Raw genomic sequence first — 113,116 nt, forward strand, 5'->3', positions numbered from 1 at the left:
GCAGGTGAGCTGAACTATAATGGCAGCAACATTTTAAAGGGTAAAGTGGATATCGTAGATTTACGAAAAAATATCGGCATGGTATTCCAAAAAGGGAATCCGTTTCCGCAATCTATCTTTGATAATGTTGCTTATGGACCGAGAGTCCACGGCACCAAAAATAAAAAGAAGCTTCAGGAAATTGTGGAAAAGTCATTAAAAGACGTGGCGTTATGGGATGAGGTGAAGGATCGTTTGCATTCATCAGCCCTTTCGCTATCAGGCGGCCAGCAGCAGCGTCTTTGTATCGCCAGAGCGCTTGCGACAAATCCTGATATTTTGCTGATGGATGAACCGACATCTGCTCTAGATCCAATTTCAACGAGAAAAATTGAAGAACTCATTCTTGAGCTGAAAAATAAATATACCATTGTCATCGTCACGCACAACATGCAGCAGGCAGCACGGGTTTCTGATCAAACCGCCTTTTTCTACATGGGCGAGCTTGTTGAATGCGACAATACCAATAAAATGTTCTCTAACCCGCAGGATCAAAGAACTCTTGATTACATTACAGGAAAGTTTGGATAAAAAAACAGGCTGACAGTCAGCCTGTTTTTTTATCGTGTTAACGTTTTTACGATCTTTTTGAAACTCATGTCTGATTTTACTTTAAACTCGCCGGCGCGGATTTCTTTGTGATAGCCGGCATCAATGACATAGTCGTTAAAGTCTTGAGCCGAGGAAATGATACCTTCTTTTTCAAGAATAGCAGATACATCTGCGGTGCTCATGCCGTCTTTAATTGTGAGCTTGTATGTTTTGACTTTGTCTGTTTTCGTGTCTGAGCTGCTGTCATCGTTCAAGGATTTCTCTTTTGAATCGAGAAGTTTTTGATATTCATCACGGTTAACAGAAACCATTTTTTTAGAATCAAGGTAATTGTTCACGTCTTGTTCGGTTACTGTTTTAGTTTCTTTTACAGCAGCGGCCTGATCTTCGTCTGTCAGATAAAAAACAGCTGCAAGAACGGCTGTCGCTAAAATGATGCCGCCAGCAAATGCCTGAATGCCCCGTTTTGTCATACGAGCACCTTCTCGTTATCTTTGATAATCGTATTCACGTCTTCCACTGATACATGCTCAGCTTTAGCAATGGCTTCAGCGGACATGCCGTTATTATATTTAGAAAGTATTTGTTTAGCGATCTTTTGATTGATGTCGCTATGCTTTGATTTGCGGATGACAAGGTTTGTTTCCAGTAATTCTTCCTCAAGCACTGTCATTTTCTTTTTGAGCTTGTAAATTTCCTGCATCGCAGAAAGCTGAAGTGTTTCGAGCTCCTGTTCAACATCTTTCATCGGATCTCTTTGAGAATATGAGAATGCAATTAGCGCTATACTGACGATAAACAACGCAATAATAGCAATTTCCACGTTTCATCACCTTCTATTCTTTTTTTATCCTTCTTTTTTATACCATAAAACCAATCGATTCTAAAGGAATTCGCGAAAAAAACGAGATTTTGTCGAGAAATCTTTCTTTGCTTCCTCTCTAGGTAATGGTTTAATAGGAACACTGAGTGACCGATAGGAAAGGAGAATGTTAGAAGTCCATGGATAAATACCCATTTCCCTATAATATACGACATAAGCTTTCTTTTTTTAGGGACACATTCGACATGATTATTCAAAACGCTCACACCTTGACCGTGTGCTGGGATCTCTCGGAAGAAACAATGCAGCTGGCTGAAGCGGTGCTTTTCGAAAAGCCGCAGGATATGATAAAAGAATTGCGCATTGTCATCAAAAGAAAAGGCATCGAAGCTGTCAGGACAAAGCGCACAACGTATCATAAAGGGGAATGGACAATTGGACAGGCGGCTGGCGATGCTGTATATCGGGCTGAATATAGAATTGTTAACTCAATGAATGTCTCTCTCAAGCTCGCTGGTACAGAGGACATCTATCTTGCTGAAAATGGGATTAGTGATATAAAAAGCTTTCAGACTGAGGACGCGCACATCAGGTGGGAGAAGCAATTTTCTGCCTACACGTGTTATGGGAGAGGAGAAAAAGAACGATGAACGTTCTCATGCTTTCACTCGAACATCCCCGTGAGCCGAAAAGCGGGCTCGGTGTCCATTTAAACCGTCTCATTTCCTATTTAAAACCGCATATCAATATAACAGTTTGTACTCCAAATAGGCGGCTGTTTTCATATGCGCAGTTTGAAGATTTTATAGCGGATGCCAACTTTACAATCGTTCAGCATGTGTTATCTTGCAATAAACGCTTTGATCTGATTCATGCCCATGACGACATGACAGCCCCCGCTGCTCATGATTTGAAACAACGGCTTGGCCTTCCGCTTGCTGCGACAATCCACGGTCTTGAAAGCGAAAGGAAGAAGGCGTGCCAAGAAGCGCCGCATCCATACAGACTTCAGACCGAACAGCTCCTTATAGAATCCGCTGATGAACTGATTGTATTAAGCACTTTTATGAAACGGGCTCTTGATAAGGCAGCACGAAAAAAACTAACCGTTATCCCGAGTCCTGCATCTATGGAGGAAGATAAGGGGCAAATTCCACGGAGTATGAATAAAAGGTTCCTATTTTCATTTGGTAGGTTTGTTCCGGAAAAAGGGTTTTCTCAGCTGTTAAAGGTGTTTGCTATCTTGAGGCAGCGCCAGCCTGATCTGCATTTAGTGCTGGCTGGGGAAGGGCCGTCTCTGTCCTCCTATGAGAAATTGGCTGCGGCATTGAACCTGAAGGAACATGTCATGTTCCTGCCGTTTCTGCATAGAAGGGATCTCAGAGCATTTTTGTCTCGCTGTGAAATGGCTGTTTTCCCTAGTTTTTATGAACCGTTTGGGCTTGCCGCGCAAGAAAGCATGGAACAAGGTGTGCTGACTGCCGTTTCTCAGTCGGGCGGCTTTTGTGACTATGCCTTGCATGACAAAACGGCAATCGCCGTTGATTTTATGCACGCACAGGAAGCGGCTGATCTACTGGACAGGTTGTTAAAAGACCGGGAAAAAGCCCGCCGGATAAAAGAAGCCGGCAGACAACAGGTGATCAAACTCCACCATCCCCGGCTCATTACGGAATCATATTTACAGCTTTATAAGCGTATCATCAATAATTCAGCAATTCATTGAAAAACAGCCTAGCATTCCGTCCATTATAGTGGTATTATATATAAGTCTGAATAAGTAAATGATTTTAGTTTGGAGGGAAAATAATGCGCGTTAATATTACTTTGGCTTGCACTGAATGTGGTGAGCGTAACTATATTTCTAAAAAGAACAAACGCAACAATCCAGACCGCGTTGAATTTAAAAAATATTGCCCACGTGATAAAAAATCTACGTTACACCGTGAAACAAAATAACAGCCTAGCTGTTTGAGGTGTGAGAAAAAAGCCAGAGCTTTGAAAAAGGTTCTGGCTTTTTTTCTATTCCGAGGGGGATGAGAGATGAAATCACAATTAAGAAAAAAGACGATGGAAGCACTATCTGCTGTATCAAGTGAAGATCTTATTCAAAAAACAGCACGTATGTACAAGCATTTGTTTTCACTGCCGGGGTGGCAAAATGCCAGCACCATTGCCGTCACCATCTCCAGAGGGCTGGAAATACCGACGCGTCCAGTTATTGAGCAGGCTTGGAAAGAAGGAAAGCAAGTTTGTATTCCAAAATGCGACCCTGGTACGAAGAAAATGCAATTCCGCACATATCAGACCGATGATCAGCTCGAAACCGTTTACGCCGGACTTCTTGAGCCGATGATTGAAAAAACAAAAGAAGTGAAACCCTCGCAAATTGACTTGATAGTCGTTCCGGGTGTTTGTTTTGATACTGACGGGTTTAGGATCGGTTTTGGCGGCGGTTATTATGACCGTTTTTTAAGCGATTATAAAGGGAAGACAGTCTCTTTGCTTTTGGAGTGCCAGTTGTTTGCGCACGTTCCCCGTCAGCCGCATGACATCCCAGTACATAAGCTGATAACAGAGGATCAGATCATTTCTTGTTTTTCATAACTTTCCTGCTCCTTATTTAAGAATAAATAAGAAAGAATGACAAACCCTATTGGCAGGAGGGATATAATGAAAAAAATTATGATTTATGCCATTTTCGCTGTTTCTGCCGTCATGTTTTATCAAAATCGCTACCGTCTTATGAATACCGTACTCAGCCAGCCGGGAATCAGGCGGTCTTTTATCCATTTCTTTTTAAGAATTCCGTTTATCCGTAATAAATTTATACAGCAAGCTTTCTAAAATCCCGTGAAAAACGGGATTTTTTGCTTTCAGTAGGCGTTCGGAGCGCCAGCTGTTATAATGAGAAAAAACCATTGGAGCGGTAAACATGTATTTGCTGGAGTATACATATTGGAAAATCGCGGCGCACCTAGTGAAAAGCGGGTATGGAGTCATACAAGCCGGTGAGTCAGATGAAATATGGCTGGAAGCACCGGACAAGTCCTCTCATGATCTGGTTCGCCTTTATAAGCATGACCTTGATTTCCGTCAAGAAATGGAAAGAGATATCGAAGAGCAGGCTGAGCGGGTAGAACGAGTCAGAAAGCAACTTGGCAGACGCAAGATGAAGCTGCTGAATGTATTTTTTTCAGCGGAAGCCCCTGTTGATGACTGGGAAGAGATTGCCGAAAAGCCCTTTGAGAACGGAACTGTGTCAGTTGAGCCGGCGGTCGTGAGGGGAACGATGCTTCATGATGATCTTCAAGCTGTTTTTCCATCATTTCCTGCAGAAGAATGCACAGAAGCCCGTAATTCATTTGAAGACGTGCAAATGGCGAGAGAACGCTTCCTTTCGCTCGTATTGAAACAAGAAGAAAAGAGAAAAAATGAAGCGGCGGTTTTTCAAAACGGAAAACCAATCTTTACATATTTATTCATCGCGTTTCAGGTCTTAATGTTTTTCTTGCTTGAAATAAACGGGGGCAGCACAAATACGGAGACACTGGTCGCTTTTGGAGCAAAGGAAAACAGTCTGATTGCAGCCGGAGAATGGTGGCGGCTTCTGACTCCGATTGTGCTTCATATCGGCATAACGCATTTAGCCTTTAATACGCTTGCTTTATGGTCAGTTGGTACAGCGGTTGAACGGATGTACGGATCGGGCAGATTTCTGCTGATTTATTTGGCGGCTGGCATTACAGGTTCAATCGCGAGCTTTGTGTTCAGTCCCTATCCTTCAGCGGGCGCTTCAGGAGCCATATTCGGATGCTTAGGCGCATTGCTGTATGTAGCTTTGTCAAATCGGAAAATGTTTTTAAGAACTATTGGAACCAATATTATTGTCATCATTATCATCAACCTTGGCTTTGGTTTTGCGGTTTCGAATATAGACAATTCGGGACATATTGGCGGCTTGATTGGCGGCTTTTTCGCTGCTGCAGCACTGGGGTTGCCCAAAGGCGGAGCCTTAGGAAAAAGATTGTTATCAGCGGTTTTGCTGATTGCTTTGGCGGCCGGATTTTTATATTACGGATTGCATTCGCCTTCACACCAGGAGTCAGCGCTGATTCAGCAGGCAAATGAGCTGTATCAGGAAGGAAAGTATGAAGAAGTAACAGAATTGCTGAACGGAGAAGCAGAGCAAAAAGATGCCTCTGCCGATCTTTTGAAAATTCTAGCTGTTTCTGATATTCAAATCGGCGAATATGATCAGGCGGTTTCCCTTTTGGAACGAGCAGTGAAAAAAGAACCTAAAGACCATGCATCATATTACAATTTAGCCTTATTGTATGCGGAAAAAAATGAGCTTGCTCAAGCAGAAAAGGCCATCAGGTCGGCTGTAAAACTGAAGCCGAAGGAGCAGCGCTACAAGGAGCTGCAGCAGCAAATTGAAAATAATAAAGAATCTTAGTAATGGAAGATGGTAAGGAGGCTGGCTTTTTTGTCAGCGTTTTCTTCTTGACTGGCCGCTTCCATATGAATACGCTTATGATAGTTAAGATCAAGAATGGTGAGGAAAATGAATACATTTTATGATGTGCAGCAGCTTTTAAAAACGTTTGGCCACATTGTTTACTTTGGGGACAGAGAGCTTGAAATTGAGTTTATGCTAGACGAATTAAAGGAATTATACATGAATCACATGATCGAGAAGGAGCAGTGGGCCAAAGCGGCAGCGGTCCTTCGAAAAGAATTGGAACAAACAAAAAAACGGAAGAGATTGATGTAAAGGCTAAGGTGATAAAAATGGACGAAATATGGTTTGCGGGCATTGATCTGGGAGGAACGACAATTAAACTCGCTTTTATTAATCAATATGGTGAAATTCAGCATAAGTGGGAAGTCCCGACTGATAAAAGCGGCGACACCATTACCGTTACAATTGCAAAAACAATCGACAGTAAGCTGGATGAACTCCAAAAACCGAAGCATATCATCAAATACATCGGAATGGGCGCACCAGGCCCTGTAGATATGGCGGCAGGAGTCGTTTATGAAACGGTAAATCTGGGGTGGAAAAACTATGCTTTAAAAAACCATCTCGAGACAGAAACCGGAATCCCGGCTGTTATAGAAAATGACGCAAATATTGCTGCGCTCGGGGAAATGTGGAAGGGAGCGGGTGATGGCGCGAAAGACGTCATTCTCGTGACGCTTGGCACAGGAGTTGGCGGCGGCATCATTGCAAATGGTGAAATTGTACATGGCATAAATGGCGCCGGCGGGGAAATCGGCCATATTTGTAGCATTCCTGAAGGCGGGGCGCCTTGCAACTGCGGCAAAACGGGCTGTATCGAAACGATTGCGTCGGCAACCGGAATTGTAAGAATTGCAAAAGAGAAAATTGCAAAAGCTAAGCAGACGACACGTTTAAAAGCAACTGAACAATTGTCAGCGCGGGATGTATTTGAAGCGGCGGGTGAAAATGACGAAATTGCCCTTGAAGTGGTTGATTATGTGACCAAGCATCTTGGTGTGGTGCTGGGAAATTTGGCAAGCTCGCTTAATCCATCAAAAATCGTTCTTGGCGGCGGTGTTTCAAGAGCCGGAGAACTGCTGAGATCCAAAGTCGAGAAAACATTCCGCAAATGTGCGTTTCCGCGGGCAGCCGAAGCGGCTGATATTTCAATCGCAGCACTTGGAAATGATGCCGGCGTTATCGGAGGCGCTTGGATCGCTAAAAATGAATGGCTGAAACACCAAAATTGTTAAAATTGTGTAAATGAAATTGATTTTTCGTTATGTTCAGGTTAAGATTTAATTTGATGTGTTAATGAGAATGTTGGGAATAGACTGATTTTTTGAGCGTGCTGCATAGGAGGTTGAAATGCGAAAAACGTTTTTTTCGAAGATTTCATTTATGCTGATTGCCATTTTATTGATGTGGCTGAAAACGTATGCTGTTTACAAAACCAGTTTTCATATTAAAATCGACAATCTAACGCAGGAATTTATTTTGTTTATCAACCCATTGAGCTTTTTGCTGCTCATCTTTGGCTTCAGCCTGTTTTTAAAAGGCAAAAGCAGAAATCGCTACATTATCGCGATGAGCTGTCTTGTTACGTTTGTATTGCTGGCTAATATGGTTTTTTACCGATTTTACAATGATTTCTTAACGATCCCTGTCCTTTTTCAAACGAGCAATATGGGTGATCTCGGAAGCAGCATCGGAACACTTCTTGAGCCGACAGACCTCCTATTGGCTGTAGATATTGCGGTTTTAATATGGCTTCACATCCGGCAAAAAGCTTTTCAATCGGACATTCCTTCCACGAAAAATGAACGGGCGGCATATTTTCTGTTTGTTGCTTCTGTTTATTTCTTCAATTTAGGCCTGTCTGAAGCGGAAAGACCTCAGCTATTGACACGCTCATTTGACAGGGAAATGCTTGTTAAAAACATCAGCCTGTTTAATTTTCATATTTACGACGGTGTTCTTCAGTCAAAACAGTCCGCACAAAGGGCCTTGGCTGACAGCAACAGCCTGACGGAAATTGAAAACTACGTAACCGCTAATGCGAAAGATGCCAACAAAAGCTTATTCGGTGCTGCAAAAGGAAGAAACGTCATTCTCGTATCCTTAGAGTCGACGCAAAGCTTTGTGATTAATGAAAAGATGAATGGTGAAGAAATCACGCCTTTTCTGAATGATTTTATAAAACAGAGCTACAACTTCAATAATGTTTACCACCAAACCGGCCAGGGGAAAACATCGGATTCAGAATTCATCGTGGACAATTCACTGTATCCGCTTGGACGAGGTGCTGTGTTTTTTACAAATGCGGGCAATCAATACATGGCCGCACCTGAGATTTTGAAAAACAGCGGCTATTATTCAGCGGTGCTTCACGCGAATAATAAAAGCTTTTGGAATCGTGATTTAATGTACGACTCATTTGGATATGATTCGTTTTTTGATATTAACTCGTATGACGTAACTGACAAAAATTCTGTCGGCTGGGGGCTGAAGGATAAAGAATTTTTTGAGCAGTCTTCAGAGCTGATGAAAAATTTGCCTCAGCCGTTTTACTCGAGGCTGATCACACTGACGAACCACTTCCCGTTTGATCTAGATGAAGAGGATCAATTGATTGATGAATATGATTCAAGCAGCCAGACGCTAAATAAATATTTCCCGACAGTGCGCTATCAGGATGAGGCGTTGAAACGGTTTATCGAAAAGCTGAAAGAAGACGGGTTATACGACAACTCTATTATCGTATTATACGGTGACCATTATGGGATATCGGAAAACCATAATGAAGCGATGGGGCAATTTTTAGGGAAAGAGATTACACCATTTGAAGAAGTGCAGCTCCAAAAGGTGCCGCTTGTCATTCATATTCCCGGTATTACCGATAAAAAGCCGCAAACCATTGAAACAGTAGGCGGGCAGATTGATATCAGGCCGACGCTGATGAATCTTTTAGGAATTGATACGAAAGATCACATTCAATTCGGAAACGATCTGCTTTCAGATGAAAAACTGGACTTTACGGTACTACGGGACGGGAGCTTTATTACGGATCAGGTTGTTTATACAGATGGTGCTTGTTATGACAAAGAGACAGGAAAGCCGCTAAAAGAGGCAAAACAATGTGAAGCATTTGCTGATAAAGCAAAACAGGAGCTATCACTTTCTGATGAAATCATTTATGGGGATTTGTTACGATTTTATGATCAAAAAAGGCTGGACAATTCGTCAAAACGAAAAGAAGAACAAATGCTTGATCAGGCATCGTAATCACAATGTCTCCCGCATCAAAGTGGCGGGAGGCTTTCTTTTTTTTAATACGCTGTCATATAGTAACAAAAAAGGAGGATGATGATGGCGTTTATTACGGTGAAACCTGAGATCAAGCACAATTTGGCCAGAGTGGCGAGAGAACTGAAGATAGACGAGGAATTGCTTAGAAGTTCAAATCGATCCGCACAGAAACATCAATTGTATTGTCCTGGTTATCTTATAGAAGAGTATAACGATAAAGAGCTTCAAACCATTCAGGACATAAAGAGCTTTTTACAGCCTCGGCAGCTGGACCTTTCTGATAACTGGGTGGAGCAAGAAAAAATCTATGATGCTTCAGCTGTTGAAAAGGAAATAAAGAAGATCATTGATGTGTTTCCGTTTGTCTCATGCCGGGAAATCGGCCGTTCTGTACTCGGCAGGCCAATCTGGGAGCTAAAAACTGGCGGGGGGCATGCCGCAAAAAAGGTTCATATGAACGCCTCATTTCATGCGAATGAGTGGATCACAACGTCTGTCCTGCTGAAATGGTTTAAGGAATACTGTATATCATTATGCTGCAACTCGCCTTTTTTTGGCTTTTCTCCCATGAAGCTGTTCAGCAGCACATCCTTGTCTCTCGTACCTCTTGTTAATCCGGATGGCGTTGATCTTGTCTTGAACGGACCAGAAGGCATGGGAGCCAGGAAAGATGAGCTTGAAAGGCTAAATGATCATCGTCCGAATTTTAATGAATGGAAGGCAAACATAAACGGAGTCGATTTAAATAAACAATTTCCGTCACTATGGGAAATTGAAAAATACCGCAAACCTACAGCACCCAGCTACCGCGATTTTCCGGGAATCTCTCCACTCACGGAGCCGGAATCCATCGCGATGTACCGGCTGATAACGGAGAATCCGCCTAACAGACTGCTGGCTCTCCATACTCAGGGGGAAGAAATTTATTGGGGCTATAAAGGCCTTGAGCCTGAAGAATCTGCTGCTGTCATAAAGGATTTTGAGAAGTTAAGCGGGAACATTTATAAAGGAATACGGGATATAGACAGCTATGCGGGATTTCGCGATTGGTTTATTCACCATTATTTTAAAGAAGGATATACGGTGGAACTTGGAAAAGGCCAAAATCCTTTGCCGTTTCAGCAGTTTTCACATATTTATAACGCCACAAACGGCATTTTGTGGAGGGCGTTATTTTTTCATGAGTAACTGAAACTTTTTCTTTTTTCTGCCGAAGTAAATATGAGACAATAAAGATGATCGGGGGGAAGGCTGATGAGATCAGTTTGTTTCATTCTGTTGTCGGCATTGCTGTTTTGTTTATCGGCATGCGAACCATCTCATCAGCAGCAAAAACAGGCAGCGGCGGCAAAAGATGAGGAAAAAGACATCATACCGCTTTCCGCGGAAAAAGCGGATGGAATGGAAGGATGGCTTAATAACAGTACAATTTTATATACCGCGTCTGATCCGACGAAAACGGAGCTTTTTGCGTACCGCATCTTTACCGGCAAAGCGAAAAAGCTCTATCAAACGGATGGTCAAATCGTTGATGTTCAAATTAATCCGAGGAAGCAGATGATTTTGCTGCAAATCACACACAGCCAAAAGACGGCAGTTGTTTTGCTTAATGCAAAAGGAGAGACGCTTTACCAAAAAGATTACGAAACGTATGAACTAGAGGCTGCTTGGAATCAATATGATCCTTATCAAATGATGGTCACGGTATTCACTGAAAACTGGGATTTCCATACATATCAGGTGGATGCTAAAAAAGATGAGACTTCCTTATGTCCAATACAGGTTCCGTTTATTCATTGGACATCCAAAAACACATTTGATTATATAAAAGAGGGAAGAGACGATAAGTCAGGGCCTTTATATACATTCGATACAGTCTCCAAAGCGGAACAGAAGCTCGAGGATGACGTTCTCTTCTTTGATTCTTTTCATCAAATGAGTTTTACTGTCAAACCAGCTTCCAGAGAAAAAGGGACGTATCAGTTTAAAACGCCGCAAACAAAATCGCCAGTTACAGCGGAATGGCCGCTCCAAACGAAATATACAAGTTTGGCTCCAATGGAGTATGACTATGATGAAGCAAAAGGCCTGTTTTATACGTTTAGAGAAAGCGGCGATGCATATAAGCTCGCAGCTGTCAATGTGGCATCGGGAAAGGCAAAAGACCTTTTCTCTCTGCCGGAAATGGAGCCGATTCAAATATCTCCGAACGGGGAATATGCGTTATACGGCTTTCATTTTGAGCAGATCATTTTATTGAAATCACATGAAATGAAGCAACTCATCATTGATCAAAAGGAGATGGAATAACGATGGCTATCGCAGATGTAACCATTATCCCAATTGGTACGGAAACACCTAGTGTAAGTGCTTACGTGGCCGATGTGCAAAAGATTTTAGAAGGGTATAAAGCTGAAGGGAAAATCAAATACCAGCTGACACCGATGAATACGCTGATCGAGGGAGAACTCAGTGACCTTTTCACAGTCATTCAGGCTATTCACGAAGCGCCGTTTCAAAAAGGGCTGCACAGAGTGGCAACGAACATCCGCATCGATGACAGGCGTGACAAAAAAACGACGCTTGAAAGCAAAATTGAAAGTGTCAATAAACATTTACAGCAATAAAAATAAACCTGTATCCGATCGGATACAGGTTTTAATGTGCAGTTGGATAGCCGCTGTTTATCACGGTCATCACGGTAAACCAGCCAAAGACAAATAAGGTGGCTCCGGCCAATAAAAATCCAAGTATATTTCTATTTTTAACAGAACGCAAGACTCCCCATAAAGCGAAAAGAGCGACAAGGCCGAAAATCACGACAAGTAACATTACGCAGCCCCCTTTACATTGAAAAACCTGCAATTCTTTCCATTTTTATTCTACCTGTTTTTTATAGGTTTGTCGATAGCGTTTTCATTGCGATTGATTGAATCTTTTTTCAAAAACCCTCATAATAGGAACATAAAAAAGAAAGAGGTGATATAAGTGAAATGGAGACGAATGCCAGTAGGGCCGATTCAAGCGAACGCATATTTTCTCATCAATGATGATCAATGCCTGATTTTTGATCCGGGCGGCGAAGGAAATAAAATCAATCAATACATAAAAGAAAAAGGGTTGACGCCTTTAGCCATTTTGCTTACACATGCCCATTTTGACCATATAGGGGCACTTGATGAAGTGAGAGAAAAATGGGATATCCCTGTTTACTTGCATCAGAATGAAAAGAATTGGCTTACGGATGCCTCTTTAAACGGCTCCGGCATGCTGCGAGGGATAGAAATCACAGCTAAGCCTGCAGATCATCTGATTGAAGGAGACGGTGAGCTGAATATCGGACCGTTTCATTTAGAAACATTATTTACGCCGGGACATTCGCCAGGCAGTGTTTCTTACTACGTGAAGGATGCAGACTTGGTGATCTCCGGTGATGTCCTGTTTCAAGGCGGCATAGGGCGTACTGATTTAATAGGCGGCGATCAAGAGACGCTGCTGACGTCCATTCATGAAAAACTGCTAACGCTGCCGGAGCACACGCTGGTGTTAAGCGGCCATGGCCCTGAAACAGACGTGCAGACAGAGCAGGATCAAAATCCGTTTTTAAATGGGTTTTCATTGTAAAAAAAGAGACAAACCGAGAAGGTTTGTCTCTTTTTGCATTTAATGGCCTCCGCCGCCGGGCACCATAATAAAAATCGAGTAATATGTAAAGCCGGCGAAGAAAATCGTTAAATAAGCCCCAAAAATATAAATATACATGCGTTCAGTTAAGTTCAAATACGATAGAAATACAAATAAGATCGTCTGTCCAAAAAATAAAAGGGAAGCATCTTTCATATCACCCAAATAAAACATGACTGCAAAAATTCCCGTCCAAAATCCTAACACCCGGAACATGCGATTCATTTTTATCCCCTCCCGAGAGTCCCTCTGATTGCTATTATAATAGATCACACCTATAAATGTAAACATTTTCATTATTGATATACAAATGGAATTTGTTCCTTTGATTGCGTTTTCTATTATATGAATGGTTTTTAAAAAATAATCCGAAAAAAAGTTCTGTAAATGGTTTAAATAAAAAATGATCCGGGTAGTTATTCTACAAAGAGATGGTTAACTGAGGAGGAAAAAAACGAATGGAACAATTAATTTTTTACTCATATCCAAGCTGCACGTCATGCCGAAAAACAAAACATTGGCTTAAAGCGCATCAAATTGAATTTAACGAACGGCACTTATTCAGAGAAACCCCGACAGTGGAAGAATTAAGGTACATTTTATCATTAACGACAGAAGGAATTGATGAAATTTTAGCGACAAGAAGCCAGACCTTCAAAAATTTAAATCTGAACATTGAAGAGATGACGGTAAATGAGGTGCTGGAACTTTTAATCGAGAAGCCGAAGCTTTTGCGACGTCCGATTCTTGTGGACAACAAAAAGCTGGTGATTGGTTATAATCCGGGAGAACTGTTGAAGTTATCGAAGAAGAAAACAGTTCATCAATCTGCATGATGAAAAACCGAAGATCCGCTGATTTATACGAATCAGCTTATCTTCGGTTTTTCACCTGTTCAGAAACTGGGCTAGCTGGATTCGAACCAACGATCACGGAGTCAAAGTCCATTGCCTTACCGCTTGGCTATAGCCCATTGAATGTAAACATAGTATGTGTAGAGGCAGACATGTTATACATATGAAGCATATATTTTTAAAAAACAGGAGGTAGCTCATTAAGATGATAGCTCTTGATCAGCATGTAACAGAGCACAAAGAAGATATTATGAAACAATGGCTGGAAACTTGCACGTCAAAAGGAAACTGGCTGCATACCGCTAAAGATCAGCAAAAATTAGAACAAAAGTTATTAGACCAGCACAAATCATTAGTGACCATCGTGGCGAAATCCCTTAGCAAAGCAGAAGACGTAAAGGATGAGCTCAATCGATGGTCTCTTCAATGTGCCAGAGACCGTGCCGTTCATGAAGTGACTGTAACAGAAAGTGTCGGCCAGTTTAACGCCTTCAGGCACGTCATGTTTGAATGGATTCAGAAATTCAGCGAAGCCTCCTCTCAAGAAATCAGCATTCAGGACATTTGTGAGTGGAGCCAGATTTTGAATCAAACCATTGATGAGATCATCGAAGTGTTTACTGAAGAATATTACCAGGTCACCATGATACAATTAAACGCGCAAAAAGAAATGATTAATGAATTGAGTGCGCCGATTATGCCGATATCTGAGGGGATAGGGATTCTTCCGCTTGTCGGTGAAATTGATACGTACAGAGCGAGGACGATTTTGGAGTCGGTGCTGCAGCAGTGCTCAGCGTTAAAGCTCTCATATTTATTTTTAGATATTTCAGGTGTTCCCATCGTCGATACAATGGTGGCCTATCAAATTTTTAAAGTGATTGACAGCACCAAACTGCTCGGCATTGAGACAATTATTTCAGGAATCAGACCTGAAATTGCCCAAACTGTGGTGAAGCTGGGTCTGGATTTTTCGAATGTGAAAACCGAGCAAAGTCTTGCTAAAGCCCTGGCCAATAAAGGGTTTAAGATAGAAGAGTGTTGATGCCATTGCTGAAAAAAACTGCTGAACAGCCTCCCTCGGGCTATTCAGCTTTTTTTACTTCTATAAATAAAATGTGATGGCTGTCGATGTCTTTTACCTTAAAAGAGTAGCCGTCATATTCAATGACACTTTCAGGCTCGGCGTCTATGTTTTGTGTGAGAAACCAGCCGCCCAAGGTGTCTACTTCTGCGTCTGATAAATCTGTTCCAAGCAGGTTGTTTACATCGCTGATTAATAATTTTGCATTTAATAAGTAATGATCCTTTCCGAGCTCGCGGATATGAGGCACTTCATCTGCATCAAATTCATCACGGATTTCTCCTACAATTTCTTCGATAATATCCTCGACAGTGACCAAACCGGAAGTCCCGCCATATTCATCAATGAGGATCGCCAGATGAGTACGTTCCTTTTGCATTTTTAGCAGCAATTTATAAATCGGAATTGTCTCAATAACGTGGATAACAGGCTGAATGAAAGGTTCAATTTGCTGCTTTTTTAATGAGAAATCTTTCGACAGCATTGAAAACAGCACTTCTTTCATATTGATTACGCCAATGACATTATCTTTATCCTCTCTGACAACTGGGTACCGTGTATATTTTGTTTGCTTCACTGTTTCCTCCAGGTTTGGAATGGAGTCTTCATCAAGTGACAAACTGACCATTTCATTTCGCGGCACCATGATTTCCTTTGCCATTCGCTTATCAAAGGTAAAGACATTATTCATGTATTTTAATTCGCTTTTTCTGATTTCACCGCTTTTATAGCTTTCTGCCAAAAGAACCCGCAGCTCTTCCTCTGTATATGCCAGCTCATGCTCTGATGCCGGCTTCAGTCCAAACGCCCCTGTAATCAACCGGGCAGAGTGGTTCAGCAGCCAAATGAATGGAAACATGATCTTATAAAACCAAATAAGCGGTTTGGCAAGCATCAATGTAATGCTTTCTGCTTTTTGAATGGCGAAACTCTTTGGCGCCAGCTCCCCGATGACGACGTTTAAATACGTCACCACTAAAAAGGCGATGACAAGTGAAAGAAGGTGGGTAAGCGATTCATTTAAGCCTGCTTTATGAAAAAGCGGCCGAAGCAGGGTTTGCACAGTCGGTTCTCCAAGCCAGCCCAGTCCTAAAGCTGCGACTGTGATGCCCAGCTGGCAGGCTGATAAATATTCATCAAGATGAGTGATGACATGCTTTGCCGCTTTAGCACCTTTCTTTCCTTTTGCGACAAGCTGATCAATTCTGGATCGCCGCACTTTTACGATTGAAAATTCTACGGCAACAAAAAAACCTGTTAACAAAATGAGAATAGCGACTGCTAGTAAATTGATAAATTCCAAAACAACTGCCTTCTCCAAGGAAGGCATGCACCTCCCTTTTCCGATGTCTTTCTACATTCCATACCACCGGAAATTGCTCACAAAACATGCGTTGAAGCGGTTGACTGGTTTAGCAATGCCTTTCTTGGGCAATTAAAGAATAAAAGAACAAAAGTTTGGAGGAGCTTGACATGAAGGCACATACGGGAAAGGATTGGTTTTGGTACCAAATGGGGCCTCAGGAAAGAAATAAAGCAAGAGATCTGATCCACTTTTCTCACTGGCCTCAATGTGAGAAGTGGTTTGAAAATAACCATCATATTAATTTTTTGCGCGTAGACACGACTGAAACAGAAAATGAAGCGGTATTTGGCTCGATTGTATATGATCAGGGGCTGGGTGAGGAAAAAGACCATACCGTTTTTCACTTTTATATAACCAGGCAATATTTTTTCACAATTAACTTTGATTTTTCGATTTTGAAGGGGATTAAGGGAAAACAAGTTGTCCAGCAAATGGAAAGAGCGGATAGTACCATGGAGGGATTTTTGATCCTTCTCGGCGAGTTAATGAATGTGTATCTAATCGGTTTAGATGAATTTGAAGTAAAGCTGAGAAAGCTCAGATGGCAAATCAAAGACGATAATAGCAAAAGCATTTTAAATCGTGTCCATCTCCTGCACCATGAGCTGATGGTCTGGAAAAACTTAATCCTAAGCACTAAAAAAATTGAAATGGCATTGAAAGAAACCTTTTTGCCCCAAAATGAAGGTAAAAAGGTTTATCAGCGGATACAACTCAAAATTGACAGGGGGTTTACATACATTAGTGAATTTGAAGGGGAGCTTAATAGTCTGTTGCATTCAGAGGAAGTCATTACCTCTCACAGGGGAAATGAAATATTCAAAGCGCTGACCATTTTCACGACGCTTTTTACGCCGGTTACAGCACTCGGTGCCCTCTGGGGGATGAACTTTTCAGTGATGCCTGAGCTGAATTGGAAATACGGATATCTCTTTTCTCTCTTATTGATTCTCACTTCGACGGTTCTGATCTACCTATACTTGAAGAAGAAAGGCTGGACGGGAGATATGCTGCAGGAGCGGAAGAAGAAAAAGAAAACCCGGAAAAGGCGGACACTGTAGGAGGTTTCATTTTTTGTGCAGCGGATAAAGAATAAATAGAACACGGTAAAGGAGGAATGGAAATGAAAATAAGAGACATCATGACAAAGAATGTAGAATGCTGTGAACCAACCGCTTCTATCACGGAACTAGCGAAAAAGATGAGAGACTCCAATGTCGGTTCTATTCCAATCTGTGAAAATGGCACACTTCAGGGGATTGTTTCTGATCGGGATATTGTGACGAGATGCTTAGCTGAAAATCAGATGGATGCAAAAGCAAGTGACATCATGAGCGCCGACATCGTTTCCGGCCATCTCGATATGTCCGCTGAAGAAGCGGGGCAGCTTATGGCAGAGCACCAAATCCGCCGTTTACCGATTCTTGAAAACGAACGAATTGCCGGTATTGTGGCATTAGGCGATCTATCCGTTGAGAAGGATACTGATCAAAAAGCCGGAGAAGCATTAAGTGAAATTTCTAAATCAGCATAATGAAAGATGGAGTGAAGCAGGCATGATGATCATCATGCCTGCTTTTTTATTGAGAAAATAATGAAATCAATGAGGTACATTCAGCTGAAACAATCTTTTCTGTCAGCAGGAATTGATTTTTCTACATATAACATCTCCGGAAATCACCTTTCCACGGTTTGATTACAGGTCCTTCTTTTTCTACAATACGCATTGAAAGGAGAGGGAATCAAATTGGATTCAATAGAAAAGACAAGCAGAACCTTGATTGAAGAGGCATATATAACAAAGGCTTCTGACATTCACATTGTACCGAGGGAGCGGGACGCCATCATTCATTTTCGGGTTGATCATGCCTTGCTGAAAAAAAGGCACATGAAAAAAGAAGAGTGCGTAAGACTGATTTCACATTTTAAATTTCTCTCAGCGATGGACATAGGGGAAAGGCGGAAGCCGCAAAATGGTTCGCTTACATTAAAGCTAGAGGAGGGAAATGTTCATTTAAGAATGTCAACGCTCCCCACAATTAATGAAGAAAGCCTCGTGATCAGAGTAATGCCTCAATACAATATCCCTTCGATTGATAAGCTGTCATTATTTCCGAAGACAGGAGCCACTTTACTCTCATTTTTAAAACATTCCCACGGCATGCTCATTTTTACCGGGCCGACTGGTTCAGGGAAGACCACCACATTATACTCTCTTGTTCAATATGCAAAAAAACACTTTAATCGAAATATTGTCACACTGGAGGACCCTGTTGAAACAAGGGACGAGGATGTTCTTCAGGTGCAGGTGAATGAAAAAGCCGGTGTGACTTATTCCGCAGGGCTGAAGGCTATTTTGCGCCATGACCCGGATATGATTATCTTAGGTGAGATCAGAGATGCGGAAACAGCTAAAATCGCGGTACGGGCAGCGATGACAGGGCATTTGGTGCTGACGAGCCTTCATACGAGAGATGCGAAGGGCGCGATTTACAGGCTGCTTGAATTCGGCATCAATATGAATGAAATCGAACAGACTGTTATTGCAATAGCGGCTCAGCGCTTGGTTGATTTGGCTTGCCCGTTTTGTGAAAACGGATGTTCATCAGTATATTGCCGCCAGTCACGAAACACCAGGAGAGCAAGCGTTTATGAGCTTCTTTACGGAAAAAATCTTCAGCAATGTATTCAGGAGGCAAAAGGAAATCATGCAAATTACCAATATCAAACGCTACGTCAAATTATCAGAAAAGGAATTGCACTCGGCTATTTGACGACAAACAACTATGACCGGTGGGTTTATCATGAAACAGATTAGAAAAACCTGGCCGTTAAAGGATCAAGCCCAGTTATTGAAGCGGCTCGGTGAAATGACGGAGGGCGGATATACGCTTCTGGATGGAATACGGCTGATGGAACTTCAGATGAATAAGAGGCAGGCGGCTGACTTGACTGATGCGATCACTCGTTTGAGGGAAGGGGCCCCGTTTTATCAAGTATTAAAGGGTTTGTCATTTCATAAGGAAGCCGTAGGTATCTGTTATTTTGCTGAAACACATGGTGAACTGCCTGCCTCCATGATTCAGAGCGGAGAGCTGCTGGAACGCAAAATTGCACAGGCAGACCAGCTGAAAAGGGTGCTGCGATATCCGCTTTTCCTCATCTTCACAGTCGCTGTCATGTTTTATATGTTACAGGCCATCATCATTCCTCAGTTTTCCGGTATTTATCAATCGATGAATATGGAAACCACACGTTCAACTGATATGCTTTTTGCTTTTTTTCAGCATATTGATCTTGTAATCATATTGTTGGCTCTATTTGCAGGAGGTATCGGGCTTTATTATTGGCTTGTGTTTAAGAAAAAATCACCTGCCCGGCAAATGCTTATTTGTGTCAGAATTCCTTTAGTTGGAAACCTTGTCAGGCTGTTTAACAGCTACTTTTTTTCTTTGCAGCTAAGCAGCCTTTTACAATCAGGTCTCTCAATATATGACAGCCTTAACGCATTTAAACATCAAACGTTTCTCCCTTTTTACCGCTGCGAGGCTGAACAAGTGATTGAACGGCTAAAAGCTGGTGAATCAATTGAAACCGCTATTTGTGAAAGCCCTTTTTATGAAACTGATTTTTCAAAAGTCATATCTCACGGACAGCTGAGCGGCCGCCTTGATCGGGAGCTTTTCACATACAGTCAGTTCATATTGCAGCGGCTGGAACACAAGGCGCAAAAATGGACAGGCATCCTTCAGCCTATGATTTATGGATTTGTTGCAGCGATGATCTTAATTGTGTATTTATCTATGCTTTTGCCTATGTATCAGATGATGAATCAAATGTGAAAGGAAGAGGCTGATGAATGAGAAAGGATTTACACTTGTTGAAATGCTAATTGTGCTCTTTATTATTTCGATCTTGCTTTTAATTACGATACCGAACGTCACGAAACATAATCAAACCATTCAGAAAAAGGGCTGTGAAGGCCTTCAAAACATGATTAAGGCACAAATGACTGCATTTGAGCTTGACCATGAAGGACAGACACCGAGTCTTGCTGATTTACAATCAGAGGGTTATGTGAAAAAGGATGCAGTTTGTCCAAATGGGAAGCACATTATTATCACTGGCGGAGAAGTTAAGGTTGAACATTAAATTAAACGAGGAGGAGGGATTTACCCTTTTAGAAAGCTTGCTTGTGTTAAGCCTCGCCTCTATCCTCTTGATCGCCGTGTTTACCACGCTTCCTCCTGCTTATGACAACACAGCTGTCCGTCAGGCGGCATGGCAGCTGAAAAACGATATTATGCTTGCACAGCAGACTGCAATTTCCCGTCATCAAAGAACAAAAATTCTCTTTCAGAGAAAAGAATATCAATTAGTTATGGGGGATACGGTAATTGAACGGCCGTATGCGACGGGACTTTCTATAGAACCGAAGACATTAAAAGACCGTTTGGAATTTAATGAGAAAGGGCACCCAAATGCAGGCGGAAAAATACGAGTAAAAGGACATGTTGCTTATGACATAACAGTTTATTTAGGGAGCGGAAGAGTCAATGTGGAGAGAAAATAAAGGTTTTTCTACAATAGAAACAATGTCTGCGCTAAGCCTGTGGCTGTTTCTGCTGCTGACAGTCGTTCCTTTATGGGACAAGCTGATAGCTGATGAAAATATGGCGGAATCTCGAGAAATCGGCTACCAAATGATGAATGAAAGCATTAGCAAATATATGATGACTGGTGAAGGAACTGAGGAGAAAACGGTTACAATGAACAATAATAACTATAAGCTAAAGTGGGAGGAGGAGGGGGAATATCAAAACGTATGCATCTCAGCAGCAGCTTATAAAGAAAAACCATTTTGCCTCAGCATTCTGCGGACAGACTGGCTATACGCTTCTTAACGTATTATTTTCGCTATCCGTCTTTTTGCTCATATCGGGATCGTTAGCTATGATCTTCCATCTGTTTTTGTCACGGCAGCAGGAACATGACGGTTTCACACAGCAAGAATGGATGATTTCGATGGAACAGATGATGAACGAGTGCAAGCAGTCACACGCAGTCAAGACAGCCGAACATGGGAGCGTGTTGATCTGTACCAATTCTTCTGGGCAAGACATACGTTTTGAAACCTATCATTCAATGATAAGAAAAAGGGTAGATGGCAAAGGGCATGTTCCGATTCTAGATGATATTGCAGCCATGAGAGCCGATATTGAAAATGGTGTTGTTTTGCTGGAAATTGAGAGTGAGAACCAAAAAGTGTATCAAACTGCTTTTCCGGTTTATCCGTATTTAGGAGGAGGGTAAATGGACAGCACGAAAGGGTTTATTTATCCCGCTGTTCTTTTTGTGTCCGCGCTTGTGCTGCTGATCGTGAACTTTACTGCTGCGCAATATATTTCACGCTGCATGTTTGAAAAGGAAACAAAAGAGTTTTACACAGGAGAGAATTTGCTTCAGAATGGCGCGCTTCTGTCAATTCGGCATGTTCTTGAGCAGCGGAAAGGCCAAAAGGATTCACAGCAGTTTCCATATGGGCAGGTTTCTTATTACATTTACGATACATCGATAAAAGAGCAAAAAGAAATCAACCTAAAAGCGTTGACGGAGTCGGGAACAGAAAGAACTGCACAGATCGTGTTTGATCAAAAACAGAAAAAACTGCTGAGCTGGACAGAATAGGGCAAAGAAAAGGGTATAAAAAAAGTCATGTGAGCCAACACTTCATAATAATTGAATGATGAGGTGATCACGTGAAAACGAATGATTATGTCAAATATATGACTCAGCAATTTGTCAAATATATAGATACTCCGAGAGATGAGCGAAAAGAACGAAAAGAGGTGCGGAAAGAAACAAAAACGCCCGCTTCACAGCATTGGTTCGGTATTTTACCCTATGGTTTCAGGCTATGGCTGAAGCGGAAAAAATAACCGCAAAACGAATAAGGTCCTTCAAAAATGGAGGACCTTATTGATATTCTTCTAATATGGCAATTTTATTAACCTTTTGGCTATAGGGATCAAATGAAATCGTCACAAATACGCCGAATTCCTTTGATCCTTCCCTCAGGGTTAAATGGTATTGCTTCACTGCTTCATCTTTTCTTTTGCGGTCCCATACTTTTTGTTTGAACAGTACCTGTGCGAGCGGGTACCTTTTTTTTGCTTCTTTTACTGCAAGCTCTTCCCATTTGGACATGTGGCGGGCGGTCACAAGCGGTGCTTCTTCTGCGTGAGCGGCAACGGTGCCGAAAACGAGAAGAGAAAGACAAATCACACATTGTTTGATCATCATGCTGTCACCCTTTCGTTGTTTATTATTACCAAATCATAATTGGCTATGCATTTAATTTTTCACATAATAATCCCAAAAATTTCAAAAAAACAAAAAGGTGAGCAATACTGAGCAAGACTTTGTAATATGATGAAAACATTCTCTTAAACGAACAAAATGAACGATTTTGGTGTTTTTCAATCGATTAAACGTTGATTATACTCTATTTGTGCAGTTCTTTAAAGAGAACGATTGTTATATCAAGTGACAGTGTTTTACAGGAGGTAAGATATGTTTCGATTGTTTCGCAATCAGCAAAAGACGAAGACGAAACTGAAAGTTTTGCTTATTTTTCAGCTTTCAGTCATTTTCAGTCTGACTGCCGCGATATGCTTACAATTTTCCGGTGATACAAGCGCTGCTTTTCATGATATTGAAACATTTGATGTCCCGCTTCAAACGTGTACAGACTTTCAGCATACAGATAAAAACTGCGATTATGATAAACGCTGGGATCAAAGTGATTTGCACTTGTCTAATCAAACGGATACGAAAGGCACTGTATGCTCACCTATTTCTCTGTTTGCTGAGCTCGAAAATACAGGCGAGGGACTTAGGAAATCAAAGTGGAAGTGGGAGCTTCATAAGCTGGAAAATGCCCGCAAACCGTTAAAGGATGGGAACGTGATCGAAAAAGGGTTCGTTTCCAAACAAATCGGCGATTCACTTTATAAAATTGAGACGAAGAAAAAAATGAAACCCGGCATTTATGCATTTAAAGTATATAAACCGGCCGGGTACCCGGCAGACGGCAGTACTTTTGAGTGGTCGGAGCCTATGACGCTTGCAAAGTGCGATGAAAAACCGACAGTGCCTAAAAAAGAAACGAAGCCGGCCGTCAAAAAGGAGAATGAAACATCACAAAAGGATATACAAGAAAAATCAAATAAAGAAGATACATCTCAAGAAACTGTAACAGAAGAAAAAGAAACTCAATCAGTTCAAAAGGAAAGCGGGGAAGAGGATGAAAAAAGCAATGAAGCTGATGAGTAATATTCTCTACGTGATCATCTTTACTCTCATTATTGTGCTGACACTTGTCGTGATTTCAACACGTTCATCCGGGGGAGAGCCGGCAGTGTTTGGATACACGCTGAAATCAGTTCTTTCAGGTTCAATGGAGCCGGAGTTCAACACAGGTTCATTAATATTGGTCAAAGAAATCACTGATGTGAAGGAGCTCCAAAAGGGGGACGTCATTACATTTATGCAGGATGCAAATACGGCGGTCACCCACAGGATTGTTGACAAAACGAAGCAAGGAGACCATTTGTTATTTAAAACAAAAGGGGACAATAACGCAGCAGCTGATTCAGCGCTTGTATCGGACGAAAATGTCCGCGCACAATATACAGGTTTTCAGCTTCCATATGCCGGCTATATGCTTCATTTTGCCAGTCAGCCGATCGGAACTGCTGTTTTACTGATTGTTCCCGGCGTGATGTTGCTGGTGTACGCTTTTGTGACGATCAGCAGTGCCATTAGAGAAATTGAAAGAAAGACTAAAGCCTTGGAAACAGATACAAAGGACAGCACCATGTCCACTTAACATCAGTTGTAAACCTGGCAACAGGTTTCGATATAATATCATTCAATAAAAGGGGAGTTTGCCATGGGTATGAAAAAGAAATTAAGTTTAGGAGTTGCTTCTGCGGCACTAGGATTAGCTTTAGTTGGCGGAGGAACATGGGCAGCATTTAACGACATTAAATCAACGGATGCTACTTTTGCGTCAGGTACGCTTGATTTATCTGCTAAAGAAAATTCAGCGAGTGTTAATCTGTCAAATCTAAAGCCGGGAGACAAATTGACGAAAGATTTCCAATTTGAAAATAACGGCTCACTTGCAATCAAAGAGGTATTAATGGCGCTGAATTACGGTGAATTTAAAGCAAACGGAGGCAGCAATACATCTGCAGAAGATTTTCTGAGCCAGTTTGAAGTGACCTTATTGACAGTTGGAAAAGAGGGCGGCAATGGATATCCGAAAAATATTATTTTAGATGATGCCAATCTCAAGGACTTGTATTTGATGTCCGCTAAGAATGATGCAGCGGCAGCTGAAAAAATCAAAAAACAAATTGACCCTAAATTCTTAAATGCAAGCGGTAAAGTCAATGTAGCAACAATTGACGGTAAAACCGCTCCTGAATATGATGGTATTCCAAAAACACCGACTGATTTCGACCAAGTTCAAATGGAAATCCAATTCAAAGACGACAAAACAAAAGATGAAAACGGGCTAATGGTCCAAAATAAATACCAAGGAAACTCCATTCAGCTTCAGTTTTCGTTTGAAGCGACACAATGGAATGGTTTGACAATCAAAAAGGAACATACTGATAAAGACGGTTACGTGAAAGAAAATGAAAAAGCGCATAGTGAGGATAAGAATTAATAGCAGCAATAAAAAGAGACGGCCCAGTATACGATATACTGGGCCGTTTCTATGTTTATTGACAAAAGAGGAGTTAGTGCCTCTGCTCAGGCACTACTCCTCTTTTTGGGATTTTCTCCATTTTTGATAATCTAAAAATTCACGAAATTGTTTTTTCGATACCCCGGATGTCATCGCATCGCGAACCAATTTCTCCCATTCACTATCTAATTGACCATCGTATTCGGTTTCATGTTTCTCATCGAGCAAAGTATGAACCGAGACGTCCAGAACAGCGGAGACTTTTTCGAGAAATTGAATGGAGGGGTTCGTTTGTAGATTTCGTTCTATTGAGCTTAAATAAGACTTCGCTACCCCAGCTTTTTCAGCTAGTTCTGATAGTGAGTAGCCTTTTTCTTTACGGTATTGTTTAATACGCTGGCCAATCAATGTCATCACCTTCCTTGTGATATTATAGCACATTCAGAAAGGATTTACGGTATGACTTCTGGCTGCCGGACCAGGATGAGCAGACTTTTTGTTTAAAAGTAAATATTTTCGTATTTCTTCCGGGCTGATATTTGCCTCTTTGGCTTTCATCATTAATTCAACCCATTCTTGATCTAATTCGAAGTGCTCTTGTTTTGCATTTTTCATGCAGTTTCTCCTCCTAAAATACTTGTTTATGTATTTCAGCCAGTCCGGCCATGACTCATTGTATGCCTTCATTGGTCTCTGGAAGTCATTTGCCATTGAAATTGCCAGAATTTTTTTCCAATATACCTTTATTATAATCGCATTTTTTCAAAAAAAACGAGAACGATGTCGAATGGTAAAAAAAGTTAGATTGAAATATTATTTTGCAGATAAAATAATCCGCCATTTTCAATTTCAACTGATATCTTTGGTTGATACAAGGCTTTCAGCGCCTGTTTTTCTAGATGATACTCTTCTGGTTTTTCTTCTATATGCTCATAAAACTTGTCAAGCAATGTCATATCATTTTTCCACCTGCTTACCGCCTGTTCTGCCCAGTCTGACGGTTCCTGCATGGCGGATTTGGCAATATAGTTTTCCATCCGCTTAAGGCCGCTTTCTGGTTTGATCATAGGCGATATGGTGAAGCAATAGTCACATATTTGAGACGTCAGTGGCAGCTGTGTCAGCTTGCTGTGAAAATCTTCAATTATGGTTCCAGAGACTAGGTGAAGACCTAGTGACAATAGCTTATCCTTTTTCATGTCGGACTGGTATGAAATCGTGACATTTATACCAAGCCAAGGCTGAAGGGGGACTTTAGCTCCGGCTGATTCAATTTTCTCATACATTCTGGTAAATCTCCCATTTTGTTTAACAGCTTTAAACATTTGAAAAAGGCGCGGTGCCCCAAAATAAATAAATTCGCCATCTAGGTCTTTTGGAGCAGATTCTTTATCTGTAATAAAAGTGATTTTCATCGGATTCGGATCGCCGCCTGTCTTCTCGCGCCAGTGCCAGTAGAAAGGGCGGTTCATGATCTGTTTGTCCATTTCAACTGTAAGCTGCACTGTCATATAGCCTGAACCTTGATCGACGATTTGGCAGCTGTTTGCCTGAAAAAAACGAAGCAGAAAATCGTGAACCTCTTGCTGTCTCACTTATAAAACCTCCTTACAGGCTAAGATCCTCTTTTTTCAGCAGGCTGCTGTTTTTTATAAGACAAAAATGAGGTTAAGTTATCCATTTTTATTTTCATTTCTTCTTCTGTTGCTGAATGGTACAAAATATCGTGCAGGTGCTCTTCAAAATTGTTCACTTGAATTTTCGTTAAAATATCATCAAGTTTGCCGACCACTTTTTCAAACAAATGAATTTTTTCATAAAGCAGCTTTAAAATATGCTCTTCCACCGTATGTTTTGTCGCCATGTTGTAAATGTGCACGTCACGCTCCTGCCCGAGCCTGTGAATTCTTCCGATTCTCTGCTCAAGACGCATCGGATTCCATGGCAGGTCATAGTTGATCATGTGATTGCAAAATTGCAGGTTGATCCCTTCGCCGCCTGCTTCAGTTGCAATCAGGACTTGGACCTTTCCGCGGAAAAGATCCTTCATCCAGTCTTTTTTCCCGCGTTTAAATCCGCCTCTGAACGGCACAGAACTGATACCGTTTTGTTGAAGAAACCATTGCAGGTAAATCTGGGTGGCCCGGTATTCTGTGAAAATGATGACCTTATCGTCTATCTTTTTGATCAGGTCAACCACTTGAAGCGCTTTAGAGTTTTGTGTCACTTGATTGATGCGGTCTATTAAAACCGAAATGGTATGTTCATCAATGGCCGGTGCTTGTTTCTCTTTTTGATCAAGCATTTTTTTCAGCGTCATATACACAGCTTCCCTGCTCGAACAGCATTCTCTTTGCAGGGTCATAATTGAGAACATGCTGGCCGGCTTATTGATGCCTTCTTTCAGGCTGGAAATTTCATCGTAAAGCGCCTGCTCTGATGGAGAAAATTCAATTGGCACTGTTTCAACATGTCGCTGTTTCCAATTCAGCCCGGTGTCATGCCGTCTGTTGCGGATCATGACTTTATTCACAAGATCTTTTAAATGCTCATGTGCTTCTAAACTGGATTTCTTTTTGGCGAACTCTTCCTGAAAGTGATTCTGACTGCCTAAATGGCCAGGCTTTAATAAGGACACCAAATTGAAAATTTCTTCGATACGGTTTTGAATTGGCGTCGCGGTAAGAAGCAGGCAATATTTTTTCACGAGATTCCGGACAAATTCATAGTTCTTCGTTTTGCTATTTTTCAGTTTGTGTGCCTCATCAATAATGACGAGATCATATGGGATTGACAGCACAATTTCACGGTGGGGCGAGCGCTTTGCAGTGTCGATTGATGAGACGACAATATCGCATTGCTCCCACACGTAGCTTTTCTTTTGTTCAACAGCCGGGATCAAAAATTTTTCCTGAAGCTCTTTGACCCACTGAGACACAAGGGAAGCGGGCACAAGGATCAAAATCTTTTTGGCTAAACCGCGAATCATATATTCTTTTAGAATCAGTCCGGCTTCAACCGTTTTCCCGAGACCCACCTCATCTGCTAAAATTGCTTTCCCGTTCATTTTTTCAACCACTTTTTGTGCTACCTCAAGCTGGTGGGGAAGCGGTGTAAAGGAAGGCAGGTATAAAGGGGCCCGTAAGCCTTCAAATTCAGGAATGGCTAATGTTTTCTGGATTTCTGCAGAGAGCTTGTACAGTTCCCAGTTCGCCCACGGGCCATCGTTTTTCAGTCTTTCAGCGAATTTTTCAGGCCATTTTGTATCATAGATTATTTCTGGATTCATTGCTTTGAAACCGCCTTTCTTATTCTTCGATTCTTAAAATGAACACTATAAGAAAAATCTGCCCAAATTGCTGTTGCCCAGCATATAGTGATGATGGTAGGATATGAGTATGTATTTGATGTAAGATATTGCTATAGTATGTCCATAACAGCATGAAAATATGAGCGAATGACAGCAAGGGGAGAGACCTGACCGAGAACATCGGGGTACAGGCGCCGAAGGAGCAAACTGCGGAGTGAATCTCTCAGGCAAAAGAACTCTTGCTCGACGCAACTCTGGAGAGTGTTTGCGCGGATGTGCAAGCCACCAAAGGGGACGTCTTTGCGTATGCAAAGTAAACTTTCAGGTGCCAGGACAGAGAACCTTCATTTTACATGAGGTGTTTCTCTGTCCTTTTTTGTATGTTTTTTAGCCGCGCCGTTGAAAAAGGGGAGGAATTCGATGCTGAAAAGAACGCCGTTATTTGAACTGTATAAGGAATATGGAGGGAAAACGATTGATTTCGGGGGCTGGGAGCTTCCAGTTCAATTTTCTTCTATAAAAAAGGAACACGAGGCTGTCCGAACTGCGGCCGGGCTGTTTGATGTATCTCATATGGGAGAAATCGAAGTGTCCGGAAAAGACAGTCTGCCTTTTTTGCAAAGACTGATGACAAATGATATTTCCGCGTTAACGTCAGGCCGTGCGCTGTATACGGCGATGTGCTATCCGGATGGCGGAACCGTCGATGATTTGCTTATCTATCAAAAAGGAGAGAACCGCTATCTGCTTGTCATAAATGCTTCTAATATAGATAAAGATCTGGAGTGGATGAAAGAGCATGTAACAGGTAATGTACAGATTGACAATCAGTCAGATCAAATCGTGCTCTTGGCTGTACAGGGGCCGAAAACAGAAACGATTTTAAAAACGCTAACGTCTGCAGATCTGTCTGCATTAAAGCCGTTTACATTTATTGATGAGGCAGATATCAGCGGCTGCAAAGCACTCATTTCGCGCACCGGCTATACGGGAGAGGACGGGTTTGAAATTTACTGCCGTGCTCATGATGCCATGTATTTGTGGAAAGAAATCATGGGTGCGGGTGAGGAACATGGATTAATTCCATGCGGTCTTGGTGCACGTGATACGCTCCGGTTTGAAGCGAAGCTCCCGCTCTACGGCCAGGAGCTGACCCGGGATATTACACCGATTGAAGCAGGTATTGGCTTTGCCGTAAAGCACAAAAAAGAATCTGACTTTTTTGGTAAGTCAGTATTGAGTGAACAGAAAGAAAACGGAGCGAAGCGAAAGCTTGTCGGACTCGAAATGACCGAAAAAGGGATACCGCGGTACGGATATGAAGTGTTCCATAATGGCAAGTCTGTCGGAAAGGTGACAACCGGCACGCAGTCACCGACATTAGGGAAAAACGTCGGCCTTGCCCTAATTGCTGCGGAAGCGAGTGAAATCGGGACAGTCGTAGAGGTGGAGATTCGCAAAAAATTAGTGAAAGCAAAGGTTGTCAAAACACCATTTTATAAACGCTAATATTTTTTCTTGGGGAGAGGAGTCAACACATGAAGCACCGTTATTTGCCTGCAACAGAAGAGGATAAACAGGAAATGCTTGCCGTTATCGGCGTAAGCGGCATCGATGAATTATTTGCTGATATACCGGAAAACGTCAGATATAAAAAAGAGTATCAAATCAAAAAAGCGAAATCAGAAACGGAATTAACAAGAGAACTGACAAAGCTGGCCTCTAAAAATCGTGATACGGTACAACACGCGTCTTTCTTAGGAGCAGGTGTATATGATCACTATCAGCCTGTCATTGTGGATCATGTCATTTCCCGCTCTGAGTTTTATACGGCGTATACACCTTATCAGCCGGAAATTTCACAGGGGGAGCTTCAGGCTATTTTTGAATTCCAAACGATGATTTGTGAACTAACAGGAATGGATATTGCCAACTCCTCTATGTATGATGGCGGAACTGCCTTGGCGGAAGCGGCAATGCTTGCTTCAGGCCACACGAAAAAGAAAAAAATCGTTGTGTCAAAAACCGTGCATCCTGAATCGAGAGAAGTGCTGAAAACGTACGCAAAAGGTCAATATATTGAAGTCGTTGAAGTTCCCGCTGCAGATGGCGTTACCGATCTTGATGCTTTGCGCCAAACCGTTTGCGAGGACACAGCCGCCGTGATCGTTCAGTACCCGAATTTTTTTGGCCGGGTCGAGCCGTTACAGGATATTGAGCCTATCGCTCATCAAGGAAAATCCATGTTTATTGTGTCAGCCAACCCGCTTGCGTTAGGTCTCCTTACTCCGCCGGGCAAGTTTCAGTCTGATATCGTCGTCGGTGATGCGCAGCCTTTCGGCATTCCTTCAGCATACGGCGGCCCGCATTGCGGCTTTTTTGCCGTCACCAAAAAATTAATGAGAAAAGTGCCAGGCCGCCTCGTCGGACAAACGGAAGACGAAAACGGAAAAAGAGGCTTTGTGCTTACTTTACAAGCCAGGGAGCAGCATATCCGACGAGATAAAGCGACATCAAATATATGCTCGAACCAAGCTTTAAATGCGCTGGCAGCTTCTGTCGCCATGACTGCTCTCGGAAAAAATGGCGTAAAAGAAATCGCCCGCCAAAATCTCTTAAAAGCCAACTATGCAAAGCAAGAAGCAAAAAAAGCTGGCCTTACCGTTATGTTTGACGGACCGATGTTTAATGAATTTGTCATCAAACTGGATGAACCGGTGAAAGCTGTGAACCAGCGTTTGGTGGCAAAAGGCATCATCGGCGGATATGATCTTGGGCTGACGTATCCTGAGATGGACTGTCATATGCTGATTGCTGTAACGGAGCTGAGAACAAAAGAAGAAATCGACGCACTCATTCAGGAATTGGGGGATCGCCATGAGTAATCAGGATCAGGCACTTATTTTTGAGCTTTCCAGAGAAGGCCGTATCGGCTACAGTCTGCCAGAACTCGATGTACCGGAAATCGAATTGGAGGATCTATTGTCAGACACCTATATTCGTGCCGAGGACGCAGAGCTGCCGGAGGTGTCCGAGCTGGATATTATGCGCCATTATACAGCGCTGTCCAAACGTAATCACGGAGTGGATTCCGGCTTTTACCCGCTCGGTTCTTGCACAATGAAATACAATCCGAAAATAAATGAAAAAATCGCGCGAATTCCCGGTTTTGCTGCGATTCATCCTCTTCAGGATGAAGACACGGTGCAAGGCGCTTTAGAGCTTTTATATGATTTAAGCAAGCACCTTGAGGAAATAACGGGAATGGATGAGGTTACGCTACAGCCCGCTGCCGGGGCGCATGGCGAATGGACGGGGCTGATGATGATCCGCGCCTATCATGAAGCGCGCGGGGATTTCAAGCGGACGAAGGTCATTGTTCCTGATTCCGCTCACGGGACGAATCCTGCTTCAGCGACAGTAGCAGGCTTTGAAACGGTTACGGTGAAATCAAATGAAAATGGGCTTGTCGATCTGGAGGATTTAAAAAGAGCGGTGAATGAAGAAACTGCTGCTCTTATGCTGACGAATCCGAACACGCTCGGCTTGTTTGAAGAACAGATCACCGAGATGGCGGAAATTGTTCACCAAGCGGGGGGGAAACTGTACTATGACGGCGCTAATTTAAATGCGGTTTTAAGCAAAGCGAGACCGGGAGACATGGGATTTGATGTGGTGCACCTCAACCTGCATAAAACATTCACTGGCCCTCATGGCGGCGGCGGTCCCGGATCAGGCCCTGTCGGCGTAAAGAAAGATCTGATTCCTTATTTGCCAAAACCAGTTTTAATCAAAAAGGAAGGGCACTTTACATTTGATTATGACCGCCCTGACTCGATCGGCCGCGTGAAGCTGTATTACGGCAACTTCGGCATCAATGTCAGAGCGTATACGTATATCCGCTCCATGGGGCCTGACGGATTAAAGGCTGTTACTGAGAACGCAGTGTTAAACGCGAACTATATGATGAGAAAGCTCGCGCCTTATTACGATCTTCCGTTTGACCGTCATTGCAAGCATGAATTTGTATTGTCAGGAAAGCGGCAGAAAAAGCTGGGAGTGCGTACGCTAGATATTGCAAAACGGCTGCTCGATTTTGGCTATCATCCGCCTACGATTTATTTCCCGCTTAATGTTGAAGAATGTATCATGATTGAGCCGACAGAGACGGAATCAAAGGAAACACTGGATGCGTTTATCGACGCTATGATTCAAATCGCAAGGGAAGCGGAGGAGAATCCGGAACTCGTCCAGGAGGCGCCGCATACGACGATTGTAAAAAGAATGGATGAAACAAAAGCGGCGAGACACCCGGTGCTCAGGTATGAGAAGGAAGAGAGATAAATAAAAACAGCTGTCTATTACAGACAGCTGTTTTGCTTTATTTCTTCGCTTTAATCTTTCCGCCCCATTTTTTAAAGCCGCCTTTTAGGTTGTAAATCTCAGTGCAGCCGTTTTTGCGCAGGGTTTGTGCCGCGCGTCCACTGCGGACACTGTTTTGGCAGTATAGATAGACAGGCTTGTCCGGACGGATTTCATTTTTTCTCTGTTTCAGCTGGGAAAGCGGAATGTTGCGGGCCCCTAAAATATGTCCGCCCTCAAACTCATTCGGTTCACGAACGTCAATGAGTTGCGCTTTTCGGTAACCCGCGCGAAATTCTTCTTCCGTAAGTGTTTTCATAATTCGCTGCTGATAAACATATGAAGCAATCATATAGACGATAAACGCAGCAAAAATAATCAAAACGATCATATTAGACAATGTGATTCTACTCCTTTAGCATATAAAATCAAAACCCTGCTTCATAAAAACAAGGCCATAGAGCCGTTTTCGACAAATACTATTATAGTAAAGCACAGCGCGATTGTCATCCATAATGGAACTAAAATATTTTCATTTTCCCGGCAGTTTGATAAACTGATTCTATTAAAACGGTAAGGAAGGTCTCAAAATGGAAAAAGAAACTTGGCGGTTTATAGACTCAGGCAATGCAAGTCCTGCATTCAATATGGCGCTTGATGAAGCGCTTTTATATTGGCACAGCGAAAAGAAAATTCCCCCGGTTATCCGTTTTTACGGCTGGAATCCGGCGACTCTTTCTGTAGGGTATTTTCAAAATATTAAAAAGGAAATCAATTTTGAAGCAGTACATAAGTATAATCTCGGTTTCGTCAGACGCCCGACCGGCGGGCGAGGTGTGCTGCACGATCAGGAATTGACATACAGCGTGATTGTTTCGGAAGAGCATCCTGAAATGCCAGCGACTGTCACTGAGGCATACCGGGTCATATCAGAAGGCATACTCCAAGGCTTTAGAAATCTTGGTCTGGACGCATACTTTGCCATCCCGAGAACCGAAAAAGAAAAAGAAAGCTTAAAAAATCCGCGGTCATCCGTTTGTTTTGACGCGCCTTCGTGGTATGAACTGGTGGTCGAGGGACGCAAGGTGGCGGGAAGCGCGCAAACGAGACAAAAAGGCGTGATTCTTCAGCACGGCTCCATTCTGCTTGATTTAGATGAGGACAAGCTGTTCGATCTGTTCTTGTATCCGAGTGAAAGAGTCAGAGAGCGGATGCAGCGCAATTTCAAAAATAAAGCGGTTGCCATTAATGAACTCACCGATAAGCGGGTGACGATGGATGAGGCCCGTAAAGCCTTTAAAGAAGGGTTTGAAACAGGCCTTAACATTCATTTGGAGCCGTACGAACTGTCTCAGGAAGAGCTTGATTTTGTTCATCACTTGGCAGAAACAAAATACACCTCAGATGAATGGAATTATAAGCGGTAAAAAGGGCATTTGTCCCGCGGAGCATCCTTGTTTTTTCAAGTTCATTAGTGTAAACTTGTAATGGTTTATAAAGTTAAGGTGCTTTTTGGGAGGGTTTCGATGACAACACCAAGTATGGAAGATTATATTGAACAGATTTATATGCTGATTGAAGAAAAAGGATATGCACGGGTTTCCGATATCGCGGAAGCATTGGCAGTCCATCCCTCCTCTGTAACAAAAATGGTTCAAAAACTAGATAAAGACGAATATTTAATTTATGAAAAATATCGCGGTCTCGTGTTAACGTCTAAAGGGAAAAAAATAGGCAAACGGCTAGTATACAGACATGAATTGCTTGAGCAGTTTTTAAGAATCATTGGTGTTGATGAAGAGAAAATATATAACGATGTTGAAGGAATCGAACATCATTTAAGCTGGAACAGCATTGATCGCATCGGGGATCTTGTTCAATACTTTGAAGAAGATGATGCCCGTAAAAAAGATCTGAAATCAATCCAAAAGAAATCAGAACATCATAATCAGTAAAAAGGCGGTCTCAAAGGAGGCCGTCTTTTTTGATGCGCTGCGCCTCGCGTCATTCGTTGGTCTATTTCTTCGCGTGTTTTCTTAAAATGATAGTAAACGATCGGATGAAGGGGGAGAGAATGAGATGTATATTGACGGTGTGTTTTCCGGCGGAGGAGTAAAAGGCATTGCGCTGGCAGGCGCTTATGAAGTGCTTGAGGAAAAAGGCTTCCGCTTTAAAAGGGTTGCGGGTACAAGCGCTGGCGCAATTATTGCCGCTTTCATTGCGTCAGGTTACACCAGTAAGGAAATCCACGCTTTGATTAAAGAAGTGGACGGAGAGAAATTGCTGGACCAGCGATACTCATTTCTCCCCTTAAAGATGCTCCAGTGGGTGTCCATCTACTGGCGTCTCGGCTTATACAAAGGCGACACGATAGAAAAATGGATTGCTGATCTGTTAAGAGCGAAAGGCATAAGGGTTTTCGGTGATTTACAGAAAGGGTCTCTGCGACTGATCGCTTCTGATCTGACAAACGGCACCATGATTGTTTTGCCGGACGATTTGGTCCGTTACGGGTTAAATCCCGATATGTTTCCTGTTGCCAGAGCAGTAAGAATGAGCTGCAGCATTCCGTATTTCTTTGAACCGATAAAATTAAAAACGGACAAAGGCACCGCCACGGTAGTTGACGGAGGAGTGTTAAGCAATTTTCCAATCTGGCTGTTTTCAAAGGAAAGAAAGCGCCCAGTGATCGGTGTAACGCTTGCGCCGCGTGAAAGAGAGCGTCCGAAAAAAAATATCCGCAACGCTTTCGAACTGTTTGGCGCCCTGTTTGAAACGATGAAGGATGCACATGACGCAAGGCATATTGCGTCACGCTATGAACAAAACATCATTTTTCTGCCGGTTGACGACGTAATGGCGACCGATTTTCATTTAACACAACAAAAAAAACTAGCCCTGATTGAGCTAGGTAAAAGACGGACAGAGCAGTTCTTAAAACAGTGGACCTATTAAAAAAGCGCTCTGTTTTTCTTTTTATTTTTTTTCCCTTCTATAACAGTCAGTTGAGTCTGGCTTTTTTTCTTGAGAATCATCGGCTTAGGCTTGCTGGCGCTCGGAACGCTTCGCAGGTGGCTGACACGTCCCTTATGTCCGGCGCGGTGCTTTGCTTTTTGTTCTTTCATCCGGCGCCGTGATTGTTTCGCCGCTTTTTTGAATGCTGCTCCTTCGCTGCCTGCATTTCGATTCATTACATATTTCACAATAAAATAAATAATGATACCTGCCACGATGACGGTTACCGCCATTTTTGCCATTTCTCCGGGAGTGGTTACCAACATATAGAGGAAACCGAACGCTCCCAGCGCAATTAATACAGCAATAATAGGTTGTACACGATGATTCATAACTGTCCACCTCCGAAAGTAATAGCAGGGCAACGGATACTAGATGACGTTGTGAGAAGGCTTCTGATTTTGTCCAGACATTTCTTCGAGTCTGAGAAGCTCGTTAAAGCTTTCGATGGCAACTTCAACCTGGTCATCCTTAGGTTCTTTTGTTGTTAACAGCTGAAGCCAGAGGCCCGGGTAGCCAAGGAATTTCAGTCCGGGAATATCACGAACTTTATTTGTCAGCTGCAGAACTTCAAAGGATATGCCGAGTACGACCGGTATCAGTGCAACACGATCTATAACACGCAGCCAAAGCGGATCTGTCGGAACAAGCAAATAGACAAACATGCCGACAATAATCGTAAATAAAATAAAGCTTGATCCGCAGCGGTAATGAAGCCGGGACTGGTTTTGAACATTCTCCACTGTAATTGGCAAATTCTGTTCATAACAGTTTATGACTTTATGTTCGGCTCCATGATATTGAAACACTCTTTTAATGAGCGGCGTCATGGACAAAAAATAAATGTAACCGAGCAGCAAAATCAATTTAAACAGGCTTTCAACCGCAATCTGAGTGATGTCCGATGAAAAAATCGGCCTTGTCAGTTCAGCTAAGAAAACAGGAACCAATGTAAATACGAATTTACTGAACAAAAATGATAAGACGCCGATTACCGCGAGGCTGAGATACATAGACAGCCCGGAGGCTTTTTTTTCTTCCTGCTCAAGTGTCTCGTCTTCAGATGGATCGAGCCCGTAACGTTCGCTTGAAAAATTCAAATGCTTTGTGCCATTTGCGCTCGCTTCAATAATGGCCGCGATCCCCCGTAAAAACGGTATCTTTTTCACGATGTTCAGTTTCGGATTGTGTTTGCGGGGAAGCTTAAAGAAGTCAATGCTTCCATCCGTTCTTCTAATAGCCGTAACGTAATGATGCTTTCCGCCAAACATAACGCCTTCCACAACTGCCTGCCCGCCGTAAGCGGGCGGAGTTTTATGTTTTGACATATTATCAACCTGCCTATTTCTTTAGGATTGCTAACCATTTCCTTTCACTCTATTGTACAGGAAACAGCGCTAAACCTCTAGATTGACAGGCTGAAAAATTGTCATAGCCTTGCTTTTTCTACATGCATTATACCCGTTATTTTCAAATTTTACTCGCTGCTGCCAAAAAGTGTGAGCTTTTTTATTGACATTTTATTTTTTGGGCACACTTTAACTGGAGGTGCCATGATGACAAGCGAAAAAGATACAGAACAAGATCAACAATTGAATGAGAAGCAAGGACCGCCTGTTCCGATGGCCGGAAGGGTGGCGGCAACAGGTTTTTGCGGAGGCGTATTATGGAGTTTCATTGCTTATATAGCGTATTTATTTCATTTTTCCGAAATCAGTCCGAATATGATTTTGCAGCCATTTGTGCTAGGGGAGTGGAAAAAACATGGACTGGGAACCGTAATCAGCATTATTTTGATCGGAATTCTTTCAATTGGCGCAGCGTTTCTTTATTATCTTCTATTGAAACGTTTAAAAACAATGTGGCCAGGGGTTTTATACGGCTTGCTGCTTTGGCTGATCGTGTTTTTTGTTTTTAATCCGATTTTTCCTGATGTTCGCGCGGTGACCGAACTGAAAGCAGATACAGTTATTACGACCATTTGCATCTATTTGCTTTACGGGCTGTTTGTTGGTTATTCTATTTCATTTGAATACAATGAGCTGAATTCGGAAAAGCTGGCACGTGCGTTGGGAACACATAGAGAATAGTGTATTATCCTTTTGCAGTATGATAAAATGTTCACGAGAAGTGAACATTTTTTACATGAGAAACCCTCGCGAAAAGGAGAGATTCATGTGCCTCATTTTTTAATTTTGAACGGGCCGAATGTCAATCGGCTGGGGAAGCGTGAACCGGAGGTATTCGGCCGCCAGACACTGACCGATATTGAAACAGATCTTTTTCAATTTGCAGAAGCCTTACATATCCAGCTTACTTTCTTTCAGTCTAATCACGAAGGTGATTTGATAGATGCGATACACGAGGCTGAGGAGCAATACGGCGGGATTGTTCTGAACCCTGGAGCCCTGAGTCATTACAGCTATGCGATCAGGGATGCTGTTTCAAGCATCAGTCTTCCTGTGGTTGAGGTGCATTTATCAAACTTATACGCCAGGGAGGAATTCAGGCATCAGTCGGTTATCGCTCCGGTTGCGAAAGGGCAGATTGTCGGTCTTGGAGCGGAAGGCTACAAGCTTGCTGTTCGCTACTTATTAAGCCAGCAAGGGGGAGAATAAAGATGAAGCTAGAGAAAATAAGAAACCTGTTTGGACAGCTGGGGATTGACGGAATGCTGATAACAAGCAGCACAAATGTACGCTATATGACCGGATTTACAGGTTCCGCGGGCTTGGCTGTTATATCAGGTGACAGGGCAGCGTTTATTACGGATTTTCGCTATACAGAGCAGGCGAAGGTTCAGGTAAAGGGCTTTGAGATCATTGAACATGGAGGCAGCTTGATTCAGACCACTGCCGACACGGTTGAAGCGTTCGGCATCAAGCGCCTCGGCTTTGAGCAGAACAGCATGACATACGGCACATACGCCTCGTACAGCGCGGTTATCAGTAAGGCTGAATTAGTGCCTGTGGCTGAATCCGTAGAAAAGTTGCGCTTGATTAAGTCTAGTGAAGAGATTAAGATATTAGAGGAAGCTGCGAAGATTGCAGATGATGCCTTCAGACATATCTTGACGTTTATGAAACCCGGCATTTCTGAAATTGCTGTTGCCAATGAGCTGGAGTTTTATATGAGAAGCCAGGGAGCTGACAGCTCTTCTTTTGATATGATTGTCGCCTCGGGCCTTCGGTCAAGCCTTCCGCACGGTGTGGCCAGTGACAAACTGATTGAAAGTGGAGACCTTGTTACGCTTGATTTCGGAGCTTATTATAAAGGATATTGTTCTGATATTACCCGTACGGTCGCTGTAGGTCAGCCCAGTGATCAATTGAAGGAGATTTATCAGGTCGTATTTGATGCTCAGGCGCTTGGCGTCGCACATATTAAGCCGGGGATGACAGGAAAAGAGGCTGACGCCCTTACAAGGGATCACATTGCTGCAAAAGGCTACGGTGAATATTTCGGCCATTCAACCGGGCACGGGCTCGGCATGGAAGTTCATGAATCGCCGGGATTGTCCGTCAGATCTTCAGCTATCCTTGAACCGGGCATGGTGGTCACAGTGGAGCCGGGCATTTACATACCAGAAACAGGCGGTGTCCGCATAGAAGATGACATCGTGATTACAGAAAACGGCAACAGGACAATCACCCATTCCCCAAAAGAACTTATTATTTTGTGATTGGAATATAGGAGGACATTAAACATGATTTCAGTTAACGATTTCCGTACAGGATTAACAATCGAAGTAGATGGCGGCATTTGGCGCGTCGTTGACTTCCAGCACGTAAAACCTGGTAAAGGTGCGGCGTTTGTCCGCTCTAAACTTCGCAACCTTCGCACTGGCGCGATTCAGGAAAAAACTTTCCGCGCTGGTGAAAAAGTAGCGAAAGCGCAAATCGAAACAAAAACAATGCAATACCTATATGCAAACGGAGATCAGCACGTATTTATGGATACTTCTTCTTATGAGCAGCTTGAACTGAGCGCGACTCAAATCGAAGAGGAATTAAAATACCTGCTTGAAAACATGTCTGTGCATATCATGATGTACCAAGATGAAACGCTCGGTATCGAACTTCCAAACACAGTTGAGCTGAAAGTTGTTGAAACTGAACCTGGCATTAAAGGTGATACAGCATCAGGCGGTACAAAACCTGCGAAAACTGAAACAGGCCTTGTTGTAAACGTGCCGTTCTTTGTGAATGAAGGCGACACACTTGTTGTCAATACATCAGACGGTTCTTACGTTTCAAGAGCATAGAAAGAAAAAAGAAGTCTGTTCCCAAATGGGAGCAGGCTTTTTTTGTGCCCAAAAACAGAATCTTTCTTTTATACGAAAATGACAAGACTACTTCCGCAAGCTAGAGCATATCCTATAAAAAAATGGGAGGTTGGGAGAGTGCTATGAAATTTTTACTTGGAAATATCAATTCTACTGTTTTAACAATGGCCGGATTGCGAGTATTATCCTCTATGATTGAACTGACGGCAGCGATTATCATGCTTGTAACAAATGATGTCCGGAAGGCGGTTGTGGTTAACAGCATTCTCGCTATTGTCGGTCCGCTGATTTTTATCATCACCATGACTGTTGGAATCTATCAAATTGCCGGACAGCTGTCGTATGCAAAGCTAATTCTGATTTTTACGGGTGTTGTTTTGATTTTGGCGGGTGTTCATAAATAAAGAGAGGCTTGTCATAAAGTCTGCCTTACATCATACATTTTAAAGAAGCCAATCGGTAGAAAGGAGGAGGCTCTGTTGAATGAAATCGCTGAGGTTCTCCCTGAATCCATGAAAAACGCCCTTTCTGAAATACCGGAACAACAATGGCTGGAAATCGAAGAAGTCAGAATTCGGGTCAACCGCCCTGTTGAATTGATTCGAAAAGGACAACCTGTTTTTTTGTCCTATGCCGGCACGGTCGAGGATGCCCATCTGATCCTCAGCCGGCTCAGCAACTATAGTATGTATACGCTCGAAGAAGAGCTGAGGAAAGGGTATGTCACGATCAGAGGCGGTCACAGAGTCGGACTGGCAGGCAGAGTCATCACGGAAAACGGAGGTGTGAAAGGCCTCCGTGACATCACATCTTTTAATATACGAATTGCCCGGCAAAAGCTGGGGATTGCGGAGCCGCTGCTTCCATTCTTATATCGAGAAAGCTGGCTGAATACGCTGATTATCGGTCCGCCGCAAACCGGTAAAACAACACTTCTTCGGGATCTTGCGAGACTCTCGAGCACCGGCAAAAACCATATGTTGCCCGTAAAGACAGGAATCGTCGACGAACGGTCAGAAATTGCCGGATGCCTGCGCGGCATTCCGCAGCATCAATTTGGACAGAGGATTGACGTATTAGACGCCTGTCCAAAGGCTGAGGGGCTGATGATGATGATTCGATCCATGAGCCCTGAGGTGATCATTGTCGATGAAATCGGGCGCATTGAAGATACAGATGCACTTCTTGAGGCGCTGCATGCAGGTGTTTCAGTAATCGTCTCGGCGCATGGCTGGAGCCTATCCGACCTGATGAAGCGTCCTTCATTGAAGCGTTTGTGGGAAGAAAGAGCCTTTGACTGCTATTTGGAATTATCGAGAGCAAAGGGACCGGGTACAGTAAGCCGCATTTATGACAAAGACGGAAATGTGTTGTCTGGGACGATGGGCGTGAAGACATGCTGAAGCTGCTGGGTGCTGTATTCATTGTGGTGGCGACAACATGGACAGGTTTTGAGATGGCGAAGATTTACACAGAACGGCCGCGGCAAATCCGCCAGCTGCGTGCGGCGCTCCAATCCCTCGAGGCTGAAATCATGTACGGCCATACACCGCTTCATATTGCTTCACAGCAGATTGCCAAGCAGCTGGCACAGCCTGTTTCAGCTCTTTTTATCACGTTCAGTGATCAGCTGGACAAAGGAAGTGATTCTGCGAAAACGGCGTGGGAGCAAAGCTTAAAGAAGGTGTGGGACACCATGTCTTTGAAAAAAAGCGAATATGAAGTGCTGAAGCAATTTGGTGAGACGCTCGGGATTCATGATCGAATCTCGCAGCAAAAGCACATCAAGCTGGCGCTGACACATTTGGAAGCCTCGGAAGCGGATGCTGAGCAGGCACAAGCGAAAAATGAAAAAATGATAAAAAGTTTGGGCTTTTTAGCGGGCTTGTTACTCATTCTTCTATTGATGTAAACGTGAGGGGAGCAAAAATAAAATGGGAGTAGACGTGAATGTCATATTTCAAATCGCCGGAGTGGGAATCGTGGTTGCATTTTTACACACGATTTTGGATCAGATGGGCAAAAAAGAATACGCCCAGTGGGTGACGCTGTTAGGTTTTATCTATATTTTATTTATGGTCGCAACGATTGTAGATGACCTTTTTAAAAAGATAAAAGCTGTGTTTTTATTCCAAGGATAGGGGGGCTTGCAGATTGACATTGTTCAAATTGTAGGTTTAGGGCTGATCGCCACCTTCCTTTCTTTGATTGTAAAAGAACAAAAGCCGACTTTTGCGTTTTTAATCGTCGTGTTTGCCGGATGTGCCATTTTTCTTTATTTGGTAGACCAAATCTACGATATTATTCGAATGATAGAGAAAATCGCGATTAATGCAAACGTCAACATGGTCTATGTTGAAACCATTTTAAAGATTATCGGAATTGCCTATATTGCTGAATTCGGGGCGCAGCTCACAAAAGATGCCGGACAAGGGGCCATCGCCTCGAAAATAGAATTGGCGGGGAAAATTTTAATTCTCGTTATGGCTGTGCCTATTTTAACCGTCATTATCGAAACGATTCTCGGACTTATACCTTCTATGTCATAACCGAAAGGAGGCGGTAGATTGAAGCGTTTTCAATGGGCTTTGCTTCTGGCCGTGCTGATCATAGCAGGCCGTGCAGACATTGTACAAGCAGCCGGTGACGCCGAACAAACGGAAGACCATGCTGAAACGGCTGAGCAATTAGCGGAAAGGACAGCGGCCTCGCTTGAAACAGACAAGATTAGTGAATTTTGGAATGACATCATGACAGAGTACGGCGGACTGCTGCCGGAAAGTCAAAAAGGCAGCATAATTGAGTTTATCAATGGCGATAAATCATTTTCACCGCAAGAATGGCTGAAAGCTCTCTTTTCTTATTTGTTTCATGAAGTGCTTGCCAACGGAAAGCTGTTGGGCACATTGATTTTGCTCACGATATTTTGCGTTATCCTGCAGCTTCTGCAAAATGCATTTCAACAAAGCACCGTCAGTAAGGTCGCTTACTCAATTGTGTACATGGTGCTGATTATCCTTGCGCTAAACAGTTTTCATGTGGCAATCAATTATGCGACAGAGGCCATTCAGACGATGACCAGCTTTATCCTAGCGCTCATTCCGCTCCTCTTAGCGCTTTTGGCTTCCTCAGGCGGAGCTGTATCTGCAGCCTTCTTTCATCCTGTTATCCTCTTTCTGATGAACACGAGCGGTCTTTTGATTCAGAATATTGTCATGCCGCTCATTTTCTTATCAGCGATTCTGAGCATTGTCAGCACAATGACCGAACAATATAAAGTAACGCAGCTGGCCAACCTGCTTAGAAATATCGCCATCGGGGCGCTCGCCGTCTTTCTCACCATCTTTCTCGGTGTCATCTCTGTTCAGGGAGCCTCGGCTGCAGTGACAGACGGCATTACGCTCAGGACGGCTAAATTTATAACCGGAAACTTTATTCCTGTGCTTGGCCGAATGTTTACAGACGCGACAGATACAGTGATCAGCGCTTCCTTACTGCTGAAAAATACAGTAGGGATTCTCGGAGTCGCTATTTTGATCTGTATTGCGGCTTTTCCGGCAATCAAAGTGCTTTCCCTCGCTTTTATTTATAAGCTAGCAGCCGCGATTCTTCAGCCGCTTGGAGGCGGGCCCGTCATAACCTGCCTCGACGTCATCAGCAAAAGCGTCATTTATATTTTTGCAGCTCTCGCCATTGTGTCTCTCATGTTTTTTTTAAGCCTTACCGTCATAATCACAGCCGGAAACCTCACGATGATGATGAAATAAAGGAGGCTGGCGGATGAGTTTTTTAACTGAATGGCTTACCACCATCGTGTTGTTTATCCTATTTGCAATTGTGATTGATATGCTGCTGCCAAGCTCTAGCATGCAAAAGTACGCAAAAATGGTAGTCAGCCTGCTCTTAATTGTCGTCATGCTCACGCCGATTTTTAAGCTTTTCAACACAGACCCTGCAGTCATCTTTGAATATCTTACAAAAAACGGGCAGTCAGAGTCTGCCGACATAAAAAATCAAATCAATTCAAAAAAAATAGAAATACAAGCTTCCCAGCGTGCATATATTTTAGAAGAAATGGCTGTCCAACTAAAAAAGAAAGCGGAGGAGAGATTCAGTCATGATGAATACAAAGTAGGCAACATCAAACTCACGGCAGGAGAAAAGGTAGATTCAGAAGAGGATATTCAAACAATCAGCGTGTATATGGCCCCGTCTTCTGAAAAAACGGTCCAAACGGTCGCGCCGGTCCACATTGATACAGATCATGCATACGTAACGAAAGAAGCAGCCGAACAAAAAGAAGCCAAACAGATCCAGTCACAGCTCGCGGACATTTGGGAAATCGGAAGTGAGAAAATTACGGTTCATATGGAAGGCGGGGAGAGTGTCGGCAATGAATAAAAACGGATTATGGAATGTATTGAAAAAGCAGTTTCTTCCGGGGCAAACGAAGGACGGTGAAAAACCGAAGCTGACCAAATATCATTACTTTCTGTTCGTTTTTGTTCTCGGAGTTTCCTTTATGCTTGTCAGCCAGCTGTTTTCTTCACCTGAGAAAACAGAAAACGCCAAAACGATAACGCCAGTATCATCACAAGATACCAAAGACAGCAAAGAGAAAACAGCCGAAGTGTTTAAAGCCTCAAAATCTGATGAACCTAAGGACTCGATCGATGATTATGAAAAAGAATACGAAAATCAGCTGAAAGAAATTCTTGAAACGATCATAGGTGTGGACGATGTCTCTGTAGTCGTGAATGTTGATGCAACGTCGCTGAAAGTATACGAAAAAAACAAATCAAACAAAAATACAACCACTGAAGAAACAGACAAAGAAGGCGGAACAAGAAGCGTTACAGACCAGACATCAGAAGAAGAAATCGTCATGATCAAAAACGGCGATAAGGAAACACCAGTCGTCGTCCAAACGAAAAAGCCTGATATACGCGGTGTACTCGTTGTTGCTCAAGGAGTGGACAACGTTCAAATAAAACAAACCATTATTGAAGCGGTGACACGGGTCCTGGATGTTCCAAGCCACCGGGTTGCGGTTGCCCCTAAAAAAATAAAGGAGGATTCATAAATGCTCAAAAAACAAACCGTTTGGCTATTAACAATGCTCAGTCTTGTCGTGGTGTTAAGCGTCTACTATATCATGTCGCCGGAAAGCAAAAATGCCGTGCAAATGCAAAGTGAAAAAAGCGCGTCTGACAGCGGAGAGGTCGCAACTGAAAAAGCGCCTCCCAAGCAAGACACAAAGGAAAAAAACGGTACAGAAACTGAAACAGAAAAAGAGGATGGAACAAAGGGCACAAAAGATTCATCAGCAGACAAGGAGACATCCGCTGAAGCTAGTGAAAAAGGAACTGTTGTAACAGAAACAGCCGATGATGATCTGTTCACGACGTACCGTCTTGATTTAGAAGATGCCAGAAGCAAAGAAAGAGAAGAACTGAATGCCATTGTGTCAAGCGATGATGCAACAGCAAAGGAAAAGAGCGAAGCATATGATAAAATGACGGCTCTCAGTGAAGTGGAAGGAACAGAAAAACAGCTGGAAACGCTTATTAAAACACAAGGCTACGAAGACGCGCTCGTCAATGCTGAAGGAGATAAAATCAACATTACAGTCAAATCAGACAAACACTCCAAATCGAAGGCGACAGCCATTATAGACCTTGTGGCAAAAGAAATCAAAACAATGAAAGACGTCGCTGTCACATTTGAACCATCCAAGTAAAAAAGAGGAAAAACACGCCCGCTTAAACAGCGGGCTTTTTGGCGTGCCAATCATATTAGAGTTGAATTCAAAAGTCCGCTCCTGTAAGATGAACATAGTATGTACTTTTAGTAGTAACCTATAAAAAAGAAATTTCATACATAGGAGTGCGATTGAATGTTAAATATGAAAGAAATCCACGAGCTGATTAAAGCAATTGACGAGTCTACAATTGACGAATTCGTATATGAAAATGAAGGTGTATCCTTAAAACTGAAAAAACATGAAGCAGGCACTGTTCAAGTCATGCAGCAGGCGCCGGCAGCACCTGTACAGGCACAGGCTCCGCAGGCAGTTCAGCCGCAAGCGCAGCAAGCAGCGCCGGCACCTGCCCAAGAAGAAACTAAGCAAGATGAGAATCTGCATAAAATCACTTCACCAATGGTAGGAACATTTTATGCATCTTCATCTCCGGAAGCTGGCCCGTATGTAACGGCTGGTTCAAAAGTAAATGAAAACACAGTTGTCTGCATTGTAGAAGCGATGAAGCTTTTCAACGAAATCGAAGCGGAAGTAAAAGGCGAAATCGTTGAAGTATTAGTAGAAAACGGCCAGCTGGTCGAATACGGACAACCTCTATTTCTTGTAAAAGCAGAGTAAGGAGACTTAACATGATTAAAAAGCTATTGATCGCCAACCGAGGAGAAATTGCTGTCAGAATCATCAGAGCCTGCAAAGAGCTCGGAATTGAGACTGTCGCTGTTTATTCAGAAGCTGATAAAGATGCCCTTCATGTTCAAATGGCCGATGAAGCTTTTTGTATCGGACCGAAAGCATCAAAAGACAGCTATTTAAACGTTACAAATATTGTGAGTGTTGCAAAGCTGACAGGCACGGATGCTATTCATCCGGGATATGGGTTTTTAGCTGAAAATGCTGATTTCGCGGAATTATGTGAAGAAGTTAACGTCACATTTGTCGGCCCGAGCGCTGACGCCATTTCAAAAATGGGAACAAAAGACGTTGCGCGGGAAACGATGAAACAGGCCGGCGTGCCGATCGTACCGGGTTCACAAGGAATTATAGAAAATGTGGAAGAAGCGGTTTCACTTGCTAATGAAATTGGGTATCCTGTAATTATAAAAGCCACAGCAGGCGGAGGCGGAAAAGGAATCAGGGTTGCCCGCACCGAAGAGGAACTGATTAACGGCATTAAGATTACCCAGCAGGAAGCTGCAACTGCATTTGGAAATCCAGGTGTTTACATCGAAAAATACATAGAGGATTTTCGTCATGTTGAGATCCAAGTGCTTGCCGATAACTACGGAAATACCATCCATTTAGGGGAACGCGACTGCTCGATCCAAAGACGCCTGCAAAAGCTTTTGGAAGAATCACCATCTCCTGCGCTTGATTCAGAAATTAGGGAGCAGATGGGCGATGCAGCGGTAAAGGCTGCAAAAGCGGTTGGCTATACAGGTGCTGGAACAGTTGAATTTATATATGACTACAATGAACAGCGCTATTACTTCATGGAAATGAACACGAGAATTCAGGTAGAGCACCCAGTCACAGAAATGGTGACGGGAACTGACCTGATTAAGGAACAAATCAAAGTGGCATCAGGAATGGAACTGAGCCTCAAGCAAGAAGATGTTGAATTTGAAGGCTGGGCCATCGAATGCCGAATCAACGCAGAAAATCCAAGTAAAAATTTCATGCCGTCACCTGGTGAAATTAAAATGTACCTGCCTCCTGGTGGTCTTGGTGTCCGTATCGATTCAGCTGCGTACCCGGGCTACTCCATCCCTCCGTACTATGACAGCATGATTGCAAAAGTGATCACATACGGAAAAACGAGAGATGAAGCGATTGCCCGCATGAAGCGCGCATTGAGCGAATTTGTCATCGAAGGCATTGAGACAACAATCCCGTTCCACTTAAAACTGCTTGAACACGAAACATTTGTTGGCGGAGAGTTTAATACGAAATTTTTAGAAACATATGATGTAATGGGCTCATAATTTTTACGGAGGTGAATTGAATGAAAGACAACAGCTTGCTTAAAATGGATCAAGAAGATACGCATTTGGGTAAGGTTGAGATTGCCCCGGAAGTCATTGAGGTCATTGCCGGCATTGCAGCTTCAGAAGTTGACGGTGTTGCCGAAATGCGCGGAAACTTTGCGACAGGCGTCGTCGAACGCTTCGGTAAAGTGAATCATGGCAAAGGTGTCAAAGTCGATCTGGCGGATGATGGAATTACGATCGATGTATACTGTGTCGTTACATTTGGTGTTTCGATACCGAAAGTTGCAGCGTCCGTTCAGGAAAACATTCGTCAAACCTTATTAAATATGACGTCTCTTTCGATTAATGAAATCAATATTCACATCGTCGGCATTCAATTTGACACAAAAGCCCAGGAAGTCCAAATCGACGAAGAAATGTAAATGGCTTAACACGAAACCAAGGGGAGGGCGGCCCTTTGGTTTTTTTACACGTTACCCTTTATTTCAAAGCATGAAGAAAGCCGGCTCAAGGCAGCCGAGTTTCTTCATGATCGTGAAATCCGAATGATCATATTAAGGTGCATGAAAATATTCGGTAATAGGGTGAAAAAACCTTGATTTCAATATGCGGATACGAAAAAAATATGTTATGATCTCTTTGTGGCTTAACGACAAGCGGATAAAGAGGATCAAAGGAGAAAGAAAATGAAAAGAAGAACAGCAAGAGAAAAAGCTTTGCAGGCACTATTTCAAATTGATGTCAGCGATATTGCAGTGAATGAAGCCATAGAACACACACTGGATGAAGAAAAAACAGATCCTTTCTTTGAACAGCTTGTACACGGGGTATTGGAACATCAAGTCCAGCTGGATGAAATGATCTCCAAGCATCTGGTGAATTGGAAGCTCGATCGGATTGCCAATGTTGACCGCGCGATTTTGCGTCTGGCAGCTTACGAAATGGCATATGCCGAAGATATTCCGGTGAATGTCTCCATGAACGAAGCGATTGAGCTGGCAAAACGGTTTGGTGATGACAAAGCGACAAAATTTGTAAACGGGGTTCTTTCTAACATTAAATCTGATATTGACCAATCATAGGAGGAAAGAAAATGACTGCAACAATCATCGACGGAAAAGAAACGGCTAGAGAAAAACGCGAACAATTGGCAAAAGAGGTAGAAGAGCTTAAAAAGCAAGGGGTCACCCCCGGACTGGCGGTTATTTTGATTGGAGATGATCCTGCTTCTCACTCTTACGTGCGAGGAAAGAAAAAAGCGGCTGAAACAATGGGAATGAATTTCAAGCTTGATCAATTTGACAGCAGCCTCACAGAAGCTGAACTGCTTTCCATTATCGATCAATACAATCAAGACCCTGAGTTTCACGGCATTCTCGTTCAGCTTCCGCTTCCAGACCATATTTCTGAAAAAGCGGTGATCGAACGTATCTCTCCTGATAAAGATGTAGACGGTTTTCATCCGTTAAACGTAGGGAAAATGCTGCTTGGCGAAGATACGTTTCTTCCTTGCACGCCTCACGGAATTGTTGAGCTTTTGAAGAAAACCAATATCGACCTTTCCGGTAAAGAGGTTGTTGTAGTCGGCCGAAGCAATATTGTCGGCAAACCTGTCGGCCAGCTTTTATTAAATGAAAACGCGACAGTTACTTACTGTCATTCAAGAACAGAAAATATGACCGAACATACGAAAAAAGCGGACATCCTGGTGGTCGCAGTCGGCAGAGCCAACTTCATCAGTGCAGACCAGATCAAAGAAGGCGCTGTTGTCATTGACGTAGGCGTTAACCGTCTGGAAAGCGGAAAGCTTTGCGGAGATGTTGAATTTGAAGGGGCAAAGGAAAAAGCATCCTTCATCACGCCGGTTCCGGGCGGAGTAGGTCCGATGACCATCACGATGCTTGCGCATAATACTGTTAAATCTGCGAAACGTACGTTATCATAGATAATTGGAGATATTCACAGGCGGGGTTTTGCCCGCCGTGAATATGAGCACGATACCCGCTTCTTCAGGCTCCTAAAGCCAGAGCGGGTTTTCTTTAGTTATGGTGCAGGAATGCTTATGAGAGGAGTTTGAGACATGGGTGAAACAGCGTTTGTTACCGTCTCAGCGCTGACAAAGTATATAAAACGAAAATTCGATGTAGATCCTCACCTTGAAAATATTTGGATTAAAGGCGAATTATCGAATGTAAAAATACACACAAGAGGCCACATTTATTTCACATTGAAAGACGAAAACGCCAGAATGCAGTCGGTGATGTTCGCGAGACAGAGCGAGCGTCTGCCTTTTAAACCTGAAAACGGCATGAAGGTGCTGGTCAGAGGCGGAATTTCCGTATATGAACCGAGCGGAAACTACCAATTATATGCCAAAGAAATGCAGCCTGACGGGGTCGGAGCACTTTATTTAGCGTACGAAGAGTTAAAAAAGAAGCTTGCCGGAGAAGGTTTATTTGACGACCGCTACAAAAAACAAATCCCCGCATTTCCAGCCACAATCGGGGTTGTGACATCTCCGACGGGTGCCGCTGTTAGAGACGTCATTACAACTCTCAAAAGAAGATATCCCCTTGTAAAAGTCATTGTTCTTCCAGCGCTCGTACAAGGCGAAAATGCAAGCAGATCCATCGTTAGCCGCATTGAAGAGGCAAATGAAAAAGAGATGTGCGACGTATTAATTGTCGGGAGAGGCGGCGGTTCGATAGAAGAACTGTGGGCATTTAATGAAGAAATTGTAGCACGTGCGATCTTTGCTTCTAACATTCCGATTATATCGGCTGTCGGGCATGAGACCGACTTTACGATCAGTGATTTTGTCGCTGATATTAGAGCTGCGACACCGACAGGAGCAGCTGAGATTGCCGTACCGCATACCACTGATTTAATCGAACGGACAAAAACAGCGGAAGTCAGAATGACAAGAGCGATGCAACACCATCTCGGTCAGAAAAAAGAACGGATTCAAACGCTGCAATCCTCGTATGCCTTTCGTTTTCCAAAGCGTTTGTATGCGCAAAAGGAGCAGCAGTTTGACCTTGCCTATCAGCAGTTTCAAGCACAGCTTACCGCTCTTTTAGATCGAAAAAACAGACAGCTGGAGCGTGAAACGTACAGATTAGAGGCGCTGCATCCACTTGAACAGCTGAAGCAAGCGAGAACACGATATGAGGAACAAACAAATCAGCTGAGAAAAAATATGAATATCCAAATGAAGCAGCTGCATTCCCAATTTCAAACTGTTCTTGGCAAGCTGAATGCGTTAAGTCCTCTTCAAGTGATGGAAAGAGGATACAGCTTGGCTTATAAAGAAGACGAACTCATTAAAAGTGTCAGTCAAATAGAAGAGAAGGACCAGCTTGAGGTCAAGCTGAAGGATGGCGTGCTGACCTGTGAAGTATTAGAAAAGAGAGGGGAAGAAAAATGACAGACGTTAAAAAAAATGAAAACATGACATTTGAAGAAGCGATGAAAGGGCTTGAGAGCATTGTGTCAAAGCTTGAAGAGGGTGATGTGCCTTTAGAGCAAGCGATTAACTATTTCCAAGAAGGCATGGCTCTTTCAAAAATGTGTCACGAAAAGCTGCAAAAAGTCGAAAAACAAATGGACTTCATTTTAAAAGAAGACGGCGAACTGGCACCTTTCAGTGTTCAGGAGGAAGACGAAGGTGACAAATAAATTAACGAGCTTTCTGGCGGAGCGGAAAAAAACGATTGAAAATCAGCTTTCTGTCTATACAGAAAAGCTCGATATGCCGGACTCATTAAAAAAATCTATGCTGTATTCCCTTGAGGCTGGCGGAAAGCGGCTGCGTCCTCTCATTGTACTAGCCGTTTTAAACGCATACGGGAAAAGTGAAAAGGACGGCATTCCGGTCGGGTGTGCTGTCGAAATGATTCACACGTATTCATTGATTCATGATGACCTTCCTTGTATGGATGATGACGATTTGCGCCGCGGGAAGCCGACAAACCATAAAGTGTTCGGTGAAGCGACAGCAGTATTAGCGGGTGACGGGCTCCTGACGGAAAGTTTTAAGCTGATCACCTCCCACGTGTCAGACGAGGTGTCAGCAGAAAAGCGCCTTCGGCTTGTGAATGAGCTGATTTCAGCGGCAGGCACCGAAGGCATGGTCGGGGGACAAGTAGCTGATATGGAAGCGGAAAATCGCCAAGTCACGCTTGAAGAACTCGAATCCATTCATGAACGGAAAACCGCCAAGCTCCTCGGTTTTTGCGTAATCGCCGGTGCTATTTTGGCGGATGCGCCTGAGGAAGATATCGAAACGCTGCGTACCTTCAGCAGCCACATTGGAATCGGTTTTCAAATCAGAGACGATATTTTAGATTTAGAAGGCAGTGAAGAGAAAATCGGCAAACGTGTCGGCTCGGATACAACAAACGAAAAATCGACTTACCCGTCACTTCTTTCACTGGAAGGGGCCAAACATAAATTGGATGTTCACATAAAAGAGGCGAAGCGTTTGATCGGCGGACTCTCTCTTCAAAAAGACCTTTTATATGAGCTTTGTGATTTAATTGCGGCAAGAGATCACTAAACCGATCCTAATTTGAAGCGGCTGCACGAGATATGGTAAAATGTAAGCAGTTTATATGAAAAATGAAAAGGAAAAGCGCGTTTGTCTTTTTTTATGTCTGAGATCTGGCTGTTGTCCAGCTCGACATGCAGAAGACATGTATCATTGCAGAAATTCATGCTGAAAGTGAGTTGATCCGCTTTGGATCTTTTATCAATACAGGACCCGTCGTTTTTAAAAAACATGTCCATTGATGAATTAGAGAAATTAAGTGATGAAATCCGTCAATTTTTAATTACAACTTTATCCGCTTCCGGCGGCCACATCGGCCCAAACTTAGGTGTCGTAGAGCTTACTGTTGCGCTGCATAAGGAATTTAACAGCCCAAAAGACAAATTTTTGTGGGATGTAGGCCACCAGTCGTATGTCCATAAGCTGCTGACAGGACGCGGAAAAGAATTTGCGACGCTTCGCCAATACAAAGGGCTTTGCGGATTTCCAAAGCGGAGTGAAAGCGAGCATGATGTTTGGGAAACCGGGCACAGCTCAACTTCTCTGTCAGGCGCGATGGGAATGGCAGCTGCGCGTGATATTAAAGGAACGGATGAATTTATTATTCCGATTATTGGTGATGGCGCGCTGACCGGCGGAATGGCGCTTGAAGCCTTGAACCACATCGGCGACGAGAAAAAAGACATGATTGTCATCCTAAATGATAATGAAATGAGTATTGCACCGAATGTCGGTGCCATTCATTCTATGCTCGGAAGGCTGCGCACTGCCGGGAAGTACCAGTGGGTCAAAGATGAGCTCGAATACTTGTTTAAAAAGATTCCGGCAGTTGGAGGCAAACTTGCCGCCACGGCGGAACGGATCAAAGACAGCCTGAAATACATGCTCGTCTCCGGAATGTTTTTTGAGGAGCTTGGTTTTACGTATTTAGGCCCGGTGGACGGACATTCTTATCATGAGCTGATTGAGAATCTTCAATACGCCAAAAAAACGAAAGGCCCTGTTCTCCTGCATGTCATCACGAAAAAAGGGAAGGGGTACAAACCGGCTGAGACCGATACGATTGGAACATGGCACGGTACCGGACCATATAAAATCAATACCGGTGACTTTGTAAAACCGAAAGCAGCAGCTCCTTCATGGAGCGGCCTTGTCAGCGGCACTGTGCAGCGAATGGCGCGCGAGGACGGACGCATTGTAGCCATTACGCCGGCTATGCCTGTCGGCTCAAAGCTCGAAGGCTTCGCAAAGGAATTCCCTGACCGAATGTTCGACGTAGGAATCGCAGAACAGCATGCCGCAACGATGGCTGCAGCAATGGCAATGCAGGGGATGAAGCCGTTTTTGGCGATTTATTCAACCTTCCTGCAAAGGGCATATGATCAAGTGGTTCATGACATTTGCCGCCAAAACGCCAATGTGTTTATTGGAATTGACCGTGCAGGACTCGTAGGTGCTGACGGTGAGACACATCAAGGTGTGTTTGATATTGCGTTTATGCGCCACATTCCAAACATCGTCTTAATGATGCCGAAAGATGAAAATGAAGGACAGCATATGGTTCATACAGCACTCAGCTATGACGAAGGCCCGATTGCGATGCGTTTTCCGCGCGGAAACGGACTCGGCGTAAAAATGGATGAACAGCTGAAAACGATTCCGATCGGTACGTGGGAGGTGCTGCGTCCAGGGAACGATGCAGTCATCTTAACATTCGGTACAACAATCGAAATGGCGCTTGAAGCAGCCGAAGAGCTACAGAAAGAAGGACTCTCCGTGCGCGTTGTGAATGCGCGTTTTATTAAGCCGATTGATGAAAAGATGATGAAGAGTATCTTAAAAGAAGGCTTGCCAATTTTAACAATTGAAGAAGCGGTCTTAGAAGGCGGTTTCGGAAGCTCGATTTTAGAATTCGCTCATGATCAAGGTGAATATCATACTCCGATCGACAGAATGGGTATACCTGATCGGTTTATTGAACACGGAAGTGTAACGGCGCTTCTTGAGGAAATTGGACTGACAAAACAGCAGGTGGCAAATCGTATTAGATTACTGATGCCGCCAAAGACACACAAAGGAATTGGATCATGACGTCAAAGAAAGAACGATTAGATGTATTATTAGTGGAAAGAGGGCTGGCGGAAACGCGTGAAAAAGCCAAAAGAGCCATTATGGCGGGGATCGTCTATTCAAACGAAAACCGCTTGGACAAGCCTGGAGAAAAAATTGATCGCGACCTTCCGCTAACAGTCAAGGGAAACCCGCTGAGGTATGTGAGCAGGGGCGGCTTAAAGCTCGAAAAAGCGTTGAAGGAATTTCCCGTCTCTGTCAAGGATAAAATTATGATTGATATTGGCTCCTCCACCGGCGGTTTTACGGACTGCGCTTTGCAAAATGGAGCTAAACAGTCATACGCTGTGGATGTAGGCTATAATCAGCTTGCGTGGAAGCTTAGACAGGATGAACGGGTCGTCGTGATGGAACGGACGAACTTTCGTTATGCAACACCGGCAGACTTTACAAAGGGCATGCCGGAGTTTGCCACAATTGATGTGTCCTTTATTTCACTGCGGCTCATCCTGCCTGTCCTCAAAACATTACTCGTACCGGGCAGCGACTGCATGGCTCTAGTTAAGCCTCAGTTTGAAGCGGGACGGGAATCCGTCGGCAAAAAAGGGATTGTCAGAGATCCTAAAGTGCATGTGGATGTTCTCAAGCGAATGAATAGTTTCTCTGCGGCTGAAGGCTATATTTGCAAAGGCCTGTCATTTTCTCCAATCACAGGAGGAGACGGAAATATTGAATTTCTCCTTCATTTGCATTGGCCGGGAGAGGGACAGGAAGGACAAGAGCTGCCGGAAGAAGAGATCATCCGCGTTGTAGAAGAGGCACATAAGACGTTAAAAGAAAAAAAAGCAGATGTACCGGAATAATAGGGCGCTATTATTCCTTTTTTCTGCATTCATGTACAATTTGCAGAGAATCATATAACATAAAAGAACAGATAAGCTGGAAATAGAGGTGCTTACATGAACAAAGGCCAGAGGCATATTAAAATCAGAGAGATCATTACAAGCAATGAAATCGAAACGCAGGATGAATTGGTCGACATGCTGAAGCAGGATGGATACAAAGTAACACAAGCCACGGTTTCACGGGATATCAAAGAACTTCACCTTGTGAAAGTGCCTACGAATAACGGCTCTTACAAATACAGTCTTCCGGCAGACCAGCGTTTCAATCCGTTGTCCAAGCTGAAGCGGGCATTGATGGACGCATTTGTGAAAATAGACTCAGCAAGCCATATGATTGTGCTGAAAACGATGCCGGGAAACGCCCAGGCAATCGGAGCGCTGATGGACAATTTAGACTGGGATGAAATTATGGGAACCATTTGCGGAGATGACACGATTTTAATTATTTGCCGGACTCCTGAAGATACAGACGGCGTAAAAAACAGGCTGCTTGAGCTGCTGTAACAGAAATCTAACAAAGATAAGAGGTGTAATGCTGTTTGTTAGCTGAACTATCGATTAAAAACTTTGCCATTATTGAGGAACTGACGGTTTCTTTTGAACGAGGGCTCACGGTTTTAACAGGAGAAACCGGAGCCGGCAAATCCATCATCATAGACGCCATTTCTCTTTTAGTCGGAGGCCGCGGATCATCTGAATTTGTCAGATATGGAGAGACAAAAGCCGAGCTTGAAGGGCTGTTTCTATTGGAGAGCGGCCACCCCGTTTTTGACATATGCACTGAGCAGGGAATCGACGTTTCAGACGAAATGATCGTCATGAGAAGGGATATCAGCACGAGCGGAAAAAGCGTTTGCCGTGTTAATGGCAAGCTTGTCACGATTGCTTCGTTAAGAGAGATCGGCAGGCTTTTATTAGATATTCACGGGCAGCACGATAACCAGCTGTTAATGGAGGACGAAAATCATCTCCAGCTTTTGGACAAGTTTGCCGGAGCCGAAGTAGAAAGCGCGCTTCAAGCATATCAGGAAGGGTACCATCGGTATATGAAGCTGCTTAAAAAGCTAAAACAGCTTTCTGAAAGCGAACAGGAAATGGCCCACCGCCTGGACCTTATTCAATTTCAGCTCGAAGAAATCGAATCGGCAAAGCTCGAGCTTAATGAAGATGAACAGCTCCAAGAAGAGCGCCAGCAAATTTCAAACTTTGAGAAGATCTATGAATCGCTGCAAAATGCATATAACGCGCTTCGCAGTGAGCAGGGCGGACTGGACTGGGTCGGAATGGCATCAGCGCAGCTCGAAGATATATCCGATATTAACGAACCGCTGAAAAAACTGTCTGAAAGTGTGTCGAACTCTTACTATCTGCTGGAGGACGCTACATTTCAGATGAGAAATATGCTGGATGAGCTTGAATATGACCCGGAACGCCTGAATTATATTGAGACGCGTCTTAATGAAATCAAACAGCTGAAACGAAAATACGGTGCAACTGTTGAGGAGATTTTGGAATACGCCTCTAAAATTGAAGAAGAGATTGACCAAATTGAAAACAGGGACAGCCATCTTCAAAGCGTGAAGAAGGAGCTTGACTCAGTCGGCAAAGATGTTGCGGTGGAAGCGGCAAATGTTTCACAAATCCGGAAAGCATGGGCGAAAAAGCTGGCCGATGAGATTCATCGAGAATTAAAAAGCCTCTATATGGAAAAATCAACTTTTGATACGGAATTTAAGGTCAGAACAGCGTCTCGCAATGAGGAGGCGCCGATTGTAAACGGCCAGCCTGTTCAGCTGACTGACCAAGGAATTGATCTGGTCAAGTTTTTAATTTCAACCAACACAGGCGAGCCTTTGAAATCCCTTTCGAAAGTCGCTTCCGGAGGGGAGTTGTCCCGGGTGATGCTTGCCATCAAAAGCATTTTTTCCTCACAGCAGGATGTGACGTCGATTATATTCGATGAGGTAGATACCGGTGTAAGCGGCAGAGTCGCGCAGGCAATCGCTGAGAAGATCCATAAAGTCTCAATAGGATCACAAGTGCTGTGTATTACACACTTGCCTCAGGTAGCTGCCATGGCCGATACGCATCTTTATATTGCGAAGGAGTTAAAAGACGGCAGAACCACGACACGTGTCAAGCCGCTGTCTAAGCAGGAAAAGGTAGTGGAAATCGGGCGCATGATTGCCGGAGTCGAAGTAACAGACTTGACGAAACGCCATGCGAAAGAACTTCTAAAACAAGCGGATCAAGTCAAAACAACTGGGTAAGCTGCGCGAGAAGCGCAGCTTATTTTTTTCGCGCACATCCATTCGTTCATCAGTATATCCAATGTTTTTCTTTATATGACAGTTATAAATAAGGTGTCAGAAGGCAAAATTAAAGATGTAGCAGCAAGACATAAAGAAGGTGTGGGATAGGAGCGAGGAGAGTGAAGTAGTGAATGCCCGATAACATCAGAAAAGCAGTAGGTTTAATTCTCCTTGTTTCGTTATTAAGTGTAGGTTTATGCAAACCGCTAAAAGAGTATTTACTGATTCCAACGCAAATGAGAGTATTTGAAACCCAAACACAAGCGATTGAAACAGGTTTATCAGTAAACGCTCATGCACAAGAATCATCAGAAGCGTTTACAGTAAAGAAAGACCCGCATGAAATTAAGGTGACAGGCAAAAAATCAGGTGAGTCAGAGTTAGTATACGATCTTGCCGGATTTCCAATCAAAAAAACAAAAGTGCAGGTTCTTCCTGATTTAAAGGTCATACCTGGCGGACAATCAATCGGTGTAAAGCTTCATTCCGTAGGTGTTCTTGTCGTCGGATTTCATCAAATCAATACAAGTGAAGGCAAAAAATCTCCGGGAGAAACGGCCGGTATTGAAGCGGGCGACATCATTATTGAGATGAATGGACAGAAAATTGAAAAAATGAATGATGTGGCCCCATTTATTCAGAAAGCCGGTAAAACCGGAGAATCCTTAGATTTGCTCATTAAACGTGACAAACAAAAAATCAAAACAAAGCTCATTCCGGAAAAGGATGAAGCAGAAGGCAAGTACAGAATTGGTTTATACATCAGGGATTCTGCTGCTGGCATCGGCACAATGACTTTTTATGAACCGAAAACAAAAAAATACGGAGCACTTGGCCACGTGATTTCTGACATGGACACAAAGAAACCAATCGTAGTGGAAAATGGAGAAATTGTTAAATCAACTGTAACATCCATTGAAAAAGGGACAGGCGGAAATCCGGGAGAAAAACTGGCGCGATTTTCCTCAGAACGCAAAACGATCGGGGATATTAACAGAAACAGCCCATTTGGCATTTTCGGCACACTGCATCAGCCGATTCAAAACAACATTTCAGATCAAGCACTGCCGGTTGCGTTTTCTACTGAAGTCAAAAAAGGGCCTGCTGAAATTTTAACGGTCATTGATGATGACAAGGTAGAAAAGTTTGATATTGAAATCGTCAGCACAACACCGCAAAAATTCCCGGCGACAAAAGGAATGGTTTTAAAAATAACCGATCCAAGACTGTTGAAAGAAACAGGCGGCATCGTACAGGGGATGAGCGGGAGTCCGATCATTCAAAATGGAAAAGTGATCGGCGCTGTCACCCATGTGTTTGTAAATGACCCGACAAGCGGCTACGGCGTTCATATTGAATGGATGCTGTCAGAAGCAGGAATCGATATTTACGAAAAAGAAAAAGCAAGCTGACTGCCGGTATTTCCGGCAGTTTTTTTGTTTTGATCCCTCTTCACTTCTCGGAATACATACGGTAAAATGTACAAAAGAAGATTTTTCGACAAATTCACGTTTCCTTGTTTGTCAAATTTCATTTTTAGTCGAAAAACGGAGAAAAACATAGAATAACAAAGATATGCCACTAATATTGGTGATTATGATTTTTTTTAGAGGGTATATAGCGGTTTTGTCGAATGTAAACATGTAGCAAGGGTGAATCCTGTTAACTACATTTGGGGAGGAAGAAACGTGGAGAAAATTAAAGTTTGTGTTGCTGACGATAATCGAGAGCTGGTAAGCCTGTTGAGTGAATATATAGAAGGACAGGAAGACATGGAAGTGATCGGTGTTGCTTATAACGGACAGGAATGCCTGTCGTTGTTTAAAGAAAAAGATCCCGATGTGCTCGTATTGGATATTATTATGCCGCATTTGGATGGACTTGCGGTTTTAGAGCGGCTGAGGGAATCAGATCTGAAAAAACAGCCGAATGTCATTATGCTGACAGCCTTTGGACAGGAAGATGTCACGAAAAAGGCCGTCGATTTAGGCGCTTCCTACTTTATTCTCAAACCGTTTGATATGGAAAACCTTGTCGGACATATCCGCCAAGTCAGCGGAAATGCCAGCAGCGTGACGCATCGTGCGCCATCATCGCAAAGCAGCATTATACGCAGCAGCCAGCCTGAACCAAAGAAGAAAAATCTCGACGCGAGCATCACAAGCATTATCCATGAAATCGGCGTCCCAGCACATATTAAAGGCTATCTCTATCTGCGCGAAGCAATCTCAATGGTATACAATGACATTGAATTGCTCGGCAGTATTACAAAAGTCCTCTATCCGGACATCGCCAAAAAATTCAACACAACCGCTAGCCGTGTAGAAAGAGCGATCCGCCATGCGATCGAAGTGGCATGGAGCAGAGGCAACATTGATTCCATTTCCTCGCTGTTCGGCTATACAGTCAGTATGACAAAAGCTAAGCCGACAAACTCAGAGTTCATTGCGATGGTTGCGGATAAGCTGAGATTAGAGCATAAGGCTTCTTAAGCATGAGCATATTAACTGATGATTAAATCAAACGTCTTTTATTTATTAGTTTGCGCTGATAAATAGGAGGCGTTTTGTTTTGGGGACATTTGTTTCATGGGTGATGAATATGAAGGATCTATTTTCCGCAAGGAGGAGTGATACAGGTGTTTGAAAAATACGGACTGCTGATGGCGTTATTTATCCTGGCGCTTTGCGTGAATTCAAACATCATGACAGAATCACACATACTAGGCACCCTGATTGACTTTATTTCATTTGCAGTCATGGTTTCATGTGTTTTCGCTGCTTGGATCATAAAAAACAAACAATCAGGATCAAATTGAAACCTTTTCCCTGTAAAATCGTAAGTAAGGAAGCATTCATGAACAAAGGAGACGTACGAATGAAAAAGAAAAACGCAAGAAAGCGTGACGGGCTTCTCCTAGATTTGCTTCCCCAAGCAGCTGGCGAGCTCCTTCTCCTGCTGTTTAGATGTTTACATAAATTATTTATTTAAAGTTGAAAAAAGACTGCCGAATCGTTTCGGCAGTCTTTGCACATTAATCTTTATAAGGCACCCAGCCAGGTGTGTTCACAATTGCTTGCCATAGCGGTTCAGGCAAGTGATATTTTTCTTTGTCAGTGCCTTTTATCACGGTTTCAATTTGTTTTTCCCGGCCTTCTTTTACTTTCACTGTCCAGTCAGGGTCAACTAAAATTTCGCGTCCCAAAGCGACTAGCGGAATACCGTTTTCGATCACAGCCAGTGCGTCATCTGCGGAATGAATGGAACCGACGGCGATAAGTGGCACTTTGTTTCCGACACGTTCATTCAATAAGTCCATGCGTGTGCGAGTCGGATCTGCACCGCGGCGCGCTTTTGAGTTCACGTCCATCAGTGAGATATGAAGGTAATCCAATTCTTTATCTCCTAAAGCGTCAACAAGCGTAAAGGTTTCAGTCATTGTTAATCCTGGTGTCTCAGGTTCTTCCGGAGACAGGCGATAGCCGACTAAGAATGCACCCTTCGCATGTTCTGCAGCAGCTTTTTTCACTTCATCGACAATAGCAAGCGGGAAGGCTAATCGTTTTTCGTCGCTTCCTCCCCAGCGGTCTGTGCGCTGATTGGTTTTCGGAGAATAAAACTGCTGAATCAAGTAGCCGTTTGCGCCGTGAATTTCGACACCGTCAAAGCCGGCTTCAATGGCGCGTCTTGTCGCTTCTCCAAATGCCTTCACGATGTTTTCCACTTCTTCGTCTGTTAAGGCGCGGGCAATTTGCTTGCCGTCATCAAACACGTCACTTGGCGCTACAACTTCTTGTTGCGGAACGAGCTCAGACGGGCATTCAATGCCGCCGTGATGAATTTGCACAACAGCTTTAGCACCTTGCGCCTGAATCGCTTGCGCTAGTTTTTTTAAACCTGGAATGTTGGAGTCATCATGGATGGCCGGCTGCCCGGGAAATGCTTTTCCGTCCGGCGTGACGTTTGCGCAGGCTGTAATCACCATTCCCATCTCTTTTGAGCGGGGGATGATGTAGTCAAGCTCTGCTTCAGATATCGTACCGTCTTCATTAGAAGCGTAATGAGTCATTGGTGCTACTGTGATCCGGTTGTCGATTGTAACGCCGCTTTTAAATGTAAATGGTTCAAACAGCGGTTTATACTTAGGATTCATTTGATCATCTTCTTTCGTTTGGATTCGCACATATTCTAGCCTATATGTAAAAATTAATGCAATTGATCTGCTTTACCGGCTGAATATCTTGAGAGCAGAGTGATGTTTTCTGCGCTCTTTTTCGGGGGCTTTGTAGCCGCCGCTGATTTGGTGGCCGATGGTGCAAGTGATGACCGCTGCAGCGAGCAACAGTACGAATTTTTTCATGGCTGTAACTCTTTCTGTAAAGTGAATATCCTTTAAAAGGTTACGCCTGGCTGATCCACTCGTCAAACGATTTGCTCACATCATTCCTCAAATTTTTTAAAATGAATAAAAAGTTGCTTCTTTCCGTTAATTTTTTCTAATATGCGCCTCAATTAGAGCCATCCTCATAGACAAATGCGATTGCTTTCTTTCTAACAACAGGAAATGATCAGGTCGGATAGCCCTTTTGAAAAATGTGGAATCCAGTGCCGTCTTACGCGTCGGCTTTACAAATCTGCCATTCTGGTCAAAGATAAAAGCCAAACATCAGGAAGAGGTGATCATGTGAAACAAACGGCTCTTTTGCTGTTTACTGTGCTGTTTCTCTCAGGGTGCAGTATTGCAAGTGCGGATGACTCAGTCCCAAAGTTTACCGAAGAGGGAAAATACATTGGCTCGGCTGATCCTCATACGATTGCGGTTTCTTTGAATGGAGAAGAAACCATGATACAGGTTCCGAAGGATAAACGTGATGAATGTGAATCACTGCCAGATCACACAAATGTCCTGGTGAAATATATAAAAAAGGATAATGGAACGTTACAACTGCAAGATATTCAGCTGCAGAAGAACTCGTCATAAAAGACCGGAGGGAGAAAGTTGAGAATGTTATGGAGGAGCTTAGCTTTATGCGGATTGGCTTTGACGCTCGGACCCTATGCACAGGCAGCAGAGCCAATAGAAGGAAAAACAGTATACATTGATGCCGGACACGGAGGTGAAGACAGTGGAGCGGTCGGAAACGGGCTCTTTGAAAAGGATATTAATTTAGCAGTTTCCGAGCATGTGACGGACAAGCTGAAAGCGGAGGGAGCCAATCCAGTTGCGTCCAGATCCGACGATCATTTTCTGACCCTGGAGGAAAGATTGGCAAAGGCAAGTGCCAATCAGGCCGATCTTTTTGTTAGCATTCATGTGAATTCAGGGGTTGCTTCAGCTTCAGGAACAGAAACGTATTTTCAGTCTGATTATGAAGGGGAAAACAGCCGGCGTCTGGCGTCAGATATTCAGTCCCAGCTGGTGTCATCCTTACAAACGAGAGACAGGGGCGTGAAAGAATCAGACTTTTACGTCATTACATATTCACAAATGCCGAGTGTGCTGGCGGAGCTTGGATTTATGACAAACAGCTCTGACGCGGACAAGCTTGGAAGTGAAGAATACCAGCAAAAAGCCGCAGATGCGATTGTCACCGGCATTGACTCTTATTATGATCAGTAAGATTGATACAGCCTTAATCCTAGAGTGGAACCGCCAAAATCAGTATAATGGAGAAAACTTTAGGGCTTGAGGTGAAACGATGACAAAGATTTTTGCCCATCGGGGGGCATCAGGTCAATATCCCGAAAATACTATGCTTGCATTTGAAAAAGGAATTGAAGCCGGAGCGGACGGAATTGAGCTTGATGTGCAACTGACAAAAGACGGACGCATTGTTGTGATACATGATGAAAGACTTGACCGGACGACATCGCTCAAAGGATTCGTGAAGGATACAGTGTATAATGTGATAAAGACTGCGAATGCCGCCGCTGGTTATGATCAAACGTACAGAGATATCAAAGTGCCGCTGCTTGAAGATGTGCTCTTGTGGGCGGACAAAAAGGATTTTCTCATCAACATTGAATTAAAAAACAGCGTGATCCGCTATGAAGGAATGGAAGAAAAAGTACTGGAGGCAGTGAAGAGGTTCAATATAGAGGAAAGAATCATCCTGTCCACATTTAATCATGAAAGCTTAGCGCTATGCGCCCGGCTTGCTCCCCATATCGAACGAGCGGCATTGACTTCAGATGTGCTTTATCAGGCTGATCAGTATATCACATCAATTCCAGCTTCCGGCTATCACCCGAAGCTGAACAGCCCGGGGACAGCAGATGAAGTACTGAAGAAAATGAGGAACAGTTCGATCAAGGTAAGGCCGTATACAGTCAATCGGCCGGAAGATATGAAGCGCCTCTTTGAAGCGGGGGCAGACGGCATTTTCACCGATTTTCCTGCAAAGGCTTTGGCATTGCTAAAAAATAAATAGTTGTGTTGGAAGGAGGCTGTTGGCGCAGCCTTCTTTTTTCATTCATTCATGCCCGTTTCAAAGCATACATTCATAGAAGACAACTAGAAATTGTAAGCGCTGTCTATCTTCTGAATGAGGTGAAACCATGAGGAAAACAGTCATTGTAAGTGCTGCAAGAACACCATTTGGCAAATTCGGTGGTGCATTGAAAGAGGTGAAAGCTGCTGAGCTTGGGGGCATTGCGATGAAGGAGGCGTTACATCGCGCTGGAGTATCTGGAGATGAGGTGGAAGGAACTGTTATGGGCATGGTTGTCCAAGCCGGCTCAGGGCAGATTCCTTCCCGCCAAGCTGCCCGTCTGGCTGGAATGCCTTGGAGTGTGCCGTCAGAAACGCTAAATAAAGTCTGTGCATCCGGACTGCGCGCTGTCACCCTGTGTGATCAAATGATTCGGGCGCAAGATGCGGACATTCTTGTCGCCGGGGGAATGGAAAGCATGAGCAATATTCCATATGCCGTTCCCGCCGGGCGCTGGGGAGCGCGGATGGGAGACGGTGAGCTTAGGGACTTAATGGTTTATGACGGGTTAACATGCGCGTTTGATGAGGTGCATATGGCTGTTCACGGAAATACAGCCGCCAAGGAATATGGAATCTCTCGCAGGGAGCAGGATGAATGGGCGCTGAGAAGTCATGCGCGAGCAGCTAAGGCAGCCGATGAAGGAAAGCTTCATGATGAAATTGTTCCCGTAAGCTGGACCAACCGAAAAGGAAAAACAAATATGGTCGAAAAAGATGAAGCGATTCGGCGTGACACAAGTCTGGATCAGCTTGCAAAACTTTCTCCCATTTATACAAGTGATGGTTCCATCACAGCCGGTAATGCTCCCGGGGTCAATGACGGAGCCGGTGCGTTCGTGCTGATGTCTGAGGACGAAGCTGCTGGGCTTGGCAAACGGCCTCTGGCTACAATTCTTGGTTTTTCAACTATGGGAATGCAAGCGAATGAGCTAGCGGCAGCTCCGGGGTTTGCAATTAACAAGCTCCTGAAAAAGAACGGTTTAACTGTCCAAGATATTGACTTGTTTGAAGTAAATGAAGCGTTTGCTTCTGTTGTTTTGACATGTGAAAAAATCGTCGGTTTCGATCTTGAAAAAGTAAATGTAAACGGCGGTGCGATCGCGCTCGGCCATCCGATTGGCGCAAGCGGGGCAAGAATTCTCATGACGCTTGTTTATGAATTAAAGCGCCGGGGAGGGGGACTGGGAGTTGCCGCCATCTGCAGCGGTGCGGCTCAGGGAGATGCCGTCTTAGTGCAGGTTCATTAAAACAATGACGAAAAAGGGGATTTAAATGGAGATTAAACATATCATGGTGGCCGGTGCAGGTCAGATGGGAAGCGGAATTGCTCAAACAGCTGCCGACGCAGGTTTTTATGTGCGGATGTACGATGTGAACCCGGAGGCTGCGGAGGCAGGATTGAAGCGGTTGAAGAAACAGCTGACCCGTGATGCTGAAAAAGGAAGAAAGACCGAAGCGGAAGTGAAGGATGTGATCAGCCGCATTTCGCTCTCTCGAACGCTTGAGGAGGCAAAGCATGCGGACATTGTGATTGAGGCTATTGCAGAAAACATGACGGCGAAAACTGAAATGTTTAACACACTTGATCACATTTGTCCGCCTCATACGATTTTGGCCAGCAATACATCTTCCTTGCCTATTACTGAAATCGCTGCTGTGACAACCCGGCCTGAACGAGTCATTGGCATGCATTTTATGAATCCTGTCCCTGTGATGAAGCTAGTTGAAGTGATTCGCGGCTTGGCTACATCAGAAGAAACGGCCTTAGTTGTTATGGGATTAGCGGAAAAGATGGGGAAAACACCGGTAGAAGTCAATGATTTTCCGGGGTTTGTTTCCAATCGCATTCTTCTTCCAATGATTAATGAAGCCATCTATTGCGTGTATGAGGGGGTGGCGAAGCCGGAGGCAATAGACGAGGTGATGAAGCTGGGCATGAACCATCCGATGGGCCCGCTTACATTAGCGGATTTTATCGGGCTGGATACGTGTTTATCAATTATGGAAGTTCTTTATTCCGGCCTTGGCGATTCCAAATACCGTCCTTGCCCGCTGCTCCGCAAATATGTCAAAGCGGGCTGGCTTGGCAAAAAGAGTGGACGCGGTTTTTATCAATATGAGGAGAGGACTTTCTGAAGTCAATTCCATCCGGGGGTGGCCGAGTTGCATGTAACCCAAGAGCAAGTCATGATGCGAAAAATGGTGCGTGATTTTGCCCGAAAAGAAATTGCTCCCGCTGCTGAAATCATGGAGAAAACGGACGAATTTCCGTTTCAGTTGATCAAAAAAATGGGTGAACACGGCTTGTTGGGAATACCGGTGCCGGAACAATACGGCGGCGCAGGGGCGGATGTTATTTCTTATATTTTGGCGATTCATGAGATTTCTAGAATCAGCGCGGCTGTCGGTGTCATTCTTTCCGTTCATACCTCGGTCGGCACAAATCCGATTCTGTACTTCGGCAACGAAGAACAGAAGATGAAATATGTACCGAAGCTCGCTTCAGGAGACCATTTGGGCGCATTTGCACTGACGGAGCCTCACTCAGGATCGGATGCTGGAAGCCTCCGCACAACAGCCATCAAAAAGAACGGCAAATACCTATTAAACGGATCGAAAATATTCATTACGAACGGAGGAGCCGCCGATATCTATATCACCTTTGCTTTAACAGCTCAAGATCGAGGCAGGCACGGGATTTCAGCTTTTATCGTTGAAAAAAGCACACCCGGTTTTACTGTAGGAAAAAAAGAAAGAAAGCTGGGGCTCTATGGTTCCAATACTACGGAACTGATTTTTGATAATGCAGAAGTGCCTGAAGAAAATTTGCTTGGCAAAGAGGGTGATGGCTTTCACATTGCCATGGCGAATTTAAATGTCGGCCGCATCGGCATTGCGGCCCAAGCGCTCGGAATTGCAGAGGCGGCTCTTGAGCATGCCGTTGGTTACGCGAAGCAGCGGGTGCAATTCGGAAGGCCTATCGCAGCCAATCAAGGCATATCGTTTAAGCTGGCTGACATGGCGACAAGGGCTGAGGCAGCAAGGCATCTTGTCTACCACGCCGCAGACCTTCATAATCGCGGCTTGGCCTGCGGAAAAGAAGCGTCTATGGCTAAACAATTTGCTTCAGATTCCGCGGTGAAGGCGGCGTTAGACGCCGTCCAAATTTACGGGGGTTATGGCTATATGAAGGATTATCCGGTCGAGCGGCTGCTTCGCGATGCAAAGGTGACGCAAATCTATGAAGGGACGAACGAGATTCAAAGACTGATTATTTCCAAGCATCTGCTTGGCGGAACCTGATAGACAAAAAACGCAAAACGGAGGTTGAGGATATGGTGGAGAAACAGCATTATTCTCCGGGTTTGGACGGTGTGATCGCGACAGAAACTCATATTTCTTATCTTGACACGCAGTCCAGCCAGATTTTGATACGAGGCTATGATTTAATAGATCTTTCTAAAACAAAAAGCTACTTGGAGATTGTTCATTTATTGCTGGAGGGCAGGCTGGCGGAAGAAAGTGAAATGGAAGCGCTGGAAAGAAACATAAACAGTGCATCAAGCCTGCCTGCTGATCATCTCCGTCTGCTTGAACTACTCCCTGAGCACATTCATCCGATGGATAGCCTGCGTACCGGTCTGTCGGCACTTGCCGGCTATGATCGGCACATAGATGATCGCACTCCTTCTGCAAACAAAGAACGCGCCTATCAGCTTCTCGGGAAAATGCCTGCCCTCACTGCTGCCAGCTACAGGATCATCAATAAGAAAGAGCCGCTTCTTCCGCTTCAAACCCTATCCTACAGTGCAAACTTTCTATACATGATGACAGGGAAATTGCCGTCCTCACTGGAAGAACGGATTTTTGACCGCTCCCTCGTCCTGTACAGTGAGCACGAGATGCCGAATTCAACCTTTGCGGCAAGGGTCATTGCTTCTACACATTCGGATCTTTATGGTGCTTTGACAGGAGCTGTCGCCTCCCTGAAAGGGAATCTTCACGGAGGAGCAAACGAAGCTGTGATGTATATGCTTTTGGAGGCGAAAACAACGTCCGATTTTGAGCAGCTTCTGCAAATAAAACTGAAAAGAAAAGAAAAAATTATGGGGTTCGGCCACCGGGTGTATATGAAAAAAATGGACCCGAGAGCACTCATGATGAAAGAGGCGCTGCAACAATTATGCGATAAAGCCGGTGACCATCGTTTATACGAGATGTGTGAAGCAGGAGAGCGGCTGATGGAGAAGGAAAAAGGGCTTTACCCGAATTTGGATTACTACGCTGCCCCGGTGTATTGGATGCTCGGCATACCGATTCCTTTGTATACACCTGTCTTTTTCAGCGCGAGAACGTCCGGTTTATGCGCCCATGTGATCGAACAGCATTCCAATAACCGTCTCTTCCGCCCCCGTGTCAGCTATATGGGCCCGCGCCATCAGGCCGAATCATAAATCATGAAAGGAACTGGTAGCATGCTGAAAACGGATCATGTCATTGAAGAAATTACAGACTATGTGCTTGAGAAAGAGATTACAAGCTCAGAGGCATATACAACAGCGGGGCATGTGTTGCTGGATACGCTGGGCTGCGGGATTTTGGCGCTCCGGTATCCCGAATGCACAAAGCTGCTTGGCCCGATTGTTCCCGGAACGATTGTGCCGAATGGAAGCAAAGTACCGGGAACATCATATATTCTCGATCTGGTGAGGGCAGCGTTTAATATCGGGTGCATGATCCGCTGGCTCGATTACAACGATACGTGGCTGGCGGCGGAGTGGGGGCATCCGTCGGATAATCTGGGAGGAATCCTTGCCGCTGCTGATTATGTATCGAGAGTAAGGCTGTCTGAAGGAAAAGAGCCTTTAACGGTACGCGACGTACTTGAAATGATGATCAAAGCACACGAGATTCAAGGTGTGCTGGCGTTAGAAAACAGCTTGAACCGAGTCGGCCTTGATCATGTACTGTTTGTCAAAATTGCGACAACTGCTGTTGCAGCAAAGCTTTTGGGCGGCAGAAGAGAAGAAATCAAAAATGCGCTTTCGAATGCATGGATTGACAATGCAGCCTTGAGGACATACCGGCATTCACCGAATACAGGCTCGCGTAAATCATGGGCGGCAGGAGATGCAACTAGCAGAGGTGTTCATTTGGCGCTGATGGCGTTAAAAGGGGAAATGGGTTATCCGACAGCGTTAAGCGCACCGGGATGGGGCTTCCAAGACGTTCTATTCAATAAGAAAGAGATCAAACTTGCCCGTCCGCTCGATGCTTATGTCATGGAAAATGTGTTATTTAAAGTGTCTTATCCTGCGGAATTTCACGCCCAGACAGCGGCAGAGTGCGCCGTCATTCTTCATCCCCAGGTAAAGGGCCGGATTGATGAGATTGACCGAGTTGTCATCAGAACGCACGAATCCGCTATCCGAATCATTGATAAAAAAGGCCCGCTTCACAATCCCGCTGATCGTGATCACTGCCTCCAATACATTACAGCAATCGGTTTGCTTTTTGGTGATATTACCGCGCAGCATTATGAAGCTGAAACAGCGAGTGATCCGAGAATAGATAAGCTACGGGATAAAATGGAAGTGACTGAAAATAAAACATATACGGAGGATTACCTGAAACCCGATAAGCGTTCCATTTCAAATGCCGTTCAAGTTTATTTTAAAGACGGAACGAGCACGGAAATGGTGGAATGTGAATTTCCGCTCGGCCATCGTTTTCGAAGAGACGAAGCAGTGCCGAAACTGCTGGAAAAGTTTTCTGCCAATCTCAAAACTCATTATGCTGATAAACAGCACAAACACATTTATGAGCGCTGTACCAGCTATGAGACATTACAAACGATGCGCGTAAATGAATTCGTAGATATGTTCTGCATGTAAAAGAAGGGGGGCTTGCGTCATGTCGTGGATCGTCAATAAACAATCGTCACAAGAGGAGCTTGCCGGGCGTTTCCGCAAGCTGATGTCAGCGCCGGACATTCTGCAAATTCCCGGCGCTCATGACGGGATGGCCGCCTTGCTTGCAAAGGAGGCCGGTTTTTCTTCCATTTATTTGTCTGGTGCGGCATATACAGCCAGCAGGGGGCTTCCTGATTTAGGGATCATCACGTCGACAGAAATGGCTGATCGGGCCAAAGATCTTGTGCGTGCAGCAGACCTGCCTCTGCTTGTTGATATCGATACGGGATTTGGCGGTGTGTTAAATGCCGCCCGAACCGCCCGCGAGATGCTTGAAGCCAGAGTAGCCGCCGTTCAAATCGAAGACCAGCAGCTTCCGAAAAAATGCGGACATTTAAATGGCAAACAGCTTGTTCCGATAAAGGAAATGGCTCAAAAAATAAAAGCGATCAAACAAGCGGCGCCCTCCCTTGTCGTTGTTGCCCGTACTGATGCTAGGGCACAGGAAGGACTTGATGCCGCAATAAAACGGTCAGAGGCTTACATTGAAGCGGGAGCGGACGCGATATTTCCGGAAGCGCTTCAGGCGGAGAACGAATTCCGCCAGTTTGCTGAGTGCATCTCCGTTCCGCTCCTTGCGAATATGACCGAATTTGGGAAAACGCCGTATTATCGCGCCGATGAATTCGAAGATATGGGGTTTCGCATGGTGATTTATCCTGTCACATCGCTTCGAGCGGCGGCAAAAGCTTATGAACGAATGTTTGGTTTGATGAAGGAGCGCGGCTCACAAAAAGAAGGGCTTCATCATTTGCAGACACGGAAAGAACTGTACGAGACGATTTCTTATTATGACTATGAAGCGTTAGATAAAACAATTGCCAAGACCGTTTTGCCTGACGAATAGTTTCGACTAACAAAAGCCGGAGAGTTCTCCGGCTTTTTTGCAGCTATCGTTTTCTGAATCGCGGGCTGACTTGATTGCGTTTTCTGTCTCTGAATAAAATGAACCCGGCCAGCACATAAAGGCCGAACACAAAAAAGATAAATCCTGACAAACCTTGGAGCCAAAGAGCTCCGAATGGCTTTATCGTATGGCCGAAAAGCGTATCCCTCATCAGTTTAATGCCTAAAGCGGAAATGGCACCGGGGATGACTAATATCAAAAGCGCAAGAAGTCGGCTCATCCTCAGAAAACTCCTTTATCTTTTCATTTCCTTTATTGTCCAGCGGAAAAAATATTTTGTCAAGAGAAGAAAACGTGGTAACATAGGGTTGTGCAAATTATTGCAACGGAATAAATAGGTGTGCAAATTTTTTCATGCAAAGGGGTAGCGGGATGCAAAAGGTACTGATTGTAGGTGCCGGCAAAAGGGGAACGGCGTTATTACACATTCTGATCAAAACAGCCATCATAGAGATCATTGCCGTGGTTGACAAAGACCCCGAGGCGCCGGGATTGATAGAAGCAGAACAGTATGGGATTGCCGTTTCATCTGATTGGAAACCTTACATACAACAAAAACCGGATATCGTCATTCATACCACCGGCGATCAAGCCGTGTTTGACAAACTCCTTCAGGAAAAGCATGAAGAGACAATTGTTATGCCAGGGAAAATGGCGTACATCGTTTTTCAGCTGATGGAAGAAAAGCAGCACCTGATTCAAATGCTAAAAGAGCAAACATATAAACACGATCGAATTTTTAATTCTACCCATGACGGGATGATTTTTATTGATATCAATGAAGAAATCATTCTCTTTAACCATATGGCCGAAAAGATGGTCGGGAAAAAACGCGAGGAAGTCATCGGGCGCCCGATCAAAGAAGTCATTCCGAGCACAAAGATGCCGCGGATTTTAAAAACGAGAGAGCCTGAATACAACCAAAAGCAGCTTTTAGGTGAGAATCAAATCGTGACTACCAGACTGCCGATCATTGATGAAGGCGGCCGTTTGCTCGGAGCGCTCTGTGTATTCAAGGATATAACGGATGCCGTTGAGCTGGCGGAGGAAGTGACGAATCTCAAACAGGTGCGCACGATGCTGGAGGCGATTATTCAATCCTCCGACGAGGCAATTTCTGTCGTTGATGAAAACGGCATCGGACTCTTGATCAATAAAGCGTATACGAAAATGACGGGGCTTTCTGAAAAAGAAGTCATCGGCAAGCCTGCAAACACTGATATCTCTGAAGGTGAAAGCATGCATTTAAAGGTGCTTGAAACAAGACGGCCTGTCCGCGGTGTCAGAATGAAGGTCGGCCCGAATGAAAAAGAGGTCATCGTAAATGTAGCGCCGGTCATTGTAGACGGGATTTTGAAAGGCAGCGTCGGTGTGATTCACGATGTGTCCGAAATTAAAATGTTGACAGCGGAGCTTAACCGCGCAAGGCAAATCATTCGGACGCTTGAAGCGAAATACACTTTTGACGACATTATCGGCAAAAGCGAGCAAATGCTGGTTGCGCTTGAACAGGCGAAGCTCGGGGCGAAAACGCCGGCAACGATTTTGCTACGCGGGGAATCGGGAACAGGAAAAGAACTGTTCGCCCATGCCATCCATAACGAAAGCGACCGGAAATACAATAAATTTATTCGCGTGAATTGTGCAGCCCTTTCTGAAAACCTGCTTGAATCAGAATTGTTCGGCTATGAGGATGGTGCGTTTTCAGGAGCGAAGCGCGGAGGTAAAAAGGGCTTATTCGAAGAAGCCAATAATGGCAGCATTTTCTTAGATGAAATCGGCGAGCTGACACAAAATATGCAGGCGAAATTGCTCCGCGTCCTTCAAGAGAAGGAAATCGTCAGAGTGGGCGGCACAAAAGCGATCCCTGTCAATGTCAGAGTGATCGCGGCGACAAATGTAAATATCGAAAAGGCGATGGCGGATGGAACATTCCGCGAAGACCTGTATTACCGGATTAACCGCTATCCGATCTCTATTCCGCCTTTGCGGCAGCGGCTGGAGGACATTGAGGCACTCAGCGTCCGGCTTATCCAAAAGATCAACCGGGATTACGGCAGGAATGTAAAGGGGCTCTCGCAGCAAGCTTTGCGTGCCTTATCCGCATACCATTGGCCTGGGAATGTCCGCGAACTGGAAAATGTCCTTGGACGAGCCATGATTTTTCTGAATCCGCATATGGAATGGATTGAAAAAGATCACTTGCCTGTATTCGAACTTGTGCAAAAAGAAAGTGACACAGAACAAGGTGCAGGGTTTGATTTTCCGGATATTAAAGGCGAAAAGCTGTCTGTCGCAGTAGAAAAATTTGAAGCGCATTTGATCCAGCAAACGCTCGAAAAGCATCATTTTAACCGGACAAAAACAGCGAAAGCCCTCGGTGTCAGCATTCGGAATTTATATTACAAAATGGATAAATACGGCCTTGCAAATGAAGGCATGCAATAATTTGCAGAATGAACGCAAACATCTGCACGAATTTTTCAATACATCCGTTATGACAGCATGGCGAGGAGCTGGCATGGAACTTGCATAATAAAAGGCGGAGTCGAAACAAGAGAGGTGGTAACAGATGAAGCTGAAAGATTTGATCGGCAAAGCATCGATGTACAAAAACAAGACCATTGCGGTTGCCCATGCTGAGGATGAGGAAGTGATCCGGGCTGTAAAGCTGGCAGCCGAGCACCTATCCGCCCGTTTTTTGTTAGTGGGCGACAGCAAGAAACTAAACGATCTGACATCATCTATGCAAGGGCATCATGTGGAAATCGTTCATGCCGATTCGCCTGAGGAATCGGCAAAATTAGCAGTTCGTGCTGTGCATCACAAAACAGCGGACGTTTTAATGAAAGGGAATGTGCCGACTTCTGTTTTGCTTAAAGCGGTGTTGAACAGACAGGAGGGGCTTCGGTCATCCAGTGTCCTTTCCCACGTGGCTGTGTTTGATATACCGGACTTTGACAGATTGATGTTTGTGACAGATTCGGCTATGAATATTGCCCCTTCGCTGGAAGAGCTTCGGCAGATTTTGCAAAACGCCGTTCATGTGGCTCATGCAGTAGGGAACAATATGCCAAAAGCAGCTGCTTTGGCAGCGGTCGAAACGGTGAACCCGAAAATGGAAGCGACAGTGAATGCTGCTGCTCTTGCTCAAATGTGCAAAAGAGGCCAGATCAAAGGCTGCATTGTTGATGGACCGCTTGCTTTGGATAACGCAGTATCACAAATTGCTGCAGCCCAGAAAAAGATTTCGGGAAATGTAGCGGGCAACGCTGATATCCTTCTCGTCCCAACAATTGAGGCCGGCAATATTTTATATAAATCACTAATTTATTTTGCGAAGGCCAGCGTGGCGGCTGTGATTACGGGAGCAAAAGCGCCGATTGCCTTAACGAGCAGAGCGGATTCCGCTGAAAATAAACTGTATTCTATTGCGCTGGCGATATGCGCATCTGAAGAATACACACACTAGGAGGAACGAACATGGAACTTTTTAAATATATGGAGAAATACGATTACGAACAATTGGTATTCTGCCAAGATGAACAATCAGGCTTAAAAGCGATTATCGCAATTCATGATACAACGCTTGGTCCGGCGCTTGGCGGAACGAGAATGTGGACATATGAAAATGAAGAAGCGGCAATTGAAGACGCGCTCAGACTGGCAAGAGGCATGACCTATAAAAACGCGGCAGCAGGCTTAAACCTTGGCGGCGGAAAAACAGTGATAATCGGCGATCCGCGCAAAGATAAAAATGAAGAAATGTTCCGCGCGTTTGGCCGCTATATTCAAGGACTGAACGGCAGATACATTACAGCTGAAGATGTAGGCACAACGGTTGAGGATATGGACATTATTCATGATGAAACAGATTATGTGACAGGGATTTCTCCTGCTTTCGGCTCTTCTGGAAATCCTTCTCCAGTTACAGCGTACGGGGTGTACAGAGGAATGAAAGCAGCCGCTAAAGCTGCTTTCGGAACCGACTCTCTTGAAGGGAAAACCATTGCTGTACAGGGTGTAGGGAACGTAGCCTACAATCTATGCCGCCACCTGCATGAAGAAGGGGCAAACTTAATCGTTACGGATATCAACAAACAGTCAGTACAGCGCGCAGTTGAAGATTTTAGCGCCCGTGCGGTTGATCCGGAAGAGATTTATTCACAAGACTGCGATATTTATGCGCCGTGTGCCCTTGGTGCGACAATCAACGACGACACCATTAAACAGCTGAAGGCGAAAGTCATCGCGGGTGCGGCTAACAACCAATTAAAAGAAACACGCCATGGCGATCAAATTCACGAAATGGGCATCGTTTACGCACCGGATTATGTCATTAACGCTGGCGGCGTCATCAACGTGGCAGATGAGCTTTACGGCTATAATGCAGAACGCGCATTGAAGAAAGTTGAAGGCATTTACGGCAATATTGAGCGTGTACTTGAAATTTCTCAGCGTGACGGCATTCCGACGTATTTAGCGGCTGACCGCTTGGCAGAGGAACGGATTGAACGCATGCGCCGCTCAAGAAGCCAGTTTTTGCAAAACGGTCACAGTGTATTAAGCAGACGTTAAGAAATTGATCTGGAGGTTATGAAAGTGCTACATGATGAAAAACGCATTCTCACAATTAATCCAGGCTCAACTTCAACGAAAATCGGTGTTTTTCATAACGAACGAAGCATTTTTGAAAAAACATTGAGACACAACATAGAAGAGCTGCAGCGATTTGACTATATTATTGATCAGTATGAATTTCGTAAAAACCATATTCTCGAAACGCTTCATGAACAGGGAATCAATATCTCAAAGTTTGATGCAGTCTGCGCCAGAGGCGGCCTTCTCCGGCCGATTGAAGGCGGAACTTACGAAGTGAACGATGACATGATTGAGGACTTGAAAAGCGGCTATGCCGGCCAGCATGCTTCTAATCTCGGCGGTATTATCGCGCGAGAAATCGCTGACGGTCTGAATATCCCTTCGTATATCGTCGATCCTGTTGTCGTAGACGAAATGTCAGTGCTCGCAAAAATTTCAGGTATGCCCGAAATTGAACGGAAAAGTATTTTCCATGCGTTAAACCAAAAAGCTGTCGCCCGTAAGGCGGCAGCCTCTCTCGGCAAACGATATGAGAACATGAAAATGATTGTTACCCATATGGGCGGCGGGATTACAATTGGCGTCCATGACCACGGGCGAGTGGTAGATGTCAATAACGGCCTTCACGGAGAGGGGCCATTCAGTCCTGAACGTGCAGGAACAGTGCCTGCGGGAGATCTTGTGAATTTATGTTTTTCAGGACAGTATACAAAAGAAGAAATCATGAAAAAACTGGTGGGCACCGGCGGGCTTTTCGGCTATCTCGGTACGAATGACGCAGTAAAAGTGGAACAGATGATTCAGGGGGGCGATGAAAAAGCCCGTTTCATTTTTGATGCCATGGCGTATCAGGTAGCAAAGGAAATCGGGGCAGCCAGCGCTGCATTAAAAGGCGAAGTTGAAGCGATTGTGCTGACGGGAGGACTTGCGTACGGCAAAAGCTTTGTTTCCAATATCAGATCATACATAGATTGGATTTCAGACGTTTTAGTCTATCCGGGAGAAAATGAACTGCAGTCTCTGGCCCAAGGGGCGCTCAGGGTATTGCTGGGCGAAGAGCAATCCAAACAATATCGTATTGAATAGACAGACTAGGAGTGAGTCACCATGGCAACTGAGTATGACGTAGTCATTCTGGGCGGCGGTACCGGCGGTTATGTTGCGGCCATCAGAGCCGCTCAGCTCGGCTTAAAAACAGCCGTTGTGGAAAAGGAAAAACTCGGGGGGACATGTCTGCATAAAGGCTGTATCCCGAGTAAAGCGCTGCTTAGAAGCGCGGAGGTATACCGGACAGCTCGTGAAGCCGATCAATTCGGAGTGGAAACGGCTGGCGTGTCCCTCAACTTTGAAAAAGTGCAGCAGCGTAAGCAAGCTGTTGTGGATAAGCTTGCAGCCGGTGTGAATCATTTAATGAAAAAAGGAAAAATCGACGTGTACGACGGATATGGCCGTATCCTCGGACCGTCAATCTTCTCCCCGCTGCCGGGAACGATTTCTGTTGAACGGGGAAATGGCGAAGAAAATGACATGCTAATCCCGAAACAAGTCATTATTGCAACAGGATCAAGACCAAGAATGCTTCCGGGTCTTGAAGCGGACGGCAAGCATGTATTGACTTCGGATGAGGCTCTCCAAATGGAGGAGCTGCCAAAATCGATCATCATCGTCGGCGGAGGCGTTATTGGTATCGAATGGGCGTCTATGCTTCATGATTTTGGCGTGAAGGTAACGGTTATTGAATACGCGGACCGCATATTGCCGACTGAGGATCAAGACATTTCAAAAGAAATGGAAAGTCTGCTTAAGAAAAAAGGCATTCAGTTCGTTACAGGGGCAAAAGTGCTGCCTGACACAATGACAAAAACGTCAGACGACATCAGTATACAAGCGGAAAAAGACGGAGAAACCATTACTTACTCTGCTGAAAAAATGCTAGTTTCCATCGGCAGACAGGCAAATATCGAAGGCATCGGCATAGAAAACACCGATATTGTCACTGAAAAAGGCGTCATTTCAGTCAATGAAAGCTGTCAAACGAAGGAATCTCATATTTATGCAATCGGAGACGTAATCGGTGGCCTTCAGTTAGCTCACGTTGCATCGCATGAAGGAATCATTGCCGTTGAGCATTTTGCAGGTCTCAATCCGCATTCGCTTGATCCAACGCTTGTACCGAAGTGCATCTACTCTAGTCCTGAAGCTGCCAGTGTCGGCTTAACAGAAGATGAAGCAAAGGCGAATGGGCACAATGTCAAGATCGGCAAGTTCCCATTTATGGCAATAGGAAAAGCGCTTGTATACGGAGATAGCGACGGATTTGTAAAAATCGTGGCGGATCGTGACACGGATGATATCCTCGGCGTGCATATGATCGGCCCTCATGTCACAGACATGATTTCAGAAGCGGGGCTTGCCAAAGTACTGGACGCGACGCCGTGGGAGGTCGGACAAACGATTCATCCGCATCCGACGCTTTCTGAAGCGATTGGAGAAGCAGCGCTTGCCGCAGACGGCAAAGCCATTCATTTTTAAAAGCACAAAGGAGGGGCTTGAATGAGTACAAACCGACATCAAGCACTAGGGCTGACTGATCAGGAAGCCGTTGATATGTATAGAACCATGCTATTAGCAAGAAAAATCGATGAAAGAATGTGGCTGTTAAACCGCTCTGGCAAAATCCCGTTCGTGATCTCTTGTCAAGGACAGGAAGCAGCGCAAGTAGGGGCGGCTTTTGCTCTTGACCGTGAAATGGATTATGTACTGCCGTACTACAGAGACATGGGCGTCGTGCTGGCATTTGGCATGACAGCAAAGGATTTAATGATGTCCGGGTTTGCCAAAGCTGCAGATCCAAACTCAGGAGGCCGTCAGATGCCGGGGCATTTCGGACAAAAGAAAAACCGCATCGTGACAGGATCGTCTCCAGTAACAACGCAAGTTCCGCACGCAGTCGGCATTGCGCTGGCGGGACGTATGGAGAAAAAGGATATCGCAGCCTTTGTTACTTTTGGTGAAGGCTCTTCAAACCAAGGCGATTTCCATGAAGGAGCAAACTTTGCCGCTGTCCATAAGCTCCCGGTGATTTTCATGTGTGAAAACAACAAATACGCAATCTCAGTGCCTTACGATAAGCAAGTCGCATGTGAGAACATTTCCGACCGTGCCGTAGGCTATGGAATGCCTGGCGTAACTGTGAATGGAAATGATCCGCTGGAGGTTTATCAAGCGGTGAAAGAAGCGCGTGAACGCGCGCGCAGAGGAGAAGGCCCGACATTAATTGAAACGATTTCTTACCGCCTGACACCGCATTCCAGTGATGACGATGACAGCAGCTACAGAGGCCGTGAAGAAGTAGAGGAAGCGAAAAAAAGTGATCCTCTGCTTACTTATCAAGCTTACTTAAAGGAAGCAGGCCTGCTGTCCGAAGAGACAGAACAAACCATGCTGGATGAAATCATGGCAATCATAAACGAGGCGACAGATGAAGCGGAGAACGCTCCTTATGCAGCTCCTGAGTCAGCGCTCGATTATGTGTATGCGAAGTAGGGAGGAAGTACAAATGTCAGTAATGTCATATATTGATGCGATCAATTTGGCAATGAAAGAAGAAATGGAACGAGATTCACGTGTCTTCGTTCTTGGGGAAGATGTAGGAAAAAAAGGCGGTGTATTTAAAGCCACAGCCGGCCTGTACGAACAATTTGGAGAAGAGCGTGTTATGGATACGCCGCTTGCTGAATCAGCGATCGCCGGTGTCGGTATCGGAGCGGCTATGTACGGCATGAGACCGATTGCCGAAATGCAGTTTGCTGATTTTATTATGCCAGCAATTAACCAGATTATTTCTGAGGCAGCTAAAATCCGCTATCGCAGCAATAATGACTGGAGCTGCCCGATCGTTGTCAGAGCCCCTTATGGTGGCGGCGTGCACGGAGCGCTTTATCATTCTCAATCAGTCGAAGCGATTTTCGCCAATCAGCCCGGACTGAAAATTGTGATGCCTTCAACGCCATATGACGCGAAAGGCCTCTTAAAAGCCGCAGTTCGTGATGAAGATCCGGTGCTGTTTTTTGAGCACAAGCGCGCGTATCGCCTGATAAAAGGAGAGGTTCCGGCAGATGATTATGTCCTGCCAATCGGCAAGGCTGATGTAAAACGGGAAGGCGACGATATCACAGTGATTACATACGGCCTGTGTGTCCACTTCGCGTTACAGGCTGCAGAACGTCTCGAAAAAGATGGCATTTCAGTGCATGTGGTGGATTTAAGAACGGTTTATCCGCTCGATCAAGAAGCAATCATCGAAGCCGCATCAAAAACCGGTAAGGTCCTTTTGGTTACAGAGGATACAAAAGAAGGCAGCATCATGAGTGAAGTGGCCGCGATTATATCCGAGCATTGTCTGTTCGACTTAGACGCGCCGATCAAACGGCTTGCAGGTCCTGATATTCCGGCTATGCCTTATGCGCCGACAATGGAAAAATACTTTATGGTCAACCCTGATAAAGTGGAAGCGGCGATGAGAGAATTAGCGGAGTTTTAAAGACGTAAGGAGGATACAATCATGGCAATTGAACAAATGACGATGCCGCAGCTTGGAGAAAGCGTGACAGAGGGGACGATCAGCAAATGGCTTGTCGCCCCCGGTGATAAAGTGAACAAATACGATCCGATCGCGGAAGTCATGACAGATAAGGTGAATGCAGAGGTTCCGTCTTCTTTTACAGGTACGATAACAGAGCTTGTGGGTGAAGAAGGCCAGACCCTGCAAGTCGGGGAAATCATTTGCAAAATCGAAACAGAAGGCGCCAATCCGGCTGAACAAAAACAAGAGCAGCCGGAGGCGTCAGCAGCAGCTGAGACACCTGCACCTGCCGCAGAAAACCGCGCCGAAGAAGCCAGTCAGCCCAATAAAAAGCGCTACTCGCCAGCTGTACTTCGTTTGGCCGGAGAGCACGGCATTGATCTTGATCAAGTGACAGGCACAGGTGCCGGCGGCCGCATTACGCGAAAAGATATTCAGCGCATCATTGAAACAGGCGGCGTGAAAGAACGACCTGAGGAGCATAAAACAGCAGCTCCTGCGCCTGCGTCTTCACCAAAACCAGAGACGAAGAAGGAAGAGATTTCATATCCTGCGTCTACAGCCGGGGATAAAGAAATCCCTGTCACAGGCGTAAGAAAAGCAATTGCTTCCAATATGAAACGAAGCAAAACAGAAATTCCACATGCTTGGACGATGATGGAAGTTGACGTCACAAACATGGTCGCATACCGCAACAGCATAAAAGATTCCTTCAAGAAAACAGAAGGCTTTAATTTAACCTTTTTCGCCTTTTTCGTCAAAGCGGTCGCTCAGGCGTTAAAAGAATTCCCGCAAATGAATAGCATGTGGGCGGGCGATAAAATCATTCAGAAAAAGGATATCAATATTTCAATCGCAGTTGCGACAGAGGATTCTTTATTTGTTCCGGTGATTAAAAACGCTGATGAAAAAACAATTAAAGGCATTGCGAGAGAAATTACTGATCTTGCCAAAAAAGTTAGAGACGGAAAACTCTCAGCAGATGATATGCAGGGGGGAACGTTTACCGTCAACAACACGGGTTCGTTCGGATCTGTTCAGTCGATGGGCATCATCAACTACCCTCAGGCTGCGATTCTTCAAGTGGAATCCATTGTCAAACGCCCGGTTGTCATGGATCATGGCATGATTGCTGTCAGAGATATGGTCAATCTGTGCCTGTCCTTGGATCACAGAGTGCTTGACGGCCTTGTGTGCGGACGATTCCTCGGACGCGTGAAACAAATTTTAGAATCGATTGACGAGAAAACATCTGTTTACTAATAAGCAAAAAGAGCATTTTTTGAAACATAACTTCAAAAAATGCTCTTTTTCTATGCAGCATTATTCAGCGATTCGGATTTTCATTTCGACCCGATATTCTTCTTGTTTTTTGGGTGAGTAATGAATCGGTATAATTAACTCGTAAACATCACTGGCAACTGTTAATTGGTGGTCTGCGATATACTTGATAAGCTTCTGTAAGTTGAGAAAATAATGCTCAGGTGAAAAATTATACGCGATACAAACATATCTGCCCTTAGGAATCGTTATGATTTCCATATCCGGCGTAATGGCAGAAATTTGTTTATTCGTCAATACAGGCGTAAAGATATGACGGTAAGTCATTTCATCAATGCTGGTGTACGGCTGAAATGAAAAAGTGGCACCGTAGCTATTGTTCGTAAATCCATCTGCTGATTCGATAAAATTTTTTAATTTGCTGTAGGAGGCGTTGAGCACGTTTTCAGGCCCGATTCCCTCTGCCTCTGTCTGAATGATGCGTGTTTCTTCTTCATCTAAAACAAACACCTCGCCGAGCGCAGGGTATTCCATCTGCCGTTTCATCCGTTTTTTCACCAGTGAAATGGTTTCTTCCAATGCTGATAAAAAGTCCAATTTCTCCCTGATTTGCTTCTCTTGCTCTGTATAAAAAGCAAATAGTTCTCCCATTTCTAAGTCCTGTGCCTTTTTCATCTCTTCTAAAGGTGTGCCGATATATTTCAATGATTTGATCAAATCCAGATGAATGAGCTGAGAATCTGTATAATAGCGGTAGTTGGTATCCGGGTCGACGTAGGCGGGTTTAAATAAATCAATTTTATCGTAATAACGGAGCGCTTTAATCGACACGTTTGCCAGTTTTGAAACTTCTCCAATTGAGTAATACGATTCTTTCATGCCACCACTCCTTCTATGATCAGTATAATGAAAAAGCGCATACTTTGCAGTACACAAAGAATGCGCTTTTTATTATGTGCTGGCTTTGAGATGTGCAGGCGCTTTCCAAGCAATGGTCAGCGCAATGCCTATGGCTAAAGCTGCCGTTGCAAAGTAGAATGGGTAGTTTACATCAATATCGAACAGCATTCCGCCGATAATAGGCCCGAATACATTGCCGATACTTGTAAACATTGAATTCATACCGCCGGCGAACCCCTGTTCATTTCCCGCAATCTTTGACAGATAAGTCGTTACCGCAGGCCGCATGAGATCAAATCCGACAAATACGGTGACTGTAACTAGCAGAATCGCAACATAAGAATTCACGAATGTCATTAAGAATACCAGGCTCGTCGAGAGAATTAAGCTATACCGAATTAAATGGATTTCGCCAAACCACCTTGTAAAGCGGTCGAATAAGACGACTTGCGTAATAGCGCCAACAATCGCTCCTCCTGTAATCATAATAGCAATGTCGCTGGCCGTAAATCCGAATTTATGGTCAACGAATAACGCAAATAAAGATTCAAATGACGCTAAACCAAAAGACGAAATCAGGATAATGAGAAAAGCAATGAAATACATGGGTGCAAAAATTCGTTTGAAGCCTGTCTTCTGCCCTTTTATGTCCTGATTTTCAGGATTTCGTTCCGGCTCGCGCAGCGTGAGCATTGATAAAATGGCTGCCAGTAAGGCAAAGGCTGCCGCAAAGAAAAAAGGCAAACGGGAATAGATTTCCGCTAAAAACCCCCCGATGCCAGGACCGATAATAAAGCCTGTTGAAATAGCGGCTGACATATAACCTAGCGCTTTCGGCCGCGTTTTAATGGTCGTGATGTCCGCGATAAAAGCCGTGACCCCAGGCATAATAAAGGCAGCGCTGACACCGCCAAGCATACGGGAGATAAATAAAACCTCAACTGTTTTTCCGATGCCGAATAAAAACTCCGAAACACTAAAGAACAACAGGCCGATCACGATCATAATTTTACGTCCGAAGCGGTCAACCCATCGTCCGCCTATTGGTGAAATAATGAGCTGTGTAACAGCGAAGCAGGCAACCATATAGCCGACCGCGGTACCCGATAAATGCAACTCATTCATAATGGTAGGTGTTACCGGAATCACAAGTCCGATCCCCAAAAACGCAATAAATAAATTGGTTAATAATATTGTTAAGGTGATATTTTGTTTCTCCATGTAACTTCCCCTTTTTCGAAAGTGTATCCCTTATACTCTAATGCCTCCTCTTAGAGGAGAGTCAACGGATTTACAAAATCTTTACGGGACTAGCATATCAATGTGCCGCGGCAGGACTTGAATTACCGCGGGCGTATGAGTATAGACTTCTCCATCTGTATCAGCCTTTTTGACAGTGTCTGTTTCAATTTCGATACGAGAGGCCTGGATATAGGACAGCTCTCCGGTAAAACGATCAATTGTTCCCTGTTCCATGCTCATCAGCTCAAGCAATGCGGAGAGATTGGTGCCGCGGCAAATGAGGATATCGAGTAAGCCGTCATCTATACTGGCATCCGGCAGGGGAATTCGGTTCGTTCCAATGTATTGTCCGTTCATAACTAGCAGCATAACGGCTTCTTCTTTAATTTCTTTTCCATCAATTTTTAATGTCATCGGAAACGATCCGGCAGATGAGACTGTTCGGAGTGCACTTGTAAAATAGCTGATTTTTCCCAATAATGCTTTTGAGGTTTCGTTGATTTGATTCGACGTTTCTGTAATCAGACCGATCCCCCAGAAATTTAAAAAATAACGCTCGTTCATCTGACATACGTCTACGCTTGTTTTTTTTCCTGACACAAGTGCTTCCGCCGCCTTTGCGAGATTTTGAGGGATGCCCAGCACTCTTGAAAAGTCATTGCATGTTCCGCCGGGCAAAATCCCGACCGCAGGCTTTCTTTCTAAAGCGCTGATGCCATTAATGCATTGATGGACTGTACCGTCGCCGCCGAGAATAAAGACGGTGTCGACAGAATCATCAATGGATTGGCAAAAATAATACGCATCGTCTTTTTTCTTTGTCTGTCTAATGATCACCTCATCTAAAGCTTGTGATAATACCGGTACCACAGCCCCTAACGCTTTTTCTATATTTTTGTTGCCGGCATTTCCGTTATGAATCAGTAACGCTTTCCGGTGGCTCATACAAAACTGCTCCTTTATTTTACATCTGGTTATATAATCCCCTTTTTCTGTAAGCTGTAAACGGAGACCAAAAAAGTGTACGGTCAAGCAATGTTATTTGCCGATATGGGCGTTTCCTTGCTATCATAAGAACAGATGATGAAAAAGGAGAGGTCTTCATTGAACATGGACTTTAATTTATTTATGAATGATATTGTCCGCCAAGCGAGACAAGAAATTACCGCTGCCGGATACACTGAGCTGAAAACCGCTGAAGAGGTGGATGAGGCACTTACGAAAAAAGGAACGACGTTAGTCATGGTAAACTCTGTTTGCGGATGCGCCGGAGGAATTGCAAGACCGGCTGCATACCATTCCGTTCACTATGATAAAAGACCTGATCAGCTCGTTACCGTCTTTGCCGGACAGGATAAAGAAGCGACAGCGCGAGCGCGTGACTATTTTGAAGGATATCCGCCATCTTCTCCGTCCTTTGCGATTTTGAAAGACGGAAAAATCATGAAAATGGTAGAGCGCCATGAAATTGAAGGCCATGAGCCGATGGCAGTAGTGGCAAAGCTGCAAGAAGCTTTTGAAGAATATTGTGAAGAAGTATAAGACGAAAAACCCGGGTGCCTAAGCGGCCCCGGTTTTTTTATGCATAAAATCCCAAAGAGATATGAATAAATATTAAGAGATTATTCAATCCAATTATGCAATGAATCTATTTTTATCTAGTAATACCGTTGGAAAAATAAGCTTGAAGATAATTTTTAAAAATAGTATTGCATAAAAATAAGAAACTGTTTAAAATACAAATTAACGAATAAATATTCAAATACACGAAAAGTAATGAATATGGGGGAAATGGATCATGAAAAAATGGCTCTTATTACTTGTAGCTGCCTGCATCATTTTTGCATTATCTGCTTGCGGCTCAAGCAATTCAGGTTCAGAAGGCGGCAAGAAAAAATTAATTATGGGTACTTCGGCGGATTACAAACCGTTTGAATATAAAGAAGGCGATAATATTGTCGGCTTTGATGTAGAGTTGGCAAAAGCGCTGGCGAAGAAGACTGGCTACGAAATTGAAGTGCAGGATATGGACTTCAACAGCTTAATTACAGCGCTGAAATCAAAACAGGTGGATCTGGTTCTGTCAGGAATGACACCGACGCCTGAGCGTAAAAAACAAGTTGATTTTTCCGATGTGTACTACACAGCGAATCATATGATTGTCAGCAAAAAAGACAGCGGCATTACATCTCTGAAAGACCTGAAAGGAAAAACAGTCGGCGTTCAGCTTGGCTCTATTCAGGAAGAGAAGGGGAAAGAGCTTTCTCCAGAATATGGTTTTAAAACAGAAGACCGCAACAGAATTTCTGATTTAGTGCAGGAAATCAAATCTGACCGCTTTGATGCCGCGATTATCGAAGACATGGTAGCAGAAGGGTATTTCAAATCAAATGACGACCTGCAAGGCTTCGTGATTCCTGATGCGAAAGCGGAGGAAGCCGGTTCAGCGATTGCTTTCAGAAAGGACAGTGAACTGACAGACAAATTCAATAAAGCGCTCAAGGAAATGGAAGATAACGGAGAGCTCGAGAAATTGAAGAAGAAATGGTTCACTGGCGAGAAGTAAAAAAAGCGGCTCAACTTTTTCGTTGAGCCTTTTTATTGAATAGGAAATCTTTTTTCCTGTAAGAAAAGGAGACAAAGACTATGAATTTGGATTTTTCAGCAACGATCCCCCAAATTCCTTTTATATTAGAAGGCTTGGCAATTACTTTGAAAATTGTTATCGTATCAGCCATTATCGGACTTATACTCGGTATTGTGCTAAGCTTATGCAAGATCAGCACATTCCGCCCACTGATCTGGATCGCTGATTTTTATACATCAGTGTTCCGCGGTACGCCTTTAGTGCTGCAGCTTATGATTGTCTATTTCGGGCTTCCGCAGCTGCTCGGCTTTCAAATTGACCAGTTTTGGGCTGCGGTTGTCGCATTGTCATTGAATTCCGCCGCTTATGTATCGGAAATTATCAGAGCCGGAATCAACGCCATTGATAAAGGGCAGAAAGAGGCGGCTGTCGCACTTGGTGTCCCGTACGGCAAAATGATGAAGGATCTGCTGTTGCCGCAGGCCTTCAAAAATATATCACCTGCAATTGTAAATGAATTAATTACGTTAACAAAAGAATCGGCGATCGTCACCGTCATCGGGCTTGGTGATGTCATGAGGCGCGCTTATCAATCTGGCGCCGCCACTTATAATTACCTTGAGCCGCTCATTATCGCCGGATTGATTTATTATGTGCTTGTCCTGATTTTAACGTTTATCGGCAAGGCTGTAGAAAGGAAGCTGAAATCCAATGATTAAGATTGAAAAGCTGTCAAAATCATTTGGGAAACACGAAGTATTAAAAAACATTTCAACAACAATCGCCGAAGGTGAAGTTGTTGCCGTAATCGGCCCTTCAGGCTCAGGCAAATCAACGTTCCTTCGCTGTTTAAACCTGTTGGAAAAGCCTAATGGCGGAACCATTACAATCAAAGACAAGGTGATCACGGAGGCGAAAACCAACACATTAAAGGTCCGGGAAAACATCGGGATGGTTTTTCAGCATTTTCATCTCTTTCCGCACAAAACGGTTCTCGAAAATATCATGTACGCGCCTATCAATGTCAAAAAAGAATCAAAACAGGCTGCACAGGAAAAAGCCGAAGAACTGCTCCGCAAAGTCGGTTTGTTTGAAAAGAGAAATGACTATCCAAACCGCTTGTCTGGCGGACAAAAACAGCGTGTCGCCATCGCCCGGGCTCTTGCAATGAATCCGGAAATCATGCTGTTTGACGAACCGACCTCTGCACTTGATCCGGAGATGGTCAAAGAAGTGCTCCAGGTTATGAAAGAACTGGTCGAAACCGGTATGACCATGGTGATTGTCACGCATGAAATGGGTTTCGCAAAAGAAGTAGCTGACCGCGTGTTATTTATGGATCAAGGAATGATTGTCGAGGACGGCAATCCGAAAGAATTTTTTCTTTCGCCAAAATCCAAAAGAGCGCAGGACTTTTTAGAGAAAATATTATAGAATATAGAAAAAAAGAAGAAGGCTGATCGCTTCTTCTTTTTTATTGAAGAAACAAATAGAAATGGAGTCCGACATGTTTAAAATTGGTTATCGCACAATAAAGACCGCGCTTGGAACAGCTTTGGCTATTTATATAAGCCAGCTTTTGCACTTGCAAAACTTCGCATCAGCAGGAATCATCACCATTTTGTGCATTCAAATCACACAAAAACGGTCGCTTCAGGCATCGTGGGCCCGCTTTGCGGCATGCTGTCTGGCAATTCTTTTTTCTTATCTTTTTTTCGAGCTGATTGGCTATCACCCGTTTGTTATCGGTGCGCTTCTCTTGATATTCATACCGATAACCGTCCTCTTAAAAATTAACGAGGGAATTGTCACCAGTTCAGTTATTATCCTTCATTTATACATGTCCGGCGGCATTACGCTTGCTTTTATTTGGAATGAAGTTCAGTTGATTACGGTTGGTATCGGTGTCGCTCTTTTGATGAACTTGTATATGCCTAGCCTTGACCGGAAGCTGATTGCCTATCGCAAAAAAATAGAGGATAACTTTGCTGTCATTTTCGCGGAAATAGAGCGGTATTTGTTAACTGGTGAGCAAGATTGGACTGGAAGAGAAATTCCGGAAACACACCAGCTCATCACGGAGGCGAAAAACCTGGCATACCGAGATGTGCAAAACCACATTCTGCGCTACGAAAATCTGCATTATCATTATTTTAAAATGAGAGAAAAGCAATTTGAAATTATCGAACGCCTTCTCCCTAAAGTGACTTCTATCTCTATTACGGTAGATCAGGGAAAAATGATCGCTGAATTTATTCACGATTTGCGGGAAGCGATACACCCGGGAAATACAGCGTACAAATTTCTGAAAAGACTTGCTGATATGAGAAAAGAATTTGAGGAGATGCCGCTCCCGGCGACAAGAGAGGAATTTGAAGCAAGAGCCGCTCTCTTCCATCTTCTCGGGGAAATGGAACAATATTTAGTAATCAAAAGTTATTTTAAAGGAATAAAAGCGCAAAAATCACTCGCATGATTCGCATGAGCTCTTCCTTCATTGGTCAACCTAATGAAAAAGGAGGAGCTTATGCGTTTTTTCTTATGTTCGATTTTTATGATGATTTCCCCGATTTGGCCGCTTGGCGAAAACCCGCTGCCGGGCGATCCGTATGTCATTGTCAACAAGAGAACAAACGAACTTGCTGTCATCCTCGACAATAAAGTAGAAGGCGTGTACAGCGTGGCGACCGGAAAAACAGACGATCTGACGCCAGAAGGGGAATTTTCAGTAACGGTTAAAGCGGTGAATCCTTACTACAGAAGGAAAAATATTGAAGGGGGATCTCCTGACAATCCGCTTGGGGCAAGATGGATCGGATTTGACGCGAAAGGAACAGACGGGCGGATTTACGGAATTCATGGGACAAACAGGGAAGACTCAATAGGAAAATTTGTGTCTAACGGCTGTATACGTATGCATAACGATGAGGTCGTTCATCTATTTCAAACGATTCCAGTGGGAACGAGAGTGCTGATTACGGACGACACCCGCTCTTTTGAGGAGATTGCTATCGAGCATAAAGCTCTGATAAAAAAGCAGGATGTTCCCATTCAATAGAGCCGCCTGCTTTTTTATCGTTAGAAAAACATGACGATTCCTGAGAGTACACTTGAAAGAATAAAAACTCCCAAAATCACAATCAAAACGCTTTTCATCAGTTTTTGAGACATGATTTCACTCCTTAGACAATCTGTCTATATTTTAGCGTGTTTTGAATGGACGGACAAGCGATATCTATTGGCGGAAAGCAGGGATAAAAATGAACAGGCTTGACCATATCGGGATAGCCGTTTTTTCGATAGAAGAAGCGAGAAGCTTTTATGAGGATATATTGGGGCTAGCGTTTCTTCATCAAGAAACGGTTGAAGAGCAAAAGGTGAATGTTGCTTTGTTTCAAGCAGGAAGCGTCAAGCTGGAGCTGATAGAGCCGTTGACAGCTGACAGCCCCGTCCGTTTATTTTTGGAGAAGAAAGGGCAGGGGCTGCATCATATTGCGTTTTTGTGCAACAGCCTATCTGAAAAGCTTCAAGCATTGTCTGACCGGAAAGTTCAATTGATTGACAGGTATCCGAGACAGGGAGCAAATGGGAAAAAGATTGCATTTCTTTCTCCACGGGAAACAAACGGCGTTCTTGTAGAGCTTTGCGATCCGAAAGGAGACCAAACCAATGAACATGAATGAGCATATTGACCATTTATACACGAGACGCGGGCAGGCAGAACAAGGAGGAGGACATGAAAAGCTGGCCCAGCAGCGGCAAAAGGGAAAGCTCACCGCTCGGGAAAGGATCGCGTTTCTTCTTGATCAGGACAGCTTTATCGAGCTGCATTCTTTCATGGAAAGCCAAGTGTTAACAAGAGAACAGCGCATTTTAGGGGATGGGGTCGTGACAGGGTACGGGACAATTGACGGCCGCTCTGTATATGTATTTGCGCAAGACTTCACTGTATTCGGCGGGGCGCTTGGCGAAACCCATGCCAAAAAAATCTGTGCTCTGATGGACCTGGCAGCAAAAAATAAGGCGCCGATTATCGGGCTGAATGACTCAGGTGGTGCGAGAATTCAAGAGGGTGTGGTATCATTAGATGGATACGGTCACATATTTTACCGAAACGTCTTATATTCCGGAGTCATTCCGCAAATATCGGTTATTTTAGGGCCGTGCGCTGGAGGCGCTGTATATTCTCCGGCACTCACAGATTTTATATTTATGGCTGAACAGACCGGCCGGATGTTTATTACCGGGCCAAAGGTGATTGAAAAAGTGACAGGAGAACAGGTTGATGCGGAGAGCTTAGGCGGAGCGGGAATACATAATGCCGTCAGCGGGAACGCCCACTTTTCCGGACATACGGAGAAGGAGGTTCTGACAGGAGTGAAAAAACTGCTGTCTTATTTGCCGCTGAATGGCCAGACAGCAGCGACGAAGCCAGAGAAAGAGGCCTCCAGGCCGTTATTAAACCGTCTCGTGCCCGCTGACACGACAAAGCCGTATGATGTTCGGACGGTGATTAAGGAGCTGGCTGATCCGCAGTCTTTTTTTGAGATTCAGCCGTTTTTTGCGAAAAACATTGTCATTGGATTTGCAAGGCTGGGTGAAAAAACGATCGGCATCGTTGCGAGCCAGCCGAAGCATCTGGCGGGCAGCCTGACGATTGACGCTGCTGATAAAGCAGCAAGGTTTATCCGTTTTTGTGATGCATTTGATATACCGCTGCTAACTGTCGAGGATGTTCCGGGGTTTCTGCCGGGTGTTCAGCAGGAGCATAACGGAATTATCAGGCACGGAGCAAAATTATTGTTTGCCTATGCAGAAGCAACCGTCCCAAAAGTTACGCTCATAATCAGAAAAGCGTATGGCGGCGCCTATGTCGCTATGAACAGCAAAGCAATCGGAGCGGACCTTGTGTTTGCATGGCCAAATGCTGAAATCGCAGTGATGGGTTCAGAGGGCGCGGTATCGATTTTGTATGAAAAGGAAATAAGAGCTTCAGCCGACCCGCAAAAGACAAAACGAGAAAAAACAGCTGAATACAAAAAGCAAAACGCCGGGCCATATAAAGCAGCGGCCTGCGGAATGGTCGATGACATCATTTTGCCGGAAGAATCAAGGAAAAGACTGATTCAAGCTTTTCACATGCTTGCATATAAGACAGAAGAGAGACCGAAAAAAAAGCACGGTAACATACCGCTTTAACATGGAGGGACTTACAAATGGTGAATGAAAAACGCCTGCTGGAAGAATTTTTAGAACTTGTCCAAATTGACTCAGAAACAAAACACGAAGCAGAAATCTGCAAAGTGCTGAAACAAAAATTTTCTGATTTAGGTGTGGATGTAAAGGAAGACGATACAATGGATATCACTGGCCACGGAGCCGGAAACCTGATTTGCACATTAAAAGGAACAAAACAAACAGATACCATTTATTTTACATCTCATATGGACACAGTTGTACCTGGAAACGGCGTAAAACCGGTTGTAGAGAATGGTTATGTTAAAACAGACGGCACTACGATTTTAGGCGCTGATGATAAAGCGGGGCTGGCTGCAATGTTTGAAGCGATTAAAGTGCTGAAAGAAGAAAGCATTGAACATGGCACGATTGAATTCATCATCACAGTAGGCGAGGAATCAGGACTGATCGGAGCGAAGGCGCTTGACCGTTCTATGATCACTGCATCCTACGGCTATGCCCTTGACTCAGACGGAAAAGTCGGAAATATCATTGTGGCCGCGCCGACACAAGCAAAAGTAAGAGCGGCAATTTACGGGAAAACCGCACACGCCGGGGTTGAACCTGAAAAAGGCATTTCAGCCATTACAATCGCTAGCAAAGCGATTTCGAAAATGCCATTGGGCCGAATCGATGAAGAAACAACAGCAAACATCGGCCGGTTTGAAGGCGGCACACAAACAAACATTGTATGCGACGAAGTCCATATTCTTGCTGAAGCACGCTCTTTAGTTCCTGAGAAAATGGAAGCTCAGGTTCAAAAAATGAAAGCTGCTTTTGAAGAAGCCGCTGCTGATATGGGCGGACGCGCAGAAGTCGAAATTGAAGTCATGTATCCAGGCTTCAAATATCAAGACGGCGACCAAGTTGTTGAAATCGCGAAAAAAGCGGCAGCTAAAATCGGACGTCCGAGCGAGCTGCAAACAAGCGGCGGTGGAAGCGACGCGAACGTTATTGCAGGTCATGGCATTCCGACGGTCAATCTTGCTGTCGGTTACGAGCAAATTCATACAAAGAATGAAAAAATGCCGATCGAAGAACTTGTTAAAACGGCAGAAATGGTTGTTGCCATTATTGAAGAGGCAGGAAAATAAGAAAGGAAAACCCGAGTGCGCTTGCCCGCATCGGGTTTTTTCTTGCATTCAGCGCCATTGCCTAAGCGGCCAAAATAACACGTCCTGTTTTTTAGCGTAATGAAGCAAAGGGTCTGACTCTGGTAATGCGATGTTGTGAGCATCAGCCACCGTATTGACGGAAAACTCGGCTTCGGCATTTTGTAACAGCCAAGGATGATGATGAATGTCTTCATAATAGAGCTTGTTGCGATAAACGGTGTAGAGTCTGTATCGTTCCGTCAGCCAGTAATCGAGCGAATCCTCTTCCGCTGTAAAAGGAGCTGAAATGGGCCGGTAAGCGGCGCGGAATGCTGCTTCTCTGTCGTCTCTCCGCTTGCTGACATAGTCAATGCCATCACCGTTTTTATCAGCTTTCATATTAGCGTAAAAATAAGGCAAATGAAAGAACGTGCGAGCGCCCAGGACCGTCAGCTGATGATCAGCATCTAAGCTGAAAAAATAAATGCCGGGCTTGCCTTTATAAGTGACATAGGTGCGGAGGTTAAGCTCAGGAAACGCACGTGCACCGGGAATGGCAGGAAGAAAACGCGCCCTCAGGTTTGTGAGCATAAAGGGAAGCATGCTGATCCAAGCTTGCCCGTTATATGTATCTAATTCTAAAACCGGCGGTACCAAAGCGCGAAGGGTAGAAACATCAACAGGCCAGTGGGCAAATAAGACATCATTCCAGGTTTGTCTCATGATCCAAATGCCTTCAGGCACAGAAATATTTTTTTGCAGAAAGCGTTCCGTCACGTATATCCTCCTTTCAGGGATGTGAGTAAAGGTATTCCCGATTTCCTTCATTTTAAACGGATACGGCTGTTTTTTTTAGGGTGGCCATTTTCGCCTCAGCCATAACAGAAAAGGGTGCGACGAAACAAAAAAAACAACCCCGGCTTTTCGCTCGGGGTTGTTTCATTATTTCACCGGCTCAGTAAGAGCGGCTGTTTTTTTACTTTTATGATGCGTCATCTGAAGGACGATGTTTTGCACTGTCAAAAACAGTCCGCTTGTAAACCAGTACAGCGGAAGAGCTGCCGGAACATTAAGTGAGAAAATCGTCATCATCACAGGGAAGATGAACACCATCAGTTTTGCAGATTGCTGCGCTGCCGGGTTTTGCGGGACAGCGGAATATTTCGCGCTCAGTTTTTGAGCGACATAGGCTTGGATAAAGTACATAGCTCCCGCACTAAGAGACACGAGAATGTCAGATTGTCCTAAACTGAACCATAAAAACGAGTGTGACGCAATTTCAGGTGTAGAGCGAATCGCGTAATAAAACCCAATCACAATAGGAAACTGAATCAGCATGGGGAGGCATCCCATGGCAAGCGGATTGATATTGTGTTCTTGATACAGCTTCATCATTTCCATTTGCAGTTCTTTTTGCTTTTCCGGGTCCTTCGTCTTTTTCAATTTGGCCTGAATGCTGTCAACCTGAGGTTTAATAACTGCCATTTTCTCTTGGAATATGCGCTGTTTTTTAAATTGATTGACAAACAAAGGCAGTACAACGACACGCACAATAATGGTTACGAGAATAATAGACAGTCCGTATTCTCCGTGAAACAGCCCGGCAACACCCTTAAGCAGAGCGGAAAACGGTTCGATTAAATAGTCGTGGAAAAAACCGACGTTGCTGAGGCCTCCCACCTGATTAGTCGCCGCGAAAGCAGCATTGCCCGAGCATAATACGATCAAAAAGATACCCATAGCCAAAAGTTTTTGATATGTTTTTAACAATTTGTTCTCCTCCTTTTTATAAATGCGGTTTATAAAAGAAGAGAACTGGCGTCTTCATCATCGTTCACAGGCGAATTCATGCGGAAGACTTTACGTATCCAAGTTGTAATGCGATGATATATAATAATAAGAAAGTCTGTTCGGTTAATGTGAAAGACCGTCTGATGTTCATCTGTTCGTTTTGATTTCCAGTGCTCGCCGGCACGGCACTCTCGTAAGAGGAATGCAATCCCGATTGCCGTCAGAGCCGGAAGAATAATTGTGAAAAAATCGACTAAGAATAAAACGTCATTTATCGATTCCACAAACATTGTAATCACATCCATTCAATACCTTCATTTTACTATATGTACAAGCCATTGTCTAATGAACGAAAAGGAGATTTGTTTATGCAGGGAAAGAGCCGAATTATTTTCCATATTGATATGAACAGTTTCTATGCATCGGTGGAAATGGCATTTGATCCGGCTCTCCGGGGGAAGCCGGTCGCAGTTGCCGGAAACGTAAAGGAGCGAAAGGGCATCGTGGTAACATGCAGCTACGAAGCAAGAGCGCGCGGCGTCAAAACAACGATGCCGGTTTGGGAAGCAAAGCGCAATTGTCCTGAGCTCATTGTTCTTCCGCCGAACTTTGACCGCTATAGAAGCTCTTCAAGAGCGATGTTTAACATTCTCCGCGAATATACTGACCTGGTGGAGCCTGTCTCCATCGACGAAGGCTATATGGACATGACCGATACACCATACAGCAGCCGCGCTCTGGAGACGGCAAAAGAAATCCAAAGCAGGCTGCAAAAAGAGCTGCTGCTTCCGTCAAGCATAGGGATCGCGCCGAATAAATTTCTCGCAAAGATGGCGTCTGATATGAAAAAACCGCTTGGCATTACGATTTTAAGAAAGAGACAAGTGCCTAATATCCTTTGGCCGCTTCCTGTGGGAGAGATGCACGGAGTTGGCAAAAAGACAGCGGAAAAGCTGAAGGGACTCGGCATCCATACGATTGGAGAGTTAGCAGCAGCTGATGAACACTCGCTGAAGCGTTTGCTTGGCATCAATGGGCCGCGCCTTAAAAATAAAGCAAATGGCATTCACCATGCGCCAGTTGACCCGGAGCGCATTTACGAATTTAAAAGCGTCGGCAATTCATCGACACTTTCACATGATTCCAGTGATGAAGAAGAGCTGCTAGGCGTTTTCAGAAAGCTTGCCGCTTCCGTGAGTGACCGTTTACAGCGCAAGGAAGTCATGGCTTCGAAGCTTTTTATTATGATTAGATATGCAGATTGGAAAACCATCACCAGAAGCATCACGCTGAAAAATCCGATCGATCAAAAAAATGAAATTATGAAAGAAGCGGAGCACCTCTTTTTTAAACATTGGAATAAAAATCCTGTCAGGCTGCTTGGCATTACCGGAACGGATTTAGTAGAAAAAGAACAGGCCTATAAGCAGCTTGATTTGTTCAGCTTTAATGAAGATGCGAAGGATGAGCCCATTCAGCAGATGATGGAAAAGCTGAATGAAAAGTACGGATCCAAGCTGATCAGAAAAGGAGCAAGGGTAAAAAAAGAGGAGAGCAAAACGAAGGGAACAAGCTTTAATAAAGATTTTTTTCAGGATGAAAAGAAAAGTTGAATTGCTTGAAAAAAAGGGTGAAAGTATGGTAATTTCTTTATTATAAATATCATTTTATTTTAATTTAAATTTTAAAATGATTAAAACGTTTGCAGAAGGGACGTTAGAATATGTCAAAACAACAAATCGGCGTTATCGGACTTGCGGTCATGGGTAAAAATCTGGCTTTAAATGTCGAAAGCCGGGGATTTTCTGTTTCTGTTTACAACAGATCAAGCAGTAAAACTGAGGAGTTTTTGCAGGAGGCAAAAGGAAAAAATGTTGTTGGCACATACAGCATTGAAGAGTTTGTCCAATCCTTGGAAACACCGCGTAAAATCTTATTAATGGTTAAAGCGGGAACTGCAACAGATGCGACAATTCAATCTCTTCTTCCTCATCTTGAGAAGGATGATATTTTAATTGACGGCGGAAATACATACTATAAAGATACACAGCGCCGTAACAAAGAACTCGCTGAAAGCGGCATTCATTTTATCGGAACAGGCGTTTCCGGCGGAGAAGAAGGAGCGCTTAAAGGGCCTTCTATCATGCCTGGCGGACAAAAAGAAGCGCATGAGCTTGTGAAGCCGATTCTTGAAGCGATTTCTGCAAAAGTTGACGGAGAACCTTGTACGACATATATCGGTCCCGACGGTGCCGGCCATTACGTAAAAATGGTGCATAACGGTATTGAATACGGAGATATGCAGCTGATTTCTGAATCTTATTTTATTCTGAAACAGGTGCTCGGTCTTTCAGCAGATGAGCTTCACGAAGTTTTCGCTGAATGGAATAAAGGTGAGCTTGACAGCTACTTGATTGAGATTACAGCTGACATCTTTACGAAAAAAGACGAAGAAACAGGCAAACCGCTTGTTGATGTGATTCTTGATAAAGCAGGCCAAAAAGGAACAGGAAAATGGACAAGCCAAAGCGCACTTGACTTAGGTGTTCCGCTTCCAATTATTACTGAGTCTGTATTCGCGCGCTTTATCTCAGCTATGAAGGAAGAGCGTGTGAAAGCGAGCGGCCTTCTCGCAGGACCAGACGTGAAGCCAGTTACAGAAAATAAAGAAGAGCTGATTGAAGCAGTCAGAAAAGCGCTGTTCATGAGTAAAATCTGTTCTTACGCGCAAGGATTTGCCCAAATGAAAGCTGCTTCTGAAGAATATAACTGGGATCTGAAATATGGCGAAATCGCTATGATCTTCCGCGGCGGCTGCATCATCCGCGCAGCGTTCCTTCAGAAGATCAAAGAAGCTTACGATCGGGAACCTGAGCTTGATAACCTTCTTCTTGACAGCTACTTCAAAAATATTGTAGAAAGCTACCAAGGAGCGCTTCGCCAAGTGATTTCACTTGCAGTTGCCCAAGGTGTGCCAGTGCCGTCATTCTCAAGCGCATTAGCTTACTATGACAGCTATCGCACAGCTGTCCTGCCTGCAAACTTAATCCAAGCGCAGCGTGACTACTTTGGCGCCCATACTTATGAGCGTACAGATAAAGAAGGTATCTTCCATACTGAATGGATGAAGTAATCAATAGAAACCCCCGAAGCCTTAGGGCTTTGGGGGTTTTTTATTGAATGTTAGAATGTCTTAAGGGATAAGGCAGTCTTGACAGCTGAAAAAAAGCCGAAAATGCTCACAAGCATTTTCGGCTTTTTCGTATTATATATTCCACCAGTGCAAGCCGTCTTTCGCCAAAAGATCATCTGATTCTTTCGGCCCCATAGAGCCTGACTCGTAGTTAGGAGACAAGGTTTTGTTTGCTGCCCATGTTTCAGAAATGGAATCGACAAAGCTCCAAGAAAGGGCAACTTCATCCCAGTGTGCAAAGTTTGTTGCGTCGCCAAGAAGACAGTCATGAATTAATTTTTCATACGCTTCAGGGGTGTTCAACTCGTCATTGCAATTGCTGCAGTAATCGAGTTTGATAGGCTGCGCGTGTGCTGCCCCGCCAAGCTTTTTAGCGTTTAAGTATAGCGTAATGCCTTCGTCAGGCTGAATATGGATGACAAGCAAGTTTGGATTCATGTTGTTTTCATTGCCGTAGTACAGGTTCATCGGAATGTCCTTAAATTGAACGACGATTTTTGTGGACTTTTCTTTCATTCGTTTTCCGGTGCGGATATAGAATGGAACACCAGCCCATCTGAAGTTGTCGATCAAGAGCTTGCCTGCAACAAAGGTTTCTGTATTTGAGTCAGGAGCGACATTATCTTCATCCGTATAAGCAGGAACCGGCACACCGTCAATTTCACCGGCTTGATACTGTCCGCGCACAAAATACTCATCTACTTCGTCTTTTGCAATAGGGCGCAGTGCTCTCAGAACCTTTACTTTTTCGCTTCTGATTTCTTCTGTGTTCAATTTGATCGGCGGCTCCATTGCAAGAAGGGCAACCATCTGCATAATGTGGTTTTGTACCATGTCGCGCAGGGCGCCTGATTTTTCGTAATATCTTGCACGGTCTTCGACGCCAAGTGATTCGCTAGATGTGATTTGAATGTTTGAGATGTAGCGGTTTGTCCAAAGCGGTTCGAAAATCGCATTGGCAAATCGAATCACTTCAATGTTCTGAACCATTTGTTTGCCTAGATAATGGTCGATTCTGTAAATTTGATCTTCCGTAAATGCTTCGCGGATTTCTTTGTTTAGTGCCTGTGCACTTGGCAGATCATGGCCGAACGGCTTTTCAATGACAAGACGGGACCAGCCTGTTGTTGCTGTAACACCTTCTGATTTTAATGTTTTTGCAATTGTCCCGAAGAATTCAGGAGCCATTGCCAAGTAGAACATTCTGTTGTTCGGAATTTGATATGTATCTTCCAACTGGTTAAGCAATACGTTAAGCTCTTGATAGGAGCCAGGGTTTGTCACGTCAAACGGGTGATAGTAAAAATGAGACGTGAAATCATCTATATGTTTATCTGCAGATGAGGAAATGGATGTTTTAACAGTTTGGCGAAGATCCTCATTGGACCAAGGTCTTCTTCCAACTCCTACAACTGCAAACTCTTCTCCGATTTGTCCGTTTTGATATAAACGGTGAATAGACGGATACAGTTTTCGTTTAGCTAAATCTCCAGTTGCACCGAATATGACAATTACTGCTTTTGGTTGTTGGTTTGTTTTCACTAAAAGTACCTCACTTTATTCGAAGCTTTATTTTAGTACACCCCGTATATTTCCTTCATTTTAAATCTAAAATTCAACGAAAGCAAACATTTAAGCCCTTTTTTTGCAGAATGCCGTAAAAATGTTTCTAGAACGAAAGGATTGTTCCTTTCAGAGGCAAGATTCACATTTTGCGCCTGATCCTGTATTCTTGTAGGTAACTAGTTCTAGTAGGAGGAAGAAACGTGGAATTACTTTTTTTAGGGACGGGAGCCGGCATTCCCGCTAAGACGAGAAACGTAACGTCGGTGGCATTAAAATTGCTTGAAGAAAGGCGTTCAGTATGGCTGTTTGACTGCGGGGAAGCCACGCAGCATCAAATTTTACATACAACGATTAAACCTCGTAAAATAGAAAAAATCTTCATTACCCACATGCACGGCGATCATGTATACGGGCTTCCGGGGCTTCTGGGGAGCCGTTCCTTTCAAGGGGGAGAGGACGAGCTGACGGTGTACGGACCTAAAGGGATCAAGGCGTTTATTGAAACAAGCCTTGCTGTCACGAAAACCCATTTGACATATCCGCTTGTGATCAAGGAAATCGAAGAAGGAATCGTGTTTGAAGACGATCAGTTTATTGTCACGGCAGTATCTGTTATTCATGGAGTAGAGGCTTTCGGGTACCGTGTGCAGGAAAAAGATGTACCAGGTTCCTTAAAGGCGGATGTATTAAAAGAAATGAATATCCCGCCTGGACCTGTGTATCAAAGAATCAAAAAAGGGGAAACGGTAACGCTTGAAGACGGACGCATCATCAATGGGAATGATTTTCTGGAGCCTCCTAAAAAGGGAAGAGCTGTTGTGCTTTCCGGAGATACGAGAGTAAGTGACAAGCTAAAAGAGCTTGCAAAGGATTGTGATGTGCTTGTTCATGAAGCGACCTTTGCTAAGGAAGATCGGAAACTTGCTTACGATTATTTTCACAGTACAACGGAACAAGCAGCTGTAACAGCGAAAGAAGCCGGTGCGAAGAAGCTCATTTTAACCCATATCAGCGCAAGATATCAGGGAGATGCCTCTCTGGAGCTTCAAAAAGAAGCGGCTGACGTTTTCCCAAACAGCGTGGCAGCGTATGATTTCTTAGAGGTAAACGTTCCGCGGGGCTGAAGGAAGAGCTCCTATTTGACAAATTGTAATTACGTTGTATAATAAAACGTAATCATTACGCTTTATAAGGAGATGCTAATATGAGAGTCAATGTTACTTTAGCCTGCACTGAAACGGGAGACAGAAATTACATCACAACAAAAAATAAACGCACCAACCCAGACCGTTTAGAGCTGAAAAAATATTCACCGCGTTTAAAGAAATATACCCTTCATCGTGAAACAAAATAACAAAAAAGACCGGGCGTTTTACGGCCCGGTCTTTTTTATGTTAATTGACTGCCTGATAAAGAGGAGCGGCCTGCTGGCACGCTGCGCACCACACGTCATAAATAGCCAAATGAACGATATGAGGTTCATCATGATGGATGTTGTGCGAGCTGTTTTTAGCTTGAATCCAGCTGCTTTGATTCGATAGAGACAAGATGCTGGTGTGCAGGTTTTGCCATTCCTGTTCAGCAGCGAATTTCGCAGTCCGTTCACCTGATGACAGTACAATGAGAGGCATGTTCCCTAAATGGACTTGCCGCTGTTTGAGTTCCTGCAGGCTTCTAGAAAACTCTGCATGTGTGCCCTCAAGCATTATCTTTTTTGTATATGCTTTGTGCATTTCTTCAGGTATAAAGGAGAAACTTGCGCAATCTCCTAAAGCTGGATCGAGGAGGACCATGCCGATAATATCGCACCTGTTTTTGCAGGCCCATAAACCGGTGATGACAGCTCCGTATGAATGTGAAACAGCCAGATATGGAGGTTTTACATCTGCTGCTTTAAGCAAACTCTCCAATTCTTTCACCTGTTGTTCCGCTGTTCGTTCAGCGCTGCTTTGCCCGCTTTTCCCTATTCCTGCCCGATCATATGTGAAAATGCCAAATTCATCATCAATGTCCGCCATTAATGGTTTCCATGTCTCAGAAGAAGTACCGTAGCCGGCCTCAAAGACAATCGTTACACCGTTTGATCCTCTCCGGTGTTGTGTATGGAATGAACATCCGTCAATCTTATATGTCTTTTCCATCCAAGCTGAGTTCATTGGAGTCATCTCCTCTAATTGGTTCTACTAGGGAGACGGAGAACCAGAGCTGATCGTTTCTCTAAAAATAAAAAAAGAGATATCCGGTTGAGGATATCTCTTATAGGCATTACCAGCCTCTTTCGTATTGAACAGGGGCTGGAATCTCTGTATTGAGCTGTTTCGCAGCAGTTCTTGCAAAGAATGGATCACGCAAAAGCTCTCTGCCGATAAAGATGAGGTCGGCACGTCCGTTTTGCAGAATTTCTTCAGCCATTGAACCGTCTGTAATCATGCCGACAGCACCAGTTGCCATGTCAGCTTGTTCACGGATTTTCTCAGCGAAGCTGACCTGATAGCCAGGGAATACGTTAATGTCTGCTTGAACAAGGGCGCCTGAGCTGCAGTCAATTAAATCAACACCCTGCTCCTTCATCCATTTTGCAAAACCGATGTGATCGGCGATATCTAAGCCCTTGTCTGTATAGTCAGAAGCAGATACACGGACAAATAAAGGGCCGTCCCATACTTGTTTGACTTCTTCGATGACTTCTCTTAAGAAACGATAGCGGTTTTCAGGTGAGCCGCCGTATTCATCTGTGCGGTGGTTGGAAAGCGGAGATAGAAATTCGTGAATTAAATATCCGTGCGCCGCATGAATTTCAATCACATCAAAACCGGCTTCTTTTGCGCGGGCAGCCGCTTGTTTGAATTCCTGGATCGTTTCTTTTATTTTTTCTGCTGACATTTCTACAGGTGTTGCTGATTGTTCGTCAAACGCAATCGCCGATGGAGCGAAAATATCTCCTTCAAGCTCTGCTTTACGTCCGGCATGGGCAAGCTGAATGCCGATTTTTGAGCCTTGTTCTTTGACATGCTCAGTCAGTTTGGCAAAGCCTTCGATATGCTCATCGCTCCAAATTCCTAAGTCTTGGTCTGTGATTCGTCCTTGAGGATTCACCGCTGATGCCTCCACAATAATCAGCCCGACCTGGCCGATTGCTCGAGATATGTAATGTGCCATGTGGAACGGCGTCAATTTTCCGTCCTTTTCATGAGAAGAATACATGCACATTGGCGACATGACGATGCGGTTTTTTAACGTCATATCCTTAATTGTAATAGGTGTGAATAATTTTCTGGCCATTTCTTTCGCCTCCCGTAAGGTTTTTAGAGATTGATTATATCAAGTCATTTCTTTCCCGTCATATAAACTGCTCAAAAGATCCGTTTTTGTCAACCATTTCTGTATAATAGACAGAGAATCATTTTATTTTTCATTTTAGAAGCGTTTTTATACATAGGAGGGGCGGAGATCGATGAATTGGCAGACGAAGGACGAATTGCTGACCCTTTTAACTTCTCTTGTACAATACGAAAGCATCACCGGTTCGAAGGGAGAGGCAGCACTTGCAGAATATCTTTATTTTATTTTGAAGGACAAGCCTTATTTTCAAAAACATCCTGATGATGTAACACTTCATCCGATGGACGACGGCAGATCCTTTCTAACGGCTCTAGTCAAAAAGAAGAATGTCAAAAAGACAGTGCTTTTGCTGAGTCATTTTGATGTCGTGGACATAGAGGATTACGGAGAATTCAAACATATGGCTTGTAAGCCTGCCGAGCTTTTGAGTTCCTTTTTAGAGAAAAAAGAGCTGCTTCCGGAGCGTGTGCGAAAAGATGCTGAGAGCGGCGACTGGCTGTTCGGAAGAGGGACGATGGATATGAAAGCGGGGCTTGCTGTTCATCTGTCAATGCTGGAGCGGGCAATGAACGGCCAATTTGAGGGCAATCTGCTATTGATTACCGTTCCTGATGAGGAAGTGAATTCAAGAGGCATGATTGAAGCGGTCCCTGTACTGAAGGAAATGGAGAAAAAGCATGATATCACATTAACCGCTTGCCTGAATGCTGAACCGATGTTTGAAAAATTTCCCGGCGATCAGCAGCAATATTTTTATACAGGAAGCATTGGCAAGGTGCTTGCGGGATTTTTCTGTAAGGGGATTGAAACCCATGTCGGAGAGCCATTTTCAGGCATAAACGCAAATTTAATGGTATCTGAGATGAACCGCTTGCTTGAACTGAATGTGGATTATTGCGAAAAGGTTGATGGTGAAGTCACTCCGCCGCCGGTCAACTTAATGCAAAAGGACTTGAAAGAGGCGTATTCAGTTCAGACACCGCATACAGCTGTCACGTTATTTAATGTGCTGTCAATGAAACGGTCGGCCAGTGAGCTGCATCAGATGTTGCTTAAAACCGCAGAACAGGCGGCGGAGGAAATAACCGCGAACATTCGAAAGAAAACACAGGATTTTCAGCAATTTGAGTCTTTTCAGCCGATTGAACGCACCGTGACTGTTTTGACATTTGATGAGCTGGTCGCGCGTGCAAAAAAGCGTGTTGGAAACTCGGAAACCGAGCGGGTTCTTAATTATGCCTTTGCCAACAGAGGCGATCTTGGGGACAGGGATTTTTCGACGAAAATTGTTTCAGAGCTTGCTTCACTTTGTAAGGAAGATGCGCCGCTTATTGTTCTTTTTTACAGCCCGCCGTTTTATCCGGCGGTTTCTTCAAAGGACGATCAATTGATCAGGAATACAGCTGATCAGCTTATGCATTATGCGGCTGACAGGTACGGCATAGCTCTACGGGAGGTCCAGTATTTCCCCGGACTTTCAGACTTAAGCTATCTACAGCTGGAAAAGCAGGAGGTTGATGCGTACACAAGCAATATGCCGCTCTTTAACAGAGGATATTCACTGCCAAGCGGCAAAGATCAGGCTTTATATGTCCCGGTTTTCAATGTCGGTCCGGCTGGAAAAGACCCGCACAAATGGACGGAAAGACTGTATATGCCTTATTCCTTTGAAGTGCTTCCGGACTTGCTTTCATTTACGATCTCCGCGCTATTAAAACAATCAGAAACTGCCGGCCAGCTGTTTTAGGAAACACCAAAGACAGAAGGCACAGTACCTTCTGTCTTTTGGCTTATATCTATGAATGCTTCTCTAAGGCGGCACCGGCAAACTGCTCTTTGATCTCCGCACTGCGTTTAGTGGTTTCTTCAATACAGTGAATAATCGCTTCTTCAAAGCGGGAGTCCTGTAAAGCGCGAAGGCCTGCTTCAGTTGTGCCCCCTGGACTCGTAATTTCCTTGCGCAGCTGTACAGGCTGTTTGCCGCTTTGAAGGAGCATATCTGTTGCCCCTGCCATAGTCTGCAAAATGAGTGCTTTTGCCGTTTCCTTATCCAAACCTACTTTTTGCGCCGCTTTTTCCATTGCCTCGATATAACGGTACACGTAGGCCGGACCGCTGCCGGCGATCGCCGTGACAGCATCAAGATGCCGTTCCTCAACCAGTGTGGCATCACCGATTGTTTCCAATAAAGCTTTTGCGGCGGTGATATCATCCTGGCTTGCTTCCGCGCTTACAGAAAATCCGGTTGCTGATTTTCTAATGGCTGCTGAAGTATTAGGCATGACGCGAATGACCGCGAGCTTTCTGCCAAAATAGTGCTGAATGGTTTCGATGGTAAGGCCTGCAAGCACTGAAATCACAAGCTGATCCTTGATATACGAACGGATGCCGTCAATGCTTTCCGCCGCGTCCTTCGGTTTAAAAGCGAGGATGATGATATCGGTGTGAGTGAACAACTCATTTTTATCTCTGCATGGACGCACGCCGTACGTCTCCTTTAATTCAATCAGACGCTCGTCATTTGAGCGGTTTGTGATATAGATATGTTCTGGTTTTGTGATGCCGCTTTGCAAAATGCCGTTGATCATTGCTTCTGCCATGGACCCAGCGCCGACAAATCCTATCTTTTTCATTGGTATCCTCCTTCTATCAGAACAACAAAAAACCTTTTCATCACGTAAAGGACGAAAAGGTTCGCGGTACCACCCTCATTAGCACAAATTGTGCTCAGCTCAAATCCCATAACGCGGGAAACGTTTAGGTTTTCCTAACCGCTCTGAGGGCAGGTTCTACAAACAAGCGGGCCGCAATACCTTTCAGCCAGGGGGTATCGCTCTCTTTGACCATTGCCTTGTATACTAATCCTCGTCATAGCGTTCCAATGGTTCTCGTTTTAGTTTGTTGTTCATTATGCAATGGCGGACAAGCTAATGTCAATAGCTTTTTCAAAAAGGGCCATTCTCATTCAGCTATAATGACACAAGACCGAGAAAAAGCTAAAATATGAATAATGAATGAAGACAAGGAGCAAAAGGATGACAACTGCAGATGTTGTAATTGCGATCCGCGTCCCGACACCATTTGCTGTCGGTGATGTTATCGTTTATCTAGTAAAAGGTGATGCGCTGACACTTATCGATGTGGGGCCGAATACAAAAGAGGCTGCTGCAGCCCTTCAAGAGCAGCTTGCTGCTGTAAACGTGAAAATGTCAGATATTGAGCAGGTTGTACTGACTCACCATCATGCTGATCATGCCGGCTTGCTTGATGTTTTTTCTGATGGAATTGAAGTGATTGGGCATCCGTTCAACGAACCTTATATCAGCCGAAATCAAGCTTATATGGATTGGCAAAAACGTTTTTTTCAAAAGCTGCTGCCTGAATTAGGCGTTCCATTTGATGCTGGAAAGGCTGAAAAGCTGATTCGGTCAGCGTACGCATTTTCCTGTACGAGATCCCTGACAAAAACAGTCAGAGAAGGGATGAGGATTGATGGACTTGAGGGCTGGTCTGTTTTGGAGATGCCTGGACATGCTGAGTCGCATATCGTTCTTTTCCATGAAAAAAGCGGGAGAATGCTTGGCGGCGATCTTCTGCTGGCCAACAGCTCGTCTAATCCGATTATAGAAGCCCCGAAAGAGGGAGACATAAGGTCAAAGCCTTTAGTCGACTATCAGCGGTCTTTGCGAAGGCTGTCTGAACTTGAGCCAACAATCGTGTTTCCCGGCCACGGTGAAACGATTACCAGCGTACAGGCGCTGATTGAGAAGCGTTTTGACAAGCAGAGGAACAGGACGGAGGATGTGCGGCGCATGCTGGATGAAAAGCCGATGACCGCTTTTCAGGTCTGTCAGCAGCTTTTCCCTGCTGTGTATGAAAAGGAATTATTTTTAACGATGTCAGAAACGGCAGGGCATCTTGATGTGTTGGCTGCAGAAGAATCCATCACGTCATATTGGGAAGGGAAAACTGCATACTTTAGAACAATGAAGAGGTGAAATGGGTGAAACATATAGCGGGAAAGCGAATTTGGATAACCGGCGCTTCAGGAGGACTCGGTGAAAGAATCGCATATTTATGCGCAGCTGAAGGAGCCCATGTCCTGCTGTCGGCAAGACGTGAGGATCGTTTGATTGCAATAAAGAGGAAAATAACCGAGGAATGGAGCGGACAGTGTGAGATTTTTCCTCTGGATGTCGGCCGCCTAGAGGATATCGCCCGTGTACGCGATCAGATTGGCTCGGTTGATGTACTGATCAACAATGCGGGCTTCGGTATATTTGAAACGGTTTTAGACTCGACACTAGATGACATGAAAGCGATGTTTGATGTGAATGTCTTCGGCTTGATCGCCTGTACAAAAGCGGTGCTTCCGCAAATGCTTGAGCAAAAAAAGGGCCATATCATCAATATCGCTTCTCAAGCGGGGAAAATTGCAACACCGAAGTCGAGCCTTTATTCCGCGACAAAACATGCCGTGCTCGGCTACTCAAATGCTTTACGGATGGAGCTGGCGGGAACCGGCATTCATGTGACAACAGTCAATCCGGGACCGATTCAGACGGACTTTTTTTCCATTGCTGATAAAGGCGGGGACTATGTCAAAAATGTCGGCCGCTGGATGCTTGATCCTGATGATGTGGCAGCTCAAATTACAGCCGCTATTTTCACGAACAAACGGGAGATCAATCTTCCGCGTTTAATGAATGCCGGCACGAAGCTGTATCAGCTGTTTCCGGCTCTCGTTGAAAAGCTGGCAGGACGCGTGCTTATGAAAAAATAACGATGGAACTGCCTGTGGTGAGAAGCTTGTTGGCATGATCACAGGCAGTTTTTTGTAGAGGAAGGGAGAAATCATTGAATGTCAATCAATCAAGAAGCCCTTCATGTTCTGCTCAAAGATCCGTTTATTCAGAAACTGATTGATGCAGAGCCTGTATTCTGGGCAAATCCGGGCAAGAAAGAGGGTTCGTTATTCCCTGCAGATGAGTGGGAAAGCGAGATAGCGGAGGCAGAAAAAAGGCTGCGGCGGTTTGCTCCTTACATTGCCGAGGTGTTTCCTGAGACGAAAGATGCCAAAGGAATGATCGAGTCTCCGCTTTTTGAAATGCAGCATATGAAGGAAAAGCTGGAAGCGCAATATCAGCAGCCATTTCCGGGAAGGTGGCTTTTAAAGTGCGACCATGAGCTTCCGATTTCAGGATCGATTAAAGCGCGGGGCGGGATTTATGAAGTATTAAAGCATGCTGAAAAGCTGGCGCTTCAAGAAGGAATGCTACAGGAATCCGATGATTACAGCATGTTACAGGAAGACCGATTTGCCGCGTTTTTCTCCCGCTATTCGATTGCTGTCGGTTCGACAGGAAATCTTGGATTAAGCATCGGCATCATCGGTGCAGCACTCGGATTTCGCGTGACAGTGCATATGTCCGCCGATGCTAAGCAGTGGAAAAAGGATCTCCTTCGCCAAAAGGGTGTCACTGTCATGGAGTATGAATCAGATTACAGTGAAGCGGTGAAAGAAGGGAGACGGCAGGCGGAACAAGATCCATTCTGTTATTTCATTGATGATGAACACTCCCGTCAGCTGTTTCTAGGATATGCTGTTGCCGCCAGCCGTTTAAAAACGCAGCTCGACTGTATGGAAATACAGCCAGGACCTGAAACGCCGCTGTTTGTGTACCTGCCGTGCGGTGTCGGCGGAGGGCCGGGCGGTGTGGCATTTGGGCTGAAGCTTTTATATGGAGACCATGTTCATGTGTTTTTCGGCGAACCGACTCATTCACCATGTATGCTGTTAGGGCTTTATTCCGGACTCCATGAGCAGATTTCTGTCCAGGATATCGGCCTGGATAATCGGACGGCTGCTGACGGGCTTGCCGTAGGGAGGCCGTCAGGGTTTGTCGGTAAGCTGATTGAACCGCTGCTGAGCGGCTGTTATACCGTAGAGGACGATACGCTTTATGCCTTGCTTCATATGCTGGCTGTCTCTGAAAGTAAATATTTAGAGCCCTCTGCTCTTGCCGGCATGTTTGGACCGATTCGGCTCTTTTCGACTGAAGAAGGAAGACGCTATAGTCAGAAACATAAGATGGAACATGCTGTACATGTCGTCTGGGGAACGGGAGGAAGCATGGTTCCAAAAGAAGAAATGGCTGCGTATAACCGAATTGGTGCAGATTTGCTGAAAACGAAATGAAAAAATAAGCAGACAGTGAAAGGGTTTTCCGTTACAATCTTTGTAAGGGTTTTAACCTTCAGAGAGTCAGGTGTAAACAGTGAAAAATAAAGAGCTTAATTTACATACTTTATATACAAAACACAATCGTGAGTCTTGGTCTGGCTTTGGGGGACATTTGTCGATTGCTGTTTCTGAAGAAGAGGCAAAAGCCGTGGAAGGGCTGAATGATTATCTATCTGTTGAAGAAGTGGAAACGATTTATATTCCGCTTGTTCGCCTGCTTCATTTGCATGTTAAGTCTGCAGCCGAACGCAATAAGCATGTCAATGTTTTTTTAAAGCACCCTCATTCAGCCAAAATTCCGTTTATTATCGGCATCGCCGGCAGTGTGGCAGTCGGAAAAAGCACGACAGCGCGGATATTGCAGAAGCTGCTTTCGCGTTTGCCGGATCGCCCTAAAGTGAGCCTTATCACGACAGATGGTTTTTTATTTCCTACAGCCGAGCTGAAAAAGAAAAATATGATGTCACGAAAAGGGTTTCCTGAAAGCTATGACGTAAAGGCGCTGCTCGAATTTTTGAATGACTTAAAATCAGGAAAAGACAGCGTAAAGGCCCCGGTGTATTCCCATCTCACCTATGACCGCGAGGAAGGTGTGTTCGAGGTTGTAGAACAGGCCGATATTGTGATTATTGAAGGCATTAATGTTCTTCAGTCGCCCACCCTGGAGGATGACCGGAAAAATCCGCGTATTTTTGTTTCCGATTTCTTTGATTTTTCGATTTATGTGGATGCGGACGAAAGCCGGATTTTCACTTGGTATTTAGAGCGTTTTCGTCTGCTTCGGGAAACAGCTTTTCAAAATCCCGATTCTTATTTTCATAAATTTAAAGACTTGTCTGATCAGGAGGCTGACGAAATGGCAGCATCGATTTGGGAGAGTGTCAACCGGCCGAATTTATATGAAAATATTTTGCCGACTAAATTCAGGTCAGATCTCATTTTGCGTAAGGGAGACGGGCATAAGGTTGAAGAAGTGCTGGTAAGGCGGGTATAATATCGTGCATCATATTGAACTGTATGTTTCTGATTTGGAAGCGTCTCGACGATTTTGGGGATGGTTCCTAAAAGAACTTGGCTATAAAGAGTATCAAAAATGGAGCTCAGGCATCAGTTGGAAGAAAGATTGTTTTTACCTTGTGATTGTGCCGGCGAAAGAGCAGTTTCTAGAGCCGGAATACCACAGATGCCGTGTTGGGCTGAACCATCTCGCATTTCATGCTGAATCCAAGCTTCAAGTCGACCTGATGACCGAAAAATTGATGGCAAAAGGTTATCGTGTGTTGTACCGAGATCGGCATCCTTTTGCCGGAGGAGACGGGCATTATGCAGTCTATTGTGAGGATCCGGACCGGATTAAGGTAGAGCTCGTTGCTCCAAGCGGTTAATCGTGATCTTCGGATAGGCTGTTAAGCTTTTTCTCAATGCGGTCCAGCTGCGCTTTTCGGTTCTTCGCATACTTGAAGCTTGTAACAGCTGCAAAGATGACAGCGGCAAACATAATAAATACGAAAAGCTGAAACATCATATCGCCTATATTCATGTTCATCACCTCATTGTTGCGGGAGAGATTGATTCTCTCCCGTTTTTTTATTTAAAGCGGCTTTTCCAGCCTGGTTTGGTGTTTTGTGATGTCCATTTTCATCTGCCGATAGGCGAACGCTAAAAATGGCAGGCCGAGCAGGGTGATGCCGCTCAGAACAGAAAAAATAAAAATCGGCCGGCCAGCGCCAAATAGGTCTATACATATACCCCCGATCCAGGGGCCGATGACGTTTCCGAGCTGTGAAAAACCGATTGCCCCGAAATAAGTGCCTTTTAATCCTGGTTTTGCAATCTGGTCTACAAACAAATCCATCATAGAGAATAAAAGCACTTCGCCGATTGTAAATGTGACCACAATCATCACAAGTGACGAAACACCGTGTGATATGGTGAAAATGGCCATGCTGATACTAACCATCACATTACCGAGCATCAGGGAGCAAAGCTGCGAAAAACGTTTTGCAAAATGGACGATGGGAAATTGCGTCGCCAACACAACGATTGCGTTTAATGTCAGCATCAACCCATACAGCTTCGTTCCATTGCTGATCAAGGGGTTCTGCGCCATATACTGCGGGAATGTGGAACTGAATTGTGAGTAGCCGAAGGTGCATAGCGTAATGCCGACCAAAGCAATTGTAAAAAGATGATCCTTTTGCGTCACCATAAACGCTTCCCGCACGCTCATATTTCGGGGTTGGTCTGATGCTGACGATGATGGATGTTTTTTAAATTGGATGGCAAGCACGAGTCCGTATAGTCCGTAAATGACTGCAGGCACCAAAAAGGGTGCGGTCGTTTGCGATGAGCCGAAATACAGGCCGAGCACCGGTCCGAAGACAACGCCGATATTAATAGCTGCATAGCGTAAATTAAAAATAAGCAGTCTCGTTTTTTCTTCTGTCATATCAGACAGCAAGGCCTTTGAAGCGGGCTCGAACAGTGATTTGCAAAGTCCGTTTAATGCGTTTACTACAAAAAATACCCAGAGATGAGATGCCGCCGCAAATCCTGCAAATACCAGCATCCAGCCGAAAATGGACACGAGCATCATGTTTTTTCTGCCGAATTTGTCTGAGATATATCCGCCGTAAAAGCTTGCAAGGATGCCGACTGATGAGCTTGCGGCGATGACCAGCCCTGCATAGGAAGCAGATGCGCCTTGGACGGCTGTTAAATAAATCGCTAAAAAAGGAATGCTCATCGATGTTGCCATTCTGCCGAAAATGGTTCCGATGATAATTGTCCAGCTGATGGGGTGGATATCTTTCCATTTCTTCATGAATCGTATTCTCTCCTGTATGTAAGAATCTTTTTCTATCATATATGAAAAAATTTCCTTCTCCAATGGGGGATTCAAAATATTTCGTCATTGACATTTACTGCAAAACATGTCTGATTGTAGGATTGCAATATACCATGTGTGGAGGATACCCGGGGCTGACGGAGTTTACATCGTTGAAATTGAGGTTAAAGCATTCGGAAGGAAAATGACGATATGTCCGGCGCTTATGTCTGTGGTGAAAGCACAATATTAATTGATGCTGGAATGCCGGGCGTTTTAAAGCGATTCGGCAGAACATGGAAGCAAACGGAAGTCCGTTTGAAACATTACAGGCAGTGATTTAACCCATCAGGATGTGGATCAAGTTTCGGAAATGCTCAGTGATGCCAGACATGAGGTCAAAATTTACACTGAAAGCCGACATTAGCCGCAGAACAGCAGAAGGGGCCGTGTCTCTTCTGAATGATGACACGCTTGAGAATAGACAGTTTTGAGGGGCTGTACGTTTCTTTTTTTATGGCCTGCGTTTAAGAGAACAGCCCTTGGTTTGTGACATAGTCATAAATGATATCTTCTATATGCGCATGCAGATCCTCATCGGGTTCTTCATCCCGTCTCTCTTCTAAGGCTGCTTTCAGGCTTTGTTTTTCATATGGGCTTAACGGATCTATGGCAACATTTCTGCCGTATTGACGCAGTGCCTGTCCCATCATTTTTTCGACAAATTTCTCCATCATGACTCTCCTATCTTTGTGCTTCGCTTTTATTCTACTAAATGTTTTTCTTCTCTCAAACCCTTGGATCATATTTTCTGTCAGACAAGAATGATTTACCAGTATAAAACGAACATACTTTCGCATATAATAGAAAAACGAACATAAGTTCTTTTTAGAGGTGTGTATGATGAAAGAAAAAGTGATTTTTCTCGTTGACATGCAATCGTTTTATGCATCTGTAGAGAAAGCGGAAAATCCACATTTGAAAAATAGGCCCGTCATTGTTTCGGGTGACCCTGAAAAAAGGGGCGGAGTCGTATTGGCTGCCTGCCCGCTGGCGAAACAAAAGGGTGTGGCGAATGCTTCACGGCTGTGGGAGGCGCAGGAAAAGTGCCCTGAAGCTGTTGTGCTCCGGCCCCGTATGCAGCGGTATATTGATGTATCACTGCAAATTACGGCCATTTTAGAGGAGTATACAGACCTTGTAGAGCCGTATTCCATCGATGAACAGTTCATGGACATTACAGGCAGCCAGAAGCTGTTTGGGACGCCGGAAGAGATCGCAAACAGCATTCAGGGTAGAATCATGCGGGAGATCGGCATTTATGCGCGGGTCGGAATCGGTCCTAATAAAGCGCTAGCCAAAATCGCGTGCGACAATTTTGCCAAAAAGAATAAGAACGGTATTTTTACCTTAACGAAAGAAAATATGAAAACCGAAATGTGGCCGCTTCCGGTGGGCAGCATGTTTGGCGTTGGGAGCCGCATGAAGCATCATTTAAACCGGATGGGCATCAGCACGATCGGCGGGCTTGCGGCTTTTCCGCTTGATCTTTTAAAAAAGAAATGGGGCATTAACGGCCACGTGCTGTGGATGACGGCGAACGGGATCGACTATTCTCCTGTGTCAACTTCATCTCTGGACGGACAAAAGGCGATTGGCCATGGAATGACTCTCCCGAAAGACTACGAACACTTTGACAAAGAAATCAAAGTCGTG

General features: G+C 44.3%; 130 protein-coding genes, 1 tRNA gene, 1 pseudogene, 1 riboswitch and 1 other annotated feature (2 of these 134 cut by a window edge). Of the genes and pseudogenes, 101 read left to right on the forward strand and 31 right to left on the reverse strand.

What is annotated here, in order from left to right:
• Positions 1-570, forward strand: partial view of a phosphate ABC transporter ATP-binding protein PstB gene (gene pstB, locus AC0DBE_RS02740; protein ID WP_061186865.1) — the 3' portion only. It extends 213 nt beyond the left edge of the window; only the last 570 of its 783 coding nucleotides appear in the window; its start codon lies off the left edge, out of view; its stop codon occupies positions 568-570.
• Between the two features lie 29 nt (positions 571-599).
• Here pstB and AC0DBE_RS02745 read toward each other — a convergent pair whose 3' ends face one another.
• Positions 600-1,064, reverse strand: a complete 465-nt coding sequence (locus AC0DBE_RS02745) for an endolytic transglycosylase MltG (RefSeq protein WP_014114420.1) — start codon at positions 1,062-1,064, stop codon at positions 600-602.
• Entirely contained in the window at positions 1,061-1,414 is a 354-nt protein-coding gene (locus AC0DBE_RS02750; RefSeq protein WP_003226272.1) for a hypothetical protein, read from the reverse strand. Before AC0DBE_RS02750 ends, AC0DBE_RS02745 begins: the two co-directional genes overlap by 4 nt.
• A 179-nt stretch (positions 1,415-1,593) precedes the next feature.
• Between AC0DBE_RS02750 and AC0DBE_RS02755 the strand changes: the two genes are divergently transcribed.
• The 12 genes from AC0DBE_RS02755 (at position 1,594) to AC0DBE_RS02810 (ending at position 11,857) form a co-directional block, all read left to right on the forward strand.
• Positions 1,594-2,064, forward strand: coding sequence for a hypothetical protein (locus AC0DBE_RS02755; protein WP_072181766.1), 471 nt, complete (start codon positions 1,594-1,596; stop codon positions 2,062-2,064).
• Complete coding sequence (locus tag AC0DBE_RS02760; protein ID WP_079287967.1) at positions 2,061-3,140, forward strand: glycosyltransferase family 4 protein; 1,080 nt, start codon at positions 2,061-2,063, stop codon at positions 3,138-3,140. Before AC0DBE_RS02755 ends, AC0DBE_RS02760 begins: the two co-directional genes overlap by 4 nt.
• A gap of 83 nt (positions 3,141-3,223) precedes the next feature.
• Positions 3,224-3,373 (forward strand): 50S ribosomal protein L33, encoded by a 150-nt coding sequence (gene rpmG / locus AC0DBE_RS02765; RefSeq protein WP_003153056.1) that lies wholly within the window; start codon positions 3,224-3,226, stop codon positions 3,371-3,373.
• 84 nt (positions 3,374-3,457) lie between these two features.
• Positions 3,458-4,021, forward strand: coding sequence for a 5-formyltetrahydrofolate cyclo-ligase (locus tag AC0DBE_RS02770; protein ID WP_014114417.1), 564 nt, complete (start codon positions 3,458-3,460; stop codon positions 4,019-4,021).
• A gap of 66 nt (positions 4,022-4,087) precedes the next feature.
• On the forward strand, positions 4,088-4,261 hold the full coding sequence (locus tag AC0DBE_RS02775; protein WP_003226278.1) for a hypothetical protein: 174 nt from the start codon (positions 4,088-4,090) through the stop codon (positions 4,259-4,261).
• 88 nt (positions 4,262-4,349) lie between these two features.
• On the forward strand, positions 4,350-5,873 hold the full coding sequence (gene yqgP, locus AC0DBE_RS02780; protein WP_087986876.1) for a rhomboid protease YqgP: 1,524 nt from the start codon (positions 4,350-4,352) through the stop codon (positions 5,871-5,873).
• Positions 5,874-5,981: 108 nt separating this feature from the next.
• On the forward strand, positions 5,982-6,191 hold the full coding sequence (locus AC0DBE_RS02785) for a YqgQ family protein (RefSeq protein ID WP_061186870.1): 210 nt from the start codon (positions 5,982-5,984) through the stop codon (positions 6,189-6,191).
• Positions 6,192-6,208: 17 nt separating this feature from the next.
• Positions 6,209-7,174, forward strand: coding sequence for a glucose kinase GlcK (gene glcK, locus AC0DBE_RS02790; RefSeq protein ID WP_061186871.1), 966 nt, complete (start codon positions 6,209-6,211; stop codon positions 7,172-7,174).
• Between the two features lie 115 nt (positions 7,175-7,289).
• Positions 7,290-9,206, forward strand: a complete 1,917-nt coding sequence (locus AC0DBE_RS02795; RefSeq protein ID WP_014114411.1) for an LTA synthase family protein — start codon at positions 7,290-7,292, stop codon at positions 9,204-9,206.
• 81 nt (positions 9,207-9,287) lie between these two features.
• Complete coding sequence (locus tag AC0DBE_RS02800) at positions 9,288-10,418, forward strand: M14 family metallopeptidase (RefSeq protein WP_472961342.1); 1,131 nt, start codon at positions 9,288-9,290, stop codon at positions 10,416-10,418.
• 66 nt (positions 10,419-10,484) lie between these two features.
• Positions 10,485-11,540: a YqgU-like beta propeller domain-containing protein gene (locus AC0DBE_RS02805; protein WP_472960998.1), complete on the forward strand. Its 1,056-nt coding sequence runs from the start codon at positions 10,485-10,487 to the stop codon at positions 11,538-11,540.
• Between the two features lie 2 nt (positions 11,541-11,542).
• Positions 11,543-11,857: an MTH1187 family thiamine-binding protein gene (locus AC0DBE_RS02810; protein WP_010334936.1), complete on the forward strand. Its 315-nt coding sequence runs from the start codon at positions 11,543-11,545 to the stop codon at positions 11,855-11,857.
• A 31-nt stretch (positions 11,858-11,888) separates the two neighbouring features.
• On the opposite strand, the gene AC0DBE_RS02815 is transcribed toward AC0DBE_RS02810, so the two are convergent.
• Positions 11,889-12,062: a DUF2759 domain-containing protein gene (locus AC0DBE_RS02815; RefSeq protein WP_014114408.1), complete on the reverse strand. Its 174-nt coding sequence runs from the start codon at positions 12,060-12,062 to the stop codon at positions 11,889-11,891.
• A gap of 156 nt (positions 12,063-12,218) precedes the next feature.
• Here AC0DBE_RS02815 and AC0DBE_RS02820 point away from each other — a divergent pair, with 156 nt between their 5' ends.
• The gene (locus AC0DBE_RS02820) at positions 12,219-12,854 is read left to right on the forward strand and encodes an MBL fold metallo-hydrolase (RefSeq protein ID WP_072566547.1); all 636 of its coding nucleotides are present in this window, start codon (positions 12,219-12,221) and stop codon (positions 12,852-12,854) included.
• A gap of 39 nt (positions 12,855-12,893) precedes the next feature.
• Here the strand turns inward: AC0DBE_RS02820 and AC0DBE_RS02825 are convergent, their stop codons facing one another.
• The gene (locus AC0DBE_RS02825; protein ID WP_003226300.1) at positions 12,894-13,139 is read right to left on the reverse strand and encodes a DUF2626 domain-containing protein; all 246 of its coding nucleotides are present in this window, start codon (positions 13,137-13,139) and stop codon (positions 12,894-12,896) included.
• A 233-nt stretch (positions 13,140-13,372) separates the two neighbouring features.
• On the opposite strand from AC0DBE_RS02825, the gene mgsR reads away from it, so the two are divergent.
• Positions 13,373-13,750, forward strand: a complete 378-nt coding sequence (gene mgsR, locus AC0DBE_RS02830) for a transcriptional regulator MgsR (RefSeq protein WP_003226302.1) — start codon at positions 13,373-13,375, stop codon at positions 13,748-13,750.
• A gap of 66 nt (positions 13,751-13,816) precedes the next feature.
• Here mgsR and AC0DBE_RS02835 read toward each other — a convergent pair.
• A tRNA-Gln gene (locus AC0DBE_RS02835) sits at positions 13,817-13,887 on the reverse strand.
• An 86-nt stretch (positions 13,888-13,973) separates the two neighbouring features.
• On the opposite strand from AC0DBE_RS02835, the gene AC0DBE_RS02840 reads away from it, so the two are divergent.
• On the forward strand, positions 13,974-14,813 hold the full coding sequence (locus AC0DBE_RS02840) for an STAS domain-containing protein (RefSeq protein ID WP_472961003.1): 840 nt from the start codon (positions 13,974-13,976) through the stop codon (positions 14,811-14,813).
• Positions 14,814-14,853: 40 nt separating this feature from the next.
• Here the strand turns inward: AC0DBE_RS02840 and AC0DBE_RS02845 are convergent, their stop codons facing one another.
• The gene (locus tag AC0DBE_RS02845; protein WP_014114405.1) at positions 14,854-16,182 is read right to left on the reverse strand and encodes a hemolysin family protein; all 1,329 of its coding nucleotides are present in this window, start codon (positions 16,180-16,182) and stop codon (positions 14,854-14,856) included.
• A gap of 143 nt (positions 16,183-16,325) precedes the next feature.
• Here AC0DBE_RS02845 and AC0DBE_RS02850 point away from each other — a divergent pair, with 143 nt between their 5' ends.
• The 10 genes from AC0DBE_RS02850 to AC0DBE_RS02895 all read left to right on the forward strand — a co-directional run bounded on the left by AC0DBE_RS02850 (position 16,326) and on the right by AC0DBE_RS02895 (position 22,157).
• Positions 16,326-17,279 (forward strand): magnesium transporter CorA family protein, encoded by a 954-nt coding sequence (locus AC0DBE_RS02850; protein ID WP_014114404.1) that lies wholly within the window; start codon positions 16,326-16,328, stop codon positions 17,277-17,279.
• A gap of 62 nt (positions 17,280-17,341) precedes the next feature.
• Entirely contained in the window at positions 17,342-17,752 is a 411-nt protein-coding gene (locus AC0DBE_RS02855) for a CBS domain-containing protein (protein WP_014114403.1), read from the forward strand.
• Positions 17,753-17,965: 213 nt separating this feature from the next.
• The gene (gene comGA / locus AC0DBE_RS02860; protein WP_014114402.1) at positions 17,966-19,036 is read left to right on the forward strand and encodes a competence protein ComGA; all 1,071 of its coding nucleotides are present in this window, start codon (positions 17,966-17,968) and stop codon (positions 19,034-19,036) included.
• On the forward strand, positions 19,023-20,060 hold the full coding sequence (comGB, locus tag AC0DBE_RS02865; protein WP_014114401.1) for a competence type IV pilus assembly protein ComGB: 1,038 nt from the start codon (positions 19,023-19,025) through the stop codon (positions 20,058-20,060). Before comGA ends, comGB begins: the two co-directional genes overlap by 14 nt.
• Positions 20,061-20,073: 13 nt before the next feature.
• A complete protein-coding gene (gene comGC, locus AC0DBE_RS02870) occupies positions 20,074-20,370 on the forward strand; it encodes a comG operon protein ComGC (RefSeq protein ID WP_014114400.1) in 297 nt (98 codons plus the stop codon).
• Positions 20,360-20,791, forward strand: a complete 432-nt coding sequence (gene comGD / locus AC0DBE_RS02875; RefSeq protein ID WP_472961007.1) for a competence type IV pilus minor pilin ComGD — start codon at positions 20,360-20,362, stop codon at positions 20,789-20,791. Before comGC ends, comGD begins: the two co-directional genes overlap by 11 nt.
• Entirely contained in the window at positions 20,775-21,122 is a 348-nt protein-coding gene (gene comGE / locus AC0DBE_RS02880) for a competence type IV pilus minor pilin ComGE (RefSeq protein WP_472961009.1), read from the forward strand. The genes comGD and comGE overlap by 17 nt, the downstream gene beginning before the upstream one ends.
• Before the next feature lie 25 nt (positions 21,123-21,147).
• Complete coding sequence (gene comGF, locus AC0DBE_RS02885; protein WP_079287958.1) at positions 21,148-21,531, forward strand: competence type IV pilus minor pilin ComGF; 384 nt, start codon at positions 21,148-21,150, stop codon at positions 21,529-21,531.
• The gene (gene comGG, locus AC0DBE_RS02890) at positions 21,532-21,906 is read left to right on the forward strand and encodes a competence type IV pilus minor pilin ComGG (RefSeq protein ID WP_072183695.1); all 375 of its coding nucleotides are present in this window, start codon (positions 21,532-21,534) and stop codon (positions 21,904-21,906) included. It begins immediately after the preceding gene.
• A 71-nt stretch (positions 21,907-21,977) separates the two neighbouring features.
• A complete protein-coding gene (locus AC0DBE_RS02895; RefSeq protein WP_003226330.1) occupies positions 21,978-22,157 on the forward strand; it encodes a YqzE family protein in 180 nt (59 codons plus the stop codon).
• Positions 22,158-22,194: 37 nt separating this feature from the next.
• Here the strand turns inward: AC0DBE_RS02895 and AC0DBE_RS02900 are convergent, their stop codons facing one another.
• Positions 22,195-22,521, reverse strand: coding sequence for a YqzG/YhdC family protein (locus AC0DBE_RS02900; protein ID WP_014114393.1), 327 nt, complete (start codon positions 22,519-22,521; stop codon positions 22,195-22,197).
• 270 nt (positions 22,522-22,791) lie between these two features.
• Here AC0DBE_RS02900 and tapA point away from each other — a divergent pair, with 270 nt between their 5' ends.
• The 3 genes from tapA to tasA all read left to right on the forward strand — a co-directional run bounded on the left by tapA (position 22,792) and on the right by tasA (position 24,958).
• Positions 22,792-23,553 (forward strand): amyloid fiber anchoring/assembly protein TapA, encoded by a 762-nt coding sequence (tapA, locus tag AC0DBE_RS02905; protein WP_072566543.1) that lies wholly within the window; start codon positions 22,792-22,794, stop codon positions 23,551-23,553.
• A complete protein-coding gene (gene sipW, locus AC0DBE_RS02910; protein ID WP_014114391.1) occupies positions 23,537-24,109 on the forward strand; it encodes a signal peptidase I SipW in 573 nt (190 codons plus the stop codon). The genes tapA and sipW overlap by 17 nt, the downstream gene beginning before the upstream one ends.
• 63 nt (positions 24,110-24,172) lie before the next feature.
• The gene (gene tasA, locus AC0DBE_RS02915; RefSeq protein WP_014114390.1) at positions 24,173-24,958 is read left to right on the forward strand and encodes a biofilm matrix protein TasA; all 786 of its coding nucleotides are present in this window, start codon (positions 24,173-24,175) and stop codon (positions 24,956-24,958) included.
• A gap of 93 nt (positions 24,959-25,051) precedes the next feature.
• Here the strand turns inward: tasA and sinR are convergent, their stop codons facing one another.
• The 4 genes from sinR to AC0DBE_RS02935 form a co-directional block, all read right to left on the reverse strand.
• Positions 25,052-25,387, reverse strand: a complete 336-nt coding sequence (gene sinR / locus AC0DBE_RS02920; RefSeq protein WP_003226345.1) for a transcriptional regulator SinR — start codon at positions 25,385-25,387, stop codon at positions 25,052-25,054.
• A 33-nt stretch (positions 25,388-25,420) separates the two neighbouring features.
• Positions 25,421-25,594, reverse strand: a complete 174-nt coding sequence (gene sinI, locus AC0DBE_RS02925; RefSeq protein ID WP_003226347.1) for an anti-repressor SinI — start codon at positions 25,592-25,594, stop codon at positions 25,421-25,423.
• A gap of 185 nt (positions 25,595-25,779) precedes the next feature.
• Positions 25,780-26,574, reverse strand: coding sequence for a YqhG family protein (locus AC0DBE_RS02930; protein WP_072566542.1), 795 nt, complete (start codon positions 26,572-26,574; stop codon positions 25,780-25,782).
• 20 nt (positions 26,575-26,594) lie between these two features.
• Positions 26,595-28,268 (reverse strand): DEAD/DEAH box helicase, encoded by a 1,674-nt coding sequence (locus AC0DBE_RS02935; RefSeq protein WP_072566541.1) that lies wholly within the window; start codon positions 28,266-28,268, stop codon positions 26,595-26,597.
• A 168-nt stretch (positions 28,269-28,436) separates the two neighbouring features.
• A riboswitch (glycine riboswitch) is annotated at positions 28,437-28,538 on the forward strand.
• A gap of 171 nt (positions 28,539-28,709) precedes the next feature.
• Here AC0DBE_RS02935 and gcvT point away from each other — a divergent pair.
• Genes gcvT through gcvPB form a run of 3 tightly spaced genes read left to right on the forward strand, consistent with a single transcriptional unit; the run spans position 28,710 to position 32,633 of the window.
• Positions 28,710-29,798, forward strand: coding sequence for a glycine cleavage system aminomethyltransferase GcvT (gene gcvT / locus AC0DBE_RS02940; protein WP_472961015.1), 1,089 nt, complete (start codon positions 28,710-28,712; stop codon positions 29,796-29,798).
• 29 nt (positions 29,799-29,827) lie between these two features.
• Complete coding sequence (gene gcvPA / locus AC0DBE_RS02945; protein ID WP_472961017.1) at positions 29,828-31,174, forward strand: aminomethyl-transferring glycine dehydrogenase subunit GcvPA; 1,347 nt, start codon at positions 29,828-29,830, stop codon at positions 31,172-31,174.
• Positions 31,167-32,633 carry an aminomethyl-transferring glycine dehydrogenase subunit GcvPB gene (gcvPB, locus tag AC0DBE_RS02950; RefSeq protein ID WP_472961019.1) on the forward strand — a complete coding sequence of 489 codons (1,467 nt, stop codon included), beginning with the start codon at positions 31,167-31,169 and terminating at the stop codon, positions 32,631-32,633. Before gcvPA ends, gcvPB begins: the two co-directional genes overlap by 8 nt.
• Before the next feature lie 37 nt (positions 32,634-32,670).
• Here gcvPB and AC0DBE_RS02955 read toward each other — a convergent pair whose 3' ends face one another.
• A complete protein-coding gene (locus AC0DBE_RS02955; RefSeq protein ID WP_014664580.1) occupies positions 32,671-33,051 on the reverse strand; it encodes a rhodanese-like domain-containing protein in 381 nt (126 codons plus the stop codon).
• 190 nt (positions 33,052-33,241) lie between these two features.
• Between AC0DBE_RS02955 and lipM the strand changes: the two genes are divergently transcribed.
• The 3 genes from lipM to AC0DBE_RS02970 all read left to right on the forward strand — a co-directional run bounded on the left by lipM (position 33,242) and on the right by AC0DBE_RS02970 (position 35,606).
• Positions 33,242-34,078, forward strand: coding sequence for an octanoyltransferase LipM (gene lipM, locus AC0DBE_RS02960; protein ID WP_472961022.1), 837 nt, complete (start codon positions 33,242-33,244; stop codon positions 34,076-34,078).
• Positions 34,079-34,177: 99 nt separating this feature from the next.
• A complete protein-coding gene (mntR, locus tag AC0DBE_RS02965) occupies positions 34,178-34,606 on the forward strand; it encodes a transcriptional regulator MntR (protein WP_014114382.1) in 429 nt (142 codons plus the stop codon).
• A 124-nt stretch (positions 34,607-34,730) separates the two neighbouring features.
• Positions 34,731-35,606 (forward strand): patatin-like phospholipase family protein, encoded by an 876-nt coding sequence (locus tag AC0DBE_RS02970; protein ID WP_014114381.1) that lies wholly within the window; start codon positions 34,731-34,733, stop codon positions 35,604-35,606.
• Here the strand turns inward: AC0DBE_RS02970 and AC0DBE_RS02975 are convergent.
• On the reverse strand, positions 35,603-35,998 hold the full coding sequence (locus AC0DBE_RS02975) for an SA1362 family protein (protein WP_014114380.1): 396 nt from the start codon (positions 35,996-35,998) through the stop codon (positions 35,603-35,605). The two genes, AC0DBE_RS02970 and AC0DBE_RS02975, sit on opposite strands and share 4 nt — an antisense overlap.
• Positions 35,999-36,037: 39 nt before the next feature.
• Entirely contained in the window at positions 36,038-36,994 is a 957-nt protein-coding gene (locus AC0DBE_RS02980; RefSeq protein ID WP_242733991.1) for a DUF1385 domain-containing protein, read from the reverse strand.
• A gap of 225 nt (positions 36,995-37,219) precedes the next feature.
• Between AC0DBE_RS02980 and AC0DBE_RS02985 the strand changes: the two genes are divergently transcribed.
• The 28 genes from AC0DBE_RS02985 to AC0DBE_RS03120 all read left to right on the forward strand — a co-directional run bounded on the left by AC0DBE_RS02985 (position 37,220) and on the right by AC0DBE_RS03120 (position 60,354).
• Positions 37,220-37,756 carry a YqhR family membrane protein gene (locus AC0DBE_RS02985; RefSeq protein ID WP_014114378.1) on the forward strand — a complete coding sequence of 179 codons (537 nt, stop codon included), beginning with the start codon at positions 37,220-37,222 and terminating at the stop codon, positions 37,754-37,756.
• 87 nt (positions 37,757-37,843) lie between these two features.
• Positions 37,844-38,284 (forward strand): type II 3-dehydroquinate dehydratase, encoded by a 441-nt coding sequence (aroQ, locus tag AC0DBE_RS02990; RefSeq protein ID WP_014114377.1) that lies wholly within the window; start codon positions 37,844-37,846, stop codon positions 38,282-38,284.
• Positions 38,285-38,286: 2 nt separating this feature from the next.
• Complete coding sequence (gene papA, locus AC0DBE_RS02995; RefSeq protein WP_472961027.1) at positions 38,287-39,348, forward strand: aminopeptidase PapA; 1,062 nt, start codon at positions 38,287-38,289, stop codon at positions 39,346-39,348.
• Positions 39,349-39,372: 24 nt separating this feature from the next.
• Positions 39,373-39,930, forward strand: coding sequence for an elongation factor P (efp, locus tag AC0DBE_RS03000; protein WP_003226377.1), 558 nt, complete (start codon positions 39,373-39,375; stop codon positions 39,928-39,930).
• Between the two features lie 143 nt (positions 39,931-40,073).
• Positions 40,074-40,355 carry a YqhV family protein gene (locus AC0DBE_RS03005; protein WP_003226379.1) on the forward strand — a complete coding sequence of 94 codons (282 nt, stop codon included), beginning with the start codon at positions 40,074-40,076 and terminating at the stop codon, positions 40,353-40,355.
• A 75-nt stretch (positions 40,356-40,430) separates the two neighbouring features.
• Complete coding sequence (gene spoIIIAA, locus AC0DBE_RS03010) at positions 40,431-41,354, forward strand: stage III sporulation protein AA (protein WP_061186887.1); 924 nt, start codon at positions 40,431-40,433, stop codon at positions 41,352-41,354.
• The gene (gene spoIIIAB / locus AC0DBE_RS03015; protein ID WP_003226383.1) at positions 41,348-41,863 is read left to right on the forward strand and encodes a stage III sporulation protein SpoIIIAB; all 516 of its coding nucleotides are present in this window, start codon (positions 41,348-41,350) and stop codon (positions 41,861-41,863) included. The genes spoIIIAA and spoIIIAB overlap by 7 nt, the downstream gene beginning before the upstream one ends.
• A 22-nt stretch (positions 41,864-41,885) precedes the next feature.
• Positions 41,886-42,092: a stage III sporulation protein AC gene (gene spoIIIAC / locus AC0DBE_RS03020; RefSeq protein ID WP_003153142.1), complete on the forward strand. Its 207-nt coding sequence runs from the start codon at positions 41,886-41,888 to the stop codon at positions 42,090-42,092.
• A 6-nt stretch (positions 42,093-42,098) separates the two neighbouring features.
• The gene (gene spoIIIAD, locus AC0DBE_RS03025) at positions 42,099-42,500 is read left to right on the forward strand and encodes a stage III sporulation protein AD (RefSeq protein WP_003230228.1); all 402 of its coding nucleotides are present in this window, start codon (positions 42,099-42,101) and stop codon (positions 42,498-42,500) included.
• 18 nt (positions 42,501-42,518) lie between these two features.
• Positions 42,519-43,718, forward strand: a complete 1,200-nt coding sequence (gene spoIIIAE / locus AC0DBE_RS03030) for a stage III sporulation protein AE (RefSeq protein ID WP_014114372.1) — start codon at positions 42,519-42,521, stop codon at positions 43,716-43,718.
• 13 nt (positions 43,719-43,731) lie between these two features.
• Positions 43,732-44,352 carry a stage III sporulation protein AF gene (gene spoIIIAF / locus AC0DBE_RS03035; RefSeq protein WP_061186888.1) on the forward strand — a complete coding sequence of 207 codons (621 nt, stop codon included), beginning with the start codon at positions 43,732-43,734 and terminating at the stop codon, positions 44,350-44,352.
• Positions 44,345-45,034 carry a stage III sporulation protein AG gene (spoIIIAG, locus tag AC0DBE_RS03040; protein WP_014114370.1) on the forward strand — a complete coding sequence of 230 codons (690 nt, stop codon included), beginning with the start codon at positions 44,345-44,347 and terminating at the stop codon, positions 45,032-45,034. Before spoIIIAF ends, spoIIIAG begins: the two co-directional genes overlap by 8 nt.
• A complete protein-coding gene (gene spoIIIAH, locus AC0DBE_RS03045) occupies positions 45,035-45,691 on the forward strand; it encodes a stage III sporulation ratchet engulfment protein SpoIIIAH (protein WP_014114369.1) in 657 nt (218 codons plus the stop codon).
• A gap of 156 nt (positions 45,692-45,847) precedes the next feature.
• Entirely contained in the window at positions 45,848-46,330 is a 483-nt protein-coding gene (gene accB, locus AC0DBE_RS03050; protein WP_327816344.1) for an acetyl-CoA carboxylase biotin carboxyl carrier protein, read from the forward strand.
• Between the two features lie 11 nt (positions 46,331-46,341).
• The gene (gene accC, locus AC0DBE_RS03055) at positions 46,342-47,694 is read left to right on the forward strand and encodes an acetyl-CoA carboxylase biotin carboxylase subunit (protein WP_014114367.1); all 1,353 of its coding nucleotides are present in this window, start codon (positions 46,342-46,344) and stop codon (positions 47,692-47,694) included.
• Positions 47,695-47,714: 20 nt separating this feature from the next.
• Positions 47,715-48,122, forward strand: coding sequence for a fatty acid biosynthesis protein YqhY (yqhY, locus tag AC0DBE_RS03060; protein ID WP_003236896.1), 408 nt, complete (start codon positions 47,715-47,717; stop codon positions 48,120-48,122).
• A gap of 264 nt (positions 48,123-48,386) precedes the next feature.
• The gene (gene nusB / locus AC0DBE_RS03065; protein ID WP_472961035.1) at positions 48,387-48,782 is read left to right on the forward strand and encodes a transcription antitermination factor NusB; all 396 of its coding nucleotides are present in this window, start codon (positions 48,387-48,389) and stop codon (positions 48,780-48,782) included.
• A gap of 11 nt (positions 48,783-48,793) precedes the next feature.
• Positions 48,794-49,645, forward strand: coding sequence for a bifunctional methylenetetrahydrofolate dehydrogenase/methenyltetrahydrofolate cyclohydrolase FolD (gene folD / locus AC0DBE_RS03070; RefSeq protein WP_014114365.1), 852 nt, complete (start codon positions 48,794-48,796; stop codon positions 49,643-49,645).
• A 135-nt stretch (positions 49,646-49,780) separates the two neighbouring features.
• Positions 49,781-51,127, forward strand: coding sequence for an exodeoxyribonuclease VII large subunit (gene xseA, locus AC0DBE_RS03075; RefSeq protein WP_439846223.1), 1,347 nt, complete (start codon positions 49,781-49,783; stop codon positions 51,125-51,127).
• Positions 51,124-51,378: an exodeoxyribonuclease VII small subunit gene (locus AC0DBE_RS03080; protein WP_003226409.1), complete on the forward strand. Its 255-nt coding sequence runs from the start codon at positions 51,124-51,126 to the stop codon at positions 51,376-51,378. Before xseA ends, AC0DBE_RS03080 begins: the two co-directional genes overlap by 4 nt.
• On the forward strand, positions 51,368-52,258 hold the full coding sequence (locus AC0DBE_RS03085; RefSeq protein ID WP_072182049.1) for a polyprenyl synthetase family protein: 891 nt from the start codon (positions 51,368-51,370) through the stop codon (positions 52,256-52,258). The genes AC0DBE_RS03080 and AC0DBE_RS03085 overlap by 11 nt, the downstream gene beginning before the upstream one ends.
• Positions 52,259-52,438: 180 nt before the next feature.
• Complete coding sequence (gene dxs, locus AC0DBE_RS03090) at positions 52,439-54,340, forward strand: 1-deoxy-D-xylulose-5-phosphate synthase (protein WP_061186892.1); 1,902 nt, start codon at positions 52,439-52,441, stop codon at positions 54,338-54,340.
• Positions 54,337-55,182 (forward strand): TlyA family RNA methyltransferase, encoded by an 846-nt coding sequence (locus AC0DBE_RS03095; RefSeq protein ID WP_072566534.1) that lies wholly within the window; start codon positions 54,337-54,339, stop codon positions 55,180-55,182. Before dxs ends, AC0DBE_RS03095 begins: the two co-directional genes overlap by 4 nt.
• Positions 55,183-55,278: 96 nt before the next feature.
• Positions 55,279-55,728, forward strand: coding sequence for an arginine repressor ArgR (gene argR / locus AC0DBE_RS03100; protein ID WP_014114358.1), 450 nt, complete (start codon positions 55,279-55,281; stop codon positions 55,726-55,728).
• 35 nt (positions 55,729-55,763) lie between these two features.
• Positions 55,764-57,494, forward strand: coding sequence for a DNA repair protein RecN (gene recN, locus AC0DBE_RS03105; RefSeq protein WP_472961040.1), 1,731 nt, complete (start codon positions 55,764-55,766; stop codon positions 57,492-57,494).
• Positions 57,495-57,667: 173 nt separating this feature from the next.
• Entirely contained in the window at positions 57,668-58,948 is a 1,281-nt protein-coding gene (gene spoIVB / locus AC0DBE_RS03110) for a SpoIVB peptidase (RefSeq protein ID WP_014114356.1), read from the forward strand.
• A 276-nt stretch (positions 58,949-59,224) separates the two neighbouring features.
• Positions 59,225-60,028, forward strand: a complete 804-nt coding sequence (spo0A, locus tag AC0DBE_RS03115; protein ID WP_003226427.1) for a sporulation transcription factor Spo0A — start codon at positions 59,225-59,227, stop codon at positions 60,026-60,028.
• 146 nt (positions 60,029-60,174) lie between these two features.
• Entirely contained in the window at positions 60,175-60,354 is a 180-nt protein-coding gene (locus AC0DBE_RS03120) for a hypothetical protein (protein WP_061186895.1), read from the forward strand.
• 216 nt (positions 60,355-60,570) lie between these two features.
• On the opposite strand, the gene AC0DBE_RS03125 is transcribed toward AC0DBE_RS03120, so the two are convergent.
• The gene (locus tag AC0DBE_RS03125) at positions 60,571-61,689 is read right to left on the reverse strand and encodes an NADH-dependent flavin oxidoreductase (RefSeq protein WP_072566533.1); all 1,119 of its coding nucleotides are present in this window, start codon (positions 61,687-61,689) and stop codon (positions 60,571-60,573) included.
• A gap of 72 nt (positions 61,690-61,761) precedes the next feature.
• Positions 61,762-61,896, reverse strand: a complete 135-nt coding sequence (locus AC0DBE_RS03130; protein ID WP_152024368.1) for a hypothetical protein — start codon at positions 61,894-61,896, stop codon at positions 61,762-61,764.
• Positions 61,897-62,220: 324 nt separating this feature from the next.
• Here AC0DBE_RS03130 and AC0DBE_RS03135 point away from each other — a divergent pair, with 324 nt between their 5' ends.
• From AC0DBE_RS03135 to prpB, 9 genes are all read left to right on the forward strand, one after another.
• A complete protein-coding gene (locus tag AC0DBE_RS03135) occupies positions 62,221-62,517 on the forward strand; it encodes a hypothetical protein (RefSeq protein WP_014114342.1) in 297 nt (98 codons plus the stop codon).
• Positions 62,518-62,535: 18 nt separating this feature from the next.
• Positions 62,536-63,156, forward strand: coding sequence for an N-acetylmuramoyl-L-alanine amidase family protein (locus AC0DBE_RS03140; RefSeq protein ID WP_472961045.1), 621 nt, complete (start codon positions 62,536-62,538; stop codon positions 63,154-63,156).
• Between the two features lie 79 nt (positions 63,157-63,235).
• Positions 63,236-63,967, forward strand: coding sequence for a glycerophosphodiester phosphodiesterase (locus AC0DBE_RS03145; RefSeq protein WP_014114340.1), 732 nt, complete (start codon positions 63,236-63,238; stop codon positions 63,965-63,967).
• A gap of 127 nt (positions 63,968-64,094) precedes the next feature.
• Positions 64,095-65,276 (forward strand): acetyl-CoA C-acetyltransferase, encoded by a 1,182-nt coding sequence (locus AC0DBE_RS03150; protein ID WP_087986897.1) that lies wholly within the window; start codon positions 64,095-64,097, stop codon positions 65,274-65,276.
• A gap of 25 nt (positions 65,277-65,301) precedes the next feature.
• Positions 65,302-66,165 carry a 3-hydroxybutyryl-CoA dehydrogenase gene (locus AC0DBE_RS03155; protein WP_014114337.1) on the forward strand — a complete coding sequence of 288 codons (864 nt, stop codon included), beginning with the start codon at positions 65,302-65,304 and terminating at the stop codon, positions 66,163-66,165.
• A gap of 27 nt (positions 66,166-66,192) precedes the next feature.
• On the forward strand, positions 66,193-67,332 hold the full coding sequence (locus AC0DBE_RS03160) for an acyl-CoA dehydrogenase (protein WP_014114336.1): 1,140 nt from the start codon (positions 66,193-66,195) through the stop codon (positions 67,330-67,332).
• A 32-nt stretch (positions 67,333-67,364) separates the two neighbouring features.
• Entirely contained in the window at positions 67,365-68,483 is a 1,119-nt protein-coding gene (gene mmgD, locus AC0DBE_RS03165; RefSeq protein WP_472961048.1) for a citrate synthase, read from the forward strand.
• 21 nt (positions 68,484-68,504) lie between these two features.
• Complete coding sequence (locus AC0DBE_RS03170) at positions 68,505-69,923, forward strand: bifunctional 2-methylcitrate dehydratase/aconitate hydratase (protein WP_472961050.1); 1,419 nt, start codon at positions 68,505-68,507, stop codon at positions 69,921-69,923.
• Positions 69,924-69,942: 19 nt separating this feature from the next.
• The gene (gene prpB / locus AC0DBE_RS03175) at positions 69,943-70,848 is read left to right on the forward strand and encodes a methylisocitrate lyase (protein WP_061186903.1); all 906 of its coding nucleotides are present in this window, start codon (positions 69,943-69,945) and stop codon (positions 70,846-70,848) included.
• Between the two features lie 43 nt (positions 70,849-70,891).
• Here prpB and AC0DBE_RS03180 read toward each other — a convergent pair whose 3' ends face one another.
• Complete coding sequence (locus AC0DBE_RS03180) at positions 70,892-71,128, reverse strand: DUF2627 domain-containing protein (protein WP_003226453.1); 237 nt, start codon at positions 71,126-71,128, stop codon at positions 70,892-70,894.
• Between the two features lie 152 nt (positions 71,129-71,280).
• Here AC0DBE_RS03180 and AC0DBE_RS03185 point away from each other — a divergent pair, with 152 nt between their 5' ends.
• The 8 genes from AC0DBE_RS03185 to AC0DBE_RS03220 all read left to right on the forward strand — a co-directional run bounded on the left by AC0DBE_RS03185 (position 71,281) and on the right by AC0DBE_RS03220 (position 81,358).
• Positions 71,281-73,356, forward strand: a complete 2,076-nt coding sequence (locus AC0DBE_RS03185; protein ID WP_014114331.1) for a sigma-54 interaction domain-containing protein — start codon at positions 71,281-71,283, stop codon at positions 73,354-73,356.
• A gap of 124 nt (positions 73,357-73,480) precedes the next feature.
• Positions 73,481-74,380 carry a phosphate butyryltransferase gene (yqiS, locus tag AC0DBE_RS03190; protein WP_014114330.1) on the forward strand — a complete coding sequence of 300 codons (900 nt, stop codon included), beginning with the start codon at positions 73,481-73,483 and terminating at the stop codon, positions 74,378-74,380.
• An 11-nt stretch (positions 74,381-74,391) separates the two neighbouring features.
• Complete coding sequence (gene bcd / locus AC0DBE_RS03195; protein WP_072182032.1) at positions 74,392-75,486, forward strand: branched-chain amino acid dehydrogenase; 1,095 nt, start codon at positions 74,392-74,394, stop codon at positions 75,484-75,486.
• Positions 75,487-75,504: 18 nt separating this feature from the next.
• On the forward strand, positions 75,505-76,596 hold the full coding sequence (gene buk, locus AC0DBE_RS03200; protein WP_014114329.1) for a butyrate kinase: 1,092 nt from the start codon (positions 75,505-75,507) through the stop codon (positions 76,594-76,596).
• A gap of 21 nt (positions 76,597-76,617) precedes the next feature.
• Positions 76,618-78,042 (forward strand): dihydrolipoyl dehydrogenase, encoded by a 1,425-nt coding sequence (lpdA, locus tag AC0DBE_RS03205; RefSeq protein WP_061186904.1) that lies wholly within the window; start codon positions 76,618-76,620, stop codon positions 78,040-78,042.
• 21 nt (positions 78,043-78,063) lie between these two features.
• Positions 78,064-79,056, forward strand: coding sequence for a 3-methyl-2-oxobutanoate dehydrogenase subunit alpha (bfmBAA, locus tag AC0DBE_RS03210; protein ID WP_014114327.1), 993 nt, complete (start codon positions 78,064-78,066; stop codon positions 79,054-79,056).
• Positions 79,057-79,069: 13 nt separating this feature from the next.
• Positions 79,070-80,053, forward strand: coding sequence for a 3-methyl-2-oxobutanoate dehydrogenase subunit beta (gene bfmBAB / locus AC0DBE_RS03215; RefSeq protein ID WP_061186905.1), 984 nt, complete (start codon positions 79,070-79,072; stop codon positions 80,051-80,053).
• A gap of 21 nt (positions 80,054-80,074) precedes the next feature.
• Positions 80,075-81,358, forward strand: coding sequence for a dihydrolipoamide acetyltransferase family protein (locus tag AC0DBE_RS03220; RefSeq protein ID WP_072182031.1), 1,284 nt, complete (start codon positions 80,075-80,077; stop codon positions 81,356-81,358).
• Between the two features lie 60 nt (positions 81,359-81,418).
• Here the strand turns inward: AC0DBE_RS03220 and bmrR are convergent, their stop codons facing one another.
• The 3 genes from bmrR to AC0DBE_RS03235 form a co-directional block, all read right to left on the reverse strand.
• Positions 81,419-82,255 carry a multidrug efflux transcriptional regulator BmrR gene (gene bmrR / locus AC0DBE_RS03225; RefSeq protein ID WP_061186907.1) on the reverse strand — a complete coding sequence of 279 codons (837 nt, stop codon included), beginning with the start codon at positions 82,253-82,255 and terminating at the stop codon, positions 81,419-81,421.
• A gap of 72 nt (positions 82,256-82,327) precedes the next feature.
• Positions 82,328-83,497 carry a multidrug efflux MFS transporter Bmr gene (bmr, locus tag AC0DBE_RS03230; RefSeq protein ID WP_014114323.1) on the reverse strand — a complete coding sequence of 390 codons (1,170 nt, stop codon included), beginning with the start codon at positions 83,495-83,497 and terminating at the stop codon, positions 82,328-82,330.
• An 81-nt stretch (positions 83,498-83,578) separates the two neighbouring features.
• On the reverse strand, positions 83,579-84,463 hold the full coding sequence (locus AC0DBE_RS03235) for a YegS/Rv2252/BmrU family lipid kinase (RefSeq protein WP_472961056.1): 885 nt from the start codon (positions 84,461-84,463) through the stop codon (positions 83,579-83,581).
• 159 nt (positions 84,464-84,622) lie between these two features.
• Between AC0DBE_RS03235 and brxB the strand changes: the two genes are divergently transcribed.
• From brxB to AC0DBE_RS03265, 6 genes are all read left to right on the forward strand, one after another.
• Positions 84,623-85,060 carry a bacilliredoxin BrxB gene (brxB, locus tag AC0DBE_RS03240; protein WP_003226477.1) on the forward strand — a complete coding sequence of 146 codons (438 nt, stop codon included), beginning with the start codon at positions 84,623-84,625 and terminating at the stop codon, positions 85,058-85,060.
• A 256-nt stretch (positions 85,061-85,316) separates the two neighbouring features.
• Positions 85,317-86,084: an arginine ABC transporter substrate-binding protein ArtP gene (gene artP / locus AC0DBE_RS03245; protein WP_014114321.1), complete on the forward strand. Its 768-nt coding sequence runs from the start codon at positions 85,317-85,319 to the stop codon at positions 86,082-86,084.
• An 80-nt stretch (positions 86,085-86,164) separates the two neighbouring features.
• The gene (gene artQ, locus AC0DBE_RS03250; RefSeq protein ID WP_003226481.1) at positions 86,165-86,824 is read left to right on the forward strand and encodes an arginine ABC transporter permease ArtQ; all 660 of its coding nucleotides are present in this window, start codon (positions 86,165-86,167) and stop codon (positions 86,822-86,824) included.
• On the forward strand, positions 86,817-87,539 hold the full coding sequence (gene artR, locus AC0DBE_RS03255) for an arginine ABC transporter ATP-binding protein ArtR (RefSeq protein WP_014114320.1): 723 nt from the start codon (positions 86,817-86,819) through the stop codon (positions 87,537-87,539). Before artQ ends, artR begins: the two co-directional genes overlap by 8 nt.
• Before the next feature lie 73 nt (positions 87,540-87,612).
• On the forward strand, positions 87,613-88,581 hold the full coding sequence (locus AC0DBE_RS03260) for an aromatic acid exporter family protein (RefSeq protein ID WP_061186911.1): 969 nt from the start codon (positions 87,613-87,615) through the stop codon (positions 88,579-88,581).
• A gap of 51 nt (positions 88,582-88,632) precedes the next feature.
• Positions 88,633-89,163, forward strand: coding sequence for a L,D-transpeptidase (locus AC0DBE_RS03265; protein WP_014114319.1), 531 nt, complete (start codon positions 88,633-88,635; stop codon positions 89,161-89,163).
• Positions 89,164-89,183: 20 nt separating this feature from the next.
• On the opposite strand, the gene prli42 is transcribed toward AC0DBE_RS03265, so the two are convergent.
• Positions 89,184-89,276, reverse strand: coding sequence for a stressosome-associated protein Prli42 (gene prli42, locus AC0DBE_RS03270; RefSeq protein ID WP_041520994.1), 93 nt, complete (start codon positions 89,274-89,276; stop codon positions 89,184-89,186).
• Positions 89,277-89,365: 89 nt separating this feature from the next.
• Between prli42 and mce the strand changes: the two genes are divergently transcribed.
• Genes mce through AC0DBE_RS03285 form a run of 3 tightly spaced genes read left to right on the forward strand, consistent with a single transcriptional unit; the run spans position 89,366 to position 92,437 of the window.
• Entirely contained in the window at positions 89,366-89,788 is a 423-nt protein-coding gene (gene mce, locus AC0DBE_RS03275) for a methylmalonyl-CoA epimerase (protein ID WP_472961061.1), read from the forward strand.
• Positions 89,781-91,304 (forward strand): acyl-CoA carboxylase subunit beta, encoded by a 1,524-nt coding sequence (locus AC0DBE_RS03280; protein WP_472961345.1) that lies wholly within the window; start codon positions 89,781-89,783, stop codon positions 91,302-91,304. Before mce ends, AC0DBE_RS03280 begins: the two co-directional genes overlap by 8 nt.
• Before the next feature lie 17 nt (positions 91,305-91,321).
• Positions 91,322-92,437, forward strand: coding sequence for a tripeptidase T (locus AC0DBE_RS03285; protein ID WP_072182027.1), 1,116 nt, complete (start codon positions 91,322-91,324; stop codon positions 92,435-92,437).
• Between the two features lie 48 nt (positions 92,438-92,485).
• On the opposite strand, the gene AC0DBE_RS03290 is transcribed toward AC0DBE_RS03285, so the two are convergent.
• The 3 genes from AC0DBE_RS03290 to mifM form a co-directional block, all read right to left on the reverse strand.
• On the reverse strand, positions 92,486-93,214 hold the full coding sequence (locus AC0DBE_RS03290) for a YqjF family protein (RefSeq protein ID WP_072182026.1): 729 nt from the start codon (positions 93,212-93,214) through the stop codon (positions 92,486-92,488).
• A 165-nt stretch (positions 93,215-93,379) separates the two neighbouring features.
• On the reverse strand, positions 93,380-94,207 hold the full coding sequence (locus AC0DBE_RS03295; RefSeq protein ID WP_072182025.1) for a membrane protein insertase YidC: 828 nt from the start codon (positions 94,205-94,207) through the stop codon (positions 93,380-93,382).
• A 29-nt stretch (positions 94,208-94,236) separates the two neighbouring features.
• Positions 94,237-94,524 carry a membrane protein insertion/folding monitor MifM gene (gene mifM, locus AC0DBE_RS03300; RefSeq protein ID WP_072182058.1) on the reverse strand — a complete coding sequence of 96 codons (288 nt, stop codon included), beginning with the start codon at positions 94,522-94,524 and terminating at the stop codon, positions 94,237-94,239.
• 72 nt (positions 94,525-94,596) lie between these two features.
• Here mifM and AC0DBE_RS03305 point away from each other — a divergent pair, with 72 nt between their 5' ends.
• Complete coding sequence (locus tag AC0DBE_RS03305) at positions 94,597-95,841, forward strand: DNA polymerase IV (RefSeq protein WP_472961064.1); 1,245 nt, start codon at positions 94,597-94,599, stop codon at positions 95,839-95,841.
• Between the two features lie 110 nt (positions 95,842-95,951).
• Positions 95,952-97,361 (forward strand): NADP-dependent phosphogluconate dehydrogenase, encoded by a 1,410-nt coding sequence (gene gndA / locus AC0DBE_RS03310; RefSeq protein WP_472961066.1) that lies wholly within the window; start codon positions 95,952-95,954, stop codon positions 97,359-97,361.
• A gap of 132 nt (positions 97,362-97,493) precedes the next feature.
• On the opposite strand, the gene zwf is transcribed toward gndA, so the two are convergent.
• Positions 97,494-98,963 (reverse strand): glucose-6-phosphate dehydrogenase, encoded by a 1,470-nt coding sequence (gene zwf / locus AC0DBE_RS03315; protein ID WP_014114310.1) that lies wholly within the window; start codon positions 98,961-98,963, stop codon positions 97,494-97,496.
• Between the two features lie 224 nt (positions 98,964-99,187).
• On the opposite strand from zwf, the gene rnz reads away from it, so the two are divergent.
• Both rnz and rpmG (AC0DBE_RS03325) read left to right on the forward strand, forming a co-directional pair.
• Positions 99,188-100,111 (forward strand): ribonuclease Z, encoded by a 924-nt coding sequence (rnz, locus tag AC0DBE_RS03320; protein WP_014114308.1) that lies wholly within the window; start codon positions 99,188-99,190, stop codon positions 100,109-100,111.
• Positions 100,112-100,191: 80 nt separating this feature from the next.
• Complete coding sequence (gene rpmG, locus AC0DBE_RS03325; RefSeq protein WP_003226511.1) at positions 100,192-100,341, forward strand: 50S ribosomal protein L33; 150 nt, start codon at positions 100,192-100,194, stop codon at positions 100,339-100,341.
• A gap of 40 nt (positions 100,342-100,381) precedes the next feature.
• Here the strand turns inward: rpmG (AC0DBE_RS03325) and AC0DBE_RS03330 are convergent, their stop codons facing one another.
• Entirely contained in the window at positions 100,382-101,143 is a 762-nt protein-coding gene (locus AC0DBE_RS03330; RefSeq protein WP_472961069.1) for an alpha/beta fold hydrolase, read from the reverse strand.
• A 109-nt stretch (positions 101,144-101,252) separates the two neighbouring features.
• A complete protein-coding gene (gene namA, locus AC0DBE_RS03335; protein WP_072182174.1) occupies positions 101,253-102,269 on the reverse strand; it encodes an NADPH dehydrogenase NamA in 1,017 nt (338 codons plus the stop codon).
• A 172-nt stretch (positions 102,270-102,441) separates the two neighbouring features.
• Between namA and AC0DBE_RS03340 the strand changes: the two genes are divergently transcribed.
• Positions 102,442-104,076, forward strand: a complete 1,635-nt coding sequence (locus AC0DBE_RS03340; protein ID WP_072182173.1) for a M20/M25/M40 family metallo-hydrolase — start codon at positions 102,442-102,444, stop codon at positions 104,074-104,076.
• Between the two features lie 49 nt (positions 104,077-104,125).
• Here AC0DBE_RS03340 and proC read toward each other — a convergent pair whose 3' ends face one another.
• A complete protein-coding gene (gene proC / locus AC0DBE_RS03345) occupies positions 104,126-104,962 on the reverse strand; it encodes a pyrroline-5-carboxylate reductase (RefSeq protein WP_472961072.1) in 837 nt (278 codons plus the stop codon).
• Between the two features lie 44 nt (positions 104,963-105,006).
• Positions 105,007-105,210, reverse strand: a binding site (T-box leader).
• Between the two features lie 154 nt (positions 105,211-105,364).
• On the opposite strand from proC, the gene AC0DBE_RS03350 reads away from it, so the two are divergent.
• The 5 genes and pseudogenes from AC0DBE_RS03350 (at position 105,365) to AC0DBE_RS03370 (ending at position 109,958) form a co-directional block, all read left to right on the forward strand.
• Positions 105,365-106,327: an MBL fold metallo-hydrolase gene (locus AC0DBE_RS03350; RefSeq protein ID WP_072566519.1), complete on the forward strand. Its 963-nt coding sequence runs from the start codon at positions 105,365-105,367 to the stop codon at positions 106,325-106,327.
• A gap of 5 nt (positions 106,328-106,332) precedes the next feature.
• Positions 106,333-107,112 (forward strand): SDR family NAD(P)-dependent oxidoreductase, encoded by a 780-nt coding sequence (locus AC0DBE_RS03355; protein WP_072566518.1) that lies wholly within the window; start codon positions 106,333-106,335, stop codon positions 107,110-107,112.
• A gap of 78 nt (positions 107,113-107,190) precedes the next feature.
• Positions 107,191-108,547 (forward strand): annotated as a pseudogene (gene dsdA, locus AC0DBE_RS03360) (D-serine ammonia-lyase).
• 60 nt (positions 108,548-108,607) lie between these two features.
• Positions 108,608-109,567 (forward strand): type I pantothenate kinase, encoded by a 960-nt coding sequence (coaA, locus tag AC0DBE_RS03365; protein ID WP_014114300.1) that lies wholly within the window; start codon positions 108,608-108,610, stop codon positions 109,565-109,567.
• A 4-nt stretch (positions 109,568-109,571) separates the two neighbouring features.
• Positions 109,572-109,958, forward strand: a complete 387-nt coding sequence (locus AC0DBE_RS03370; RefSeq protein ID WP_072566516.1) for a VOC family protein — start codon at positions 109,572-109,574, stop codon at positions 109,956-109,958.
• On the opposite strand, the gene AC0DBE_RS03375 is transcribed toward AC0DBE_RS03370, so the two are convergent.
• Both AC0DBE_RS03375 and AC0DBE_RS03380 read right to left on the reverse strand, forming a co-directional pair.
• On the reverse strand, positions 109,955-110,113 hold the full coding sequence (locus AC0DBE_RS03375; protein ID WP_165766225.1) for a hypothetical protein: 159 nt from the start codon (positions 110,111-110,113) through the stop codon (positions 109,955-109,957). The genes AC0DBE_RS03370 and AC0DBE_RS03375 overlap by 4 nt on opposite strands.
• Positions 110,114-110,164: 51 nt before the next feature.
• Positions 110,165-111,397, reverse strand: coding sequence for an MDR family MFS transporter (locus tag AC0DBE_RS03380; RefSeq protein ID WP_472961076.1), 1,233 nt, complete (start codon positions 111,395-111,397; stop codon positions 110,165-110,167).
• Between the two features lie 216 nt (positions 111,398-111,613).
• On the opposite strand from AC0DBE_RS03380, the gene AC0DBE_RS03385 reads away from it, so the two are divergent.
• A complete protein-coding gene (locus AC0DBE_RS03385; protein WP_332606570.1) occupies positions 111,614-111,739 on the forward strand; it encodes a hypothetical protein in 126 nt (41 codons plus the stop codon).
• A gap of 188 nt (positions 111,740-111,927) precedes the next feature.
• Here AC0DBE_RS03385 and AC0DBE_RS03390 read toward each other — a convergent pair whose 3' ends face one another.
• Positions 111,928-112,134: a YqzH family protein gene (locus AC0DBE_RS03390; RefSeq protein WP_061187593.1), complete on the reverse strand. Its 207-nt coding sequence runs from the start codon at positions 112,132-112,134 to the stop codon at positions 111,928-111,930.
• 166 nt (positions 112,135-112,300) lie between these two features.
• On the opposite strand from AC0DBE_RS03390, the gene AC0DBE_RS03395 reads away from it, so the two are divergent.
• Positions 112,301-113,116: the 5' portion of a DNA polymerase IV gene (locus tag AC0DBE_RS03395; RefSeq protein ID WP_072566514.1), read on the forward strand. 423 nt of this gene lie beyond the right edge of the window; the window shows 816 of its 1,239 coding nt (coding positions 1-816); it begins with the start codon at positions 112,301-112,303; the stop codon falls past the right edge of the window.

Source organism: Bacillus sp. VA15, assembly GCF_055721145.1.

Bases quoted from the DNA above. Each gene is read 5' to 3' on its own strand.
- AC0DBE_RS02745 (WP_014114420.1), bottom strand. From the start codon at position 1,064: ATGACAAAACGGGGCATTCAGGCATTTGCTGGCGGCATCATTTTAGCG.
- AC0DBE_RS02755 (WP_072181766.1), top strand. From the start codon at position 1,594: ATGGATAAATACCCATTTCCCTATAATATACGACATAAGCTTTCTTTT.
- AC0DBE_RS02760 (WP_079287967.1), top strand. From the start codon at position 2,061: ATGAACGTTCTCATGCTTTCACTCGAACATCCCCGTGAGCCGAAAAGC.
- rpmG (WP_003153056.1), top strand. From the start codon at position 3,224: ATGCGCGTTAATATTACTTTGGCTTGCACTGAATGTGGTGAGCGTAAC.
- AC0DBE_RS02770 (WP_014114417.1), top strand. From the start codon at position 3,458: ATGAAATCACAATTAAGAAAAAAGACGATGGAAGCACTATCTGCTGTA.
- AC0DBE_RS02775 (WP_003226278.1), top strand. From the start codon at position 4,088: ATGAAAAAAATTATGATTTATGCCATTTTCGCTGTTTCTGCCGTCATG.
- yqgP (WP_087986876.1), top strand. From the start codon at position 4,350: ATGTATTTGCTGGAGTATACATATTGGAAAATCGCGGCGCACCTAGTG.
- AC0DBE_RS02785 (WP_061186870.1), top strand. From the start codon at position 5,982: ATGAATACATTTTATGATGTGCAGCAGCTTTTAAAAACGTTTGGCCAC.
- glcK (WP_061186871.1), top strand. From the start codon at position 6,209: ATGGACGAAATATGGTTTGCGGGCATTGATCTGGGAGGAACGACAATT.
- AC0DBE_RS02795 (WP_014114411.1), top strand. From the start codon at position 7,290: ATGCGAAAAACGTTTTTTTCGAAGATTTCATTTATGCTGATTGCCATT.
- AC0DBE_RS02800 (WP_472961342.1), top strand. From the start codon at position 9,288: ATGATGGCGTTTATTACGGTGAAACCTGAGATCAAGCACAATTTGGCC.
- AC0DBE_RS02805 (WP_472960998.1), top strand. From the start codon at position 10,485: ATGAGATCAGTTTGTTTCATTCTGTTGTCGGCATTGCTGTTTTGTTTA.
- AC0DBE_RS02810 (WP_010334936.1), top strand. From the start codon at position 11,543: ATGGCTATCGCAGATGTAACCATTATCCCAATTGGTACGGAAACACCT.
- AC0DBE_RS02815 (WP_014114408.1), bottom strand. From the start codon at position 12,062: ATGTTACTTGTCGTGATTTTCGGCCTTGTCGCTCTTTTCGCTTTATGG.
- AC0DBE_RS02825 (WP_003226300.1), bottom strand. From the start codon at position 13,139: ATGAATCGCATGTTCCGGGTGTTAGGATTTTGGACGGGAATTTTTGCA.
- mgsR (WP_003226302.1), top strand. From the start codon at position 13,373: ATGGAACAATTAATTTTTTACTCATATCCAAGCTGCACGTCATGCCGA.
- AC0DBE_RS02840 (WP_472961003.1), top strand. From the start codon at position 13,974: ATGATAGCTCTTGATCAGCATGTAACAGAGCACAAAGAAGATATTATG.
- AC0DBE_RS02845 (WP_014114405.1), bottom strand. From the start codon at position 16,182: ATGCCTTCCTTGGAGAAGGCAGTTGTTTTGGAATTTATCAATTTACTA.
- AC0DBE_RS02850 (WP_014114404.1), top strand. From the start codon at position 16,326: ATGAAGGCACATACGGGAAAGGATTGGTTTTGGTACCAAATGGGGCCT.
- AC0DBE_RS02855 (WP_014114403.1), top strand. From the start codon at position 17,342: ATGAAAATAAGAGACATCATGACAAAGAATGTAGAATGCTGTGAACCA.
- comGB (WP_014114401.1), top strand. From the start codon at position 19,023: ATGAAACAGATTAGAAAAACCTGGCCGTTAAAGGATCAAGCCCAGTTA.
- comGC (WP_014114400.1), top strand. From the start codon at position 20,074: ATGAATGAGAAAGGATTTACACTTGTTGAAATGCTAATTGTGCTCTTT.
- comGE (WP_472961009.1), top strand. From the start codon at position 20,775: ATGTGGAGAGAAAATAAAGGTTTTTCTACAATAGAAACAATGTCTGCG.
- comGG (WP_072183695.1), top strand. From the start codon at position 21,532: ATGGACAGCACGAAAGGGTTTATTTATCCCGCTGTTCTTTTTGTGTCC.
- AC0DBE_RS02900 (WP_014114393.1), bottom strand. From the start codon at position 22,521: ATGATGATCAAACAATGTGTGATTTGTCTTTCTCTTCTCGTTTTCGGC.
- tapA (WP_072566543.1), top strand. From the start codon at position 22,792: ATGTTTCGATTGTTTCGCAATCAGCAAAAGACGAAGACGAAACTGAAA.
- sipW (WP_014114391.1), top strand. From the start codon at position 23,537: ATGAAGCTGATGAGTAATATTCTCTACGTGATCATCTTTACTCTCATT.
- tasA (WP_014114390.1), top strand. From the start codon at position 24,173: ATGGGTATGAAAAAGAAATTAAGTTTAGGAGTTGCTTCTGCGGCACTA.
- sinI (WP_003226347.1), bottom strand. From the start codon at position 25,594: ATGAAAAATGCAAAACAAGAGCACTTCGAATTAGATCAAGAATGGGTT.
- AC0DBE_RS02935 (WP_072566541.1), bottom strand. From the start codon at position 28,268: ATGAATCCAGAAATAATCTATGATACAAAATGGCCTGAAAAATTCGCT.
- gcvT (WP_472961015.1), top strand. From the start codon at position 28,710: ATGCTGAAAAGAACGCCGTTATTTGAACTGTATAAGGAATATGGAGGG.
- gcvPA (WP_472961017.1), top strand. From the start codon at position 29,828: ATGAAGCACCGTTATTTGCCTGCAACAGAAGAGGATAAACAGGAAATG.
- gcvPB (WP_472961019.1), top strand. From the start codon at position 31,167: ATGAGTAATCAGGATCAGGCACTTATTTTTGAGCTTTCCAGAGAAGGC.
- lipM (WP_472961022.1), top strand. From the start codon at position 33,242: ATGGAAAAAGAAACTTGGCGGTTTATAGACTCAGGCAATGCAAGTCCT.
- mntR (WP_014114382.1), top strand. From the start codon at position 34,178: ATGACAACACCAAGTATGGAAGATTATATTGAACAGATTTATATGCTG.
- AC0DBE_RS02970 (WP_014114381.1), top strand. From the start codon at position 34,731: ATGTATATTGACGGTGTGTTTTCCGGCGGAGGAGTAAAAGGCATTGCG.
- AC0DBE_RS02975 (WP_014114380.1), bottom strand. From the start codon at position 35,998: ATGAATCATCGTGTACAACCTATTATTGCTGTATTAATTGCGCTGGGA.
- AC0DBE_RS02980 (WP_242733991.1), bottom strand. From the start codon at position 36,994: ATGTCAAAACATAAAACTCCGCCCGCTTACGGCGGGCAGGCAGTTGTG.
- AC0DBE_RS02985 (WP_014114378.1), top strand. From the start codon at position 37,220: ATGATGACAAGCGAAAAAGATACAGAACAAGATCAACAATTGAATGAG.
- papA (WP_472961027.1), top strand. From the start codon at position 38,287: ATGAAGCTAGAGAAAATAAGAAACCTGTTTGGACAGCTGGGGATTGAC.
- efp (WP_003226377.1), top strand. From the start codon at position 39,373: ATGATTTCAGTTAACGATTTCCGTACAGGATTAACAATCGAAGTAGAT.
- AC0DBE_RS03005 (WP_003226379.1), top strand. From the start codon at position 40,074: ATGAAATTTTTACTTGGAAATATCAATTCTACTGTTTTAACAATGGCC.
- spoIIIAB (WP_003226383.1), top strand. From the start codon at position 41,348: ATGCTGAAGCTGCTGGGTGCTGTATTCATTGTGGTGGCGACAACATGG.
- spoIIIAC (WP_003153142.1), top strand. From the start codon at position 41,886: ATGGGAGTAGACGTGAATGTCATATTTCAAATCGCCGGAGTGGGAATC.
- spoIIIAF (WP_061186888.1), top strand. From the start codon at position 43,732: ATGAGTTTTTTAACTGAATGGCTTACCACCATCGTGTTGTTTATCCTA.
- spoIIIAG (WP_014114370.1), top strand. From the start codon at position 44,345: ATGAATAAAAACGGATTATGGAATGTATTGAAAAAGCAGTTTCTTCCG.
- spoIIIAH (WP_014114369.1), top strand. From the start codon at position 45,035: ATGCTCAAAAAACAAACCGTTTGGCTATTAACAATGCTCAGTCTTGTC.
- accB (WP_327816344.1), top strand. From the start codon at position 45,848: ATGTTAAATATGAAAGAAATCCACGAGCTGATTAAAGCAATTGACGAG.
- accC (WP_014114367.1), top strand. From the start codon at position 46,342: ATGATTAAAAAGCTATTGATCGCCAACCGAGGAGAAATTGCTGTCAGA.
- yqhY (WP_003236896.1), top strand. From the start codon at position 47,715: ATGAAAGACAACAGCTTGCTTAAAATGGATCAAGAAGATACGCATTTG.
- nusB (WP_472961035.1), top strand. From the start codon at position 48,387: ATGAAAAGAAGAACAGCAAGAGAAAAAGCTTTGCAGGCACTATTTCAA.
- folD (WP_014114365.1), top strand. From the start codon at position 48,794: ATGACTGCAACAATCATCGACGGAAAAGAAACGGCTAGAGAAAAACGC.
- xseA (WP_439846223.1), top strand. From the start codon at position 49,781: ATGGGTGAAACAGCGTTTGTTACCGTCTCAGCGCTGACAAAGTATATA.
- AC0DBE_RS03080 (WP_003226409.1), top strand. From the start codon at position 51,124: ATGACAGACGTTAAAAAAAATGAAAACATGACATTTGAAGAAGCGATG.
- AC0DBE_RS03095 (WP_072566534.1), top strand. From the start codon at position 54,337: ATGACGTCAAAGAAAGAACGATTAGATGTATTATTAGTGGAAAGAGGG.
- argR (WP_014114358.1), top strand. From the start codon at position 55,279: ATGAACAAAGGCCAGAGGCATATTAAAATCAGAGAGATCATTACAAGC.
- spoIVB (WP_014114356.1), top strand. From the start codon at position 57,668: ATGCCCGATAACATCAGAAAAGCAGTAGGTTTAATTCTCCTTGTTTCG.
- AC0DBE_RS03125 (WP_072566533.1), bottom strand. From the start codon at position 61,689: ATGAATCCTAAGTATAAACCGCTGTTTGAACCATTTACATTTAAAAGC.
- AC0DBE_RS03130 (WP_152024368.1), bottom strand. From the start codon at position 61,896: ATGAAAAAATTCGTACTGTTGCTCGCTGCAGCGGTCATCACTTGCACC.
- AC0DBE_RS03145 (WP_014114340.1), top strand. From the start codon at position 63,236: ATGACAAAGATTTTTGCCCATCGGGGGGCATCAGGTCAATATCCCGAA.
- AC0DBE_RS03150 (WP_087986897.1), top strand. From the start codon at position 64,095: ATGAGGAAAACAGTCATTGTAAGTGCTGCAAGAACACCATTTGGCAAA.
- AC0DBE_RS03155 (WP_014114337.1), top strand. From the start codon at position 65,302: ATGGAGATTAAACATATCATGGTGGCCGGTGCAGGTCAGATGGGAAGC.
- mmgD (WP_472961048.1), top strand. From the start codon at position 67,365: ATGGTGGAGAAACAGCATTATTCTCCGGGTTTGGACGGTGTGATCGCG.
- AC0DBE_RS03170 (WP_472961050.1), top strand. From the start codon at position 68,505: ATGCTGAAAACGGATCATGTCATTGAAGAAATTACAGACTATGTGCTT.
- prpB (WP_061186903.1), top strand. From the start codon at position 69,943: ATGTCGTGGATCGTCAATAAACAATCGTCACAAGAGGAGCTTGCCGGG.
- AC0DBE_RS03180 (WP_003226453.1), bottom strand. From the start codon at position 71,128: ATGAGCCGACTTCTTGCGCTTTTGATATTAGTCATCCCCGGTGCCATT.
- AC0DBE_RS03185 (WP_014114331.1), top strand. From the start codon at position 71,281: ATGCAAAAGGTACTGATTGTAGGTGCCGGCAAAAGGGGAACGGCGTTA.
- yqiS (WP_014114330.1), top strand. From the start codon at position 73,481: ATGAAGCTGAAAGATTTGATCGGCAAAGCATCGATGTACAAAAACAAG.
- bcd (WP_072182032.1), top strand. From the start codon at position 74,392: ATGGAACTTTTTAAATATATGGAGAAATACGATTACGAACAATTGGTA.
- buk (WP_014114329.1), top strand. From the start codon at position 75,505: ATGAAAGTGCTACATGATGAAAAACGCATTCTCACAATTAATCCAGGC.
- lpdA (WP_061186904.1), top strand. From the start codon at position 76,618: ATGGCAACTGAGTATGACGTAGTCATTCTGGGCGGCGGTACCGGCGGT.
- bfmBAA (WP_014114327.1), top strand. From the start codon at position 78,064: ATGAGTACAAACCGACATCAAGCACTAGGGCTGACTGATCAGGAAGCC.
- bfmBAB (WP_061186905.1), top strand. From the start codon at position 79,070: ATGTCAGTAATGTCATATATTGATGCGATCAATTTGGCAATGAAAGAA.
- AC0DBE_RS03220 (WP_072182031.1), top strand. From the start codon at position 80,075: ATGGCAATTGAACAAATGACGATGCCGCAGCTTGGAGAAAGCGTGACA.
- bmrR (WP_061186907.1), bottom strand. From the start codon at position 82,255: ATGAAAGAATCGTATTACTCAATTGGAGAAGTTTCAAAACTGGCAAAC.
- bmr (WP_014114323.1), bottom strand. From the start codon at position 83,497: ATGGAGAAACAAAATATCACCTTAACAATATTATTAACCAATTTATTT.
- AC0DBE_RS03235 (WP_472961056.1), bottom strand. From the start codon at position 84,463: ATGAGCCACCGGAAAGCGTTACTGATTCATAACGGAAATGCCGGCAAC.
- artP (WP_014114321.1), top strand. From the start codon at position 85,317: ATGAAAAAATGGCTCTTATTACTTGTAGCTGCCTGCATCATTTTTGCA.
- artQ (WP_003226481.1), top strand. From the start codon at position 86,165: ATGAATTTGGATTTTTCAGCAACGATCCCCCAAATTCCTTTTATATTA.
- artR (WP_014114320.1), top strand. From the start codon at position 86,817: ATGATTAAGATTGAAAAGCTGTCAAAATCATTTGGGAAACACGAAGTA.
- AC0DBE_RS03260 (WP_061186911.1), top strand. From the start codon at position 87,613: ATGTTTAAAATTGGTTATCGCACAATAAAGACCGCGCTTGGAACAGCT.
- AC0DBE_RS03265 (WP_014114319.1), top strand. From the start codon at position 88,633: ATGCGTTTTTTCTTATGTTCGATTTTTATGATGATTTCCCCGATTTGG.
- prli42 (WP_041520994.1), bottom strand. From the start codon at position 89,276: ATGTCTCAAAAACTGATGAAAAGCGTTTTGATTGTGATTTTGGGAGTT.
- mce (WP_472961061.1), top strand. From the start codon at position 89,366: ATGAACAGGCTTGACCATATCGGGATAGCCGTTTTTTCGATAGAAGAA.
- AC0DBE_RS03280 (WP_472961345.1), top strand. From the start codon at position 89,781: ATGAATGAGCATATTGACCATTTATACACGAGACGCGGGCAGGCAGAA.
- AC0DBE_RS03285 (WP_072182027.1), top strand. From the start codon at position 91,322: ATGGTGAATGAAAAACGCCTGCTGGAAGAATTTTTAGAACTTGTCCAA.
- AC0DBE_RS03305 (WP_472961064.1), top strand. From the start codon at position 94,597: ATGCAGGGAAAGAGCCGAATTATTTTCCATATTGATATGAACAGTTTC.
- gndA (WP_472961066.1), top strand. From the start codon at position 95,952: ATGTCAAAACAACAAATCGGCGTTATCGGACTTGCGGTCATGGGTAAA.
- rpmG (WP_003226511.1), top strand. From the start codon at position 100,192: ATGAGAGTCAATGTTACTTTAGCCTGCACTGAAACGGGAGACAGAAAT.
- AC0DBE_RS03330 (WP_472961069.1), bottom strand. From the start codon at position 101,143: ATGAACTCAGCTTGGATGGAAAAGACATATAAGATTGACGGATGTTCA.
- namA (WP_072182174.1), bottom strand. From the start codon at position 102,269: ATGGCCAGAAAATTATTCACACCTATTACAATTAAGGATATGACGTTA.
- AC0DBE_RS03340 (WP_072182173.1), top strand. From the start codon at position 102,442: ATGAATTGGCAGACGAAGGACGAATTGCTGACCCTTTTAACTTCTCTT.
- proC (WP_472961072.1), bottom strand. From the start codon at position 104,962: ATGAAAAAGATAGGATTTGTCGGCGCTGGGTCCATGGCAGAAGCAATG.
- AC0DBE_RS03350 (WP_072566519.1), top strand. From the start codon at position 105,365: ATGACAACTGCAGATGTTGTAATTGCGATCCGCGTCCCGACACCATTT.
- AC0DBE_RS03375 (WP_165766225.1), bottom strand. From the start codon at position 110,113: ATGAATATAGGCGATATGATGTTTCAGCTTTTCGTATTTATTATGTTT.
- AC0DBE_RS03380 (WP_472961076.1), bottom strand. From the start codon at position 111,397: ATGAAGAAATGGAAAGATATCCACCCCATCAGCTGGACAATTATCATC.
- AC0DBE_RS03385 (WP_332606570.1), top strand. From the start codon at position 111,614: ATGTCCGGCGCTTATGTCTGTGGTGAAAGCACAATATTAATTGATGCT.
- AC0DBE_RS03390 (WP_061187593.1), bottom strand. From the start codon at position 112,134: ATGGAGAAATTTGTCGAAAAAATGATGGGACAGGCACTGCGTCAATAC.